This window comes from Haloarcula sp. CBA1129 (assembly GCF_008729015.1).
In the GTDB taxonomy this organism is placed as follows: domain Archaea; phylum Halobacteriota; class Halobacteria; order Halobacteriales; family Haloarculaceae; genus Haloarcula.
In genome coordinates this window covers 726,682-840,688 of sequence record NZ_RKSM01000001.1, presented here as the reverse complement: position 1 = coordinate 840,688, position 114,007 = coordinate 726,682, and the positions used below count along the sequence as shown (strand labels likewise).

Here is a 114,007-nt window from a genome sequence, read left to right as displayed (position 1 = left end):
ATCTCCATCGGTATCGTGTTCTCCGGGGAACTGCTCCGCCGGACCTCGCCCGAAATGCTCGCGATGAACCAGTGGGACCACGACGACGGCGAGTCCGTCGTTCCGCTAGAAGAGGTCGGCCACGAACACGACGACGCAGAGCTCCCGTTCACGCTCGATCAAGATGTCTCCACCGCCGTCGTGGGCGAGACTGGAAGCGGGAAGACGTCGATGATGAAACTACTGGCCTACCAATTCCCCTATTACAGCGATACCGCGGTCATCGCTCACGACACTGGCGAAGACTTCCAAGCGTTCTACGAGGAACTGGGCTTTGAGGTTCAGCGTATCCGCCACGAAGATAGCGACGTAGTCTGGAACCTCTTCAAAGACGCTGACTCAGAGTCGGACTTCCGCGAGGTCGCCGGCGCGATCTTCGGCGAAGCCGACGGTCATGACCCATTCCATCGGCCCGCCAAACAGACCTTCGCGGAGATGCTGATGTACCTCCACCTGAGCGCACAAAAGAACAATCGCCGTCATGCGCTCTGTCACGCCGATATCGTCTCGCTGCTCAACGAGGGCCATATCGCGCTCAAGAAGGCACTGGACGAGTTCGACCGACTGGACTCGGGCCACATTGACCCTGACAAGGGGAAAGGCGCACAGAACGTCTACCAGACGATCAAGGAGAACGTCGATCCCGTCTTCACCGGCGACTTCGGGAACTACGGGGAGTTCTCCCTGCAAGAGTACATCGAGAGCCCGGAAGGCCGGGTCCTCATCATCGACTCGAACCCAACGGAGCTGGAAACGCTCGGGCCGATGTACCAGTTGCTCGTAGACTGGTCGATCCGGTATGCGATGAACGCCGAGAACCCAACGGTCCACATCCTCGACGAGATCGACGCGCTGCCGGCACTGACCCAAGTTACGAACCTCACGGCACGAGGCCGGAAACACAAAGCACGGGCACTGGTCGGCGTCCAGACAATAGGCCAACTCAAAGACACGTACAGTACGATCTCTGGGATTGTCGGCAACTGCCCGCAAGGCGTGTACTTCGGGCCGGGTGACACTGAGTCGACGGACTTCATCCTCGACGAACTCGGCGAGAGTCGGCAGTACGACCGCTCTGAGATGGTGTCGATGAGCCACCAGGGACGCGGCGAGAACCCACGAACACAGGCTCGGGACACGTACAAGGAAAAGGACAAAACACCGGTCACGTCTGGGCTGCTTCGAGACTTCCAGCCCGGTGAGTGCGTTGCAGTCTCGCGAACGACGTGGGTTCACGGGCAGTCATACGAACTGGCCGACGTCCGCGACAGCCTTCCGGCACAGGGTGCGGAGTCGCCGGGCAGTTCGGAGCCAGAGCCCACAGAAGATGACACCGACATCGAGAGTGACAGTTGGTTCTCGTTCACTCGTGCTCGACTCCATGAAGTGCTTTATGAGTCGGCTGGTGAGACCGACGACGAGTCCAGAGATAGTGGCCCGGATCGTGGCCCCGAAGTTGAGCCAACCGTCGACGCGACGGATGGGTTGGACGACGACGATTCCAGTGATCTACTCGACCAGACAACAGCAAACACTGCCGTTACGTCACCGGACACGGACCACCCGGACCTATCAGATAGTGAAGATGAGTTCGACGGTGGCAGTCACGATCAGCAGTCCGACGACAACACTGGGGGACTCTTCTCTGAGCCGGACCCAGATCCCAGCTTAGGTGGGACGGAGTCTGCCGAGCAGGAAGGCGGAGAATCACTCACTGAATCAGATGCAGAGGGAGACTCAACCGAGACTGAAGAGCGGGACGAAACTGAGTCAAGAGAAGAGGGACGCGACGTATCTGAGTTTATGTAATCCCTCGTTGTGAACCTGTTTCTGTATATAGCGTATCTAATACTTTTGTATCGTTCCGCGACCGTGATCCTCTCTACCCCGCCGGTAAGAGTGGACAGCAAGAATTTCTACCTCCTCTTCTATCAAATTCCAATACTTATCTTTATTCCTATCTTTATATCACTGAAATCGCAAGACGGCAGCGGTTTTCGCCCTGTTTGAATCACTACTGGTGAATTACCACTGTTGACTGAATAAAGTCCAAATCGCAAGACGGCAATCGAATTATTCATCGAAAACCGCCGATGTAAGACACTCTTTATCTTGTCCTTTGGTGATTCAGTCGCGAGGCGGGCGCTGGAAACAGCGATACATAGAGAATAGAACATAAGGACCAGTGACGAACGACGGACTTCGGATCGCGAGAAGCCCGCCCACTCAGTCCCAGCAGGATGTATTGGAATATAAATAGGTCCCAGCTTGTTCCCCGAAGTCCAATCGTGACCTGCACACGGTCGGGCAGCCCCACCGAGTATCATGCGAGTCCACTATGCCACGCACGTCGCCGGCCCGTCGACGTCGAGGCCACACCGATCATGACCGCACCCGAACTGAGCCAGCGCTGGCAGACCCACGCTCGGGGCAGACCCATGCCGACGCCGCACCGAACTCAACTCGTCGATCAACAACTGGCGGACACACCACTGTATCCGGAGCTTTATATTCGAATCGCAACACTTCTGATAGACGTTCCTTTCGTACAGTAATATACTCGCAATTTAGTGAGCCATTCAGCCGGGGAACTGTCCGATCTCCGGCGGGGATCGCGCCCGCCACTGCAGGCACGATTGGACCGGCGTGAGGCGCGCGATAGCGCCGAGCGCAGCGCCCCGTCGTCCGAGTGAGCGGAAGCGAACGAGGACAGGACAGACGAGCATCGCGAGTCTGTCAGTGGCGTCGCGCGCTGTCACGACACACCGCGCTTCCATTTGTTTCAGCCCGGCCGGCAGACCCACGCTTGCGATCCACCCGGTCCCCCTGTCGGGACTGTTCCTCGCTGGCTGCCAGTCGGCTCCCACCCTAACCCGGAGCTTTTTGAGCGATGCCGGCCAAGTGTGCATCGCACCGTTCTCATGTCACAGCAACACCTATCCCCAGAGCAACAGCCATCCAGCCAGCGCCAGATCCCGAGCATTGAAGCGATTGGGCCGGTCGTCGACGAAGTGATCGATATCGCCCGCCGAGAACTCAAGCACCCGATCAAAGTCCGCCTGTGGACGTGGGAAGATCAGGAGTTCAAAGTCCGCGTCAAGCACTGGTATCCTGCCGGAGCAAACAACCGATACGGATACGAGGCGATCATCCAGTACCACAGTGACCGTGAAGTGGTTGAAGGCTTTTTCGCTGAGAGAGACACAGAAACTGATGAGTTGGAAGTCTTGCTAGAAACTGAGTTTGGCCGTATCCCAGATCCAGTCGAAAAAAAGAGAGAGGGCCGTGGTGAATCGCCAGACATAGCTTGATTTCACTGTTTCATTGCCTGCTTGATGTTATGAACTGCACACATCAGGACGAGTTCACGAAATTCACCGTACCAAGTTCGCGCACGCACGGCGTCGCCGAGCGTGCGCTTGATCGTCGAGAAGACGGTTTCACACATCGCTCGTTGGCGGTATCGAGGCCCATCGATCCGCGCGTTATGCGCGTGATCGATGGGCCGGAACTCACGATGTTTGATCAGCGGTCTCACGTCCTTTTCGCGGAGTTTCTCGCGTAAATACATCCAATCGTAGCCTTTGTCCGCAGCGAGGCTGGCGAGGTCGCCCGCGTTGCGACGGGCGACCTGCCAGCCGAGCTGTGTATCGTGGCGTTTCTTGGTCGTACAGTGAACGTCCAGAATGGCTTGGCTTTCTGTGTCGATGAGAGCTGTCGCTTTGAGCGTCTGAACCCGGTAATTCGTCCGACGGCAGTAGTGCTTGCTAGCGTTTTCGCGGTCAAAGAACGTTGCGTCAATGGCAGCGTGACCGGATGGCTTGTGCTCCTGCGCCGACAGGCGCAGCAGCACTCGCCAAAGCGCTGTCTTAATTCTGTCAAACCACTTGACTAACGTGGAGTGATCGGGGAGATCGGCCGCGTTGAGGCCGATCTCCCCGAGTATTTGTGGCATCTCACTCAGCAAATCAAGTGCTTCTCGGTAGGATTTTTCCAGGTAAACCCGCAGACAGTGCAGCGACACCACCGCATACTCGGCGAAGCCGCCACCCCCTTCGGGGGCGGCGACTTCGCCTCGCTCACCAACAGCATTTTTAGCTAACTGAACCACTCTGCTCGTGAAGCGGGAGATCTTCGACATGAACCATCGGCGGTTTCCCGCTTCAGTCCACTAGTTCTAACGGTCGAAGCCGACGCTGTCCAGCGATTCACCAGAGCCAGAGAGAGTAGTTTGACCGACGTCACTTCACGACCTCGCGATAGCAGTCCTCGCAAAGCTGGTCAAACGACTCGTTGCGGTCAGAGTCGTGGAACGATCCCGACCGAATCCGGACCTCATCGAACTCGGCAATAAATACGTCCTCACAGCGTGGACATCGAATTTCTCCCATCTGATATCTCACCTCCCGGCGGCCCTGTCTGGCCGCCACCTGCCTGCGGCCACACAAAATCGTGGTGTGTCCATCCGGGATTCCGGGCCCAGAAAACAGCTAACCAACAGCTCCCTCAAAACCCTGTATTGTTGGTTAGGACGAAGATGCTCTTATTCACCGACGAGCGGGTCCGTCCACCTCCCGGCGGCAGGCCGGGATCGCGCCCGCCACTGCAGGCACGATTGGACCGGCGTGAGGCGCGCGATAGCGCCGAGCGCAGCGCCCCGTCGTCCGAGTGAGCGGAAGCGAACGAGGACAGGACAGACGAGCATCGCGAGTCTGTCGGTGGCGTCGCGCGCTGTCGCGACCCACCAGCCACCCAGCCTCAGTTTCTCCCCGGCCGGCTGGCCCACGTCCACGCACACACCAGGACTCCAGCCCTCTCACAGCCGCCACCAGACTGACCCACCCTGACGCGCTGATGCGGTGGCGCTCCAGTCCGTGCGCGCGGTTGCTCGGCGGCGGCCCGGCTTGCCGGTGGCCGCCGGCGAGCCGCGTGCGCGAGCACCGTCGCACCGACCGACAGGCCCCCGCCCGGTGGGGGACGCCCTAGCCGTCGGGCGTCAGTCGTCGCCGTGGACTATCCCGCGATGGGTGGCGGCTCCATGCTCGGTATCGAACAGGTCCGAACACCCGGACTCAGGACAGCGGGCCTTGCCCAGCGTCACGGCGACCGCGTGGTCACCGTCCCGCTCGTTGGCCCATGCATGGGTGTCAGATTCAGCCTCCCACGAGGCCACCGTCTGACTCTCACCGGACGAACCGAACATACTGCTTCCGTGTCCGGTCGGCGCGGGACCGTCGCCACGCTCGATGATGCACATCAGCGTGTCGCTCGTGACCGCCACGGTCTTGATGCCGTCGTACTCGTCTGGCTTGCCCCCGGAGATTCGCACCCGGTCGCCTTCGTGGAGCGTGCGGACCATCTCGCCGCCGTGCATCGACTTGCCCCAGACCGTGACCTTCGCGCTCGTGCCCTCGTCGTCTTCGATGTAGAGGACTTGGTACTGATTGCGGGCGTCTGGCTCGTCGATGATGTGCGTAACTTCGCCTTCGACGGTACACTCGTAGCCGTAGGGCGACAGATCCGCGAGAGGCGTCGGTTCCTGTAGTTCGTCGCGGGCGTCCCTGAACACGGTAAAGGAAGCGTCATACAGGGTATCACAGTCGCCCATCTGCCCGGAGACAAGGGCGGCGAGTCGCCGGCTTGCGGCCGCTCGGGACAGACTGGTCTTGTCTGCAAGCGTCGCGGCTTGCTGGTTGATGCGCGCCAGCGTGTCGCGGTCCATCCACTGCCGGGGGTCAGCCGGGGACCGGAACCCGTCGGCGCGTTCGGTTTCGGCGTCGGTGAGCTGGCGAGCCGAGGCTTCACGGTCGGCACCGTCGACGTGGGCGCGTGCGACCTCGGAGTGTCGGGCTTGCTCGGCTTCGCGCCCGTGGCGTTCCTCCTGCTGTTCCAACGTTTCACCAAACCGCCGGTTCGGGCCGACCTCGGTCGAACGGGTCCAGTCGTAGCTGTGATAGTCGTCTTGGCGGGCGTAGTAGTTGCCACGGCTATCGCTCCCCTTGTTCATCCTGAAGTCGAGTTCGTCGCCGTTCTCGGTCTCTGCGACGGCTTCTAGAAGTTGCTCGGGACCGCCCTCGACGTGGGTCGAGAGGGGAACCTGCTGGTTGCTGGCCGATGCATTCTTACTGCTGGAATTGCTAGCGTACATTGTCTTTCTGGTGCCTACGGAAAGACACTTGTCGGGTGCTCTAACACCCGATTTCTGCGGCGTGAAACTGCTCTGCCAGCGCCGCGTTCGTCGTGTCTTTCCGTACTTGGTTGCATGGGTGGATAATACTTAAAAGCACCGGACAATTCTGATTGTTTCAAGTGCAGTATTCGGATGTCTTGGCAGTGTCTGAGCGGCGTTTTGTGTTTCGAGTTTCGAGGGAAATCAGTATATAAATGGACGGTGGCTTGTGGACATCCCGGCAGGCGGTCAAATCTTGTGCGGTTGCGGTGAGCCAGCATCCCGCGCGGCCAAGCGAGTGCCGGATGGGTGAAAGCCCGGCAGCGCAACGGAGTGAGCAGCCCGGAACACAGGGAGCGCAGCGACCGTCCTCGTTCCGGCGAGGGAGCGCCGGCCGCACGGGTTCCCCAGACAAACCGTGCGCGAGCAAGGTGCACGTCGACTGTGCTGTACTGTGTTGTAGCAGTCGGGTGGGACTGAAAGGGGCACGCCGCTGGCGCTTGCTGTAGTCGGGTCAGCGGCCCCTATCCGAACGTAGTGAGGATATGTCGCTGAGCGACCGCCAGCGGCGTGGGGCTTTCAAGGTGTGCTGGGCCGATACCGTTACCGTTCTCGTGATTCCGGTCGCCATAGCAGTTCCACAATCTTCTGTACACCTACGGTAGCCAGTACTGGTTCGAACAGTAGTACCACGAATCTCTCAACTAGTGGTAATGCAAGCTCCGGTCTTTGTAGTACAGTGTCCCCCAACTCTATCAGTTGTACTTCTGTTTCCGCCCTCAGTTTGAGTGATACCGCAATCCCGATGTCACAAGTAATGAGGCATTTGACATCCATTCTTGTCCGTCCTTTCACCACTTTACGGACCGGCTCGACCAGCAACGAGAGTGCCGCCCAGCGGCGGCTGCACGGCGGCCAGAGACACACCAGCCAGTCACTTGTTCCTGCCCGGCTGTCAGTCCCCCGTCCGGCTCACACTTGCCTCTCGCCCTCTTAGTTAGCCTGCCAGCCCCACGTCGAATACCATCAGTCAGCCGTGCTATGTCACCCGACCGTCTGCCCCACGTTGAGAAGGCCCGACTACCAGCGCTAGTGTAGTCGTGTCGCTCTCGTCTTCAACCGCACGAGACGTCGACGTGCACGAGGACTCCCCTCTAAAATGGTTGTCAAAATATGGGTCTTGGATGTATTAGACACGCCGAGCCTGTATCGTCTGCCATTCCACGAACGGTCAAATAGACATGATCCTGGTGGAGAACAGGGGAACGGGAAGTCATTGAATAACCACCCAGTCATCCATTAACTGAGGCTTTTTATTCGGCGGGTGAATACGATTGAATAGTATAGATGTCGTCGGGATTGCGGCAGATTGAGTTGCTTGAACACGGGGTTGTTGAGACACAACCACCAGTCCAACACGCCAGTCATGTCGTTGGTGTTGATGAATCTGGGAATCAACACGATGGGCCATTCGTCATGACTGCGGTGCAGTGTCCACGATCATATGGTGAATCCCTGGCTGAGTTACTTATTGAACTCGGCCTCGAGCCGTGGAAGAGTAAATCAAGTTCGACGCCGGAAGGGTTGTCAAATACGGAGTTGTCCGGAAGAGTTGAAGAATTACTTACGTCTCTTGATTCCGGCCCTATTACTTGGTACGCCGTTGCGGGATGGGGGATGTATACTGCCGATCAACGAGCGGCTACAGCGTGCATCGTCGCCAGTAAAGCTCTAACTGGTGGCTCAGGGACTATGCCTGACTACCAGGGGCCTGCAGCACTGGTCCATGATGGTGGTGACCGGATGTACGGTTCTCGCCAAGAACGCTTTAGAAGAGCAGCAACGCGGCAATTCAACGGGTTTGGTGACCGGGTCACTCCAGTTTACCTCACACAACTCCAAGACGGCGATCGGGTTTATCCAGAACTGACGGCAGCTGACTACATTGCTGGATACCTCAGAAGCCAACTTCCCGAAGCTGGTATTGAGGGAATCGGTTATAATATCCAGAGAATTGATGATTCTTGGAATGTCTCAGACGACCCTCCCTGTACGCTATACAGCCTTCGCTCCCGTGACCGTCGCCAGTCACAACAAAGGTACGACCGTGCAGCTGCATGGATTGAAGGACGCCGACCCTCCACAGATGATGTATGGGGCAATCAGCCACTCCAGTCACTCGCTAATCGGTTACAATCTGAGGTTGTACGGGAGTACCTGCTGAATGAGTTGTAACGGAAAGGAACCGCCGGACGTCAGCACACGTGCGCTGTGACCGCACATGCTTACCAGGTCAGTCCCCGCCACAAAGGCAAGGGAGTGACCTGCGTCCTCATCCATAATTAGCGCAGGTGAATATAAAAAAGTTCGCTTGGTATCGATGATAACTGGTAAATCTCCTATATGAGCGAGGAGTCGGCCCAGATTTACAATCGGCGCTCATGTGTAGTACATTGTTGATGGAGAGCCGTCTTGCGATTCTGCAGTGAGTTGAGCAGATCGAGAACGTACGACTCAGCAGCTCTGACGGCAACCTACTGACTGGGATCCAAACCCGGAGACCATATCAACAATCTCCTACCGAAAAACGATTTGCCTACACCGATTGAGCAATTCAGTTAATCCTGAAGACTGGAATTAATACACCTCCTCTCGTGGGTGTTAATCAAGATGAATAGAATAATTATGGATACCAACTACTGGATTGCTCTGAAAAAGAATCCAGACCTTTTCAAGGAATTCTATGAGGTGTGTTCCTATGAGAGTGTAAAAGTCTACTTCAGTTACGGGAATTTCATTGATTTAGCTAAAGCCAAGGAACAAGACATCATGTCCAAAATCATCGTCGGAATTGCGGACTACTGTCTTCCGCCAACACCGACCCACGGAAAGAAATATCGCATTTCAGGGAACCCACTTTCTCTTATTCCAGACGATGATTTCCGAAGTTTTGCGAGGGAACAAACACAAGATCTCGGGATGGTTGAGACGCTACAGTACCTCTTTCGTTCTTCGGATTGGGAGCCCGTTGACGAATTTTATAACGGTATTGAGGAATATCGAGACTTAACCCAAGAATACGGATATGAGACTCTCAAAGGATTAGCTTTCAATGACCACTTAGAGGAAAAAGAAGATGGAGAGAAATTAGTCCTTCATCAGCACGAATTGGATATAGTGGAGTATGTGAAAGGGGAAGTCTACCTTCAGCGATTTCAGGAAATGGATCCTAATGAGAACCCCGACGCGAATGATATGGCGGATTTAGAGATATGTACTCAAGCTATACTCTCAGATTGTAGTATGCTACTCTTGGAATCCAAATGGGTAAACATCGAATTGATTGATAGAGTAGTTGAGAACCTTGAAGATGGAATAAAACCTAAAGTCTATGATGACTTTAACACCATGATCTCTAAACTGAAAGTCGAAAGTGAGTGAGACAAGAATAACTCTCCAATCAATCCTCAAAATAGCCTCATAGCTGATGCATCGGTTACCGCGTGAATGAACAAATGCAGCCACCTCATCTCATCAAAGCCTTGTACGCTGTTTTTGACAGAAATTGAAGAGAACGATTATCAGTGCGATACATCGTTTCTCTGTACTGATCGTTTCCGGATGGGCGTGACAACCGTTCTATGGCATCCTGATTCACATGAATAACAAGACCGTATTCACTCCAACTGCTATAGGTGAACGTCAGCGGGGACAATCCAGAGGCTATCACTCTCGCCGAGAATCCGATCGAGTTGTGTCCGATCGCAAATCCCGTCCCCGTGTTCCGTATATAGAGCAATTGCTGAACCTCTGGAGGCCCCGACTTGGCGGAAGGCATGCCGAGCAAGGTCTTTGTCGCGCATGATTTCCTCGTCTGAGTGCTCATTGAGAGCGTCTTTCACCCGCTTGAGATTGCGCTCGAATTCTGCCTTCGTTGCCTCCCAGCCCCGATCAAGTAGTTCTTGGCCGTCTGCCGAGTCGATGGGAGCTGCGGTCGGACGGTCTCCCCACCGAGCTTTGCCAGCAACAGATGTGGTCTCGTCATCAAATGTGACGTAGTAGTCGAAGACAGCACTAGAGTGTGGTCGGACGCCGACCAGGTGATCGAACGCCTGTTTCCCGGCCGTCACTGCCTCATCTTCTGTCGATGCCTCGACTATCGCGTAGATGATCTTGTGCATTGGACTCACTGTGTCCTGCCGACGCTCCACCGATTACTGCGTGCGTATCAGTCCAACGCCGGCACCCTCGCCGGCACACACAAAACGGACTGCAGGGTTCATTTTCCACACTCTCAGCTGTGGCTTTGGATTACTGTCAAAGGGAATCTATCTGTTACCATGGGGTCGGCCTTCGAAGACCTCGCCACTGGCCTGTGCCTGTCGATGCTGGGCACGAATGTCTGGTTGCTCGTCAGCTTCGCTGTCTGCAGACTGTTCGTCGCCGGACTGCTGTTCGGTGCTCATGTTCAGGAACGCCTCTCACCCGCTAGAGGTGCACAAAATTGCCGTGCAAGCAAACGGCTATCTTCAGTTCGACCCAGCGCTGACGGTGCGAGAATAGAGAAGAGGAGGTCACCGATGACACGTTCGCGGATCTCTGGCTGTAGACACAGCAATTAGATTCAGACCAGCGCGAATACTCATTTTCGGAACTGGAAAAGATGGCCCTGCTGACCCAGGCGAGCGTTAAGTAATTAGCCAGAACGCTCAATCAGATGGACCGAGTATCCTAGAAATGGATACCGGTCTATGTCTACTTTCGGTGTCCATCCACCCCCACCCCACCCCCATTCCCGAACGGTGTCGGGTCTACCGGCACTGTTCCTACACTTAGAAAGAAGCATCCGCCAGTCCGTTATCCGCATACATTCTTGTTGACGATTCGCTCGGCAGCGAACCGCTGGATCACTTCACACCGGATACCTACAGTCCCAAAGAACAGCGCACAGACCCGAGTACCGTCCATCGTGACGGGACTGTTGCTTCCGGGGAATCGGCATAGCCGAGACTCCCACGGAGGAAACCGCGCCGTGAACGGCCCGGAGGATGTCATCCGCCGGCCGAAGATTCGTGGAATGACCGACCGGACCGAAATTCAGTCAGTTCAGTGATCCGATCTTCGAGTTCGTCGATTTCCTCCCGAAGTTCGTCAGCTTCCTCGCCTTCGGTCGCCTCAAGTTGGTCTTTCAGCCCCTGTAGACGTGTTTCTTTCTCCTGTTCGTCCACGTCGGCCTTACGAACGTACTCGCTCGGTTCGATGTCGTAGACGTCGGACTCGGACAATTCGGTCACGTCGAGCGCTTCGTCGACCTTGCTGGAATCGACTGTCGTCAACCGTTCGCGCTCAATGCCGGCGGATTCAAACGCGTTCAAGACTAGTTCGTCGTCCTTGAGCGCCCGGTTCCGTCGCGTGGTCCGCTGGACGGAGCCAAACTGCCCAGAAACCGGCTGGTCGTGATGGAGTCGATCAAGCAAGACGCTCCGAACATCCTTCCGGAGGTCGTTGGCGTTGCGCTGGACGTCCGACAGCAGGGTGTAGATATTCACGAGCGCGGGCGTGTCGACAGCGTCGAGCGCCGTCAGGTCGTGGCGCTCGAGTGCGTCAATCAGCAAGAGCGCATCTGCATACACGTCCATATCCGGCTCTTCGCGCTCGGTCTCGTCGAGTTCCTCACTACCGCTTTGTGCTTCCACCAGTGGCGATCCCGTCGACTGGTCGCTTTCGGTCAGTGTTCCCGTCCGGTCGTCTATCTCAAACCGTGGATGGAGAGACAGAACAGTTGCGTACGGTTCGGCGTCGGGCGGCAAGCGGTCGACGTCGAATTCACCACGGGCCTCGCTTACGCGCTCGTACAGCGTCTCAAATTGGGCTTGCTGGAGTGGGATCGTCTCGTCGTCGTCTCGGTACTGGATCAGCACGCGGTGTTCCTGCACATCCTCGATGCCGAAGGCTTTGCGTGACAGCGGGGTAACGAGGGTTGCATCCGATGGGAGTGCGTCAATGTTATCGAGTAGGTTGTTCCAGGTCGGACCGAAGGTCATGGGGAGCGGTATGTGGCGACCGATGAAAACGATGGTTGCAATCACGGCGGAGCGTGGGTTCTGCGAGCTGGTTCAGAGCCGTCCTTTCAGCGACGCGTAGCGGTCGGATAACATCTCTGTGTCTCACGCTGACAAACAGCATCACTCGTCTTGAACCTCGTCCATTCCTGCCTGCACTCATCGCAAAGATAGCCAGTGAATTCATCTACATCATGACGGTGAACCTCCGCATCACTCCCACAGCATTCACACTTCATACCTCTCCGTTCAACTGTGGGGGACACAATATTGGTGAGTGGCTGGGTCACCGCTATCTGAACAGCCAGATAGCCGAGCCGCGGAATTCAGTTACTTACGTTATCTCTGTATGGCACTGCGGATCTGTTCGGCTAGAAGTTCGTACTGTTCAGCGGTCGCCTCCTTTTCGACGTAGTCCGTAGGGCCGACAGCGATAGCACTACCAATGATCGTCTCACGGTCCTGCGAAGTGAAGAAAATAACCGGAAGTTTCGGGTACTGTGCCCGAATCATCCGTAGAAATTCAAGTCCATCTACTCTGGGCATATCGAAGTCTGAAATAACACAGTCCGGCTTGTCGGCATCTATTATTTCTAGACCTTCGGTTGCATCAGTAGCTACAACGACGCTGAATTGTTCGTCTTCGCGTTCAAGAAACCTCTCAGTGAGGTCCTGAAAGTCCGGTTCGTCATCGACATGGAGGACTTGGATTGCCTCTTGAACACTACTCGACATATTTAGCTATTTTATGATATTTGCGAAAACAATATGGTCGCAGTTATTATATTTGATAACTGGATGGTTTTGCGCCCAAATCCGCGTCCCACAAATATCACAGCCAGCAGGTATCAGAGAAAGTTGGTAAGGTAGTCCGTTTCAGAGCTACTGATGACGAATCGGCTCCTTAGTGTGCAGCCCAACCGACCCGCTGTTTCAACCACTCGGCGAATAAAGAATCCGTACTCACAACAACCGATATCGCGTGGGACGGCTGGTCAATCTAAGTGCGTACTGACTAATTGGATCTGACCGGACAGCGGGCCTCATACCGGGGATTTCTTTTGCAAGGCTCCCCGAGATCACACATGATTGGAATAGGGACACTCATTGTTGCGGTTACAGTCCTCGTGACGATGACACTGACTCTCGCTCTGTTATTTCGCTTGTTGAGAGATGCTGATGGTCTCTGAGTAGTTGGTCGGCTCTCTGTGCTGACCGTATGCATAGAATTACCGTATTCATCACGGCTGCCATCGAGAGGAGGTGGTCTGCCCCAGACACTGTAGTCGTTAGATGAGATGCTCGACGGACTCGCCGTCGCGAGCTAATTCGGATTGCTCCGGCGACGAGTCTGGCGTACGGCCGGAGAACGACTCCGGTGAGACGGCCTGCTGCATCGCGTTGAGTTTCGACCGGAGTTGGCCGCTGGTTGAGCGCACGAGCTCGTCGTCAGGCCAGGAATGGACCTGCAGGCCGTCGAAACGCGTCGCCACCTGCTGGACCGTGTTCAGCTGGTCGAGGGCATACTCGACCCAGTACTGGTGACTGTCCTGCATCCGCTGGAGTTCTTCGACAACGTCGTCGTAGCCGGCTTGCTGGGCGGCGTCGAGACACTGCTGGAAGTTCGCGCCCCGTGGGTTGATTGGCTCGTGGAAGACGACGACCTCACCGAGCGCTCTGAAGTAGCTCAGTAGCTCGTGGAAGTCGTCCTCGTCCATGGTCGGATATGTGGGTGACATCGAAACGAACACGGACACACCGGCCTGTTGGAGCGTATCCAGCGCCTGCCAGCGAGTCATCGGTGGCGGCGCGTTCGGTTCCATCGCTCTGACGAGTGTCGCATCGAAGGACGGAATCGAGGAGCCGACCGTGATACGGTCACCGGCGGCCTGGAAGAGATCGATATCCCGAGTCACAGCGGGGCTTCGGGTGAGGATGCGAACGGGAATGTCGTGTGTGATGAGCTCGGCGACAGCGCCGCGAGTAATCTGGGCCGTCCGGCGGTCCTGATAGCAGTCAGTGCCACTGGACAACATCACGACGCCGCGACCGCGGTCGGTCTGCTTGCGCTCGCTGGGGTCACGCTCCTCAAGGATGTTGCCCAGCCGCTCCGGGAGGTCGTCCCGGTACAGCAGATAGCTTCCCCAGTCGGATTGTGGGTCGTCGACGCCGGCCTGTTCGGCGAGCATCTCATCACGGCTGTCGATAGCCGGTGTGGTTGGCACGTAGCAGAATTCACACCCGTGTCGGCAGCCGGTGGCGACGTTGATGACGTGATCACAGAGGCTCTTGGTGTGGAGATGGGACTCGCTCATGACCGACTTCGTCGGGTCAGTGTTGACCGTAATGCCCCGGTCGTCGTGGCTCTCGGTGTCGGTTGCACAGTCCCAGCACAGCAGGTCCCCCTGCGGGTTGGCGGCAAAGCGGTCGTTGAGTTCACTGTCACACTGGGTACAGAGGAGGCCAGCCTGCCAGAGGTCAAGTCGCTCGGTGGGAGCGCCATGCTGGCGTGAGAGCTCGCGCAGTTCGTCGAGCGTGGGCTGGTCCTCGAACGTGGCGACGGTCGACCCAGCGTGTTCGACGGCGTACGTCCGCTCGAACCAGCTATCGCCGGTGCCCCAGGTGAGTTCCATCCGTCTTGCTCCTACCTGTCTTTTTATACTGGACCCCATTAGAAGTCAGCCACGCGGAGTGAAAGTGAAACTGGATGCTGGGTTGGTTGCACACACTTATATCTAGTAGTAGACGAGAAAGACAAGATAACATATGACAGACGGCCACGAAGACGTACGAACGGGAGAGGACCCGACAAAGGCAATTCTTAGCGAATCGGGGCTCAACAGCAAGCACCTCTGTGACTACGTTGTCAATGTGGCGACAGGCTGTCGCCACGGCTGCAAGTTCTGCTATGTCCCGTCAACGCCAAACATTCGAACGCGGCCGGATATGCTCAAAGAGGAAGCCGACGTTGACAACGGCCAGAAAGAGTGGGGGAACTACGTCCTCTATCGGGACGATCTCGGCGAGCGGCTGGACGGGCATTTGGATCGGAAGCGAACGTGGCGGGAAACCGAGCGTGGGCAGGGCGTCGTTGGGGTATCCTTTTCGACGGATTGCTACATGGACGGTCGCGCTGGGAAGATTACCCGCGACGTCGTTGACGCTATCGCAAGCCACGAAGAGTACGTCCGGGTGTTGACACGGAACCCGATTCTGGCGCTACAGGATCTAGATGTCTTTCAGGATGCCGGCAAGTACGTGACCACTGGCTCATCGATTCCGTGTATGGACCCTGAGCAAGTTGGAGCGATTGAACCGAGTGCCCCAGCGCCTGAATTGCGGCTGAAGGGGTTGAAAGAATTCAACGACCACGGCGTGCAGACGTTCGTCAGTATGAGTCCGACCTATCCCACGCAGGACAAGGCCGACCTTCGTGAGCAACTCGAACGGGTCGCCGAGTGTGACCCGGCGGTTGTGTTCCACGAGCCGATCAACCCGCGTGGCGGGAACTTCGAGATGACCGTCGAGGCTGCTCGGGAGGCTGGTGAAATAGAGTTAGCCGAGGAGTTGGATGCGCTACGGAGTCGGGATCGGTGGGTGGAGTACGCGACGAATCATCTCCGGTGGGTGCAGGAGATCGGGCGCGAGTTGGATCTGCCGGTGCATCTGTGGCCCGATAAGCAGTTGATCAAGCACGTCGACGAAGAGACGGCGGTCTGGATGCAGTCCTGGCGAGATCGACAGTCGCCGGAAGAGTTTGCAGGGCGTGAGGTGCCGGCGGAGTCGCCCCCAAGTTATCCTGCATCACAGACAATTGTCGACTCATAATCTATACAACCAGTAATAAAAAATCCATTTTCCCTAGAGTTTATATTATTAGAGGTGTATCTCGAAGTGACTAAGCAGTTCTCTGATTTCTATACTTTGTCACTACCGAACTAATTATGTACGAAGACAGCGACGAACGGAAGCTGAGAAAAAAAGGGCAGACAGAAATGAAGCATAGTATTCTCAGTCTCTATCTTAACCCATGGATTAAGAAAATCAGCATGGTTGACTCTAATTTGCTTTTTGTCGATGGGTTTGCTGGTCCTGGACGATATCCTGACGGGTCGCAAGGGTCACCGCTTATTGCGATGGATATGGCTGATAAAATGCTCTCTACCGCTAACGGAATTGATGAACGGCTTGATTCATTTAAGTGTATTTTTATTGAGAAAGACCCTGAGAACTTTGAGAAGTTGAAACAGTCTGTCCAAGAGAAAGAACAAGTTGTAGATGACCGTATTGATCCCATCTGTCGACCCGGAAAGTTCGAAGACTGGGCGGTAGATTTCACTGAGCAGTATGAGTATGGAGTACCACCACCATCCTTAGTGTTCATAGACCCTTTCGGATATGGCAATATCCCATTTAGTTTAATTACTGAACTCTTCCAGCTTCGAGATCAGAGTTTAGAGCTGTTGATCACATTTATGGCTGGAAAGATGGCACAGTGGATGGAAGATTCAGGCCACCAGAAAGCGATCTCTGAGGCACTGGGCTCTACGGAATGGCAACAGCGCGTTCCACCCGATCTCGGCAAAGACGAACGGGCCGAGCGATTTTCATCCATCTATCAAGAACAACTCAAAGACAAAGCTGATGCAAAGTTCACGATGCCGTTTGAAATGGTGGAGGAGTCAAAACGACAGACCTGCTACTATCTTATTCATGTGACGAACCACTGGCAGGGGCTGAAAGTGATGAAGGAAACAATGTTCAATGCTGGAGCAGACGATGAGTTCGCGTATTTAGGACCGGACCATACCGGTTACGAGGACGATCAGCTGTCATTCGCGGAATTCGGCGAAACCAACGATTTTGAGGAGCGCGTCGAGGCCTTCGCTCGAAGCCTCTATTCAACATACAAAGGAGATGAGATTGTGTTTCAGGATCTTCTGGAGGAGACGCTGGATCAAAACGTATTCAAATTAATGCACTACCGGTCCGCATTCCAAATCTTAGAAGCAGAAGGTAAGTTAGAGGTTGAACATAGACCCCACAAACCAAACGGTAACAAATCACGTGGATATGGGCGTGACGACATTCTCAAGTTTGTCAATATGTCGCTGTCGAATTTCACATAGTCGGCTGGTAAACGATTTCGTTTGATTACCCGGTAGCTGAGACCGCTATCAAATCGAAGATAGCCTTACATTCAAATAAGTTTTCACTGGTCTACCCGGATTTTTCTGCAAATGACCTCTCTTATTTGATTTATAAGATCATTCCCTTATTTTCACTCAGAATATAGGAAAAACACCTCATATTACCTGTAGTCGAATTTCTCTAATTCGGCCGAAGTTCGTATTTCTCTTCTCGGCGACGGAACGCTTCGTCTCCTCCTTCAAGAATGTCCTTAGCTTCAGACCGGATATCGGGATCTTCGAGAGATCCAGCTTCATACTCTATTGTTCCCTCATCGAACGATGAAATAATAACCTGCTCAGAGTCCGTGTTGACGACCAAATTTGCGTCGTGAGTGGCAATGAATATCTGCCGATTCAACTTCGCTTTCCGAATAGCATCAATGAGTTCTTCGTAGACGAAACGATTGTCAAGATTGTCTTCAGGTGTATCGATAATGAGCGGATTATCACCCTCAGCCAAATATATTTTAAGCAATACTGTTCCTTTCTGCCCTCTGGACAGTTGGCCCATGGGCGTACCTTGGTAGAAAACCTCTTCCGATAGAGACAAATAAGTGTCATATAGTGTCCCATCGAATTTGATAGGTTCGATGTCAGAAAGGGTGTGTTGACGGAATGCCTCCATTGCTTCGAGATATTCGCTAACTGCAGATTGGAGGTTGTCTGGTTGGTTACCCTGAATAATAGCACGTAATTTCCGGACCTCAGATTTTATATCCTCACTATTATTTGAGCGCATATCTATAAGATCAGAGAAATCATCAACCAGATCATCGGCGATTTCAATTTTCGGCTCAAACTCCACATCCCCAAGGATGCCGCCGTCGTCACCCGTAAACTGGGCTATGATATCCCTGTACAACGTGCGCCGACGGAGGTATGCAGAAACATATTCTGCGAACACCTCTGTACGTTCATTACGTAATTCTGTGACCCGCTCTAGCTCCTTCTCTGAATCTTTGACAGCACCCTCAAGATTATCAATCACATCTTGAATTTGCCGCTGTTCTTCTCGAAGATCTGCAAGTTGTTCTTCAGCATCTGTTGAGTCATCCAACTTGTCTTCAATTTTATTCCGAGAGTTTGATATCTCATCACGAAGTCCGGAGATGTCGTCCGCCAAGGAGTCAATGGCATTACGGTGCCCATTGAATTCAATCTCCGGAATATCTGAGTCAATATCTAGGTCACCGAATTGGTTGTCTATTCTTCTGACTTTATTATTGAACGAGTTAACAGAAGAAAGGTCCTCTCTCGCAGAGTCTACTAATGCCTCTAATTCATCTACCCTCTCGTTCTTTTCACGAAGGGAGTCCAACTCGTCTTGGAGACTTTCAGTTTCTGTTTCCTCCAACTCAGCCTCGTGATTTTGCTTGAAATCCTCGATTTCTGACTTTTTGTTATCGAGACTTGTCTGGGCTTCTTTTAGCTGCTTCAGTTCTTTTTGCAGTTCCTCACGTACGCTTGCAGGATTGATGTCGTGAAGTTCGGCATTCAACCGACGGAGTTTGTCGCCAAGTTCGCTGATTCGGTTCCCTTCTGATTTGAACTCATCTACCGTGTCAGAAGACTCCTTGGTGGCAGATCCCGTCACTAAATCATTTATTTGGTTGTGAAGTCGGTTCCCCTGCTCACAGTATTCAACTATCTTTCCCTGTGGGATATACGATATATCGGCCCCATCTACGAACTCAGCCGGTTCACCCAACGCAGTCTTCGTGAATGGGTCCAAGTCTTCAAAATCAATCCCAGTCTGAAGTCGAGTATTCGAATCTTCAATTCTCGCAATAAATGAGTTTCCACCACTGACAGCGGTATTGCGTCGGTCTTGGAAACAGTTCGCGATTAGATCTAAGAGCGCAGTCTTGCCCGTCCCCTGGCTCCCGATAAGCGTGATTAGATTCGAGTTGAACGGGATTTCTGTATCGCCGATAGTAAGATTTTGGTTGACATATCCATCGTCTATTGAAAATGAGCGGATGGTTTGGATTTGTGTGAACGATTTTGGTGATGAGTCAGAGATGTCGAGCCGGTCTTGGGGCTCGTAGACAACCTGCTTCAGACCGTCAAAGGTATGATTGGCTTTTATCCAACAATAGCGGTCCTTATTAGGCACACAGAGCGATTCGAAATCATGACTGTCTGATGATGAAAAGACTGGCTTCAGCGATTCGAATTCGTCTCTAAACTCTTCAGGCGATAGATCCCCTTTACCAGTTGCCCACCGAAGGTCAGACGGGCTGTTAGAGAACAGGGCATGGCTTTTAGCGAGCAGATGGCGTCTCTTCTCTGCGTCTTGACCTTTCCAATTAATGTCGCTCCACTCTGCGCCAGACATTACGATAAGATATTTTCCTGAAAAAAGGTTCGTTGACTCCAATTCATCGATTATATCATCGAATTTGACACGTGCGTATTTACACCCTGCAACATAGTCAGAACAGGTGTCATTATGATATTCTTTGGCTTGAGCCCCGAGTTCTCGCAACGACTCGGGGCGAAGGGTGCGTTCATCACCGTGATTTATAGTTACCTTGAGGTTGCGCAAGAACTCTTTCCGGATGTCGCTCACCGAAAGTTCATCTGAAAAAATAACATGAAGATTGATTCGCTCTCCATCGGCAGTGATAGTATCGAGTCGAAATTCGATATTGGGAAGGACTACATCAAAGTTGTCGAGTCGACCAGCAGACCGGAGTTTCTTAATGAGCTCATAGCCCTCAAGCGAAAAGTAGTCGGTGATACCTAGGCAATCAATGTGACTGATGGACTCCAGCTCATCAACGTACTTTGCCCATATCTTTTCGTTATGACGCTGCGGCTTGCTGACTCCATTCAACGTATCTAGTGCAGCATACTGCTCACGTTCTTCAGCGCCCATTCTGAAGTCGGATTCAAAAGAAAGCGGCGTATGGACGTGTAAATCCCATTGGCTCCACTCAGACCCTCGATTGAGACTCATGAGAATCCTGTACAGCCATGGATAAATAGTATTTTTCAATAAATATAATCGACCAAGCCAAGGAACAACCGTTCTGGGCGAAAGTGCTATTGAACTATTCGAAGGACAATTAGCCGTTTCCCCGCCGTTCAAGTCCGCCGCATCGTCGTCACGACCTCCCGACCGGTCACCCGCCACTGACAGCCGTTCCAGACAGCTTCCACACGCTCAAACCCACCATCACTCCGTGGTTCAAACTCGATCTTTCGCTTGGGGCCACGGACGGGCTCGTAGACGAGGCCCCTTCGCGTCGGCAACCGACACCTTCCTCATGCTTCCACTGCCCAGACCAGATCGTCGATAAGCTGTATGGGTTGACCGACGAGGGGATCGAGATCGTGGAAGGGGCTGTTGGGGAGTGAGTGGTTCGGTGGGTCGTGGCTAACCAACACAGAGTGTAATTCAGCGTAACTTGTTGGTTAGCGACGGCTGGGGGACGGATTTTTGTTGCATAGTGGTTGGTAAGTATCAACTATTCGTGAACAAATTTATTGTCAACTTAGCTTCCATGTTTGAGGTAGAATCGCAGGATAGAATCCGCCCGAATAAAAATCGGTGACCACAGAGTACTTTCGAACATGGATATCTCCCCATCCGATGTCGAGGACAAAACCACGCGAGAAGTCCTTCATGAACTCATTCAGTACGTCATCACGACGGATGAGGAGATGCAGGAGAAGACAACCCGGAGCGGGGGCCAAACCGACCTGAATATCTATCTGTGTGATAATCAGGGGTACGAAATTGGTGACCTGGATACGTGGATTACTGGGCTCGCCGAGAGCGATAGTGTCACCAGCCATGCTGAGAACTACGTCGCGGAGCACACCTTCTCTGAAGAAGTTGCTGACGACGACGTATCGCTGGTTACCATCAAAACACCAGCCAAGAATCGTACCGATGAGTTCGTTTTCGTCACGAACGATAGATACCTGTGGGTTCTAACCACGGTACATAGCGATTGGCGGACAAAGACGATTGAAAACCTACTGAGGTATCTGCCATGCGTCGAACGGCTCTACCTCTCGGCCGAGAATTTAGAGGCACTAACCGAGCGTATCCAAGATTCACGTGTCTCTGGGTTCACCGCCAAGTATCACGCCCCAAATCGGGAGCGAGATGCGACACTCATGTTCTCCGGGGCAGAGGAAGATGACCTCCAGAAAGCCGAAGATGCCTTCGACGCGAAACCAACGCGCATCGAGTTCGATCAGACAAACTCGCCAACGACAGCTATCCAAGGCTCGAACACGAACGAAGGCCGGTTGACGATGCGGTCTGTCCGGCGGGGCTCCGAGGGGAAGGCTGTCGAGACACTTCTCGGGCTCACCAAGGGATATCAGGAGCTTGACCGTCAGAGCTTCGAGGTCGAGCACTCGCCACAGCGCCGTGATCTTGAGAGTGGATTCACCGTTGAGGGGTTCACTGCGGTGGAGTTGACTGATCCAGACCGGTCGTCGGCGACCAATAAAGAGCTCATCGCTGATCTTGAAGAGAACGTGCTCAACGGCAACCAGTATCGGTATGGAATTCGCGACAGTGGCCGCAAGATCCGGGTCTACGACACTGAACATCAGGAGACGTTTGATGTGGCGCTGGAGCCGCCAAACCTGATTCTCTACGCGCGTGAAACGACGACAGCGCTTTCGCTACGGAGCTTCGTTCGCGATGTCTACGACGATTTGGACTCGACTTATTCACTGAGCAAGTCGGACAACCCGGTGGCAGTACAATAGACATGGACGAGGTGACGGAAGGTATTCGGCAACGGCGGGAAGTGAACGCATACAACCTGTTTTACTCCGCTGTCACTGCCCGATCCACACCGTCGCTCGCCAATCATGGGGTCCGGATTCCGATGCTGTTCCCGAAAATCGAAGACCGGACTGCGGATGTAACAGCTGAACCAGACTTCGTACTCTACGATGGTGAGACGTGTGTACTCGCAGAAATCAAGAGCGGACACAACATCGAAGGGCGAGATATCAAGCAGATGCGAGAGTGTGCTGATGTCGATATCGAGACTGCCGAGTCAGCACTGAAAGACGCACAAGTACAGGATCGCATGGGCTACACTGGGACGGTCACAGCCGTTGAGCCGGTCATCGTCTATCAGGATCTGGACGCCGCGTATATCGAAGAAGCCGCCGAGGAATCGACACAGTTCCAAGACAGGCTTGAAGAGCTGACGAACTATGCCGTGTTGATGACACAGGACTACGGTGACCAGCTCCGGCCGCTGAGGGGAGAGTTCAACGAGTCAGGGAATCTGCAGTCATTACTTCGGCGAGGGATTCAACTGCCACAGAACCCGCCAGATCAGATTATGCTCACTGAGGGTATGGAACACGAAATCCTCGCGATTGCCATTGCCGACGTGTGGGGTGAGAAAGCACTAGATTATGCTGACGGACTTGAAGTGAGTCGGACTGAGGTGCGGGATTACTTTTCCCCACAGCATAATGTGAGGCTCACAGATCTCGATTTGGTGTTTGATTTTCTCGTCGAAATCGGTGCCTGCGAGCAAGTTGAGAATCACACCTACCGATTCACTCGGGATCGGTTTGATGCAGTGCTTGACGTGGAGCCACAGGTACTCTCAGAGCCAGTAGAAGACTATCTGCATGGGACCGAGCAGATGTCGTTGACGGATAACTTCGAGAACAAGTAGGGATTTATAAAAGACTTCCAATATGTCATGATCTTGTACCTCCGTTCTTTATCAACTCTCACATACTGTTCCGATAGCCAATACAACGAAGGTAATAAATCAGATTGACGTGTTAATATAGACAATTGGGCCTGGAGAAGTCATTTACATGGTACAAATCAGCAAGGTTAATCTTCAAAATTTCAAAACCCACGAGAACCTAATCTTTGAGCCAAATAATATAACAATCGTCACGGGTAAAAATAATTCAGGAAAAACTTCGCTTCTTGAAGCCATCGAATTGTGCTTTTCTCCAGACAATGTCCGGCGTTATGAGGGACTAGTTGAAAATCTAATACGGTCTGGAAGCAACGAATCAACTGTCCGCTGCGAATATTCCGGCGCAACTGGACAGGCTAAACTGACCGAATTTATCGACGAAGGAGCAACGCAGGAACTAATCCTGAAAAGACTGAGCAACAATCAAAAGCACTCAGTTGCTCGCCAACTCTTCCTCAGACAGATTAATTCGAATAGGGGAGTTGTGCGTAGATTAGTTGATGAAGAGGGGGACCAAAATATACGTTCTGAGCTAAAATCGCTGCTACGTAGGGCAGTAGAGATTGTGTTTGACGAGATGCGCTCTGATGAGGAGGTTGATGAATATGTGAGTGGCGGGATATTGGTTGAACAGTCAGGAAATCAAGTTCCATTTTTGTACTTTTCTGATACCTTCTCAGATCTTATCGGTGATATTGCAGACACGTTTTCTAGTTCAATTTCTGAATCGAGCGCTTCTATTACCGTGGATGAACACGAAGTTCAATGGGCTGTGGAAAGCCTGTTCAGAGGACTGGTCGTAGGTCGATACGGATCAGGAAACTTTGTAGGCACTTTAGAAAGCAATGCTGCCGTTAAAATGGTAAGTGAGCTCGATATTGCTGAGAAAGATATAGAGGGCCATGAGGAGAGTTCCATAGTCCTCTCAAGAGTCGAAGACTCTATTCGGAAATATAACCTTCTACCGGAAATAAAGTCGTTCAATAGCGAAGATGTAGTATTTAATCAGGACAACCAACGTCATCAGATTCCGCACAAATTTATGGGAGATGGGTTCCGTGCGATTACTGGGCTTCTGTGGGAACTTCACGTATCAGAAATGGAAGAGTATGTTTTGCTTCTTGAAGAACCGGAAAACAGTATGCATCCTGGGTATATAAAGAAACTAGTCCATTTCTTTGTATCTGTAAGTCGAGACGAAGGTGTCCAAATGATAATAACTACACATGATGTAGATTTGATTAACGCATTTTTGAATCCAACCTTAGATGAAACCGAATCATATCTAGAAGAGAATCTCGGCATATTGAAAATTCAAAAGTATGCTGCGCAGCATCTAGATTTTGCAGAGGCGAGGAAACATCTTAATGAACTGCATCTTGACTTAAGAGGAGAATGAGCAAGAAGTTAATCCTCTGCGAAGGAAAGTGGGATTTGCGACTTCTGAATGAGTATATAAAACACAGAAACTTAGATTTTGAATTGGAGACATTTTCGGTTGAAGATATTGAAGGTCAGGACAAGAGGGGAAAAGAATCAGATATGATTCAATCGTTTGGGAATTCATACTATCCCTGTGAGATACTCATTAAGTCTGAAAACGGAAGAGAAATACTCAAAGATGTATACAGCAACGAGATACATGGGTTTCTTGAGAAAAGTTTTAGTATAAATTTACTTATTGATTTGGATCACTGCACTATTGATGAGTGGCTTGATGAAGTAAATAAAAAGACCAATTTCACTAATGAAACTAACACTCTAACCGAATGTGAACTGGTGGCGACTACAGAAATGGTGGGATATCGCTGCCGTATAGAAGTGGGCGGGAGAAAACGGGGTGAAGTTATAATATCAGCATTCAGAGACAAGATGGAAGAGGCCGCGGGAATAGATAAGGGAATTCATGATACCAAGGAACAAAAATTTAGCATAATTAGAGAGTATGCACAGTGCGGGGAGCTGGATTCTGTTCTCAGCAACACCATATTTTGATATGTCGGATAATAAATTGTCTGTGGTAGTTCTGTCTCCATCGTAATGCAGCCTATACTGTCGCCGCGACGTGCTGATACTCAGCCTGCGACGGCGTCGGCTGCAACGTCAATCCAGCGAGCGCCAGCTCCCGAAGAACCTCCGGCGGAACCCCATCAGCATCCCGAAGCACCGCGTCGAGCGTCCATTCACCGTACTGACTAGCACTCGGCGCAAGCACGTCCACCGACTCAGTAGCCACTTCCTCACGAATGGCCCGCGCTGCCCGCCACACTCGCTTGCGTTCTTCCACAGTACAGCTCATGCTTCCACCGCCCGAACAAGATCACCGACCAGCGAGCCACCGACGTGCGGGCCGATGTCCCAGCCGCGCTCGGAACGCGTATACTCGCACCACTGTCCGAGCGTCTCGAACGGCGTCGCCGCCAGCTCGACTGTCTCGGCGTCGCCATCAGCCGTGACAACAGCCACGGCGAACTCGTAGCTGTCCCAGTAGTGGGCTGCGCCGTCGCCGTCGACGCCGAGAAACAGCGGTCGACCCTGGGTGAGTAGTTCGCGGGCGGTACGTTCTTGTGGATTGGATTGCGTAGTTGCCATTGGTTCTTTCCTGGAACCACGCGCCTCGGTGTCCTACCACCGGGGCGATTTCGTAAGAAATCGACCAGCGGCGCGTGTGTTCCTGTACTTAGCTTATGTTACGCCACCACCATAAATCCTTTCCATGCGGAAACTAACTTAGATATGTAGTATGAGCACGGCACACGGGAACCAGAGAGTGACCGATCGAGAGCTGCTGGAAACGTTTGAAAAAATAGAGGGGCCATTCGTGACTGCTGGTGAACTCTCGGAACACCTACCAATCAGTCGAACGGCTATAAACAAGCGCCTTAACCAGTTATGGAATGAAAATAGAATCAACCGAAAGAAGCCGACTTCAACGATGGTTGGTTGGTGGCTGCCCGAGGATCAGGATTGCTCTGAAAGGTAGTTACGGCCCTCATCAGTGAGCCACCAATTACGAGTTCCACCCGTCATTTTGCTATCCAAATAGCCCTTCTCTTGTAGCTTCTCAAGCCGGTTGTGAACGCCTTGTCTGGATAAATCAAGGGTTTCAGTCAATTCTGTCGCATGCATGAACGGGTCCGGGCAGAGGGCAAATTCTCTGAGTATTTCGACATCGGAAACTGTCGGTTTACGGCCCGGATCTGGCATTGTATGTGGTATAGATACCTACTTAGAAAATATCAGCGGTCTGCCTTTAATAGACGCTTGGTAATTGGTTGTCGTGCGGAAAAGATTAAGTGCAGTCAGTGTAACAGTCTGGGATAGGCGACGCCTACTCGCACACAGCGGCGTCGCATCGACCATGACAACCCGCAAGCCCACCTACGAAGAGTCGCATCGCTCGCCAGCCTCGATTTCCGTTCAGTCGGAAACCGCCAGAGGGCGGTCCTTCCGTTCACTTTCCGTTCATCGCCTGAGCGGCCCATGAACACGCCACAGCGGGCCACAGACGAGAACCGACCGCGAAAAATCGACTTCCGTTCACGCGCGCCCCAGACGCTTCCCATGTCCTGTCCCAGTCCCAGCCAGATGCATACCACCGGAGGCCACCAATGACGACCCACTACGCACTGACGGGTTTCCAGCGCGACCTGCTCGAAGCCATCGCCGTCGTCGACGACGAACCCTACGGCCTCGCGCTGAAAGACTACCTCGACGAGCGCTACGCCGACCCGATCAACCACAGCCGCCTCTACCAGAATCTCACACAACTCGCCGACCAGAACCTCGTCAACCGAAAAGAACTCGACGGCCGCACCAACGAGTATACGCTGACTGATGCTGGCACACAACTCCTCCAGCATCATGCCGACACGCTCGCCGGCCTGTGTGACCAGCCCCGACCCATCGTTGGAGGTGGCCGACAGTGATTCTTCATTATCGTCACAACAACACCATATCTATTTTATATTCTTACCAGAAAGCATATTCCGGGCGACGATGGGCACAGAACGAGTCGCCCGGTTGTTGTCAGAGGCACGCGCGGGTTCTGGGTCCAATCCAGTCGGTGGCTCAGATGGGCTGTCTGAGCGAGTTGGGCAGTGACCCGAACCCATTTACACGTACTGCACGTTCAACAATTAGGTCTTATGTCACCAGAATAGATAGCTTGAGCCGTCTAACCTCCCGGTTTGCTGGCTTTCCCACGACAGAATATAACGGCAACAGAGTCTCGGCTTCGCCCAGTTGCCGTCAGAACGTACTGTTCAGCTATCCGAAGCAGCGGACGGATGGTGGACAGCCATGGAATGGGGCGTGGCGTGTCCACCGTTGGGGGTCGTCACCAGCGACGACAGGTTCTGGACCCAAACCAATCGATGAATTTGGGGGGAGTCAGCAGGAAGTGGGGCGGGGACCAGAACCTAACCAAACGATATGTGGTTAGTAAACAAAAAATCTGTGATACCGTCCCGCTGTTTATTGATTCGCTGCCGAGTGGCCACCCGCTGACAAGCCGTTTATCCCACCGGGAGGTGGCGCTATGACGCCCCAGCCCACCGTCGGCGAAATCGTCGCCATCACGACCACCGACAGCGACCCCCGCTTGCTCGTCTGTACTGCCGACGCCAAGCAGGCCACAGGCGTCTTGCTTGCCGACCTGTCGACCGAGACAATCCACCGACTGCGAGCGTCTGAGCCAGACACAGCCACGCGCCGGCAGGTGGCCACCGCCGTCGAGCGCGCTGACGAGTGCCTGTCGTTCACCGTCCCACTGACAGACTATGCGCGAGTCGAACGCAACAGCAGCCCTCCTAGGCCGTTCGCGGGAGAGAAGCAGTAGATGGCCCCGAAAACTACGGTCACGACTGAACGCGACACAGCGCCCACACAGCCTGACGAGCGGTGGCTCCGCGACGTGACCGGGGCCCTCGTCCACGACATCGGTAGCAAGCGTCCAGCGGTGATCGAGATGTGACCCGCTACGGGATGCCCACCAGCGTCGCTCCTAGCCGGCGTTGAGGCTGGCAGGTGCTCAAGCGTCACTCCAGCTGCTACCAGATACCGGTCCCAGTCAGCGGTGCAGCGCCAGTCGACACCTCGATAGCCCGTGCTGTGGTCAGCACTGCTCGGTTCGATTCCGAGCACGGGTCCTGTGGTCACAATGCCACGACAAACAAACCCCAACAACGACGGCACCGACGACACAGCCACCGACAAAGCCCTCGCCGACCACCTTGACATGGACATCGAACAGGATGGCACTGATACCGACGACCTCCAGTCACTTGTCAGCGAGCTCGACGACGAGGTCTCACCCCCCGTTTCGAGTGTTCTTGAGACGCTGGTCACGACCATCGACGACCTCCAAGCCCGCGTCGACGACCTCGAGGCCGACCTCGAACAGACCCACGAGGTTGCGACGACAGCCGTCGGTGACGCCGCCGAAAACGAGAGCCGCCTCAACGACGTCGAAACCCAGCAGGAGACCACCCACGATATCGCCAAGAGTGCCATCGCCAAGGCCCAGCAACTCGAAGCCGACACCGACCAGCAAGAGGACGCCGAGCAGCTGCCCGAGGGCATCGAACCCAGCAGTTCGCCACTGGATTTCTTCGCGAACTGCCGCCAGTCAAAAGTCAAGACGATGTTCGTCGAGCGTTCGAACCGACAGAACACCTATCGGGCGATTGCCGTCGCCAAACGCTGGCCGGAGTTTGCCACTAAGCGTACCGACGGCAGCGGCGTCTTCATGACGAAAGCCGATCTGCAAACGGCTTTGACTGCCGAACTCGGGAAAGAGCCCCATCGCCAGACGATCAAGCGGGTCTGGGAGACACTCGTCGAATTGGGCGGCGATGATATCGTCGAGAAAACCCGGCAGGTCGGACGAGACCAGACGAAAACGGAAATCCTCGCGATGGATATGAAGGTCGCTGAAGGACTGCTCGAAAAACGCTACATCGGCCTCGATCTGTTAGAGAACAGCGACCACAAAGCCGCGACGGGTGGCGTCACACCCGTTGTGGTGGAGTCCTCGGCCTGACCCTGTGACGGACACCGACGAAGACGGGAATCGGCACTAAATCGACGCTGTCGGACGCGGTGGCACGTGCCCTGCCGCTGCCGACGCCACTGTTTGGTAGCTACAGGAACCGGGAGCGATCCCTTGGTTTCAGGAGTGTAGTGAGTGGTCGTAACACGAACGGAGCGACCAGAGCAGTTCGCTGGTTCACAACGGGTGTGACGGACGCTCCTCAGAGACGGTTACCAGCATTGGACGAGAACAGTCCAGCGGGAGATTTGGAGCCTATCGATATCTTCTATGTATTGAATCAACCGCTGGAGTAAACTTCCTACTGCTAACCAACACAGAGAGGTATTCATTCAGCTTGTTGGTTAGCGCGAAATACTGGAAACGGAGGATCCTCAGCCGTTCTGTTGGAATGCTATTCCTCAGATGTATTCTCATACGAAACAGTCTGTCGCCGAAGCCTGCAACCTGATCGCTGAAAGTGCTGACAACGTTCATATGTTTTCAGAGAACCGTGCAAGATGGAACGCGCATATTCAGCACTTTATCTAATGACGGACCTTGGGAGTGTCGAGGCTACCCCTTTGTGCCAAGTATAGGCGGAATATAACACGCACATCCGCTTGCTAAGATTTACGGCACCAAATCTTAAACTATTCACACAGGCGCACCCGCAAGGTAGATAATACCTCGCACCCAAGGCACTCTACCAGATCCTCAGTATCACCGCCGGCAAATCCCTGAGGTCTTCGAAGCCGGTCACGGTTCTCCTCAATCGCATCATCCAGATCCTCCAAGATCTCATCCCCCTCTCCTTCACATCTTCAAGCCGCGACTTTTTCCGACTCAGCTTCCGCCTCTTCCTCTCCAAGAAATTGGCCCTCAGACAACAAGGAAATCAGATGACAGCGGTCAAAATCAACGCAGCAAACGCTAGGACACAGACTATAGCAGCGTAAGCCGATATCGTTCCCAACGCCTCCGAGATACGGGAGTCGAACAATTCGAGGACATCCTCTCTCGATGTCTTCCTCCTTGTCTGAGTCCGCCTATCCGCGTACTCGAGCTTGAAAGAGTTATGCATAAAACGGAGTTTCGTCGGCTGATACTGCTCGTAGAAATCATACTCGTCGATGAAAACCCTGTGCGCAGTCTCCAACTCATCCTGGTAACCATTCCGGATCCGGATTCTATCCTGCTCCGAGATCACTTCCCGTGCGGCGTACAAACTACGGGTAGACGGAAAGATCCGGGCGAGATATGAGTAGAACGGCTCAACTCGTTGACCGGCGACCACCGCCAGCAAACCAGAGATAGAGCCCAGAAGACCCAGTCCCATCCGTAACAGTACCATCTACTCTGACAGTATAACAGACACCTGGCTTATAACTGAGCAATTCGCCTGACACCCTGGCTCCTGTATGCACCAGCCCGCAGCTGAGGTCAACCTACAGATTATATCTCGCAACAGTCACCCACTCAGAGACAGGCCCTGTCGTCTTGACGAGTACAAGCTCGCCGACTTGAACGGTACTCGGAAAGGCCGACATATCGATTGACTCGGCCAAATCTAACCGCTCCTCTACATCCATATCGCTGTAGATGAGACTGAGATGCGGGACATACATCCCACCATCCACATCAAACACCTCTACCGCCTCCTGGTGCAAAGAGAGAACCTCCGCTGTAGGCTCAACCAGCAAAAACACGCACTGGTGCTTCGTCGTCGAACACTGAACCCGCGTAAACTCGACATCGAAGACGCCCTGTCCCTCAGCAAGACTCTGGACACCCTCCTCTAGCACTGATTCACTGGCTTGAATCCCGCCTACTACGGTGATATGCGGTTCAAACTCAGGTGCATCCTCGTCCAGCTGAGCGTACTCCTCGACAGTCTCTTCTAACTGCTGATACGCCTCCGAGCCGCGGTCAGGAACAAGCCATACCGAATACATATCTAAATCCTCTATCTCCCCAATCCTCGACTCCAAGTCATCCTCCAGTACTGATTCCAGAACCCCTGACTTAAGTAGGTCCTTGTGATTTCTATACTGCAACCAGGCTGCCCCAATTACAACGAGCAGAACGATCTGTGTTCCAAGTATCAAAGCTGGACCTACCAAATCTGGACCTATCCAAGAGGGACCCGGGAACATCGACAAGAGACCAGTCCAATCGTCTGGTGCCCCCTCACGATAGACAGCCCACGTACCAGCCGCCATCGGGACAATATATGCTGTAAGAGCAATACCCCTCATCGAATAACGAACACAAAGCTGTATAACTCGATGCAGACCTTGCAGATCCGAATCTTTCTTAGCGTGCTTGAACTCCTTGAGATACTTAGCTTCAACATTCTGGAACCGTGGATTCTGACGGATACTGAACCCGCCGTGGAATAGCTCATACTCTGCACCAAGATGATCCAGCTTCGCCTCGATCAAGGCCAGAAGCGCAGCCAACTGAGTCACGTAATGCATCGACGAAATGTGAGACAAGTAGAGAAACCCGAGCACATACGGCACTAAAACTAAGACCCGTGCATCACCGTTGGTCGTGAAGACATATCCGACGATGACACCAAGCGCCGTAAGCGAACCCAGATATCGACGGCTCTTCCGCTTCCCGTGAGCCCGGATCTCCTGCCGGTGCTGATCATACATCGACAAGAGAACCTCCCGATCATCACCTCCCTTGGACGGATCCCCGCCGTCAGACCGAGAACTATTGGACATACCCTGCCTGAGACAGCAACCGGACAAAGTAGTTGTCCACAGAATATTTCACCGACTATCCAGGGTGAAAATGAATCCGAGTAGGACACCGGCAGCAACAGCTACGAGCAACGCCACGGCGGTAGAAACCTCATTCGCCCAGATACCTGACGAAAGCGCCTTCTCAAACAAGTTCCCCGACCCATGAATCATATACGCCGAGATAATCGAATGGTTCACCGCCGTCAACGTATTCGTGATGAATCCCAGCAACAAGATTCCGACCTGACTCGTCTCCGAACCACCGTACCGGAAATTATGGCAAAAACAGGAACCCAAAGTCGTCGTCGCGATAGAGACCATCTTTGACACAGCAACAGCAGCATCCAGATCCATCCCGCTCCTAACCAGGAATTGTTCACCATCTCGTGCTGAACTCATGCTCTTCATCTTGTACGGTAAATCTGGTCCTGATAGCCGGTACATTTTGCTGATCACCGCATCTCTTATACTGAGCGATTGAGGCTAAGAAAACTCACACTTCTGACTGTCTCAACAGAGCCGTAGCTGATTCGACACTCACAACGGAGATAGCAAACCAACCATCATCGCTAACCAACACAACCGATAACTTCCGCAAGAGTGTTGGTTAGTACATGAGCGACCGAGCCCACGCCGAGGCGGCACTGGAGGAACTGGAAGCCATCGACTCCAACGAGATTCCAGCGGACCTAATCGACACACACGAGCAGGCAATCACCGCCCTCGAGACACTCTCTGATCGTTTCAAGAAGCCAACCGAGACCGACACCCAACCCATAGCAGAACACGACACACCGGACGAGTGGGCTGAGAATGAGTGGGATGACCAGCTTGCGGAGGCTCACGAAAAGGCAGACATCCCAGCCTCGAAGGGAACGCTCACAACCAAAACCATCGACGGACGTGACTACTATTACCTGCAGTGGCGAGAGGGCGACACTGTCACGAGCCAATATGTGGGGCCAGTTGATCCAGCCTGATTCGGACGGGGGACCACACACACACCCCCCGTTTCGAGTGTTTTGCTCCGAGCGACAGTCTCTCCGACGGAAGAGCGGTTCCGCCCGATTCGTATATAAAGACAGTTCCGATCACCCCCCGTTTCGAGTGTTTATCATAGGAGTGAGCCGTCTACTACTACTACTAACGTTACCTAGTAGAAAAGAATATATATAACATTCAGGACAGCGACACCACTCGATCACTGGACCCCCGAAACTCACTCTCTGATCTTCGCCGTAGCAGCCATCTCTCGGTGGAATCGAAGCCGTTCGAGATGTGATTCCTGGGGAAACAGATGATTCCCGCAGAACACTCGAAACGGGGGGTGTGTGTGAATCGGAGGATCTCACCACCAGAATCTCTCTCACGAAAACTGCTTCATGAAAAAATGATTGGATCACTCGGTCAGTAAGTGTGCAAATCTACCGTCTCAGTTAGTGCTGCAGGGTGCAGTAAAGCAGGAGATGACATCACAGGACAACAGGCTACTCTGTATCTGCAAAAATCGGCATACTATTTCGGGCGGCTGCAGAGCTTTGGTACAGTTCGTCCGGGGTAGTATCCTGAGGGATATCATCTCGGTCGCTGACACCTGCGTAATTGTCAGATATTGCGGCCATACCGGACGCAACTCCTATTAGTACACTACTTCCGCCCTTCTTGGGATCGAACCCTTTCATTTCGGAGATGACCTCCAGCTCTGTAGCCTCCTTCGCCGCACTATCTAAATCCTGCAAAAAAGTCTCTACATCAGGATCATCTCTATTTTCAATATTATATTTATATGTGAGTTCGATGTCTATGATAACTTGGACTGCCCGATCAATATATTGAATTTCATCTTCAGATAGATCCTTTTCTTCTTGAAGTCGTTCTATCGCTTCAGAAAATAATAGAGAGGTTCCCTTGCTTGATACACTGCTTAAAATCGCCTTGATTAGCACCGATTCGACACCAGACATGTCTGTCACCTCGTTACCGTTCTTTCATATTATTTGTGTGTCCTGAACAGCATTAGTAGATTACCTCTCTGTCTGGTTCCTCGATACAGAACACTCACAGATGACCGGTAGGAGGCTGAGGGAAGCCTGTCGGTCAGTCATGTCCCACTCATCTGCTTGGAGACAATCCGAAGTCCCACTGTCAACTCTCCAGCACAGCCCGCTGTCCAAAACTAAAAGAACACTCGAAATGGGGGGTGACGAACATTCACTGCTTCACCACGAACAGGTGAACGCCCATAATCATCGATACAGCCTCTCTATATGATGGTTACACTCGAAACAGGGGGAGTCAATAGGCAACCATGCATTGGAACAGGAGAAACACTCGAAACACTCGAACTGGGGATTTATTATCGATTGGTCTGAGAATACATCTAACATGGATTCCCCGTTTGACGAGCCTGGGAAAATCTTCGCCGATAAGCGGCCTCTCGATGAGGATTATACCCCCGAGACGATTCTCTGTCGCGAAGACGAAGTCAGCCGCTATTCTGAAGCCCTGCAGGATGTCATCGAAGGGTTCGGCCCGAACAACGTCTTCATCTACGGGCAAACGGGCAACGGCAAGACCGTCGTCACGAAGAAAATGATGCAGTTCCTCCGCGCCGAAGCCGCCCAGCACGATGTCCCGGTGACGATACTCGAAATCAACTGCAACAAGGACGACAGTATCTTCAGTGTCCTCATCTCGCTCGTTAACCAGCTCCGGCCCCCAGACGATCAGGTCCCCGAACAGGGACCGACAAAGGGCTTCCTCTGGTCGACACTGTACGACGAACTCGACGACCTCGAGGGCGATGTCGTCGTTGTTTTAGACGAAATCGATATGCTCGGTGCGGACAACGACAAACTCCTGTATGAGTTCCCTAGAGCTCGCAAGATGGGGTCACTGGAGGACACCCGCGTCGGTGTCATCGGCATCTCGAACAACCATATGTTCAAAGACTCGCTGGACCCGCGGGTCAAGAGCACGCTCTGTGAGTACGAAATTTTCTTTTCGCCCTACGATGCCACCGAACTCACTGATATCCTCCAGCACTACGGCGATCTCGTGTTCCGGGACGGGATTATCGACGAGGGTGTGATCCAACTGTGTGCCGCCCGGGCCGCCCAAGAACAGGGCGACGCTCGCGAGGCCCTCGATCTGCTTGAGACGGCTGGGAATATCGCACGCAAACACGATGCCGGGCAGGTCACTAAAGCCCACGTCGAAGAGGCTGGCAGCCGCGTTGAGGAACAGCGCGTCCTCACAATCGTTCGCGAACAGCTCACCTCACAGATGAAACTCGCGTTGCTCGCGACGGCCTTCCTCAATATCGACGACGAGGCCTCTCCCCGTGCGAAGAACATCTACCAGGTCTATGAGAATATTTGTGAGGTGTGTGGCTACGAACCCCGCTCGAAGCGTCGAGTCAACGACTTCCTGGACTCGATCCGCCTTTATGGCTTGCTTGAGCGTGACGAGCGCAACCTCGGCCGGGCGGGTGGCCGTTCGTACATCCACACGCTGGAAGTCTCCCCCGAACTCGTTTTCGAAGGGCTCAAACAGGATCAGGATGGCTCTGAATCGACACTGGAGCGCTACGACCTCGTCCCTGATCCCGACGAGGCCCAGCAGGCTCGGTTGATGTCCTACGTCTGACCGACACTGGACTAACCAACAACTACACAATCGCTCTTGATCGTTGGTTAGCTCACTCTGACCCCGTGGCGAGGAAGCAATTTTCAAAAGCAGCGCTGTTCTGTCCGACCTGCGAGCACGCCAGCCCAATCGGCAGTGACTGGATCATGGACGATTCTGTTCAGCGCGACCGCCTGCTTTGTCCCCGCTGTGGCACCGTCGTCGTTGACCAGCCGCAGCTGTAGTACTGGTGGCGTCACTTGTAGACGAACCAAATGTGGACTTTATCGCTCGCATCGAACCGTAATGGACGTCGACGACGGACGAGCGAGCGCCTTACCACGACCTGCATCTGAAACCACAGCCCCAGCTATCGCTCGGCCATATCAAACAGTCAGCACCGCCGACAAATACCAGTACTGTTGCGCCATAACTCTCTGCTGACGGCTCTCTTTGGAGGGGGCCGCCGTCAGACTAGGATTGCTCTAGCAATTCGACCCACTCGGGAGCGGCGTCGTGAGTACCGTAGTAGAGCGAGTTGTCCGGATACTGATCGTCGTCGGCCTCGACAGCGACGATCACGTCGCCGGCGCTGCGCGAGATTCCTGAGACAGTGCCCACGACCTCGTCGAGTGGTCCCTGTCCGTCCGTCCAGTCGACGCGAACGCGGTCACCGTGGTTGAAGTCATACTCCTCAAACGAAGGCGATTCTGTGTCACTCAAGATGATGTCCTCCAGCCACGAGGGAGTCAGAAAATACGTCTTGACCCAGACGGAGCGTTGATGCTGTTTGCCGAGAGAAAAAGAACTAATGACCGAGTTGCGGGTTCGGAAACCCGATGGTTGGACAACCGTCTCGTTTCCCGATGACGTTGCGGCGATCTCGGTCGTCGGCGGGAAGGTCGACGGTCAGCTGTGCCTGACCCTCACCGGTGAGAGAGAAGACGGCCCCCGGATCGTCGAAACTGGTATTCTCGACGTCGACGAAACTGATGAGCACTTGCTGGAGAATACAGTGCCCCGGACCGAGGACGGGACAAGTGTCGTTTTGGATCGGCTACTGCCAGAGTGACGAACGTGTCATAGATGGCTTCGCACAGTCTGTTTGGCTGGGTCTTGCCAAGAGTCGCGTGCAAGATATAGGGCACAAGTCTTGCACGACTTTCTGGTCAAATAGCGTGCGAAGAGAGCGTTCGATACATAGAAAGGACTACTGCGAAGGGATATCACGTAATCTATACCGGCTCATCCTCGAAGATCGATTCGGGGTCGGTCTCTATGGTCGCGTCACAGACACGAATGCGGCCGTTGGCACTCACGAATACGTTCCACTTGCCGATCCGCAATGCCATGATCACATTCCCATCAATAGCTTCATCGGGTGGTTCCATCAACTGAGTAAGTGCGTCAAAATCTACCGACTCGTACAATGGCGGCAGTTCAGTTGGGGCAACGCCTTCAGCCTCAGCAATTGCATTGACAAACGCCTCCGTGAGCGTCTGGTCCCCGTCTTTCTCGAACTCTCTATCACTAATTACCGTACAGCTCCGAGTCAGCGCTAATTTAGAATCCCTCATCAAAAATAATGTACAATCCCCACACATAAGACACTATTGTGAGGATCTGAGTTACATAGGCAGAAGTCATTCCGAGTTAATCACCGACGTAATCGATCAGTGCTGCATACACTCTCTGTGTCTTGCACTGCCTTCCGTAACCATATCTATTTCAATATTTCAAGTTGACCGGAGTAAATCGGCTGTGACTGTTTCTATGACACGCTGGCCAGACTGACTGCTATCTCGACACGGCAGTTACCGCTCCCACGGGAGGAATCCGTTCCGCTCGCGATAGGCACTGATCTGGTCTTGGAACTCTTGCTCCTGGAAGTCTGGCTCGTCGCCGTGGATGTCCTCGGGTGAGACGCCGTCGGGAAGGTGCTCATAGCCCGTAACCTCCTCCGTGTCACCCTCCTGCTCGGGCTCGTGTCGGTGCTGTCCACACTCTCTACAGGTCCAGATCATACGGTCGAGATGGGGATGGCACTCGAAGCCATCGAACCCGTGGGATTCGTGTCCCGTCACGGCGCCACACTGCCGACAGTAAAACCCGATACCAACTATCTCCGGTTCGGCTCTCGCCTGGTGGCGCTGTACGACGCCGGGCACAAGCCAGTACGTCCCATCGTCCTGTCGGAACTCCTCTGTGAGGCGCTGGAACTCCGAGCGGTCGGTGATTGGTGTCCCGTCCTCGAGATAGATCCGTGGCTGGACGTCGCCGTCCCAATCGGTCTGCTCGTCGGCTGTCTCCAAGAGCGCCTGTCCAGTTTCCTCGTCGATCGTGGTTTCAGTCGGCAGGTCGGGCCAGCCCTGAGTGAGATTGGAGGCTGGCTCGGTGCCAAAGGCCGCTCGACACTTCACCGTGCCGTGAGAGGTATCCTCGCCACTCGCGATGCTACTGGACACGGAGAAGGCCGCAGCGCCCAGTGCTCGTGCGTGGAAGGTAGTGTTCGCTTCGACGAGTGCGAGTACGACCCGGCCGAACGTCCACTCCCCAAGTGGGCTGCTATCCTGATCGCCGGAAGGAATCTCTGAGACACCGGTTTGAGCGCAGAACGGACACTGGCGGTTATCTTGTGGAATCTCCTGTCCGCAGGTCGAACAGGTGCGAGTCTCATCCTCTGTCTGACTGGGATAGCCGGTGGATTTGAGGACCCGTTCCCGCCCGTTTTCCCGTGTTTCAGGGTCAGAACTCGCTGCACCTCGAATGTCTGCGGGGTCGTATTCAGGATTCCGATCAGTCACACGCTTGGTTGCGTTCGTCATCGTATTTAAACTCCAGCCATGAGGGTCACAGAAAACGAATGCAGCCGAGACTGGGCGTGAGCTGGCTACTCGCAGCCTGTGCCGTCTGCGACTTCTTCGATGAAGCTGTCCGGTGACGCGTCGAGGCCGTGCTGGTTGATGAGTTCGAGGGCAGCCAGCGCTGCGCCTGTGTCTGCAAGGTCTGCGGCGAGCAACTGCTTGAGACGAAGAGTGCCTTTGTCGGCACGGTCGAGATCTGAGCCACGCAGTTGCATACACTCCATGAAGAGGCGTCTCCAAGCGGTTGCTGAGCCAGTTACTGTCAGCTTCCAGTCTGAGGCCTCATATCTTGAGGACGATTGCCGACGGTAGTGTTCTTCGAGTCTGTCGAGCAAGTCGTCAATGACCGTGCCCTTCTCAACGGTCCGTCCGTGTTTGACGTAGTCCGGGTCGATGAGACTGCACCACTCATCGTATGAGTCGATCACGTACTCAACAGCAAGCTCAACTTCGACCGTTTCGAGACAATCGGCCTTCCCAGTTTCATTCACGCGCCGAAGTCGGTCTGCGGTCCCTTCGGCTTGGACTGTCAACTCTGGGAACGACTGCGATTCACTTTGTTTTGCCTGTTTTCCGGTCTGACTGCTGTTGGTGGTTTTCGATGCCATGGGTACTGTCAGGACGCTCCCGCTGGAGCACCCCTCACCCGGCTGTGGGTGCAAAAATAGAATATTGGTGAGAACAGTTGGGTACGTAGCGAGTTCTGGTTATGTCTCAGAAATGAGCGCAAACCCAGAGAATCCGCCATGCCGGGACAAAAAAGACTGCAACCATTCGTCTTTAGTTAATACTCTCAGTAATACACCCCAACCGCGTTTTTCGGCAATATACGGCCTGCTCAGACCAGCTATGGCGAAGAACGCTCAGTTGAAGAGGAACTGTATCGCTTGATCTTGAGAGAGTGAGGACGTCAGCCATTGATTTTCTCGCCCAAGTACTGGTGTGCATAATTTGGTATATGTATATTACTATTGGGCTTAGATAAAGACGCATGAGACTGCAACTCAGGTTTCAAGTGTGAGGACGATATCTGCGTCCCACAGGAGCGTGTACTGGCTATAGTGCCCTTTCCCTTCTCCAGTCCCTCGTCGACTCCCTGCAATCTCTAAAAAGCAGAGTTCGTTGAGTAGCTGTCGGGTCCGTTCTGTTGAAAGCGGGTCTGCCCCACTCTGATCACAAACATTGAGATACATCTCGCGTATTCGCATCGTCCGGAACCATTCTCGGTCTGGGTGGTTCTGACTGAGGTTCGCTAGCGCGACTAGAATATGCTTGCTATGGGGCGGAAGCCCAGAAATCAATTCAAGCAACCGATCAGACTCTGCTGTGGCGCGTGCATCTGAGAGGTGTGATTCTTTTACTCGCTCAGCGTTCTCCTTGTTCGCTTGGTCACCAGCATATCGGAGGAGGCGCATGGCCTTTCGTGCGTCTCCATGTTCCTTGGCGCTCAGTGCCGCAGCACGGGGAATGACTCCCTCATCAAGGACGCCGTCAACGAAGGCATCGGTCCGATTTTGAAGGATCTCTCGGATTTGCTCCGCGTCGTAGGGTTCAAAAATAAATTCGTTATGGCCGAATGAGCTCTTTGTCCGTTCGCTCATTTTGTCCCGATAGTTGATTTTGTTTGATACCGCTATCACTCCAATTGGAACGTCAACACTTCCGTCTTCCCCGGCTCTTGACAAGGCCATCAAAAGATCGTCGTTGTTGAGTTTGTCAACTTCGTCCAAGACAATGATTGCAGCGTCATAAAATTCGTTCAGGACCGACCACACCCGTTCAAAGTACTCGTTCTCTGAAATCCCGCGTGCCGGAAACTTTACACCGCTTTCTGGTGGGTTGATTGCACGACCGTATTTGCTCAGAGCGTCAGAGTTACCCTTTGCCTGCTGACAGTTAATATATCCTGTAGCAAGCTTCACATCCCGGTTTTCAGCTTCTTCCTGGGCAATCTTGGAGACGTGCTTTGCAACGAGTGACTTCCCACATCCGGTTTTCCCGTAGATGATGATCGAATTCGGTGGCTTCCCGACGACAATTGGCCCGATCTCTTCAGCAACTTTCTCTATCTGTTCATCCCTCCCGACGATGCGTTTTTCACTGGGTACGTAATCAATCTGAAGGATCTCACGCTGCTCAAAGATTCTTCCTCCGCTCTTATCGATACTATCAAATACGCTGTGGAGTGTCTCTGATCCGTCCTCGCTATCCATTATTAGAGTTAGACAGCAGTCAGCGAAATAAAACTTAGGTACCTAGTTATGAGTAAGATGCCCGCGAAAACAAGTGAAAAGATAGATATCAGGGTTTCCTTCTTACACAAAACTTAGCTGACCCACACCAGATTTTGAGTAAGATGGAGGGAGACACACACCTAGTTTGGAGTAAGAAGGACAGGTAGGCCAGTGCGGAGAGAAGCAACATAGAGGGTTGTGGCGACACGTTCGTTGTCTCTCCACGGACTACACTACTACTTACTAGAACAGCTAGACTAGAGGAACACACCTAGTTTGGAGTAAGGAACTCGTTCCAGAGCAAGTCATCTCGTCTCCTACGACACTGATCGTATAATCCTTACTCAAAATCTGGTGTGTGTGTCTGAACCTGAGTTTTTGTTGCTGACAGTTCAGACTGATAGAACAGCTACACATAGTATCTCCCTCCGCGAACTCACGAAGTGCTGTTTGCTCACTTGAGGCAAGAACAGACTACTACAAGCAGACCGCTGATGAGCGCTTATTCGGTCGCTGAAGAGGTGTGATAGGACGCCCCAGAATCAAACGAGATCAGTTCCTCAATGCGGTCTTCGAGCTCCGCAATCTCGTCTTGGAGCTGCTGAGCTTCATCATCGTCAGCATCGCTGGCGACAAGCCGATCTTTCAGTCCCTGAAGCCGGGTCTCTTTGGTCTCCTCGTCAACATCGGCTTTGCGGACGCATCGGTACTCTCAATGTCGTACAGATCCGTCTCTGACAGCTCGGTCACATTGAGTGTGTCGCTGTACACTTGCAGATCCGACTCAGTGCGCTCGGTTTCTTCATCCTCATCGCCGGTCGTAGCGATCTGTGTCGTGGTTTCGAGGTCGCTCTGTCGGATGATGCCGGCGTCTTCATCAACTTCCATGCGCATTCGTCTTTAGATAAGTGTGTTGGTAATCTTTGAGCATATGGCGATAACTAACAGTATTAAAGAGTGCGATTCTCCCGACTGAGTTGCTGTTGTTGTGAAATCAGGAAATAAGATGTCAAAATGGGTGATTTGGGCTTGTTAGAGCAGTGAACGACGAATTTTGGATGGAAAGTCACGGGCAAATCGTATTGTATAAGTATAGCTATACACAAATGGTGGCTAATCTTGCTAATCCTGTTACAAATATACCAGTATATCTGTCGCATGGGGACTTCGTTTCGGTCTCCGGCTTTCCGTACAACGTCGGTTACCATCCGTCTTTAGTTAGGAGACGAACCGCGTGACAGCAGCGGCTTATCGAGGCATCTTTTCGAGAGGAATGAGGAGGCGTCAAGTGTGCAGCAAGAAGCCTCCTCATCGAGAATCATGCGTCGGCTCACTACACTGTTTCCCCCGAGTTCCTCGAAGAGCACGCCGAGGAACTCGGCGTGGTCGAACGCAGCAGGAAAACGCAGATGCCCGCTCTCGTGTGGTCATTCGTGTTCGGCTTCACCGCAGGCGAGAGTCGAACACTCGCTGGTTTCCGGCGCAGCTACAACGCCACTGCTGATGAACGCTCTCTCCTGGCGGATTCCATCAGCGGCTGACGCCGACTTTTGCGGAGTATCTCTGCGAGCTCGTTGAGCACGGCATCGACGAGGTCGCTGTTCCTGATGCTGTTGACGCTGACATCGACCGATTCAGGGACGTGATGATCGCCGACGGAACGGTGCTGCGGTTGCACCGGCTTCTCTCAGAGGAGTTCGAACCACGGCGAGGGGAGCAGGGTGGAGCGAGGGTCCACCTGCTCCACAACGTCACCGACCAGACGATTAATCGGTTCAACATCACTGACGAGAAAGCGCACGACAGCACCGAGTTTTCCACGGGGTCGTGGCTAGAAGACCGGTTGGTGCTGTTCGATCAAGTGTACTTCAAGTACCGCCGCTTTGCGCTGATTGACGAGAATGACAGCTACTTCGTGAGCCGGCTGAAACCGAACGCAAACCCGGAAATAACGGCGGAATTACGGGAATGGCGTGGCGACGCCATTCCCTTGGAAGGTGAACAGATCCAAGATGTCGTGGACGCTCTCCACCGAGAGTGCATTGATGTTAAGATAGAAGCGACGTTTCAGCGACGAGAGTACGCGGGCACGCAATCGTACGATAGCAAGACGTTCCGTGTCGTCGGCGTCCGCGACGAGGACGGCGACGACTACCATCTCTACATCACGAATCTGCCGAGAGAGGAGTTTCTGCCGGCAGATCTAGCGACGATTTATCGATGTCGGTGGGAAATAGAACTGCTGTTTCGTGAGCTGAAGACGCAGTACAATCTGGATGAGTTCGATACGAGCAAGACGTACATCGTGGAGATTCTGGTGTACGCAGCGTTGCTGTCGCTGCTGGTGAGCCGTGATCTGTTGGATCTGGTCACCGAGCAAGCCGACGACGAGATCGTGTTTCCGCCGGAACGCTGAGCTGCGACCTTCCGGTCGCACGCCCAGCTCATCCTCCACGAACTTGGCGAGCACCTCGGCTACTCGCCACCACCGTTGTTAGAACGGCTAATCGAGGACGCACAGAAAATCCATCAGCAACGACCGATCTTATAAGAGACGTTCGCTACTGCTACGCAACCGAGGAGTGAGGCCTAACTAAAGACGAATGCGTCGGTTACGAATCCAGTGATATCATGCCCTTGACGACAGTCGGCTCCATCACTCGGCGGAAGGCGTCGTCGATGTCTTCGAGTCCGGATTGGAAGTCGATTATCCCCTCGACGTCGACTTCGCCGTTGGCCAGCAGGTCGATAGCCGCGTCGTATGTGTTCTTGTACCGGAACGAGCCATGAACATCGACTTCGTTGTCGATGAGTTCCAACACGTCGATCGGGACTTCCGCTTCGCTGGCGAGCCCGACCAACACGACCGTGCCGCCGCGACGGACCACATCAATAGTCGATTTGATCGACGGCTCCGCACCGGAGGCTTCGGCAACGACATCGGCACCAATTCCGTCCGTGTACTCGGCGACCGCCCCGTGGAGATCCGTTTCGGTAACGTTGACAGTCAGGTCCGCTCCCCGCTCTTCAGCGAATGCCAGCTTTTCGTCGACCACGTCAGTCATGATTACGTCCGTCGCGCCCGTTGCGCGCGCGGCCTCCAGTATCATCAGCCCGATGGGGCCGGCTCCGGTTATCAGCACCGTGTCACCGGTTCCGACGCTACCGCGGCGACAGGCGTGAATCCCGACCGAAAGCGGTTCGCACAGCGCACCCTCGGCGGTGGAGACGGATTCCGGTAGCTCGTAGGCGAAGTCGGCCGGCCACGAGACGTACTCCGTGAACGCGCCGTCGTGTGGCGGCGTCGCCATGAACCGAACCGATTCACAGAGATGGTAGTCGCCGCGCTTGCAGTGAGCACAACGCCGGCAGGGAACACCGGGTTCGAGTGCGACGCGATCGCCCGGTTCGTGGTCCATTACGTTCTCGCCAACCTCGACAACTTCGCCGGCGCTCTCGTGTCCGAGAACGAGCGGGTTTTCGACGACGTAGTCGCCGATCCGACCGTGTTCGTAGTAGTGGACGTCGGATCCGCATATACCCACGTCGCGCACGGCAACGAGTACGTCGTCCGGTCCGGGCGACGGTCTGGGACGATCTTCCAGTTCGAACTCAGTCAACTCTGTCAAGACAGCGGTTCGCATACCTGTTGGCACGGAACAGAGCCATAAAAATACACAGGGTGACCCGCCCTCTTCGGTCGCCGTGTCAAGTTACCATTCCGCGACGCTGCCGTCCTCGTGATGCCAGACCGGATTGTACCAGTTGACCTGTGTCTGTGCCAATTCCCGGATGAGGCCCTCGTCGATATCGATACCGAGTCCGGGGCCGGTCGGTCGCTTGACGTAGCCGTCCTCGAACTGGAACGTCTTCGGGTCCTCAAGAACCTTGAGCCGCTGGCTTGTCGTCGAATCGTGCAGGTCGAGGTCCTGTTCGTGCATCACGACGTTCTGTGCGCAGAACCCGACCTGGAGGCTCGCCGCGAACGCGATGGGGCCGAGCGGGCAGTGTGGAACGACAGCTACGTCGAACGCTTCCGCCATCGAGGCGACCTTGCGCATCTCGCTGATGCCACCAACGTGGGTCACGTCGGGCTGGAGAATCGACACCGCGTCATCAATGAGGAGTCGCTTGAAATCATAGCGCGAGTAGAACCGTTCGCCAGTCGCTATCGGGACAGTCGTCCGCTCGGCGATACTGGCAAACGAGTCGTCGTGTTCGGGGAGCAACGGCTGGTCGATGAACATCAGATCGAACTGTTCGAGGCGCTCGACGAGATCGGCAGCCATCGGTTTCGAAACGCGGCCGTGGAAGTCGACGCCGACGAGGGCGTCGTCACCGACGGCGTCACGGATTGCGGCTACACGCTCAACTGCATGATCGACAGCATTCGGCGTCTCAATCGGCCGAAACTCCCGGGCGAAGTTAAACTTGAACGCCTTATACCCGCGTTCCCTGTCCTCCTTTGCCGCTGCGGCCACGTCTTCGGGATCGTCGCCACCGAGCCACTGGTACACGAGTAGTTTATCGCGGACGTGACCGCCGAGCAGTTGATGCACCGGCGCGTCGTAGTGTTTCCCTTTGATATCCCAGAGTGCATGGTCGATGCCCGCGAGCGCGCTCATGAGTATCGGCCCGCCGCGGAAGTACCCGCTCTGGTAGAGCTTCCGCCAGTGGTACTCCGTTCGGAGCGGGTCGGCCCCAAGCAGATATGCCTCGATGAGTTCGGTGACGGCGGCTCGAACTGTCTCCAATCGGCCCTGAACGATCGGCTCGCCCCAGCCGACGATCCCCTCGTCAGTTTCCAGCTTCAGGAGCAACCACCGCGGCGGCACGGCGAACAGTTCGAAGTCGGTGATTTGCATGGCTATGTAATTTTCGAGAGAGTACTTGTAATGACTGGCTCCCGACATCGGTACACCAGTGAATGTGACAGTGAATGGCGTACATTTATGCTGGAGGCTACCGGAGCACCAAGCGTACGTATGAGTGTACTTGACAGTTTCTCCCTTGACGGAGAGACAGCTATCGTCACCGGTGCGGCGCAGGGTCTGGGCAAACAGATGGCGACCGGTCTCACTGAGATTGGGGCCGACGTTGCAATTGCGGACGTGAATATCGACAAGGCATCCCAAACAGCGGAGGAACTCGACGGCGAAACGGACGTGATCGCGACGGAGGTCGACGTGACGGACGAAGCCTCGGTCAAGGCGATGGTTGAGGACGTGACTGACCGCCTCGGACCGATTGACGTACTGGTCAACAACGCCGGCATCGTCGAGAACTCGCCCGCGGAGGAAACGAGCATCGAGTCCTGGCGGCGTGTGGTATCGGTTAACCTTGACGGCGTATTCCTCTGTGCCAAGCACGTCGCTCAACAGATGCTCGAACGTGGCGAGGGCCGAATCGTCAACATCTCCTCAATGTCGGGCTTCGACGTGAACGTCCCGCAGAAACAGGCCAGCTACAACACGACGAAAGCCGGCGTCAGGATGCTGACCCAGTCTCTGGCCGTCGAGTGGGGCGACCAAGGCGTCCGCGTCAACGCCATCGCACCCGGCTACATGCGGACCGAACTCGTCGACGAAGTGCTCGAAGAGAACCCGAAGATGGAGGAGACGTGGCTGGAGAACACGCCGATTGGCAGGCTTGGCCGACCAGAAGAGCTGAAAGAACTCGTCGCCTACCTTGCGTCGGATGCCTCGTCGTACATGACGGGGTCGACCGTCGTGATGGACGGCGGCTACACTTCGCGGTGAACCGTCAGGCCTCGGGAGACTCGGCGTCAGTCAACGTGGCCAGCCGTTCTTTTGCGCGGGACCATTCGTCGCCAGCCCCCGGTTCGTAGGTCGTCGTCTCGAAGGCCGACTCGACCAACTGCCGACCGGTCTCGATGTCCGGCACGGTTCCGGCAGCGACGGCCTGTGTGAGGACGTTGCCGACAGCCGTCGCCTCGACTGGGCCAGTCGACACCGGGCGGTCGGTGGCGTCGGCCAGTAGCTGACAGAACAGTTCGTTTCGAACACCGCCACCCCCGAGCACGATCCGCGACGGTGTGTTGTCGACGACTGCTGCGAGCGCGTCGATTTCTAGCGCCGTCTTCGTCGCGAGGCTATCGAGTAGACAGCGGACGATGCCGCCCTGCCCCGTTGGAACGGGCTGATCCGTTTGGCGACAGTAGGCCCGGATCTGGTCGGGCATCGGCTCATCGATACCAAACGTGTTGGCGTCCGTATCGACGAGTGCGGCCCGCGGCAGAGCCCCCTCAGCGGCCGACAACAGCGTATCGTACTCGATCGGTTCGCCTCTCTCACGCCACGCTTCGCGGCATTCTTCGAGCATAAAGAAGCCGTTGATATTTTTCAGGAGTCGGACGGTTCCGTCGACGCCGAGCTCGTTCGAGACGGCCTGCTCGAAGGCAGCGTCCGTCCGCACAGGGTCGTCGCGTTCCATGCCGAGGACGAACCACGACCCGGTGTTGAGGAACGCAGCATCCTCACCTAGCGGGAGGCCAGCAACGGCCGCCGCCGTGTCGTGGCTCGCTGGCGTCACTATTTTTGGCGTCGAAGACAGCCCCGAGACGATATCGTCGTCGACAGCGCCGAGAGACCGACCGGGTTCGGACAGGTCCGGGAGCAGGTCCGTGGGAACCGACAGGTCATCGAGCAGGTCAGTGGCCCACGCTCGCCGCTCCGGGTCCACCATCTGCGTTGTCGATGCAATCGTCACCTCGCCCGCCGGTTTGCCGCCCAACTGCGCGGAAAGGAGCTGTGGCATCATGAGCAAGCCGTCACTTGCTTCGAGGAGTTCGGGCTCGCGCTTGGCGATGGTGTGGAGCTGCCACAGCGTGTTCGGCGTGTTCCAGTTCGTGATGCCGGTCGCGTCGAACAGCCGCCGCTTTCCGACGGCCTCAAACACATCGTCGCGCGTGGCCGTCGACTCGGGGTCACGGTAGGAGACCGGGTCACGGAGCAGTTCGCCGTCCGCCATGAGCCCGAAATCGAGGCCCCACGTGTCAATACCGACTGTATCGAGGCTGTCGGCGTGGTCCTCGGCGGCCCGGATACCGTCCCCGATGTGGTCGACTAGCGCGTCGACGTCCCAGACGTAGCGACTGTCCCGTTCGACGGGTCGGTTGTCGAACCGGTGGACTTCCCGCACGGCGAACGACGACTCGGTCACCTCGCCGAGGAACACCGTCCCGCCGCTCGCGCCGATGTCGATTGCGACGTGATTCATTGGTCAGTTGGGACAGGCATGCGTGGTTACTGCCCGTAGCTGTCGAGCTTATCGGCGAGCCGGTCGATTTCCTCATCCGGGAGGATTTCCGGTTCGCCGATGGCTCGGGCCTGGTGGTGGATACGGGCACAGTACTCGACCATCAGCGCGACCGTGTAGGCGTCATCCAGCGACTCGTCGGCTGTCAACACGCCGTGGTTGCGCAACAGCGTGGCGTTGAACGACTCACCCAGCGCATCGACGGCGGCTTCGCCGAGTTCCTCCGTTGCGTGCGTTCTGTATTCGGCGACAGGTACCTCTGTTCCGGTGAACGAGAGGAGGTAGTGCGACGCCGGAATCGCCTCTCCGAGCGAAGCAAACGTCGTCGCGTACGGGGAGTGCGTGTGGACGACGCCGCCGACCGCGGGTCGCTCACGATAGACAGCCAGATGCATCGGGAGCTCCGTCGACGGTTCAACGTCGCCCTCGACAACAGTGTCGTCCATTTGTACGACCGGCACGTCCGTGGGTTCAATCTCCTCGTATGGCACCCCCGACGGACTGATAGCGATATGCTCATCGTCGAGTCGGGCACTGAGATTCCCGCCGGTACCGGTCGTCAAGTCGTCTTTGAGCAGGCTCCGTCCGTACTCGCAAATAGCGTTCCGTGTCTCGTAGTGTGAAATATCTTCGTCTGTCATGTGTTGTGTGGAATGTATTGTCAGCTGACTGTAGTGAGTGAGTCGACGACAGCTGTCGTCGTCACTCGGCGGGCTGCATCTGCTCTTCGAGTGCCAGCTCGGCGTCGTCGCCAAGCTGACGCTGGTGGATTGTCTCGCCGCTGGCGGCATCGAACAAATGGACGTCCCGTTCCGGAATCTCGACATAAACCTGTTGCCCCTCACTGATCGGGCGCTGTCCGTCCGTCTCAACGATGAACGTCTGCTCGTGGCTCTGTGACTGGGCCCGGAGATAGACGTATGAGATACTTCCCATCGGTTCGACAACGTCGACAACGGCCTCGAACTCGTGGCCCGAGTTCGGTCCGTCGTGGAGTGTCATGTCCTCCGGCCGGATACCGAGGGCGAGTTCGTTACGGCCCCCGACCGAGGACTGCATCCGTTCGGTCAGGTCGAAATCAAAGCCGTCCGCTCGGAGTGTGCCGCCATCGACCGTGCCCTCGAAGAAGTTCATCGACGGTGATCCGAGGAACCCAGCGACGAACTGATTGGCCGGCCGGTAGAAACACTCCAGCGGCGTCCCGACCTGCTGCAGCTCGCCGTAGTTGAGGACAACGAGCCGGTCGCCCATCGTCATCGCCTCCGTCTGGTCGTGGGTGACATACAGCGTCGTCACGTCGAGGTCGTTCTGGAGCCGGTTGATTTCGGTCCGCATCTCTGCTCGGAGCTTCGCGTCCAAGTTCGATAGTGGCTCGTCCATCAGGAAGACGTTAGGGTCTCGGACGATAGCGCGACCCAGCGCAACGCGCTGCTGTTGCCCGCCGGAGAGTTCGCCGGGCTTGTTGTCCAGCAACTCCCCGATGTCCATCATCTCGGCGGCCGAGGTGACGGCCTCCTCAATCTCGTTGGAGGACATATCCGTCGACATCTTCAGCCCGAAGGACATGTTCTCCTCGACGGTCATGTTCGGGTACAGCGCGTAGTTCTGGAACACCATCGCGATGTCCCGGGCGCGCGGACCGAGTTGGTTGACGACGTCCTCGCCGATGCGGATGTCGCCTTCCGATTGCGTTTCCAGCCCAGCGACGATGCGCATGAGCGTCGACTTCCCGCTCCCGGACGGCCCGACGAAGACGATGAACTCGCCATCGCGGATGTCCAAGGAGACGTCGTCGACCGCAACGATCGATTCATCTCCGTCTCCAAACCGTTTCGTGACGTCGTCGATTGTGATACGAGCCATTAGTGAGCCTCCGTGTCGCGACTGCCTATCCCCGCCGCAGGGGTGTGATTTGCTATCGATACCTGTCGTGGCGTGGGCGTGGTGCTCATTCTTTGATCACCACACCGAAGCTCAGTCCGGCAGCGAGATACTTGTTGACCGCTATCAGGAAGATGACAACCGGAACGATCATCGCTGTCGAGGCGGCCGCGAGCATTCCCCACTCAATGGAACGGGAGCCGATGAACGAGTAGACGAACAGCGTTACCGGCACGGCCTCGAAGCTCGTCAGCACGAGCCCGAACAGTAGTTCGATCCACGCGAAGATGAAGCTGATAATCGCGACAGAGAAGATTCCGGGCTTTGCCGCCGGCAGGACCACTTTCCTGAACCCTTGGAACTGGGTCGCACCGTCGACCCGGGCCGCTTCCTCTAAGGTCTCGGGGATACCATCGAAGAATGCTTTCATCACCCAGACAACCAGCGAGAGATTGATGCTGACGTACATCAGCACCATCCCGATGCGCGTGTCGAACAGGTTGAACTCCTGAAAGATGATGAAGAATGGGAGTACTACAGCGATGGGCGGCAGCATCCGTGAGGAGAGTATCCACACGAGTACGTCCCGCTCCATTGGGATGTCGTACCGCGAAAGGACGTACGCCGCTGGCACGCCGATCAACAGCACCAGCACGACCGACGCGGACACCATGATGAGGCTGTTCGCAAAGGCCCCGACGAAGCCCGAATCCTGAAACAGTTGGATGTAGTTGTACACGGTCGGCAGGAAGATCCAGTCCGGCGGCAGCGAATTCGCTGTTCCAGGCGGCTTCAGCGACATCGACGCGAGCCAGTACAGTGGGAACAGCACAATGAACGACCACATCAGCAGGATGGTGTGTCGGACCGCCGTGACGAGCCTCTCCCGCGTGTCCTTGTCGAGTCGTTGTGACGCGGTTGCGGAGTCACCGTCTGTCGTCGCCATTAGTCCCACACCCCCTCGAAGCCGACCTTCGCAATGACGATGTTCGCAATCGCGATGACAAAGACTAGGTAGACGACAGCTATCGCAGCCGCCACACCGATCTGGTTGTTGATGAACATCTGTTCGTAGATGTTGATACTCACTAACTGGGTGGCCGTTCCGGGGCCGCCACCCGTGAGGCCGTACACCACGCCGAAGGTGCGGAACAGGTCAATCATCCGGATGAGCGTGGCGACGAACACGACCGGTTTCATGTAGGGAATGATGACGTGGACGTAGCGTCGCCACATCGGCGCACCGTCGACACGTGACGCTTCAATAAGCGTCTTCGGTACTGACGAGAGGCCGGCGTAGAAGATAATGAACATGAACGGCGTCCAGTTCCACGCGTCCAGTAGAATCACTGTCAGCAGCGGAACATCCGAAAGGAAGTTTGGCGCTGCGAACGGCGTTCCGGTACTTATGACGTAGGGAATGATGCCGATCTCGGTGTTCAACATAATCCGGCCGATGGTCGCCAAGGAAACGGGTGCGACGGCCATCGGAATGATGAACAGCACCCTGTAGAACGACTTCGTTCGACTGGAGCCGACGCCGGCGACGAGCGCAGCCAGGATGAATCCGAGTGCGGTTTCGAGCAACAGCGCACTGGCGACGACGGTGATCGTGATGACGAACGAGTGGACGGCGCCGCCGCGAGTAAACGCCGTCTCGAAGTTGGACAGCCCGACGAAATCAGCCGCAAATACGTCAAGCGTCGGCTCTGCGATCAGGCTGAGATACAGGTCATACGCACCGGGGAAGAAGGTGATGCTGACCATCACCAGCACCATCGGTGCGATGAACCAGTACGGGAGGTACTCGTTCCAGAGGGCGCTCAGTCTGGCGAAGGTCGATTTTGAAGCCGTTTCGGTTTGCGTTGGTGTACTCATTGGTGGGGATGTATCGTGACTCTGGTATGGCTGGGGTTCAGTTGTCGTAGATATCCTCGGCAACCGATGCGGCCTTGGTCATCGCCACCTCAGCAGACTTCTGGCCGGCGATGGCGCGCTGGAGTTCCTCGGAATAGCGCTGGCCCCACTGCGGGTACTTCCGGTCAAATGGGTCCGGTGCCGCTTCCTGCAGTGATTCGAGTGTGACCTGCGCGAAGTTCTCGCCCACCTGCGAGCGGAAGTCGTCGTTCTCCCAGACGGACTGCCGGACGGAGAACGCGGCGTCGCCTTCGACGTGCATCCAGGTGTTGGTCGGCTGTGAGGACGCCCACACCATAAACAGGAACGCCTGCTCGGAGTTCTGCGCGTTCTTCGACGTGGATATCTGCCAGTTGAACGCGTTCGGCGAGAACTGGCCGTCTTCCGGACTCGGAACCTTCGCGATACCGACGTTATCTGCAACTGAGGAGTCAGAGCCGGTGAGTCCGGGCCAGAACAGGTTTGCGTCGGAGACGATGTGGCCGGCGCGCCCTTCCTGCATCGTCGAGAGGACATCCGACCAGGTCTGGGTCGAAGCCCCTTCGGGACCGTAGTCCTGCAGCAGGCTGACGTACCACTCGGCCGCGTTGATGACGCCGTCGGAATCGAGGCCGGAATCGTCCGGGAAACTGTCCCAGAGTTCTGCGCCGTTCTGGCGGAGGAACGTGTTCAGGACGTAGATATTCATCCCGTAGCCCTTGTCGCCACGGCCGACGGTGCCGACGACGTCCGACTCGTTCTCGTGGATGGTCTGGGCGTTCTGCCGGAACTGTTCGAGCGTCTCCGCGACCTCCAGATCGTGTTTCTCGTAGAGGTCCTTTCGGTAGAACTGCGTCTGGACTTCGACAGTGATTGGCATCCCGGTCCACGTGTCGCTGTAGCCGCCACCGTGGGCCTGCCACCGCGACGCCTCGAAGAGGTCGTCGGTGTTGTACCAGTCCTCGTCGAAGAGGCTGTCGTCCTCGAAGTACGGGTCGAGGGGCTGTATCCAGCCTTCCTCCCGGAACTGATTGACGACCTGATCCATGTAGAAGACGTCGAACTGCCCGGCCCCGGTACTGACGTCAGTCTGGCGCTTGGTCCGGAACTGCTGTTCGGGGAGCACGTTCCAGACGACATCGATTCCAGTCAGTTCCTCGAAGACCGGGATCGCGGGCTTGATGGCTGAAACCCAGGGGTGCTGGACAGCCCCGATGTTTATTGAGGAGCCCTCGAACTGTTGCCAGTCGATATCGGCGTCCTCGTACTCGCTGAGCGGAATCGCGAGGTCGCCGTCGTTTCCGTCAGTGCTGGTTCCGCCATCGCTACCATCGCTTGAGCCGTCACTCGCGCCGCCGTTTGAGCCATCGCCGCCTCGTGTACAGCCAGCGAGACCGCCGAGTAGTCCGACACCTGTCGCTTTCAGAAACTTCCGCCTGTTGGAGTTCGTCATGCCAGTTTGCCTCGTCACTATCGAATTACCGATGCATAATAAAGGTAATCATCTGTAAGGTAGAATACTCACCTCGCGGACGGACCGACGGCCGAATGCGATGTGCTGGCGCGCGGTTTCCGATTGGTCCCCGATTGCGGGGATCCGTGGCAAGATTTTAATACGCGGTCCGAAAACAACTGTGGTACGGATTGACGCCGAGTCCGCTGTCCGTCCAGCCAGCCTGGACCAGTGGCGGCGGACTCCGGCCCAACCAATTCATGACCCAACCAACACCAACGCACGACCGGAGTACTGTTGCAGTGACGACCGCGACCCGACCAGCGGAGGGCGGCTGATGCGCGCAAGCACGCTAACAGACGTCGGCGAAATCACCGTCGAAGAGCGCGACCGACCGGAGCCAGCCGACGACGAGGTCCTCGTCCAGGTTGGTGCCTGTAGCGTCTGTATGACCGACTACCACATGTACCACGGCACCTTCGCCGCTGAAACGCCGCTGGTTCTGGGCCACGAAGGCGCCGGAACCGTCGCAGAGGTTGGTGCTGATGTCGACCGGTTTGTGGTCGGTGACCGCGTCGCAATCAACCCTACAGTGCCATGTAACGCGTGTTCGTACTGCAAGAAGGGGGCGACGCACCTCTGTGAGAACAACACGAGCATCGGCGGCGCCGGTGACACCATCCTCGACGGTGCCTTCGCCGAGTACGTCCGCGTGCCGGCCATCAATGTCGAAGACATCGGCGAAATGTCGTTCGAGCGGGCCGCCCTCGCCGAACCACTCGCCTGCTGTGTCCACGGCGTCGAGCAGGCGAACATCAAACCCGGCGATAGCGTCGGAATTATCGGAGCTGGTCCCATCGGCCTGTTGCTCCTGCAGGCGTTCCGCAACGCTGGCGCTGCCCCCATCGTTGTCTCCGAACTCGATGACGAGCGGCGCGAACTAGCGGCCGACCTCGGCGCGGATGCCGTCATCGACCCCAACAAGGAAGACCCAGAGAAAGCGATTCCCGAAGCGGCCGGCGGACCGGTCGACGTCGGTGCGGAGGCCATCGGGCTCGTCCCGACAATCGAACAGGCCAACGCAGTGACCGCCCCCGGCGGGTCGACACTCATTTTCGGCGTTCCCGACCAAGAAGCGACGATGGAAATCAGTCCGTTCGACATCTTTTTCGACGAAGTGGGCTACCACGGATCGTTCTCGTTGACGACCGAGGACTTCGAGCGGGCGATAACACTCCTCCAGTACGGACGTATCGACGCCGAGACGCTCATCACCGAGCGCATCAGGCTTGATGACCTCCCGACTGCGTTCGACCGGATGGGTAACGCTGAGGGGCTGAAGAAAGTAGTCATTCCAGGGGACTCTGAGTGAGCGAGTACGACCTCCTCGATACCAACTCCGGTAACGCGGTCGTCGTGGCGCTTGACCACGGCATCGGAATGGGTGCAATAGACGGTTTCGAGGACCCCAAGGCCACGCTTGATTCGGTACTTGCAGGCGAACCCGACGGTGTGCTCGTCGGACCGTACTTCGCCGAGCGATTCGCTGATACGTTCGCCGCGTCGTCGACAGACGTTCTCGTGACTGCGGACTTCGTGTCACCGTCGAGTCGGCCCGGCGAGGATATCGGTCCGTGGGTGCAACAGCAGGCGTGTGACACCGACCGCTTGCTGGCGTGTGACCCCGTAGGCGTCAAGTCGGTACTCGCCTTCGGCCGGCAGGATAGCCAGCCATTCGAGCGAAACGTCGACTACATAACCGAGATAACCAAATCCCTGCGGGGTTCTGGTGTCCCCCACATCGTCGAGACTGTCATATGGGGCAACGAGGTTCCTGACCGCTTCGAGACTGATACGAAGTACGTCGCAAACGCCTGCCGGATCGGTTGGGAGCTCGGGGCCGATATTCTCAAAGCGCCGTACACCGGTGACCGCGATTCATTCGAACCCATTGTCCGGAACGCCCCGGTTCCGGTGATGATTCTCGGTGGTCCGTCGTCAGGGTCTGTTCAGGCGATGCTTGACGATGTTGCTGGTGCGATGGCGGCCGGGGCCCGGGGTATCGTGACGGGGCGGAGCGTCTGGCAGACCGACAATCCAGCCGCTGTCGTGTCTGCACTCCGTCGGGTCATCCACGATTCCGACGCGCCTGAAGCGGTCTGGTCAGCCTGAAACGGTGGTTTTCTACGTGCTGGCGAAATAGCTTCGAGCGTATTAGACTCGTTCTGGAGAGAAGAACGCATAAATTTCGGCGATCAGGCACCGGAGCAATCCAGTTCAATCTAATAAATAATGTAGGAGCGGAATGTTACTAATTCACATGACACTGTTTGTTCTGCTCTAGTGAACAGACTTTTGATGTGCTGGGTCAAAACGGAGTACAATGACTGACGAACCACAGTATGCGGTTGAATCGACCCAGACCTCGGTGGCGATTCTAGAAGCGCTTGTCGACGCTACCGAGCCTGTCGGCGTCACAGACCTTGCAGATATCGTCGGGGTTTCCAAGAGCGTCGCACACAACCATCTCGCGACGCTGCGTGCGGCAGGATACGTGGTCAAGCGCGCAGAGAAATACGAGGCGTCGCTCCGTCCACTGGCTCTCGGTGAGCGAACGCGCGAAAGTCTCAGTTTCCATCAAGCGGCGAAACAGCAACTGGAGAATCTCGCGGCGGCAACGGGGGAAACAGCGACGCTGTTCGTTCTCGAAGAGGCGGCCGGAGTTCCGGTGTCGATCTCCGAGCCCGATGACGGCTGGTCAGTCCCGTTCCACGCAGGCGAACGGTTGCCACTTCACGTCAACGCTACGGGAAAGGCACTGCTGTCGTCGCTCCCAAGTGATCGTGTCGAATCGATTCTCAACGAAACGGAGCTCGTTGCACCGACCGACGCCACCATCGTCAATCCGGACGAGCTCACTGAGGAACTGCGCCGAATCCGTGACGACGGTATCGCGTTCTGCAGAGGAGAACACTACAAGGGGATAATCGGCGTTGCCGCCCCGCTCCCCGATGTCAATGGCAATCGGGTCGCTGCGCTTGGGGTTTGTGGCCCTGTTGACCGATTGAACGGCCGGTATCTCAGGGAAGACATCACCGGGCAAGTCCTTAGCACGACGAAATCCATTCAGGTAAATCTCACAGCGAATTGATGGGAATAGGAGTCAGGGCGAATTAGATAACAGGTGTACTAATGTTACCCAAAGCACTACCCGTAGGATCTCGGCCGGTGGAGGAACTGGCGGTTGTCAACTACTGCTGAACCGAAGGTTCCAACGTGAAGAACGGTAGTCGGCAGTGGTGTCTGGCCCGCTCGTGTTTCAGCCGGATTAGCAGAACTGGGCGTGTGAGAGAAGCACCGGCGGCTTACTGTGAATCAGCGATAGCAGACACGAGAGCGTGTCATGTGTGCGTTGCGCTCTGCCTTCGACTCGTCGTTGCCATCACCAACTACAAGCAAGGAAACGATCCGGGCTGTGAGAAGCTATGAGGTTGACCTATGAAAATCCTGCACTGACAAATTCCATTTCTCAGATCATAATTGCTCGGGTGAGTCTTTAATTATTAAGATAACTTTTGAAAGTCAAGGAATTGTTCGCACCAGTTCTTTGCAAAGCTGATGCGTTTCGTTATTTTTTCGAAAGTTTCCTGAACGAGGTTTTTGAATTCCGCTTCGTTCTCAACGACAATCGGTGCCATCGTCCATTTGAGATACTTCCAGACTTGCTCGATCGGATTCAGGTGCGGTGAGCCTGAGGGAATGAAAATCAGGTCGATCCCGAGTTGATGCGCGCGTTTGCGCGTGTATTCACATCTATGTGAACCGTGCTTGTCCAAGACGAGCAGAATCCGCTTGTCGGGATTCTGCTCGCGGATCTTCTCTAATACCCCGCAAATCTGCTCTTTCTCTTCGTTTTCAGTGAACGTTACCAGACTCTCACCGTTGAGGGCGTAGAATCCGACCGCAGAATCGTGTGTCTTGACTAACTCTCGTTCAATGTGGGGATCGTCAACGTACCAAACACGCCGCGAATTATCGTACGGCTGTGGCTTCGATGCATCAAAAAACCCGAGGACAGTACCGCCGTCAGTACAAATATCCTCCTCAACAATCCACCCTTCTTCGTCTTCTCCCTCACGTTTGTTGTGTGGCTGGTCGTCCTCGTCGAGCGCGTCGTCGACGCGCTCTTCGAGGATTTCATCAGGGTTCTCTGGCCGGTGTGGACGCTTTGGTCGTGGTTTCGCGTATGAGAGACCGAGTTCCCGAAGGAAGGTGCCGAGATAATTTGGGCTGTAGGAAACGCCAAATTCCTCCTGGAGAAGATGTTGAATCTCCTGTGATTTCCACGGCTGGCCGTCACGAAGCATCTCCACCAGCTCGTCTTGCTCATCCCCGTCGAGTTTCGGGGGCCGGCCGCCCCCGAAACTCGGCATGAGTTCTTCAAAGCCCCCCTCGTTCCAGTCCTCTGCCCAGCGTGTCCCTGTTGCTGCTGATCGACCTTCCCGATCAGCAGCTTCAGGAATCGTATCGCCCTGATAGAGGTTCTTGACGAAGCCAATCCGGCGAAGATGATGATCGTCTTCAGCTTCTCTCAGCATCTTGTCGATCTCTTCTTCCGGTAGGTGACGCTTGATGTCCGTTCGACGTGATCCCATTACCTCAACAGTGGTCTCTACTTGCAAAAGTATTCATACTCATTATATCGCCGCCGACAGCGACAGTTCCGGCCTCATTCAACAGATATCAACCGTGTCTGATGACTCCTCAGGCCAGAAGGGCAACTCAGGTTGGATCAACTGGGGTCGCTTTGTGAGGTACTGATACTTCGTCGATTTCGATCGACCCGGATAGAGATATGAATCGGCGAAGAGGTACTACTTACGCATCATGAATACCCTTCAGGGTGATGTCGCGTGCTTCAAAGTCTTCTAAAAATGCCTTGGACCCGCCGACAGTAAACGTTTCATCGGCTGTTTCAACAACGAATGACTCCTGAGTTGGGAACTCGTTCGAGAAGGGGCGTACAAGACTTTGCTTTACGTCAATAATAGTTCCAGTTGTCGTCTTGAACGCATCCTCGCTTTGGGTCGGCCGGATCTCTATCTCAGCAGTAACCGGCTTCCCCTCCATCAAATACAGCGTTGCTTCGAACACTGCGTGACGGAAACTAGTGAACGTTCTCGGCAACGACCCTTTCTCTGCAACGCAGGCTTGCTCACCCATGGGCCAATAATTTGCGATAAACGAGTCGAACAGCGAGGAGACTATGTGCTCCTCTGCGTGGTATATCGCGTAGTCGTCTGAATTTGAGTTTAACACGGCGTCAGCTGAGGAGACGATTCCGTCTGAACGATCGGTGGTAAGAGTGACTGGCGCGGGTGCATTCCACGTCTGTACAACGTTCGCTATCGACTCGCTTATCGGTATCTCGCCGTCGTATTCTGTTACCAATAACATACAGAACACACTACGGTCCTGTGCTGCTTGGAGTGAGTCCTCAACTCTATGGAGTACTGAGGCTGGAAGAGCGAGAATAATCTCTTCGGTTGCGGAGTCGATCAAATCAACGAGTTGGGCGAGTATCGTGCGCCGCGATTTGATGATACTGAACCTCTGTTGTTCGTAGCTCTCCGAATCGAACAGGTCGTCCAGTTGTGTCTCGATAGTATGTAACTGAGAGACGAGATTTTCGATTCCCTCCGAGGGCGGAATCGCCCGGAGCTGTGTCGGTTGGACGTGATCGTCGATCTGGATAAGATTACGTTCCTCTAGATTTCCAACGATATCGTATGCATAGCTTTTCGATATATCTGTTTCATCGGAAATCACGCGAATCGTCGTGGATCCGTTCTGGAGAATCGTCACGTAGGCGAGCGCCTCTTTCTCCGAGAGACCAAAACGAGTGAGATTATCGACGATGTCGTCCTCGTTCATGGTCAATTGTTGGGCAGATACCGAAAATAAAGCTTAGTATCAACATGGATCTCCGTCACGACAATCGTCAGCGTTTGCCCGACTGACGCTCCACTGCAGGTTCCACGTTTCGCGTACTCCGAGCCGCATACGTTGCGAGTCGAATCGCGTGGGACCAACCGAGTGGTGTTGCACTATCTGGCGTACCGGAGTCAAAGAACTGTTCTGGCAAGTACCCCGAAGAGAGGCAAAGCGACCCTGTAAGATCAATTTCAGTAAACAGACGGTCAGACCACGCCGTCGGGTCGAACTGCTGAGACGTCGTCGAGAACAGTCGAATTGCTTTTTCGGCCGCGTATGCGCCCCAGCCAGTCGAGACGGTCCAAATCTTTTCATTTCCTTGGTTTCGTCGACGCCACGTATCCTCTTCGAACCGCGTCAGTCCGCGAATGGCGTCCGTTTCCGTCCAGAGACGCTCGAACGCAGTCTCGAGGTGAGTCGCCAGTCTAGAGTATCGCTCATCGCTGATATCGCCTACATCTCTGTAAGCCAAGTGTGCGTCTATCAGTGAGAACGTGGTACTGTCGATCCGCACGTCTAGGTTCCCATCAACCAAACGAAGCCCGTAAATTTTCTCGTCGGGACACCACATTGTCTCAAGTGCATCGTAGATTCTCCTCGCTTGCGTTGCTGCATGGTTCTGTAGGGTGTCAGCCAGCGGTGCAGTCGCAATAGTACTGTATGCCTGCATGAACTTCGCAGCAGTATGCGTGAACCGACCGTTCATATTCTCCCATGCGTTCTCGCATTCGGTCGGTAATCCGTCCGTTTCCAGCGAGATGTCCATCCCTCCTACTCCTAGCTCCAGTGCAGTCTCGATATCTGTGGCCGTGTCTTTCGGGAGCGACTCGTGGTGCGTAGCGAGGTATTCCGCGAGGAAGACGAGGACGCTTGCAGTCTGGTCGGCTTGATACTGTGTTTCGGACCCCTCCACGTGCCCGTTTGCCCAGCCAGGTGCCAGCCGACCGTTCATCGGCCACACTCGGTGGGGCCAACGACCGTCATCCAGTTGCGTCTGGAGATAAAATTCGGCGCTCTTACGGTGTCGGTTCTCTATGTCGAGACCGAGCCTCTCGTCGGCCTCCAAGAGAAATGTCGAAATCTCCCCATCGTCCCGGAACCAAGTGTACCCGTAGCCGCCGGAGTACTGATAATGCGGATCGAAATCAGGACCTGCTATTCGGGCACCCGTCGGCGCAGACAACAGGTCAAGGACATGGAGGTCCATTTGGACGAGTTGGTCCGTGATGTCCGGAGTCAGTCCTGACTGTTGGGCGTCGGTGAGTAACTTCGATGGGTCGCTGTAGCGCTGTGTCTGGTCAGCGACGTGCTTAAGACTGGCAGACCGTGGTTGCTCCTCGATGTCCGACAGTGTAGTGATGACAGTTGTCCGCCCATCTTCGAATTCGGTACGGAATCTCACACCACCAGTGAGACGACTCCCCTCATAGCTTTCGGATTCACCCTTTCGCGGGAATGACTTGGGCTCGTCAGCAAGAACTTCGTCGAATTTCTCCATCACTTCCGGCGTAATTTCCAGTTCTGTCGATGCCCCCAAATAGGTGTGCTCCCGGTTGTGATATACTTCGACGAGTTCGTCGTCATGAACCAACTGTCCGATTCGTCCTTCCTGTCCCTCCGGAGTGAGCTCCACGAATCCGACGAGTTCGATAGAATCCGGTGTCTCACCTCGGAGTTTGAACGCAGTCGCATGCGTGAGAGCGTTGGTGAAATCGCGCTGCACAACATCGAATTTCTCGAAGTTGTGGATGGTCTCAACGGTCCCTTCATGCAACGTCTGTGACGCCCCCTCGAGCGTATCGAACCATTCGATTGTCTGGTCAAATCGAACGCCAAACCGGGACGAGGAGAGCCCGTGGAGTCCAGATAGGGGATACGAATAATCTCGAATCGAACCGGATGGATCAACGTGTATCAATCGTTGCGTCGAACCAGTGAACTGCCCCATCTGTGTGCGCTGTTCGCCCGGAAATACCTCTGCCGTCTCTTTGTTTCGCTTGTAATCATCGAGTGACCGTCGGAGTCCCATGTCAGAATAGCAGCGAACTGCAGATAAAGTTCTTGTGATATCTCAATTAAAATCCCTAATCTATAAGTGGGCATATTTTCATTGACAAAGTGAGAGATGTCAGAGAACTCAGAGACAGGCGGAAAACGGAGTAGCATTTCGCGGCGGCGGTTCGTCGCGGGAGCGGGTGCATCGGGGATAGCAGCTGGCCTCGCTGGCTGTGCAGGCATGTTCAACGGCGGCGAGAGCGATGGGGACGCCACAGGTACACAGACTGGTGCCGCTGGAAACGAAGAGACGACGACTGTGACGTGGGGGTTCGACGCGACGGTGGTACAGGATCACGCTGACGAAGTTCGCGACGCACTGCATGACAAGGGCGGCCTTTCAGATAATATCCAAATCGAGTTCGCCCAAGGACAACCCGACAGCGGGAAGCGACAGGCCAACTACAACCGGCTCCTGAGTTCACAGGAGACTGAACCGGACATGTTCATGATGGACAACGGATGGGTGAACATCTTCATTCAACGGGGGCAACTCGCCAACCTCTCAGAGGTTCTCGCAGACGACATGCTCTCAACCATCGAAGCAGAGTACTTTAGCGGCTTCACCGAGACAGCTATCGACCCGTCGAGTGGCGACCTTTTCGGTGTCCCACTCTATCCTGATTATCCGACGATGCTGTACCGGAAGGACCTCGTCGAGCAAGCTGGATACAGCCCTGAGTCCGAGAGCTGGGCCACCGAACCGATGACTTGGAAAAAATGGTCGAATATTGCGGCTGATACCGTTGATGCGACAGACATCAAATACGGATTTACTACCCAATGGGACATCTATGAGGGGACCGCCTGCTGTACGTTCAACGAGATCATGTCTTCGTGGGGCGGCGCGTACTTCGGCGGCCGCGAGAACCTCTTTGGCCCGGTCGGCGACCGACCCGTCACCGTCGATTCCGAACCGGTTATCAACTCACTGAATATGATGCGGAAGTTCGTTCACGACGAGGACTTCGACAATCTCCAAGGCTACGGCGGCGGCTTCACGCCCACGAATATCCTCGGCTGGATAGAAGATGGGTCGCTCGCACCGTTCCTCGATGGGAACGCCCTCTTCCATCGCAACTGGCCCTACGCCATCAATCAGGCTGCCTCGGAGTTTGGCGACGACCTCGGAACAATGCCTATCCCCTATGCCGTTTCGGAGAGCAACGCCGAGTTCCAAGGGACTGGTGGAACGACATCGGCACTGGGTGGCTGGCATATTACCGTCAACCCCTACAGCGAGCGACTTGACGCGGTCAGCGAAGTCATCCGAGCCACAATGAAGCCCGAGATCCAACTGTTCCTACTAGAGATGGAGGGGTGGCTCCCACCACGGGGCAACCTGTTTAACTCCGACAAAGCGTCGAATATCGACCCGATAGGCGACCACATGGACACGCTGCGTTTAGCTGGCGAGAATACGATGGCACGTCCAGTCACCGCAGTCTGGAGCAATCAGTCCAGCAAGATTGCCGAGCAAGCTAACCGCGCGGTCAATCAAGATGTCCCATCCACAGAAGCGATGGCTACTCTACAGTCTGGATTGGAGCAAACCGAGAGCAGCAACTGACGCTGCGGACCGATTTTCCAACTACCGAGACACAATCCATGCAAACTACAGTATCAGGAGGTCACTCGTGAGTCCAGAGTCAGCGACCCACCAGTCGCGGGAATCTCATCGTTCGGGTCTCCTCGTCGGTCTGATGCGGTGGATGGAGAACTTGAGCGACACGCAGTACGCGTATCTGCTGTTGCTGCCGGTATTTCTCCTGCTGGGCGTCATAGCCCTCTATCCGCTGTTGCGCACGTTCGAACTGTCGCTGTACGCCCTCTCAATTGACCTCTCGAGCAGAAGCTTCGTCGGACTGGAAAACTATATCCAACTGTTCACTGGGGAGAGAAATCAGTTTCTCCCGGGCGGGACTACGTTCCTCCCGTCAAACCTCGAGTTCACCAGTCTGTTAAATAGTGCGCTGGTCGTCACAATAATCTTCGCTGTTGTGAGCGTGCTGTTCGAGACGCTCATCGGCCTCGGACAGGCGCTCATCCTCGACCAAGATTTCTATGGCCGCCGGTGGATTCGTGCGGCTATCATCATCCCGTGGGCTGTGCCCATTGTCATCCAAGGGATGATCTTCTTCCTGATGTTCAACTCCAACGTCGGCTTCGCCACCCCGCCGCTTGCTGACCTCGGCCTCTTAGCGCCGACGAACACGCTGAACGACACGGCAAGTGCGACATTTATTATCATCGTTGCCGACATCTGGAAGACATCGGCGTTCATGGCCCTGCTCATCCTTGCCGGCCTCCAGAGCATCGACCGCGGTCTCTACGACGTCGCGAAGGTCGCCGGTGCGACCAAGTGGCAACAGTTCAAGCTCATCACGTTCCCGCTCATCCTGCCGACAATCGGGGTCGCGATCCTGTTCCGCTCGGTGCAGGCGATGCGTGTGTACGGTATTATCGATACGGTGTCGAGCTGTACCGTCGTGCCGTCGCTGTCGTGCATGGTCGTCGCAACGTTCAACACCCGTGAAGGGACCTCGGCCGCCATCGCGTTCGTGACGGCAGCAATCATCGGTATCGTCGTCATGGGAATCATCGCATGGCAGGGGGAGGACGCGATCTAACATGGCTACGACAACAGACCAGAACGACAACAACGACGGAGGACCACTCGAACGCTGGGTCCAAGGCGCAATCAAGAACCCGGACAAGGTGTACCGGGCGCTGTTCTACGCGGCGATGGTGTTTTTCTTGGTGACGACACTGTTCCCCTTCTACTGGCTCATCGTGCTGGCGGTGACCCCCGAAGGGAACCTGCTTTCGGGTAGTTTCCTCCCGACTGTGAATCTCTTCGGTGTTAGTGGAACGTTCCCGCTGCCGGTTCCGAAGGGCTTCAATCCGGGCGCGTTCGTCACGGTCTTCGAACAGGTACCGTTCCACCTGTACATGCTGAACAGCTTCGCGCTGGCGGTCACGACGACGGTCATCGTCCTGTTCGTCGCCAGCCTCGCCGGCTACGTGTTCGGGCGGCTCCGCTTCCCCGGCCGTGCACTGCTGATGCTCGGGATTCTGGCAATCAGCTACTTCCCGCCGGCCGCGTTCGTCATCCCGCTGTTTCAGGCCTTTGCCGGCAACGCCCCGATCACGATACCGTTTACGTCCATTCCGCTGTTTACCCCACCGCGGATGCTGAACACGCCCGGCTCGATGGTGCTGCCGTTCAGTGCGCTGTTCATGCCGCTGTCGATCTTCATCCTGACGACGTTCTACGGCCAGATTCCGGACGGACTGGAGGACGCCGCACGGGTCGAGGGAACGACGCGGCTGGGCGCGCTGTTCCGGGTCATTATGCCGCTGTCTGCGCCGGGCGTGGCGACCGCGGCCGTGCTGACGTTCATCGCCGTCTACAACGAGTACTTCTTCAGTTCGATCATGGCGACCTCGCCGGAGGCGGCCAAATGGTCACCCATCGTCGGCGGCATTCTCAGCTACCAGACCCAGTACACGACGCAGTTCAACCTCATGGCGGCCGCGAGCATCGTCGGGGTCCTCCCCGTCGTCATCCTCGTGATCGTCGCACAGGAACGCATCGTCAGCGGACTGACCTCAGGCGCACTCAAGGAGTAACACAATGGCAAGAGTACGACTCGAACACGTGACGAAACGCTACGACGACCAAGGTGATGTGGTCACCGCGGTCGACGACATGAACCTTGATATCGATCACGGCGAGTTCATCTGCTTCGTCGGCCCCTCGGGCTGTGGCAAGTCGACGACGATGGAGACCATCGCCGGCCTCACCATTCCGACGGAGGGCGAGATCTACATCGGCGACCGCGAGGTGACGAACCTCCCGCCGAAAGACCGCGGCATTGCGATGGTGTTCCAGAACATCGCGCTGTTCCCGCACATGGACGTGTACGACAACATCTCCTTTGGCCTCCGACTGCGGGACTACCCACAGGACGAGATCGACCGTCGGGTCGAGCGGGCCGCGGATATCGTCCAGCTAGAGGGGATGCTCAACCGGATGCCTGAAGAGATGTCCGGTGGACAGCGCCAGCGTGTCGCCATCGCTCGCGCCATCGTGCGCGAGCCCGATGTGTTCCTGATGGACGAGCCGCTGGCGAACCTTGACGCGAAGCTCAAGGTCCACATGCGGACGGAGCTTCAGCGACTCCACAAGGAACTGGACACGACTATCATCTACGTGACCCACGATCAGGAGGAGGCGATGACGCTGTCGGATCGCATCGCCGTCCTCGACTCGGGCCAGCTCCAGCAGATCGACCCACCACTGACCTGCTACAACGAGCCGGACAACCTCTTTGTCGCCGGGTTCATCGGCTCGCCGTCGATGAACTTCGTCGAAGGCACCGTCACCGAGAACGCGCTGGAAACCCCGAACTTCGATCTTGAGTTCAATCCGTCGTCAATCGAGGGCGTGAGCGTCGGCGACTCGGTCACGCTCGGGATCCGCCCGGAAGACATCTATCCGGGAGAGCTCAAGTCGGAGGTGCCCGACCCCTCGGGAATGATTACGGCGACGACCGATATTCTCGAACCGATGGGCGACGAGATATTCGCCTACCTACTGCTCGGCGAGGGCGAAACATCGATGTCGCAGGAACTGGCGACGAACGACCAGTTACTGATGAGCATCGATCCCGACTCGGACCTCGAAGAAGACGACGAGATCGGGGTCGTCATCGACCGGCGGAACGTCCACCTGTTCGACTCGGCGACTGGTGAGGCCATCGTCCACGACCTCCTCCCGTACGAGGCAGAGGAGACTGCCTCCGGAAGCAGCGGCGAAGTGGAATCCGACGACTGACATGAGCAGCCACGTCGCCACGCTGTACTGGACCGGGATGCTCGTGCTGTTTTTCTTCTGGTCGTACGGCATCGTGTCGTTCATCCTCGACCTGAAAAACAAGATACTCCCGGGCCTCATCCAGTACCGGCGCGGCCGACGCCGCGAGAAGGCAAAACAGGAACAGGAAGAGGAACGTGAAGAGCGTGAAAAGCAGTTGTATTAACCCGACACCGGGTGTAGAATTCGTGACACATGACTGAGACCGTTCGGATCGGCGTCATCGGATTGGGAAACATCGCGGACATTCACTGTACCAATCTCCGGCAGCTCGACCAGCCGGTCTCGATAGCAGCAGGCGTCGACGTCGATGCCGACGCGCGCCGTCGGTTCGCCGAGACGTACGACGCGACAGTGTACGAGGAAGCCGCGGCGATGTTCGAGACGGTCGATGCCGTGCTGGTGACGACGCCGAACAGATACCACGAGCAGTACGTCGTGGCGGCGCTTGAGGCGGGGCTGGACGTGCTCGTCGAAAAGCCGCTAGCGCACACGCTCGAAAGCGCAGAGCGGATCGCCGCGGCCGCTGACGCGGCTGACGGGTTCTGTATGGTCGGCTTCCACAACCGGTTCGCCGACCCGGTTCAGACACTGGTGGGCTACCGCGAGAAGGGCGATCTGGGCGAGGTGTCACACATCGAAGCGAACTACGTCAGGCGTCGCGGCGTCCCCGGCCGGGGGTCGTGGTTCACGCGTAGCGACGTGGCTGGTGGCGGGTCGCTCATCGACATCGGCGCGCACGCTATCGACCTAGCGTTGCACGTCGCCGACCACCCGGAAGTCGTCGAGGTGTCGGGTGACACTCGCGCTCAGTTCGGCGTCGACGAGGAGTACGCGTACGTCGAGATGTGGGGCGAGGACCACGGTGCAGCCGAGTTCAGCGTCGACGATTCGGCGAGTGCCTTCATCCGTTGCGATGACGGCACGACGATCTCTCTGGAAGTCGCGTGGGCGACGAACCGACCGGACAGCCAAGAGTACTACGTCCGTGGGACAGAGGCGGGCGCGAAACTCGACCTCGCAGACCAGTCCCTGACGTTGTTCGAAACGGCCGACATCGGTCGGATGCACCACCGCACGACCGACATCGAGACGCAACGATCGGATCCACAGCGAACGGAGCAGGAACGGTTCATCTCGGCGGTCCGTAACGGGGCACCCCCGTCAGTAAACACCGTCGAACAGGCACTTCGGGTCCAGCGCGTGATGGACGGAATCTACCGCTCCAGCGAAACTGGCGCGGCGGTCACCGTCAGCGAGACAGAGACCTGAAGAAAGACTTAATCCCCAGTGTTCTCACTCTCTGCCTGGCATGAAAGTGATTGGTGTTACGCGGGACGACGACGGCCCCCAGCTCTTAGAGCGGGAGCGACCGTCGCCTGACCCGGGCGAGGCACTCGTCCGGACGCTTCGCGTTGGTGTTGACGGCACAGACCACGAAGTCCTGAACGGGTCCCACGGGGGGTTCCCCGACGGGGCAGACCACATGGTTCTCGGACACGAGGCGGTCGGCGTCGTCGAAGAGCCCAATGGCACGGGGCTCGAGGCGGGGCAGGTCGTCGCGCCGACCGTCCGACGGAAACCAGACGGTGAAACGAACGAGTACTTCCGTCGGGGCGAGCCCGACATGGCACCGGACGGCGAGTACACGGAACGGGGTATTGTCGGTGACCACGGCTTCATGGCCGAGTATTTCACCTCACCGGCGGACTTCCTCGTTCCCGTCCCCGAAGCGGTCGCGGAGTACGGCTTCCTCGTCGAACCGCTCTCGATCACCGAGAAGGCAAATGAGCACGCGTATGCGACTCGTGAGCCGTTCGACTGGCGACCGGAATCCGCCTGCGTGCTGGGCAACGGTTCGCTCGGACTGCTGACGCTGTGGATGCTCGAACAGGAGTACGACCGGACATACTGCGTCGGTCGACGGGACCGGCCTGACCCGACGGTCGACATCATCGACGAGATCGGCAGTACGTACGTCGATTCCCGCGAAACGCCAGTGGACGAACTCCCAGAGGCCTACGAGGCGATGGACTACATCTACGAGGCGACCGGGTTCGCCCCACACGCGTTCCAGACGGTCACGGCGCTTGACCAGAACGGGGTCGGTGTGTTGCTCGGCATTCCGGAGCCGTGGGAGTTTGAAGTCGATGGTGGCTCGCTACACAACGAGATCGTCCTGCACAACAAGTGTCTCATCGGCACGGTCAACTCACACGTCTCCCACTTCGAGGACGCCGTCGAGACCTTACAGGAGCTTCCGGAATGGCTGCTCGATGACCTCGTGACAACGGTCACCGACCCGGAACACGTCGAGGCCGCCTTCGAGGATGGAGATGCGCAGATAAAAGCAGTCGTCGAGTTCGATTCCCTGTAGCCCTTCGGGCCGGACCGCGCCCGAGCTTTTTTGTCGCAATATGGGCTCGATATACCCCGTCTGGCAGGGGTAATCTCGGGAAAATATAAGATAGTAGATGTAATTCAGTGGGGTATTTACTCACATATGATTAATTTGTTTCACCACTCAAACCCGAAAAATCGGGAGATATAGATGATTTACCGGGATCGATCCGAATGTCAAATGCTGACTTTCCCTATACAGAAGTATTAAGTGCGAATCTTCAATAAGGAATTATGAGGTATTGGTGCAACCATGACTGACGACAATTCAAATAAACGGTTGACGCGGCGTAACGCTCTTCGGATTGCTGGCGCAGCAGGTGCGGCCTCGCTGGCTGGCTGCGGTGGGAGTGATGGCGGTGACGGCAGCAGCGGCGACGGAAGCAGCGGTGACGGCAGTGACGGCAGTAGCGGCGATGGCAGCAGTGGTGACGGCAGCACTGACAGCGGCTCACAGTACAGCACACTTGAGGTCGCCCACTGGTGGGGTGAGGGCGACGGACTGGAAGCAATTCAGTCCGTCATGGATGCGTTCAAGGAGCAACACCCGGACGTCCCCTTCGACGAGAACCTCATCGCTGGCGGTGCGGGTGAGAACCTGCAGGCGAACATCCGGACACGGGTACAGAACGGCAACCACCCGAGTACGTGGCAAGCTTGGCCCGGAAACAATCTGCTTCCTTTCACCGATGCGAACCTGCTGAAGGACATCGGCGACTCCGTGTGGTCCGAAAACAGCATGGAGGACGCGTACCTCCAAGGTGTCAAAGACGCGGCCCAGCCCGCCGGAAGCTACGTGACAGTTCCGCTCAACATCCACCGGATCAACAACCTCTTCTACAACGTCGAGGTCGTCGAGGACGCGGGAGTCGACCCGGCATCCCTCGAAACGCCGTCTGACCTCGTCGACGCAATGGCGACGGTCAACGATGCTGGCTACACCGGAATGGCACACCAGACCGGCTCGCCGTGGTCCAGCTTCCAGATGTTCGCGACCGTCCTCCTCGGCGAAACGGACGCCGAGACCTACAGCGCCATCTTCGTCGACGGAGAGGTCGACGCTAACAGCGACGCGCTGGAGTCGGCAGTCGAGACCACGCAGTCCTATCTCGACTACATCCCGAGCGACGCCGGTTCGATTTCTTGGACCGAGGCCAACAATCAGGTCATCAACGGCGAAGCGGCGTTCCTCCACCAAGGCGACTGGGCGGCCGGAACGTACATCACGAACGACCTCACGTACGGAGAGGAGTGGGACCATGTGACATTCCCGGGAACCGACGGCTACTACGCCCTCAACATGGACTCGTTCCCGTATCCGGTCAACAACCCGTCGCCGGAAGCGACCACGCTGTGGTGCCAGTTCGTCGGTACGACAGAGGCACAGGAGATCTTCAACCCGAAGAAGGGGTCGATTCCACCGCGGACTGACGTGAACACCGATCCGTTCAACGACTTCTCCAAGGACCAGATAGAGGACTTCCAGAACAGCGAGGCTCAGCCGCCGTCCGTCGCACACGGTCTGGCCGCCCCGCCGGCAGTCAAGTCCTCGCTCGAATCCGCTATCTCGTCGCTGAACTCCGGCGCTTCGCCCTCGGATGTCGTCTCCCAGATCTCCAGCGCCTACTAGTAACGCAGCGACAGCGCGCAGTTTTCGCCGTGACGACTCGAACAGCACGGGACTTCACATGACAGGTCCTGCAACTGTCTGCTGGATAGAGTGCCGAAGTTCTTAGTACTCGACTCGCAAACGCCCCACTATGTCTAGTGACGACTTGGAGGCATCGCTCGAACAGGTGATTGCGCGGTTCAATCTCGGCGAATACGAGATTTCAGCCTATCTGGCCGTGCTCCAACACGGCGAGCTGACAGCGTCGGAGATATCGGAGAACACGGACATTCCACAGCCACGAGTGTACGATACAGTCCGGAGCCTCAGCGATGTCGGGCTCGTCGAGCTCAAGGAGTCCCGACCGATGAAGGTTCTGGCTATCGACCCTCGGGAAGCCTTCGAGGGGATTCAGGACTCGCTTGATGACCTCGTTGACGACCTGTCTTCGCGCTACACAGCACCCGCACGAGAGCCTGAAGCCGTCTCGCTCGTCAAATCCCGGCCCACGATACTTCGGTATCTCGAAGACATCATCGAGACGGCCGAGTACGAACTGACGCTGTCGTTGACTCCGGCCCTGTTAGAGCGGTTCGAAGACAGACTCGCAAGCCGCAAGCAGTCCGGCATCGCTATCGAGATTCTCATTTCGCCGAGCGTGGACGCCCCCGACCCGGCGCGGTTCGATTACGAATCTATCGCGACCACGGTGAAGGCCCGCCGCGGTATCACGACACCGGTCGTCGCCGTCGCCGACGGGAACTACTCGATGTACGCCACTCGGGAGAGCGTCCGCGGAGACACGGACCGGTACGGCGTCATCTTCAATCGCTCGGAGCTCGGGTTTCTGGTGTCCGGGTTCCTCAACACGGTGCTGTGGACAACGGCCGAAACGATTGCCAGCGACGGAGATGGACTGCCGTTTCCGCGCCGCTACGGGACAATCAGACGCTGTATCTCTGACCTGATGACGCTGGACGGGGAGTTCTACGCGACGATTGAAGGCCGGGACGTGGAGACGGGCGATCACCGGGTCGTCGAAGGCAAAGTGGATCAGGCGTCGTTCAGTTCGAACCGCGAAGTTGCGACGCTGGTCGTCGAAACAGCCGAGGGGCCGGTCGAGGTCGGTGGACAGGTCGCTGCGTTCGAGGACATCGAGGCGTACGAAATACGGATCGGGACGGACGAGCCGCCCGAGAACTGATACTGCGGCTGTCGCTGTTTTTCACGATGACTGCCCGACCACAGACGGGCGATACCGAAACGACGGACGGCAGTATACAGTACGGATGTGTGTGGACGAGACGACAGCGGAGACAATGAGCACCGTGGGCGGGCAACCCACGGTGATTGCATGACCCTTCGGGCTGGCGACGTATGTCAGAGGCACGATATCGCCGGGCCCGAACGTGGCAATTCCACAAGACCAACGTGCTCCATTGCGTTCAGCGGGGACGTGGTCTTACGTGGACAGCAACTGTGTCTGCGTCATGAGCCATAAAAAAGATGGACACATTGGATGCAATAATATCCAATGCCTGTGAGAATAGTGTAGCTCCTGAGGAAAATTCCATTACAAATGGAAACTGATATGTGGGAAAAATATGAGCTACAGTGTATGGGGACAGCATGGGCGTAGAATCAATTATTCAGTACGTCCGAACGTCATCTGTCCGGACGGATATCATCGGCTCGCTGTGTCCCGGAGCCAAGTCCACCAACGAACTGCTGTCAGCAGTGACTGCGAGTGAGTCCGCGATCTACGATGCGCTCTCGAACCTCGAAGGTCGCGGCTTAGTCACCTCGATGGATGACGGGTGGCAACTGACTGGCACCGGCCGGCTCGTTGCGGATACGATTCACCGCCAGCAACGCCTTGAAGAACTCTTCGCTGTCGACCCCCAGTACTGGGAATCCCACGATACGTCAGTGCTACCACAGCCGTTCCGGTGTCGCCTGCCCGAACTCGACGAATTCACGGTCATCCGTGGCACACAGACCGACATCAACCGTCCTGTCCGGGAAGTCGTCACCCGCGTCGAGAGCGTCCAGAACTGCGATGTTGTCTCGCCTGTCTACCACCCGGAGTATGAGGAGGCTATGCCAGACAGCCCCGATTCGAGGCTGGTAGTGAGCTGTGCTGTAATCGATGAGATGCTCGGCAAGGAGTCTGTGTCGCTCGATATGAATCGATACGAAGCGACAACGGTTCGTGTCACACCGGTCCCGTACGCACTCGCCGTTGCCGACGACTGGATGATCCTGACGCTCCCAGAGCTCGATGGAACTTGGCCGTCGGCGAAGATAATCTCTGAAACGGACAGCGCTATTTCGTGGGCAACGGACTTGTTTACGCATCTCTGGGAGGATGCAACCCCAATAGAAACGTATCTCGCCGACCGCTGATTTTGGCAAACCTAAACATTCAAGAACCGTGGGTACTGACGGATGAGCAATGGCTATTCAGGGTTCGCGGGCCGAAGAACCGGCCGGCTACACGTTCGACGATCTCGCGGTCGTTATGGGCACGTACAACGAGGCAGAAGCAATCGGAACCGTACTCGATGATATCGCGGCGGTGACTGACGGACGCGCCGAAGTCGTCTGTGTCGACGGCTCCAGCGACCGAACACCGGATATCGCCCGCGACCACGGTGCCACGGTCATCGAGCAGGAACCGCAGGGGTACGGCGTGGCGGTCCGCGAAGCCGTGCTGACGCCGGACCGACCGGTCGTCGTCACGACCGACTGTGACGACACCTATCCGATGGAGCGGCTCCCCGATTTCCTCGCGGAGATCAACGACGGGGCCGACGTCGTCAGCGGCGACCGGCTGTACTACGGGGCCGACCAGATGCCCGAGATGAACAAACTGGGCAACGAACTGTTCGCGCTGCTTGCGAGCACACTCATGGGCAAGCGCGTCCACGACACGACCACAGGAATGCGTGCCTACCGCCGCGAACTCCTCCACAAAATCGTCTGGACGGAGAACACCGGTCTCTCGGCCGAACTGCTCATGCGGCCGCTGATGCGTGGCTACGACGTCCGCGAACGGCCCATCGAGTACGACGAGCGGAAAGGCGAGACGAAGCTCGACCCGTTCTCGGGCGGGGCGGCCATCGCCAAATCCATCGTCCGGGTCGCGCTCGAAGAGCGGTTCCGGTAGTGCCGCCGAAGACGTCGGCGACGAGACCCGGATTACCGCTCGTTCGGCGGCTGCTGATAGCTACCCGTTCCGCCGGGGTAGCCCTGCGGGTTCTCGATGCCGACGAGTTCGCCGCCGGTGGGTGAACTGTACAGCGCGAACAGAAGGTCGTTCACGAGGTAGTAGCGCACGCGATGTCTGGGGTCGCCATGCGGGTCCGGATCGGCGACCTGAACGCCCATTCCCCGGAGCGTTTCTTCCTGTGTTGCAGCATCCACCGCCACGAAGTCGGTTCCTTCCCACTCTCGGGTGTATGCGTCCAGAGCCGCGACTGCTTCTGCCATGTCCGCTGCCCGCTCCGGGTCTGCCTCGATGCGTCCGGCAACGTAGCCGTCGACGAACTCCTGTACGCCCGCTACCTCACTCGGATACACAATCGCGGCGACGGCTCGATACGTCTCGCGCTCGTGGTCGCCGAAGTCCGACTCGGAACTAGCAGCGTCATCCTCAGGCGCCTCGGCAGTCTCGTCGTCCCCCGACCTGTCCCAAGTGAGCGCCGCCGCGCCGCCTGCGACGGTGATACCCGCCGCGCCGAGTGCTTTCAGTGCGTCTCGTCTGGTGAGTTCGTGGTCAGTCATCGATGTGTCTCACGTATTTTCGACTGTGGTGGTCGCGTTCATGCTGATGCTATCGCGATGCGTGCCCGGGACGTACGCCGCTTCGCCGCCACAGCGGCGCTGGTCCTTACAGACTTCGAGCCGCGGCGTCAGCGCTCGAACGCCGTCGTCTGTCCGGTCGACTGGGAGCTCCGCCCGGTATTCGAACCCCGCGCCGGTCCCGTAGTCGACGAACATGATGAGCGTCACCGTCCCGTCTTCCGGCGTCGGCACGCTGACCTGATCGTCAACACCGTCGCCGGTGAGCCGTGTTCGGTTTCTGTCAGACGACAGCTGTACGTCCAGCCGGTCAGTTCCGGTGACAGTCGCGTAGTCGTTTGCGCCCTCGCTTGTCAGCCGGATCGAGACCAGCGCGGCCTGCTCCGGGACCGACGCTGACACGTCAGTTCGGACCGTTTCACCCTCCGCGACCGACACCGGTTGGAGCCGTGGTTCGACGGGCAATCCCAGATACGGGACCCACTCGCCGCGGAACACGTACCGGTAGTACGTCCGGTCGGGGTAGGCGCCGATGACCTCGAACTGGCGGTGTTGCATCGCGTAGACGGTGTCGCCGTCGAAGCCGGGGTCGTTGCGCAGCGACTGGAACGGGTGATTGAGCCAATCGCCGTAGGGCGTCGGGAGCAAGACGAGGCTGTTGTCGAGGTTCCGCTCCTCGAACGGCTCGTAGGCGTGTTCGAGTTGCTGGGTCGTCTCGTAGTTGTCCGAGACCGGTTCGGACGCCGTCGCCACGGCCGCGCCGCCGCCCAGCGCCGCGCCACAGAGCGCTATCGCAAGTAGGACTGGTCTGACTCGGTCGGCGCTGACCTGTTCGGTGGCCCGTCGGCGCGCCCATCGGGCGACGGCGACGACGCCGACGGCACCGAAGGCAGTCAGTGGGACGAGCATATCGACGTGGTAGAACGGCCCTAGGAAGGCGACCAGCCCGTCGGTCGGGTCCGAGAGGTCCCCGAGCATATTCACAGTGCCCCAGAAGTAGCCGTTGCCGAGCGGGACCGTCAGCAGCACGCCGGCCAGCGCCGCTTGGCGGCCGTCTATGTCGCAGCGGGCCGTAGCCCCGAGACCCACAGCCGCAGCGACCGTTCCCAGCGGGCCGGCGACGACCCACTGGGTGAGAAGCTTCCAGAGGAGTTCGGCGTTGGCGTCCAGCGACATCGCTGGCGTGAACTCGCGGGAATAGCCCAGAATCTCCCGATGCCCGAAGCCCGGCCCGTCCTGCGGGGCGAACACTTCGTACGGAAACAGCAGTGCAGAGCCGGTGACCACGCGGTTGTACGCGAGCGTCGCGGCGACACCGGTAAGCCCCCCGACAGCGGTCAGTGACACGCGCTTGAACCGCGCCGGGTCGCGCGTCCGGAGCGACCACAGCGCGTGGAGAATAAACGGTGCCGCAAACAGCACCGCCGTGTATGGCCGCGCGAAGAAGGCAATGCCAATCGAGAGCCCTGCACAGGCCGCCGTCGTTCGGCTTCCAGTCCGGTCGGCGTGGAGATACGCCGCGGCGAACCCGAGGTTCCACAGCGTCGTCGGCACGTACGAGAGGAACACCGAAGCCTCGACGAGGAACAGCGGCGACCCGAGCATGAGGACGGTCGCCACCACGCCCGTCCGAGCGTCGAAGGCCTCGCGGACGGTGTGATAGGTCAGTGCCAGCACGCCGGTCGAAATCAGGCCGAGTGCGACGCGGTAGCCGCCCAGCAGTTTCCCGACGGCGAACATCGCCGCCGGAACGGGTGCGTACTTCGGATACAGCCGCCCGCCGTCGGCGACGAAGAACCACGGCCGAAACGACTCCTCGACCGGCGGGTACATGAACAGTTGTCCCTCCAGCAACAGTGCGGCCTGCTGGAGGTAGACGCCCTCGTCGTGGTTGGTGGTGTGGTGTGGAAAGACGATATGAGCCAGCGCAAAGACGACGAGCCCGCCGAGCAGTGCCACCAGCCCGGCTTGTACCCCCGGCTGGCGCAGTCGCTTCATTCCGTCGGATACCAGGCCAAGTCGTGGTCGGCGACTAGATCGACCTCGACGGGCTGGCCCGGTTCGAACGTCTCGACGTGGTTGTGCATACAGTGGACGACGTCGCCGCTGTGGAGTTCGACCCGGTAGACGAACGAGGGGCCGTTGTACTGGCGGTGGACGACGTAGCCGTCGGCCTTGGACTCGTTTGTCGGCATCGCCTGCAGGTCGTCAGGCCGGACGAGCACGTCCACCATCGCTCCGTTGTACGCCTCGACCGGCCCGTTCAGCAGTTCCACATCGAACGATCCCAGTCCTGTCTCGATGCGGTCGTTGGTCACCCGAGCCGAGAGGAAACTCGCCTGACCGAGGAAGCTCGCGACGAAGCGGCTCTCGGGGTTTTCGAACACCTCGGCAGGGTCGCCGATCTGGGCGATGGTCCCGTCGTTCATGATGGCGACACGGTCGCTTATCGACAGCGCTTCCTCTTGGTCGTGGGTCACCGAGATGGCGGTGACGCCGGCCCGCTTGAGGATTTTGCGGACCTCTTCGCGCATCTCGACGCGCAGGCGCACGTCCAGATTCGAGAACGGCTCGTCGAGCAGGAGGACATCCGGTTCCGGGGCCAGTGAGCGTGCGAGTGCGACGCGTTGCTGCTGGCCGCCCGAAAGTTGGCTCGGCATCTTGTCGTGATGGGACTCTAGGTCGACCAGTTCGAGCAGTTCGTCGACCCGCTCGGCGACGGTGTCTTCCTCCATCTCAGTCAGGCCGAACGCGATGTTTTCGGCGACGGTGAGATGCGGGAACAGGGCGTAGTCCTGAAAGACGATGCCGACGTTGCGCTCCTCGGGCTTCCGGAACGAGGACCCGTCGGCGATGATGTCGTCGGCGATGGAAATCTGCCCGTCGGAGGGGCGCTCTAGTCCGGCAATCATCCGGAGCGTTGTCGTCTTCCCACAGCCCGAGGGACCGAGCAGCGTCAGCAGTTCCCCGTCTTTCACGTCGAGTGAGAGGTTCTCGACGGCGAGTTCCTGCCCGTAGTCCTTGGAGACGTCGTCCAGTTCCAGAACCGTTCGGTCAGGGTTCGCTACCGCTGCGTCAACGTCGTCGAAGTCCGATGTTTGCTGTGTGCGCGTTTGTCGAGACATTAGCTTGTGTCCTCCCGTCGAAGAATGACCAGCATGGAGAGCCCGGAAAGGCCGACGAGCACGAGGGCCGGGACCGCCGCCTGTCCGTAGTAGCCGGCACCTTGGACGAGCCAGATGTACGTGACGAACGTTTCGAAGCCCGTCGGTCGTAACATCAGCGTTGCCGGCAATTCCTTCATGGTCGTCAGGAACACCAGCGCGGCCCCAGCGGCGATGCCCGGCGCGACCAGCGGTAGGACGACCTTCCGGAACGCCGAGAGCGGGTGATAGCCCAGCGACCGCGCCGCTTCGATGTACTGCGGGTCGACCTGAAGAATCGAGGACTCGGTCGTCCCGACGGCCTGCGGGAGGAACCGAATCACGTAGGCGAACACTAGCAGAATGACGCTCTGATACAGGAAGGGGACGTACCGGAGGCCGAGGTACACCAGTGCCAGCCCGAGGACGACACCGGGGACGGCGTAGCCGACGTACGTGGCTCGCTCGGGGAGCGACGAAACAGCCGACGTGCCGCGCGCGGAGAGATACGCAATCGGGAGTGCCGCCACGACACAGATAGCGGCCGCGGCGGCCGCAAGCCCAACTGAGTTCCAAGCGTAGGCCGCCTCGAACGCGAAGCCGCCACCGCTGTAGCCCGTGCCGGAGCGGAGGAGCCACTGGAGCAGGATACCGACCGGAAGCACCAGACACAGCGACGCGATAGCGGCGCAAAACAGCACCGCCGGAACCTTCCAGTACCCGAGCCTGATGAGGCCGGGTCGTCGCGAGCCGCTGCTGACGTAGGCACCGTCTCTACCGGCGTTGAGACGGGACTCAACGGCGAGGATGCCAAGCGCCATCACGAGCAACAGCATCGAGAGCACGGAGGCGTAGTCCAGTCGGCGGGCACCGAACTCGTTGTAGATCATCCGCGTGAACACGTCGTACTGCATAATCGCTGGTGTCCCGAAATCAGAAAGCGCGTACAGCGCCACCAGCAGTGCGCCGGCAGCGATGCCCGGTGCAATCTGTGGCAGCGTGACGCGGCGAAACGCCTCTAAGCGAGTGTGGTTCAGCGTCCGAGCGGCCTCAACGACGGTCCCGTCGAACGATAGCAGGGACGCGCGCGTCGTCAAAAACACGTATGGGTATGTAAACAGCGTCAGTACCAGTATCGCGCCGTGGAGGCCGTATATCGTCGGAATCTGTTCGACGCCGAGCGGCGAGAGCAGGTCCGCGAGGACGCCACGGGGGCCAAATGCCGAGACAAACGCGAAGGCCCCGATGTAGCTCGGGACGACCAGCGGTAGTGCAGACGTAATCGTCCAGAACCGTTTGAACGGCAGATCCGTCTGGGCGGTGAGAATCGCCAGCGGGACACCGATGAGGATCGAGGCGGTGGTAACGCCAGTCACCAGCGCCAGCGTGTTCAGCGTCACTGAAACGGTCGTGTCGCTTGTCAGTAGTGCAAGCGCACGCGTAAACTCAATCTCGCCCGCTCGGAGAAATACCCACACCAGCGGTGCCAGTAACAGCAGCGAGATCGCCAGCGAGACCACTGCGAGCAGCGTATGCGGCGACGAGTCTCGTTCAGACATCGTCGCTTGCTCCCGAAGCCGCTCGTACCGGTCTTTTGTGCCCATGTTAGAGGACGCCAGCGTCCCGAAGTAAATCAACGGTTCCAGCCACGTCAGCCAGTTCAGTCAGGTTGATGTCCGGTGGGTTCAGATCGTCGATGCGTGGTAGGTCGCCAACCGGTGCGACACCCGGAATCATCGGATACGCGAACGTCCGAGTGGCGAAGAACTCCTGTGCCTCCGCTGAGAGGACGTGCCGGACGAAGTTCGACGCTAGGTCCGCGTTGTCGGTTCCGTTGATGATTTCGAGGCCAGAGACGTTGACGAGCGCACCAGCGTCGCCTTCGGTGAATGCAAGGCCGATTGGCGAACTTTCGCGGGCTGACTGGACCCGAAGCGTGTAGTAGTGGTTGGCGAAGCCAGCGGTCAGTTCTCCGTCGGCGCAGGCGTTGGACACGCGGAACTCGTCGTCGTAGGTGGTGATACCGTGGTCCTGCATCGCCTGCAGCCATGCCATCGTCTCGTCGTCGTCGCGGATGAGCCGCATCGCCGTAATGAACGACTGGAACGCGCCATAGCTCGGCGCCCAGCCCATGCTGTTTTCCAGCGCAGTCGCCTCGGGGAACTCCTGAACGGTCGACGGGATATCGGACTCGGAAATCTGGTTCGTGTTGTACGGAATCGCCCGGGCACGACCGGCGATTCCCACCCAGCGGCCCTCACTGTCCTGATAGGCTTCGGGGACCGTCGAAAGAGCCTCCTCGGGGAGACTCGCAGTCGCGCCGGCGTTGGCCACGGCACCGAGCGAGCCGGCGTCGATGGACATGAACACGTCGGCGGGACTTGCGCCCGCCTCGTTTTCCTCGATAATCGTGTTCGCGAGGTCGCTGGAAGCTTCGAGGCGCTGCTCAGCCTCGAAGTCAGGGTAGCGCTGTTCGAGCAGTTCGATGAGGTCGAGATACAGTCCACCTTCACCACCACCGAGATACAGTGTTAGCTCGCCGCTGAGGTCGGGTAGGTCCTCGATAGAGGTGCCGCCGGGGGCCTCCCGCTGTGCCACAAGTGGGCCGGAGCCACGGAAGTCCGAAAGAGAGACCTGTCCGGCTCCGGTGTCAGTCCCACCACTTCCACCGTCACCGCCGTCGCCACTACCGAGGATACCGGAACAACCGGCAAGCGCTGTTGCGGCAGTCGCGCCGCCGAGAGCAAGGAAGCGCCGTCGAGACTGCGTCACGTTACGTCCAGTCATATCGTTAGAATCACTCATTGTTTGATTTAGGGTTGCCTAAACAACTTAGGCCTTTCTAGTCGTCGGCGGTTGCGGGGACCTGTTCCGTCGCAGCGGCGTCCAGTTCGTCGAGACATTCCAGCCAGTCAAGCATGAATTCGCCGCAGTAGTTAAGGAAGGCCCCGTTTTCCCAGTCGCTGAAATCGCCGTCGGCCATGGCTGTCGCGATCGCGTCGAACACTTCGGCGTAGGAATCGGCGTCCGCACCGGCCTCATCGACGATTTCCCAGACGTGCTCGTTGAGTTCGAGCCCGTGGACCTCGTTTGTGAGGTCCGAGAACGTCGAGCGGGGCGCTTTGTTGTGCTCACACAGCGGGTCACCGTTGTATATCTGCTTGTCCAGCACGTCACAGGCCCGTTTGAGGAACACGCCCGACCAGATGTCGTCGAAGCGGCCCACGTCCCACTCGTTGTCGTCCATCGGGAGCTGATAGAACGCCGGGATGACTTCACGGCGGAAGGCGAGGTTCATCGAACAGACGGTGAGGTACTGACCATCGGCGGCCACGAAGTCCTCACCGAAGTCCCCCCCGTCAGTACGGGTCTGGGCCTGTCCCTGCAGGTCGCCGTCCATCAGGATACGAACGGCGTCGAGGTCGGGGACGTTCGTCCAGAGGCCCTGCGAGGCGACCACGTCGTCGACGTGGGTTTGCTCGGTCTCGACCGTCTCGTCCATCGCAGCGTAGGGGTAGCCACGTGGGTAGAGGCCATGTTCGTCCTCGTTCTGGTAGAGCACGTTGACCCACTGCTTGTCGGAGCTGACCGTCTCCATCTCGCCCTCGAAGGCCAAGTTCTCCATGTGTGTCCCGAAGAAGTCGGTGTCCTCGTGTGGCAGCGTGTCGTCGTCGATGAACACACCGTACTCGTAGTCGCTGGCCCACATGTAGAGGAGGCCAAACGACGTTTGAGCGTGGCTGGCCTCGGGGATAAGATGTGAATACTCGCTCGCGCCGTGGTTCTCGAACCACGCCTCGCGGGCGGCCCCGTCGTAGACGGCCCCGTCGACGCCTTCCTCGTCGAGCATCTGTTCCATCGCATCGGTGTCACAGAAATCCTCGGTGATGAGCACGACGAACAGTCGGTCCAGATCGAACCCGTGGTCTCGGGCGTTCTGGAAGTACGAACGCATACACTCGTGGTTTCGAATCGTCGGCACCATCACGCAGATGTCGGCTGTCATGTACTGACTCCACCTCTTTAGGCCATCCTAAAAGATTTGGCGTTCTCGAATTGCTTCCCTCGTGAGTTTGTTTTCTACTCGTCACGTTCCCACTCCCCGCGCATCATTATATTCTAACGTCGGCGTTTAATGTTGTATAGGGGGAACTATTATTTGGCTGTGCTTTGCCAGATTAGGTGATGAGCGTACGAAGCAACAGGGCTCTCACCCACCACCAATGAACCTGGACAATCAAACCTGTGTCGTCACTGGGTCCTCGCGCGGTATCGGCCGCGGAATCGCCAAAGACCTCGGTGCTCACGGGGCCAACGTCGTCGTTAATTACCGATCCTCGGAGGCGGAAGCCCGTGCCGTTGTCGAGGATATCCGCGAAAGCGGTGGCTCCGCTATCGCGGCGCAGGCCGACGTGGCGAAACTCGATGATGTCCGGGCAATGCGTGAAAAGGTGGCCGACGAGTTCGGTCCCGCAGACGTGCTCGTCAACAACGCCGGCATCACCATCGACAAGAAATTCGAGAACATGACTCGCGAAGACTGGGAGACGGTTATCGATGTCAACCTCGGCGGCGTGTTCAACGGGACGAAGGCGTTCTACGACGACATTCGCGACGCCGAGCACGGCCGACTGATAAACATCTCTAGCGTCGTCGGCCAACAGGGCAACATCGGACAGGCCAACTATGCGACGACGAAATCCGGATTGTTCGGCTTTACACGGACGCTTGCGCTCGAACTAGCACACACGGGTTCGACCGCGAACTGCGTCGCGCCGGGCTTCGTCAAGACAGACATGCTAGAGGAAGTGCCCGAGCGCGTTCAGGAGAAGATTCTACGAGAGATCCCGCTCGACCGATTCGCTCGCGTGGAAGACATCGCCGGTATCGTGCGGTTCGTTGCCAGCGAGGAATCGAGCTACATGACAGGACAGGTACTTGGTGTCAACGGCGGAATGGAGTGGTAGCATGAGTCAGCAGGAAGAACCAGCAGACGAGACCGCGCCCGACGACGCGGTCGAGGCGTTGCGAGAGAAACGAGCCGAAGCCGAGCTCGGTGGCGGCGAGGCCCGTATCGAATCCCAGCACGAGAAGGGAAAAATGACCGCCCGCGAGCGCATCGACTTTCTGGTCGACGACGGTACGTTCAACGAAGTCGACCCGTTCGTCGAGCACCGGTCGACGAGCTTCGGCATGGACGAGAAACGGTTCGCTGGCGATGCAGTTGTTACCGGCTACGGTGAAGTTGACGGCCGGAAGGTGTTCCTGTTCGCCCACGATTTCACCGTGCTGGGCGGGTCTGTCGGCGAGGTCGTCGCCGACAAGATCTGCAAGGTGATGGACAGAGCCATCGAGAACGGCGTCCCGGTCATCGGACTCAACGACTCCGGTGGCGCACGCATTCAGGAGGGTGTCGATTCGCTGGTCGGCTTCGCCAAGATATTCGAGCGCAACACAAAGGCCAGTGGACTCATCCCCCAGATTTCGGCCATCATGGGGCCGTGTGCCGGTGGGGCCACCTACAGCCCGGCGCTGACTGACTTCACCTTCATGGTGCAGGACACCAGCCACATGTTCATCACCGGACCGGACGTCATCGAGACGGTGACCGGTGAACAGGTGTCGAAGGAGGAACTCGGCGGCGCGGGCTCACACTCCACGAAGTCCGGCGTGGCCCACTTCTCGTACCCCTCCGAGGAGGAGGCCCTGGAGAACATCCGCCGCCTCCTGTCGTATCTCCCGGCGAACAACATGGAGGACCCACCGCGGGTCAAGCCGTGGGACGACCCCGACCGAGAAATCCCCGGCGTGACTGACATCGTCCCGTCAGCGCCGCGCAAGCCCTACGACATGACGCAGGTCATCGACTCGATTGTCGACGAAGACTCCTTCTTCGAGGTCCACGGCAACTGGGCGCGCAACGTCGTCGTGGGCTTCTCGCGGATGGATGGTCAGTCGGTCGGCGTCGTCGCCAATCAGCCACGCGTGAGCGCGGGGACGCTCGACATCGACGCGGCGGAGAAAGCGGCCCGGTTCGTTCGTTTCTGTGATTCGTTCAATATCCCCATCCTCACGCTCGTCGACGTGCCCGGGTTCATGCCCGGCACGGATCAGGAGCACAACGGGATCATCCGGCGAGGGGCGAAGCTGATCTACGCCTACGCCGAGGCGACGGTGCCGCTGCTGTCGGTCGTCGTGCGGAAAGCCTACGGCGGCGCGTACATCGTCATGTCCTCGAAGTTCCTTGGTAGCGACGTGAACTACGCTTGGCCCGGTTCGGAGATGGCGGTGCTCGGTCCACGGGGGGCAGTCAACATCCTCTACCGGAACGAGATCGCGGACGCCGACGACCCGGACGCCAAACGGCAGGAACTGATGGACGAGTTCCGCGACGAGTTCGCGAATCCGTACGGGCCGGCGAAACGGGGCTATCTCGACGACGTCATCGAGCCGAAGGACACGCGAAAGCGTCTCATTCAGGACCTCGACCTCCTGCAGCGCAAGCGTGAGGACACGCCGCCGAAAGACCACGGCAACATCCCACTGTAACATGGCGACACGCGACACACCACGGTCGGAGACGGCGCTGACCACTGACAGCGCGGAACCGGACGACCTGTCGCTGTCGATACCGGCGGACGCATCACAGGCAGAAGCAGCGGCTATTACCGCTGCGATCAGTGCTCATCTGACCGACCGCCAGCGGGCCGCTGTGGCGACAGCACAGCGTCCGCAAGTCGAATACGTCGACGACTGGACGCTGGCCGGCCGGCTGGCGAGCGTGGGCAAACGCCGCCCCCCGAACAACGTCAAACGAGGCGACGAGTGGAAGGCGGCGGCGCGAGCGCGGTACTAAGATTCGGTAAACTCCTGCAGCACTTCGAGGTCGCGGGTGGTCCGCATAAACTCCGACAGCGACCGTTCGGTCCCGCAGTCGTCACAGACGAACTGCGTCTCCGGGGCTGGAAGGTCAGACACTTGCGCTTCCCAAGCAACTGAACACGCCGGACACTGTAGTTGGAGCCAAGCCTCCTGCATATTTCGTGTGTGGTTAGCACACACGGATATACTTTGTGTGGATTCTCACGGTCGGAGGCTGTGGTGCTGTTTGGCGATTCAGGGTCCTTTTGGCGCACCTAAATATGGGAAGATTTAAATGAATTAGGCAAGCCTAAAAAGATATGAACCGACGAGAGTACATCGTTGCGACCGGTATCGGGCTGGCAGGTGCCGTCGCCGGCTGTTCAGGTCAGTCCGAGGCCGGGAGCGGTGGTGACGGTGCGACTGCTGACGCGACAGATTCCAGTCAGACGGCCGCGGAGTCGACTGCGACACCGGCCACGGAACAGTCGGATTCGGGCTACGCCGTCTCGATGGAGCCAGTCGGCGAGGTCAGCTTCGAGTCGGTGCCTGAGGTTTGGGTCGCGAACAACGGAAGCTGGGCCGACATGGGAATCGCGCTCGGTCTCGACGCACCGGAGGGAGTCTGGCTACCCTCCCGGTACCACACCCAGTACTACGACGATATTCCGGGCGTTAGCGTTGACAACTCGCTCCAGAAGCTGTGGGGTGACAGCGGCGTCGGCAAGGAGCAGTTCTACGAAATAGACGCCGACATCCACGTCATGGACCCGAATTTCCTGCAGAGCCGCGGGTCTTGGGAGCAGTCGGACATCGACGAAATCGAGACCCAGATCGCACCGTTCTTCGGGAACAGCATCTTCTCGACCGGCTACGAGTGGCACGATTACACCTACTACACGCTGTACGAAGCCTTCGAGAAACTGTCTCAGGCGTTCCAGCGGACCAACCGCTTCGACGCGTTTCAGACCCTCCACGAGGAGTTCCAGACGAGTCTATCTGACATCGTGCCGGACTCGGAGTCCGACCGGCCGGAAGTGGCTATCATGTGGGCCGGGAGCGACGAGCCGACGACCTTCTCGCCGTACCTCATCGAGGACGGGACCAGTTTCAAACAGTGGCGGGACTTGCGCGTGCGCGATGCCTTCGCGGAGACTGACGTCAGAGACTTCCACTCCGACCGAGGAAAAGTCGATTTCGAGACCCTGCTTGACATCGACCCGGAGTATCTGCTCTTGCGTGGACAGGAGACCAAGACACGAGCGGAGTTCGAAGACACAGTTGTTCGCTCCCTCGAAGCGGATCAGACCGGAAGCGAACTGACAGCGGTACAGAACGGGAACGTGTACCGCGGTGGTCCGCTGTATCAGGGGCCGATAACGAATCTGGTCCTCACAGAACGAGCCGCGTCGCAGGTGTACGACGTGGACCGGGAGCTATTCGACCGCCAGCGCGTCGCCGACATCGTCGCGGGAGACCTGTAAGGACCAATGGCCGGAGCAACCCGACTCACTCACGAGACTGCAAGCGGACCGGGAGGGCGGAGAGACACAGCTCCGGTCGGGCAGCTCTGTGGCTGTATCGCCACGACTGGAATCGAGCACGCGGGACGCGGCGCCGTCGTCGCGTATCGGTGCTCGACTGAACACGCCGTCACCGATGCATCGGGTTTCGAACCGACGCCGACACAGACACCGTAACCATGGTTGGACGCACACTCGCAGACATCCGTGACAGGCTCTCGGAACTCAGCGTGGCTGTCGGGCCGTATCGTATCGTCAGTGCTCGAACGGGGACGCCGCCGTTCCCGGTGTCGGGAATGCAGTTCCCGGACCGAGAGACGGCCGCCGAAGCGGCCAGCGTCGCGACCGCCTACCGAAGTGCCCTCCGGCGCTACGACCCCCGTGTCACCGTTCATGGCCTCATCGTCTGTGAAGCACCGTGGGGGACCGACGCTGTCAGAACTGGGCCGTCATCGCTCCCGGAGTACTGTCACACGGTCGCCGGGTCGCTGTTCGAGGTGTTGTCGGGCCGGCATCGCTCCGTCGAGCAGGCAGTCATCGACAGCTATCTCGAAGCGGCGGAGGAGACCGAGAACCGCGAGCGCCTCTGTCTGGCGATGCTCGAAAGCATGGCCACGGCGCTCGCGGATCACCTCGACCCGGAACTGCAGGCGGACACGCTCCGTGAAGCCGCCGGACAGCTACCGAGAAAGCCAAGCGGACCCGAGCCGGTTCGGGACGCCGTTGCCGACCTCGAAGCCGCAGGATTAGTCGACGAGGCCACAATCGAACCCGCAGCCGATGGTCCCGGCCGTTGTGCCAGATATATCACATTACAGAACTATCGCCCGACGCTGTCGGACCTTCGCTGCCCGGTGTTGCCGATTGCCGTCGAACTACTGCGCCGGACGAGCATCACGCCACAGATGGCACAAGCGGAGCGAACTGCGAACGGCTGGCGACTGCTTGTCTCACTGGCGGGTGATCAGCCCTCCGAGGGGCTATCGGTCATTACGACGACTGTCTGAACATTCCACTCGTTCTACAGGTAGACCGTAATACATACACGAGACCCCTGTGACGGCACAGGTATGGGAGTCGCAGTAATCGGCGCGTCAATGACGAAATTCGGGCAACGCGACGTCTGGATCCGTGAGTTGCTCTCGCAGGCCGGCGAGGAGTGTCTCACGGACGCCGGCGTTGCACCTGATGACGTAGAGCACCTGTACGTCTCGAACATGGCCAGCGGCGAGTTCGAAGGCCAGACGGGAATCATGAATCTGCTGGCCCACGACCTCGGGGTGCTTCCGGCCTACAGCGAACGGGTCGACCAGACCTCTTCCTCGGGCGGGGCGGGCATCTACGAGGCTTGGCAGTCCGTCGCCAGCGGGGCCAGCGAGATGACGCTGTTAGTCGGTGGGGAGAAGATGACCCACAAGACGACGGGTCAGGCGACGGACATCATCGCCTCGATCACCCACCCCGACGAGTACAAACACGGCGTGACGCTCCCGTCCTTTGCCGGGATGACCGCCCGGCACTATCTGGAGCGGTTCGACGCCCCACGGGAGTCGCTCGCCCGGGTCGCGGTCAAGAACCATCGGAACGGTGTGGACAACCCCAAGGCACAGTTCCAGACAGAGATCACGATGGAGAAGGCCTTAGAGTCGCCCATCATCGCGGACCCGTTGCGGCTGTATGACTTCTGTCCGATCACGGACGGCAGTGCCGCGCTCATGTTCACCACAGAGGAGCGGGCCAAAGAGATTACCGACGAGTACGCCCTCGTCTCCGGCATCGGCGGGGCGACCGACACCCACGTCGTCCACGAACGCGACGACCCGACGGTCATGGGCGGAGTCGTCGAATCGAGCAAGCAGGCCTACGAGATGGCCGGCCTCGGCCCAGACGACCTCGATACGGCCGAACTCCACGACATGTTCACCATTCTGGAGTTCCTCCAGTTGGAGGGCATCGGCGTCGCAGAGCAGGGAACGGCTTGGGAGCTGGCGATGGACGGAGCCACTGCTAAGGACGGCGAATTACCCATCAACACCTCCGGCGGGCTCAAATCGAAGGGCCATCCGCTGGGGGCAAGCGGTGTCGCGCAGGGCGTCGAAATCTACGAACAGCTCGTCGGCGAAGCCGGACCCCGACAGGTCGAGGCCGACACCGCGCTGGCGTGTAACGTCGGCGGGTTCGGGAACTGTGTCATCACCACAATCATGGAGGCCGCAGAATGACGCTTGACGCAGGCATGTGCGCGAACGGTCACGTCTCGTACCCCACCCATCCGCTGTGCCCGGAGTGTGGCGAACCACAGGAAGAGACCCTCGACCTCGCGGACCGGACCGGCGAGGTTGTCACTTGGACCCACTCGACAGCAACGCCGCCGGGTGTTCGCGAGCCCAACACGCTGGCTATCGTCGAGTTCGACATAACCGACGTCTCCGGCGCAAGCGACGAGTTCGTCCGCGCGCTCGGGCAGGTGACCACGGACGAGGTCGAAACAGGCGACACGGTCGAACCCGTCTACGTTGCGGAACTCCGCGATCCCGACGCGGGTATCAAAGTCCCCGAGAGCCAAGACTGGGACGGCTACCGCTGGGACCCGGTCTGATTAGCTGTCTTCTCCCCTGTCGGATAATACGACTCTGTCATCGGCGAAATCGTCTCCTGTTTTTCGATGCTGTTGCTGCCGAGGTCGGAGCGGCGTCCCCCTTCCGTCCGAGGAGACGGTAACATAGAAGCAAACAGGTCAGAGAGCGTTATACGGTCGAGACCGTTGCCGAGTATGTGTCCGGGAGGGTCCCTGTCTCGGCCAGTTCTGCAATACATTCTTCGACGGACTCCGCTCGACCCGCGTCGGCGAAGGGGGCAACCTGCACCAGCTCGTCGTCCTCGTAAACTGCGAGACAGACGGCCGGCATGACGAGTTCCCGGCGTTTCTCACCCGTCGTCGAACTGTAACAGAGCCGGGTGTCGAAAAACGGGGCGAGACAGACACCAGCCTCGCGGGCCCAGTCCGCGAACTCGTTGTACAGCTTCCGTTCGGTTCCGTTCCCGGGACCCTGTAGCGGGACGCGTTTCTCCCATTCGACCGTTTCGGTGTCGTCGAGTACGCCACGGCACACCAGCTCCTGTAGCTCACGTTCGATAGCGGTGCAGCGTTTCTGTGATGGCGCTGGGAGGTCAGACCGGACGAACAGAGTCGTCCGGCGTCCACCCGGAGCGGTAGAGCTGGACATCAGTGTTCATACCTAGACGTGCTACATAATAAATCGTTATGTTTTTTGAAACATAAATTTCATACCGAACTGTAGTCCGTTACTCTTCGTCGCTTCCATCGCCGTTCTCGGTCCCGGTGTCGTCCCTGTCCGGACCGTCGATATCGTCCTTTATCGACCGTAGCTCAGCGTCTACATCTACAGGAACGTCAGTTCCCCGGTCGGAGCTGACACCGTCACTCACCTCTGATTCGTCGGCCAACCTGTCCCGTATCTGGCCGCGTAATTGTTGGGCTTCCCGAATGAGTTCGCGGGCCTCCTCATCTTCCGGCGTCCCCTCGACAGCGTTCTGGAGGTCCGTCAACGCACCGTCGAGGCGGGAGAGCGTGGCTCGGCTCAGATCACTCGCACGCTGTCGTACTTCATCCGAGGCAGAGCCCGTCGACGTCGGCCGCCCCTCAGCCATCCGAAGGGCTCGCCGGAGAAGCTTCAGCGCCTCGATATTGCTTTTCAACACGAGAATGACCGCGGGGATGGTCACGTCGCTGGTAAACCGAAGGAGTTCACCCGGTGTCGGCGGCCGCGGCAAGCCGCTGTCGGTCGTGGGCTCGACCTCCGTCTCTAGCTCCTGTAGCGTCGTCACGAGGTCCGTAATCAGGGCGGTAAGGTCGTCGTCCGAGCTCATACCTCTCTCTTGTTGCCTCGGGTACTAAAGACCGCGCCGTGCCGGTGCCCGTTCCGCGTCGTCGCTGCTGTCGAGGCGGGGCAACCCTGCCGACGATTAGGTCAACCAAAATCCTTTTAGCTTTAGGGGTGCCTAACTCAGGTAATGCCATCACAGACGGACGATGTCGAGGCCTCCGAGGACCGGCCGGAGGTGTCGGCGCTGGACAGCGGTGCTGACAGAACCGTGTTTACCGAAGACGGAAACCGAGACGGCTGGATTTCGACTGACGTCACCGTCGACCTCCGACGGTAGTCCGTTCGTCCGCTATCCGCGTTACATTTCCCTGTCCTGCTGTTCTCGAAGCCAAGCGTTCGCAGTTCAAACTGAAGCAGTAGCGGTCGCTACCTAGCAGAAGAAATCGAGAGAGAAACCTGTCGTTCGAGGTTAGTCCAGCACGAGCGTGTCGTCTTCGAGGTAGTGCTCGATGTGGTGGGCGTCTTCCTCGGTCTGCACGATGATTTCCCGGAGAATCTGCGCTGTGGCGTGGTCACCGAGGTTCTCCGCGAGGTCGATGTGGTCCCGGAGCGACTCAATGATGTCACCGTACATCTCGAGGTCGTTTTCGAGCGACGTCCGGATGTCGTACACGTCCTGCCCTTCCGGCTCGACTGACGCGTGCTCTTCCTGTGCCTTGCCGCCGGCGATGGGCGTGCCACCGAGGGCCTGTGCCCGCTCCGCGAGTTCGTCGGCCGCCTCCTCGGCGTTGCCAGCGGCGTCGCCGAGGAACAGGTGCAGGTCGCGGAACTCCGCGCCCTCGACGTTCCAGTGGTGCTTCCTGACCTGATGGTACAGCGTGTACGTGTCTGCCAGATCTTGGTTCAGCGCGTTGATTACCTGCTCGGACTTTTCTTTGTCGAGGCGGAGTTCGTTCTCTTCGACCTCGCCGAATTCACGTCGGACGTGCTCTTGTGTTGCCATAGTCATCTTATCGTACAAGTGGAAGCCACTTAAAGATTGTTTTGTGAAAATATGTTTTCGGGAACCCAAAAAATATATTCTAAGATGTAATGGCTAGTTACCTGAACTGAAATATTATGCGATGATACCAACTATTCTTCAGGTCATCGCCCGTTGCTTGATTTAGAAGGGAACCGAGCTATTGCGACGACGGCCGGGAAACAACAAGTGCGACGGCATCCTCGTCGATAGCGCTGCTGTCGACGGATGGTTCGCGAAGGACTTGCTCCTGATGGACCGCCACGACTGCGGCGAGCAGGTAGTCGTCGAAACCGAGATACGCTCCGTACTCTTCCCAGACAGTTTCTCTGACGGCCATCACGAACGTCTCGGACGTGCGGTGCAGCACCGCGTCATCGAATCGCTTTCGCCACTCGTAGACGAGATTCTCGACGCCCGGGTTCTCCCGCATCGTTCGCTGGTGGTCGGCGAGCGCGGATCGCAACTGTTCCTCGTCAACGCCGTTTGTCCCCGCGACTCCATGGAGTACTTCGTCGTCGAACGGCGACAGGAGTGCTGTTTCAGCCATTGGCGGACCCTACGACTGTGACAAACAAAAGCACCGCCACACTGAAATCGCGGTAATGAATCGTCTAGATTCCCGCTCGCTGGGAGTTCCCCACAGCTATATTCGGGCCCCCCTGTAACCACCGAGTAGAGGCATGGGACGATTATCGACGTTATTTGCGCCGGAACGTGTCGCAGTGGTCGGGGCGACCGATTCGGAGGGGTCCGTCGGTCATGCGGTCACCACGAACCTGCTCGATTCGTTTGCAGGGGAGGTCGTGGCCGTAAACCCGAACAAAGAGACAGTGCTTGGATTGCCGTGTTACGACAACCTCGCCGGCCTAGAAGACCCCGGGTCGGTCGACGTGGCCGTCGTCGTCGTGCCGCCGACGGTGGCGGTCGAGGTCATCGAGAACGCCGGGAAAGCGGGTATCGAGAACGTCGTCGTCATCACCGCCGGCTTCGGTGAGACCGGCAGTGATGGGGCCGAACGCGAACGGCGACTGCGTGAGGTGGCCAGCGAATACGACCTGAATCTGGTTGGCCCGAACAGCCTCGGCGTAATGTCGACCCCCGTCGGGCTCAACGCCACCTTCGGCAACGAGATGGCCAGCGACGGCGACATCTCATTTATGAGCCAGTCGGGCGCGTTCATCACCGCCGTGCTGGACTGGGCCGCCGAGCGCGATGTCGGCTTCAAGGACATCGTCTCGCTCGGGAACAAGGCCGTACTGGACGAGAGCGATTTCGTCGCCGAGTGGGGCGACGACCCCGATACCGACGTGATTCTGGGCTACTTGGAGGACATCGGCGACGGGTCGTCGTTCGTCCAGACCGCCCGGGAGGTCACACAGGACACACCTATCGTGCTCGTCAAGTCCGGCCGCACGGACGCGGGTGCGAGTGCGGCGGCCTCCCACACCGGTGCGATGGCCGGCTCCGAGCGGGCCTACGAAGCGGGGCTTGACAAGGCCGGGACGCTCCGAGTCGAATCCGTTCAGGAACTGTTCGACTACGCCCAGATTCTTGCCGGCCAACCGCTCCCGGACGGCGACGAAATCGCGATCGTCACGAACGCCGGCGGCCCCGGTGTGATGACGACCGATGCCGTCGGCGACTCGGACCTGCAACTCGCGCAGTTTGGCGACGAAACCTTCTCTCGACTCCGCGAGGAGATGCCTGAGGAAGCCAACATCTACAACCCGGTCGACATCATCGGCGACGCCCCGGCGGAACGCTTCGAGACCGCGCTCGAAACGGTACTTGCGGATGACAGCGTCTCAATGGCCGTCGTCGTCGCCTGCCCGACGGCAGTGCTTTCCTTCGAGGAACTCGCAGAGAGCGTCGTCGAACAGCAAGAGCGGTTCGAGAAGCCTGTTGCGGCGACGCTGATGGGCGGGAAGTCCGTCGACGCTGGGGCGAACGTCCTGAGCGAAGCGGGCGTGCCGAACTACTTCGACCCGGCCCGCGCCGTTGGGAGTCTGGACGCTCTCAGACGCTATCGGGAGATCAGGGCAACCGAGTACGAGGAGCCGACGACCTTCGACGTGGACCGCGAGCGGGCCCGTGAGATACTTGAATCCGGTGCCCGACGCGGGTCGAACCGACTCGGCGTGGAAGCGATGGAACTGCTTGACGCGTACGGGATTCCGACACCACAAGGCGATGTCGTCTCCTCTCCCGTCGAAGCGGAGGCTATCGCCGAGGAAATCGGCGACGACGTGGTGATGAAAATCGTCAGCCCGGACATCCTGCACAAATCAGATATCGGCGGCGTTGAGGTCGGTGTCCCCGTCGAAGATGTCCGCGACACCTACGAAGACCTCGTCGTCAGGGCACGTAACTATCAGGCGGACGCGACGATCCTCGGCGTGCAGGTACAGGAAATGGTCGATCTCGACAACGGCGTCGAGACGATTCTCGGGATGAACCGCGACCCGCAGTTCGGGCCGCTGCTGTTGTTTGGCCTCGGCGGTATTTTTGTCGAGGTGCTCGAAGACAACACCGTCAGTGTCGCCCCCGTCAGCGAGACCGAGGCGAAAGGGATGCTCGACGACATCGACTCCGCGCCGCTGTTGCGCGGTGCCCGGGGCCGAGACCCCGTCGACGAAGCCACGCTCGTCGAAACTATTCAGCGGCTCTCGCAACTCGTCACTGATTTCCCCGCTATCGTGGAACTGGACATCAACCCCCTCGTCGCGACGCCCGACGGGGTGCAGGCGGTCGACCTGCGGCTGACCCTCGATCAGGAGAAACTATGACCGACACGAACACGCTACTCGTCACGTCACTGGAGGAAGGTATCGGCAAGACGGCTATCACGCTCGCGCTCGCGACGCGTGCCCACGACGCGGGCTACGACGTCGGCTACATGAAGCCCAAGGGGACGCGACTCCGGAGCGCGGTCGGCAAAACGCGGGACGAGGACCCGATGCTCGCCCGCGAACTGCTCGATCTGGAGACCGACCTCCACGAGATGGAGCCCATCGTCTACTCACCGACGTTCATCCAAGAAGCCATCCGCGGGCGTGAGGACCCCGACGACCTCCGCGAGCGATTGCAGGAAAGCATCGAGACGTGTTCGGACGGGACCGACCTGCTCCTCGTCGAGGGGAGCAGCGACCCGACGACCGGGAGTATCGTCGACCTCACAGACATCGACATCGCCGAACTGCTCGACGCCCGCGTGCTGTTAGTCACTGGCTACGAGACGCCCAGTGATACGGACGAAATTCTGTCAGCGGCCCGTGCAATCGGCGACCGACTGGACGGCGTCCTGTTCAACGGCGTCACGGATGCGACGGTCGACGAACTCGCCGACGACGTGGTTCCGTTCCTCGAAGGCGAGGGAATCCCGGTCCACGGAATCCTGCCGCGTGACCGCTCACTCGCCGGTGTCACCGTTGCCGACCTCGCCCGGAATCTCGGCGCAGACATCCTCACCGGTGATGCCAACACTGACGTCCACGTCGAGCGGTTCAGCGTCGGCGCGATGAGCGGGAGCAGCGCACTCGAACGCTTCCGGCGGACGCGCGATGCTGTCGTCGTCACCGGTGGCGACCGCTCGGAGGTCCAGACCGCGGCCCTCGAAGCGTCCGGCATCAAGGCGTTACTTCTCACAGGCGGGTTCCAGCCCCCCAGCGCGGTCATCGGACAGGCGGCTGAGAAAAACGTCCCAGTGTTGTCCGTCCAGTCGGACACGCGGACGACGATAGACAGGGTCGAGGAGGTCCTCCGAACGGGTCAGACGCGCAATGAGGCAACTGTCGACCGTATGCAGACGCTACTGGACGACGGTGTCGATATCGAGGCGCTCCTGTCAATCGATCTGTAGTACCATCGTTTCGGCTGGGTGGTAGTCCGTTCCTAACGGAACACGGCCCCGCGCTATGGCGAAATCTCCACATGAAACGTGCCTTACTATTTTAGTGATTGGTAGTGAAACGTCAGATGGAGCCTGACCGGCTCCGTAGTGTCACACGACGGGGGTTTGCCCCCGTTCTATCCCCTTCGCTCGGCCACGTATCGACAGTTACCGCTCGATAGCCGGCCGTAACACCGACTGCGGAAGATGCGCTCTGAGTCCGTCAATCACGCTGTCTGACGACTCGATGTCAAGCGGTGGAACAGGCCAGACGGAACAGCCAGTCATCCGTTCGATAACGTTCGGATTCGTCCGCTCAGCGGTCGTCGCACCCTCGTACTCGTTGAGAACGATACTGACGACGGGGACGCCGTTCTGCCGGAGCGCCTGCACCGTCAGCGCCGTGTGATTGAGCGTGCCCAGACCCGAGCGGGCGACAACCATGGCCGGAAGCCCGATATCTGCAACGAGGTCGATGACTTCTCGACCGTCTGCCAGCGGGACACGCAGGCCGCCGATACCCTCGACGACAGCCGTCTCGCTTTCTGCCACGACATCGGTAACGCCGTCGCGGATCGACTCGTAGGACAGCGTGATATCGTCGTCTGCCTCTCTCGCGGCCACTTCCGGTGCCAGCGGTGGCGACAGCCGCTCCAGACAGACCGCGGCGTCCGGTGTGTCACAGATCGACTCGACGAACGCCGCGTCGTCGTCCGGCGGATACCCGGTCTGGCAGGGCTTGACGGCGACCGCGTCCGTCCCCATATCCCGTAGCCAGCCCGTCAACCCGGCTGTCACAACCGTCTTACCCACGCCGGTGTCGGTCCCGACGACGAAGACACCGTCCTCCGCGATGTGACCGGTCCCGCTTTCCCGTTTCGACTCCGCCGTCGTATTGCTCACAGGACATCCACCTCCCTGCCGGCTGTCCGGAAGGCGTCGAGACACTGCGCGATGTCGTCGGCGGTGTGTGTTGCCATGGGTGCGACCCGGATGCGAGACGTTCCCTCCGGAACGGTCGGTGGCCGAATCGCGGGCGCGACAATGCCGTGGTCGCGCAGGCGGTCGGCCAGTTCTAGCGCGTCGCCGCGGTCGCCGACGACGACAGGGAGTATCTGCGTCTCACCGAGCACCTCGTAGCCCATCGTCTCCAGACCGTCCCGGAGGGTGGCGACAGTGTCCCAGAGCTCCGCCGAGCGGTCGGTCTCGCGGGCGATTCGTAGCGCTTCGCGGGCCGCCGCGGCGTTCGGTGGCGACAGCCCAGTCGAGAAGACGAACGACCGCGCGGCGTTCAGTAGATACTCGATAAGCACTTCGTCGCCGGCGATGTAGCCGCCCTGACTCGCCAGCGCCTTCGAGAGGGTGCCCAGCTGCACGTCGACGCGGTCACTCAGACCCTCGCGCTGGACGACGCCCCCGCCGCTGTCGCCGAACAGTCCTGTTGCGTGTGCTTCGTCGACCATCAGCCACGCGCCGTACTGCTCGACTACGTCACAGATGGCCCCCAACGGTGCGATGTCCCCGTCCATCGAAAACACGGAGTCGGTGACCACGAGCCACTGTTCGTCCTCGTCAACATCGACCGCTCGCGACTCCATTTTCGTTCGAAGGTCGTCGGGGTCGCAGTGATCGTACACCACTGTCTCGCTCGCCCCGACCCGACAGCCGTCGATAATCGAGGCGTGGTTCAGTTCGTCCGAGAAGACGACGTCCGGAGCCAGCGCGTCGATGGTTCCGATGTTGGCCGCATAGCCCGACGAGAACACCAGCGCTCGCTCTGTCCCTTTCGAGGCCGCGAGGTCGCGCTCCAGCGCTCGGTGTATTCGCGTGTCGCCGGTGACCAGCCGCGAGGCTCCTGCACCGGTCCCGACGGTCCGTGCGCCCAGTTCGGCCGCTCGTTGGACCCGGCCGTCGTCAGCCAGCCCGAGATAGTTGTTCGAGGCGAAGACGACCGCCTCATCGCCGAACTCCGGTGGTTCGCCGTTCGGGTCGTCGGCGAAGCGAGTCCGCGCCGAGACGGACTCGGCGACTTCCAGCTGTCGGCGGAGGTTCTGTGCGTCGCGCTGTTCGAGTCGGTCGTCGAGAGCAAAGCCGTGAGTCATGAAATGCAGAACCAGATCGTCTCAGAAGCCGGGCATGAGGTCGGCGGGACCGAACACGCCGTAGTGGCCGGCGCGGTTGTTCCGGACGCCGGCTTTCAGGTAGCCCAGCGCAGGCCCGTTGACGTTGGCCTCCATGCTCGTCACGTCGTCCAGTTCGAAGGTGTTCGTTCCCGTCTCCCCGTCGAAGGTCGTGCCAGTCACGCTGACTGTCGTGGTGGTCGGTTTCTCGTCCGAGCGCACGTCAAGGACGCCGCCGACGTGGACGTCCTCGGCGTCGCAGATGCCCGCGCGCTCCAGTAGCACGTCGTCGGCGTGCTCCATATCGTGGAACTCCAGTACGCCGTCGTGCTCGTCGATGAGTGCCTCGATTTCGTCCTCGCTCATCTCGCGGGCCTGTTCGATGTCGTACCCGTCGAGATGGGCGATGTCCTCCCGGACGGTGCCGCGGTTGTCCTCGTAGCCGGACTTGAGGCCGACACCCCACCAGATCTCGACCTCCTCGACCTCGACGAAGGACTGTGCGGCCAGCGCGGCCGCGCCGGTCAGGAAGCCCGGTGTCGCGCCGGCTCCGCAGACGAATGTGATGCCGGACTCTTTCAGTTTGTCCTCGCGGTCGTCGAGCATGCCGATGACGCGTGAGCGCTTGAGCACGTCGATCATGACGCCCTCGTAGTCAGCTTCCGCGAAGCGCTCGGCCACGCGTGGGATGAAGTCGTGTTCGAGGTTCGGCAGCGCCAGCAGGACGGCGTCGATGGCGTCGCTCTCGGCGATGATGTCGTCGATGGGTGTCTCCGTGGGTTCGCCCTGCTCGCTTGCGACGATGCCAGCCTGCTCGCCGTGCTGTTTGACGCCCGCCGTTTTGGCTGCGGCCGCACCGCCGTCTGTCGCAACGTCTTCAGCCGGCCCGCTTGCGATGTTGCCTTCCGTCGCCTCCAGCAGTTCCGCCACGTCGAGGCCGTCGTGGTCGATAGCCACGCCGTTGCGGTCACAGGCTGCAACGGCAGTAAGACCGTCCTTGTGCTGTGAGACTTCGAGCGTCCGCCGTCCGATACCACCGGTTCCAAGCACTGCAAAGCGTATGTCGTCCATTGTCAGTCGTCGGATTTGAGTTCTGATTTGGTCTGTGCTGTCCCTGCCGCCGTCTCGGTCTCTGTCTCCTCGACTGCGCGTTCTTTGACCGCCTCGGGGTCGAACTCGTTAGCCTCGGTGTTCGGTTCGAGCCCGGCCTCCTCCATGATTTCGAGGTCGTCGGCCGCCGTCTGTCCCTCGGTGGTGAGATAATCACCGGTGAGGATGCCGTCTGCGCCGGCCTCCAGCGCGGCCACCTGTCCATCCGTGTCGAGGTTGACCTCGCGCCCGCCGGTCAGGCGCACGCGGGACTCGGGATGTAGCAGGCGGTACACCGCGATGGTCTTGATGACTTCCTCGGTCGTGATGTCGGGCAGCCCCTGTTCGGCCATGGGGGTGCCAGCGACCGGGTTCAGGATGTTGACCGGGAGCGAGGAGATGCCGATATCCTGTAGGGCCATCGCCGCATCGACCCTGTCGGTCGGCGACTCGCCCATCCCCAGTATGACGCCGGCACAGAGGTCCATGCCGGCCTCTTTGGCAACCCGGAGCGTCTCGACCCGCTTGTCGAACGTGTGGGTTTGCACGACTTCCGGGAAGTATTGAGGGGAGGTCTCGATGTTGTGATTGTAGTGATTGAGTCCCTCGTCGGCCAGAATTGCAGCCTCCTCCTCTGTCAGAATACCGAGGCTGGCGTCGACCTCCACGTCCGTCTCGTCGCGGACAAGGCGGATCGATTCGAGGACCTCTTGCCACTCCTCGGGGCGATTCTCCTTCGAGACGCCCTTCTCGGCGACGACGATACCGAACCGCTGTGCGCCGTCCCGCTCGGCACGCTTTGCGGCCTCCAGTATCTTCTCCGGACCGAGGAAGCCGTAGTTGTCGATGCCGGTGTCGAAGTGGACCGACTGGGCACAGAAGCCACAGTCCTCCGCGCAGCTCCCGGCTTTGGCGTTTACGATCGAACACGCGTCGACGGTGTCGTCACCCAGTTGCGTGCGCACGTAGTCGGCCCCGGCCGCCAAGTCGTCGACCGGCTGTGCGATGAGAGCCAATCCGTCTCGTCGGTCGAGGCGCTCGCCGTCCAGCACGCGCGTGACGGCGTCGTCTACCGTTTGGTTGCCCGTCTCGTAAACCACATTCTCGCTGTCGGTTGACGGTCTGATAAAGATTCGGGTGAGTCCCACAACCGATCCGTAGAGCGCGGGGGTACCGTTTTACCGGACCCACTGCTACGCGTTCACATGGCTGGTTCGACGGAGACGGCAACCGAACACGCCGCCGAAGACGGTCACGAACACCGGAGTCAGTGGCCCCTGATAGCTGCAATCGGCGCTGCGTCGCTGTATCTGGGTGTCGGACTGGTGTTTGTCGGACTCGATCTGGTCCCGTCTGTGGTCCCGATTGTCCTCGGCGGCGCTGGTGCAATTGGCCTGTTGACCGGACTTGCCGGGTGGGCCAACGAGGCGTTCGTCGCTGATTACGTCCGAGGCCGCGGGGACAGCGATTCAGAGTTGTACGCCACGACCATGGTCCTGTTTCTCGTCTCCGACGTGGCAACGTTCTCCGCGGGGTTCGTCTACTACGCCTTCATCCGGGCTGGCGCGTGGCCGCCGGCCCACCGCCCGCCGTTGCTCGGCTCGCTCGTAGCCATCAACACAGCGTTGCTGCTTGCCAGCAGCGTCACGCTCCACTACGGCCACGAGGCGCTGGAAGGCGGAAACCGGCGGCGGTTCCTTGGCCTGCTCGGGACGACGCTCGCGCTCGGCGTCGTCTTCCTCGCCGGACAGGTGTACGAGTACTACGAGTTCGTCGCCGTGGAAGGATTCGGCATCGGCTCCGGTGCGTTCGGGAGTGCGTTTTACGGCCTGACCGGGCTCCACGGCCTCCACGTCGCGCTCGGCGTGGTGCTGCTCGCTATCGCGTTCGGCCGCGCTCTCAGGGGCCATTACACGTCCGAACGCGACACGGCTATCCGGACCACGTCGCTGTACTGGCACTTCGTCGATCTGGTGTGGGTGTTCCTCGTCATCGTGCTGTACGTTGGCACTGCGCTCTGACACCACGCTGAGCACACGAAACTGTCACTCCGACCGCCCGGCCCGCTGCTCCAGCCGCACCAGCCGCCGGTACAGCGGCGGGGCCAGAACGCCGAGGAACCCGAGCGCGATGGCGAACACCCCGAGCGGGAACTGTAGCGGCGCGGCCGCAAAGCAGGTGTTTTCGGCGACGATGGTCACGTAGTACCGGTCGCCCTCGTAGGCGACGAGCGCCCCGCGACGGAAGCTATCGGCGTTGGGCACGTCACCAACGACCTGCTCCTCGCCGACCGGGTCGTCGACGGCCGTCAGGAACGCCGTCTGTTCGGCCGAAGAGAGTTCCTCGAAGGCGAGCTGTGGAAGCTGCGGTCCCGGTTCGTCCCCGCCGAACCGCTCGGCCGTTTCCGCAGGCGATTCGACGCCGATGGTCGGGTTTCCGCAGTTCTCCAACTCTGGCTCGACGAGCGCGTACCCGCCGGGCACGGCTCCGGCGATGCCGACCGCGATGAGGAGGACGCCGACGAAGGGAGCGAGGTACTGGAAAACGAACGAATCAGCGCCGTTGCTCATCTGTTAGCCGCCTCCCCGACTTCGGAGCGCCTCGTCTGATTTGAGGTACTGGAAGGTCACGGTCAGCCCGATGCCGTACGCCCAGTGAGAGACGAGTACGAATGTGAGGTATCCGACGAACGCGAGCCCGCTCTGCCCGGTGTAGAACGCGATGGCGAAGCCACTGGATATCAGCGTCGCGAACACCAGCCCGGTCTCGAACAGCAGGCGACCGGGGAGGTAGTCAGAGAAGGCAAGGAACAGGAGCGGCCATGTGACGGTTCCGCCGACGAGAAACAGGCCAGCCCCGATGGCCGGACTCGCGGGCAGGCCGACCAGTTCGGCGATTTCACCGAAGGAAACCGGGTCGAGGACGCCGATGAGTATCGCCGTGATGAGCCCGCCGCTCATCAGGACGGTTCCGACAAACCCGCCCACAGCAGCCATCCAAGCGTTCCGGGAGACTGTCTGTGCGACGGTACCGACGCCGCCGGCCAGCCCAGTCGGCTCGGCTTCAGGGGCATAGGACCGCCGGGTGGTCTCGGGTTCGGTCGGTTCGATGTCGTATTTGTCTACCATGCGCTGTTCAAACCACTGCCACTCGCGGGTGAACTGGCTCGTCGCTTTCAGCCCCCACGGGTCCGTTGTTGTGACGGGGGTGCCGCGCCAGTAGGAGACGAGCATGTTGTACAGCCACAGCAGGGCACTCAGGCCGATGATGTAGCCGCCCACGGTCGCGATCTGCTGGGCGAGCTGGTACTCCGGCGGGTAGATCGCCTGTCGTCGCGGGAGCCCCAGCCCGCCGATGATCAGCAACGTCATGAACGTCACGAACGACCCAAAGACGATCAGCAGCGCCTGAAACCTCGCCATCCGCGTGTCGTACCACCGGCCGGTGATGAGCGGATACCAGTAGTAGCTCGCGGCGATCATCAGGAACGGGATGATGCCGACGACGATGAGGTGGAAGTGGCCCACGACGTAGTAGGTCCCGTGATAGAGGATGTCGACGGGGATGACGGCGAGGAACACGCCGGTGACACCGCCGATGATGAACGTCCCGATGCCGCCGGCACAGAGGATAAACGGCGCAGTTAGGCGGATGTCCCCTTCCCACATCGTCGTGATCCAGTTGAACACCTTGATGGCGCTCGGGACGGCGATGGCGATGGAAACGGCCATGAAAGAGAGTTTGACCCGCGGGTCCGCACTCGTCGTGAACATGTGATGCGCCCAGACGCCAAAGGAGAGGACGCCAAGGCCCAGCGTCGAGTAGACGATGAACTGATAGCCAAAGAGCTTGCGGCCGACGAATTTCGGTAAAATAAGACTCATCAGCCCTGTCGCTGGGAGGAAGAGGATGTAGACTTCGGGGTGGCCCCAGAACCAGAACAGGTGCTGCCAGAGGATAGCCCCACCGCCCTCCGTCGCAAAGAACGCCGTCCCGAGGTTCCGGTCTAGCAGGAGCATTACGAGTGCGCTCCCTAACAGCGGGAACGCGAACAGCGCAATCCCGCTCGTGACGAGCATGTTCCACGAGAAGATATCCAGATTCGCCCAAGAGACGCCCTTGCCGCGCTCGTAGACAATCGTGGTGATGAAGTTGATAGCACCGACCGTCGTGGCGATGCCGGAGAGGTGCAGGCCGAGCAACAGCAGGTCTATCTGCGGGTTCGGTTGCTGGACGGACAGCGGGGCGTACAGCGTCCAGCCGACACTCACCTCGCGCATCGTGAGGAAAAACCGGATGGCCTCCGCCGGGAGCACCAGATTCAGAAGCTGGCCGAGCACCTGAATCATGAGTCCCATCCGGACCAGAATCAGCGCCGGCGGCAGGAGCCAGAAGCCGATGGCGTTGACCCGCGGGAACGCCATGTCGTCGGCTCCGATGAGCAGCGGCAGGACGTAGTTCCCGATGCCGAAGAACACGGGCAGGACAAAGAATATCAGCATCGTCAGGCCGTGAGTGGTAAACAGCGCGTTGTACGTCTCCGGCGTCCAGATATCGGCCGGCGGCGTCAGCAACTCCGTCCGTAGCATCATCGCGTCGACACCGCCCCACAGGCCGGCGGCGGTACCGAATGCGATGTAGAGCAGACCGATATCCCGGTGGTCCGTCGTCGTCAGCCAACGGTACACTTCGGACTGAATGCGGCCGATTTCGAATTCGATCTCCTCCCGCGTCGTGTACCCGCCGTCGCTCTCGGGTCGCGCCTTCCGCCGCTCCCGGACCCACAGGAAAAGCACTGAGACCGCCAGCGCGGCCAGAGCAGTGCCCTCGACGATAGCCCTGTTTAGCATCTGTGCGCTGTCGGTCGTCCCGGAACAGTTGCTCGTGTCGACATGCTACACGTTACCATTCCCTGACACGCCCACCGTGATAAAACTACGCTGGGAACCCGGGTCCGGTGGCGGTCACCTCTCGGGTAACGCAATTTTGGGCAAGTTATTTGACATGGCGGTTGGTACAGTGTGACAATGCGTCTCCGACGACGCGTGATTCGGGCGGGCCTCGTCGTGGTCGGGCTCTCACTACTTGCTGCCCCGGCCGCAGCGCAGTCTGTCAACAGGGCGGCTATCGACGACCTCAACGAACAACTCCTGTACGTCGCCCTGCCACTGACGTTATTCGTGGAACTGACGCTCGTGTACGTAATCTACCGGTTCCGGAACAACGACGACCCGCAGCCGACGGTCGACGACCCGGCGCTAGAGGTGACGTGGACGGCCGCGACAGGTGCGATACTCGTCTTCGTCGGCGTGTCGGCGTTCGTGGTGATGGCCAACCCCTACATCACCCCTGCAGCGGCCGAGGCGACCGCCAACGGGGGCGACGCCTTCGCGGAGGATACGGAGATCGACGTGCTCGCCTACCAGTGGGGGTGGGAATTCTCCTACAGCGAGGCCAACGTCACGACGGCAGAACGGCTCGTCCTTCCGGCGGACAAGAACGTCACGTTCAGGCTGCAGACGACGGACGTGATTCACGCCATTTACATCCCACAACTGGGCGTCAAACAGGACATCTTCCCCGGCCGAACGATGACGGCCCGAACGCGTGCGACCGAACCCGGCGAGTACCGGCTGTACTGCGCCGAGATGTGCGGGGCCGGCCACAGCAAGATGGACGCCACCGTCGTCGTCAAGAACCGGTCAGCGTACGACGACTGGATGGAGAATCAGACGGCTGCAGCCGAATAGCGGACGGCTGAGTTGGTGTGAGATGCGTCAGTACAGCTCGTCAAGCTCGTCCTCGGTATGGCTGTGGGGCTCGCCCGGAAAATCCCCGGATTCGACGGCGTCGATGTACTCGTCGACAGCGTCTGCGACCTCGCCACGAACGTCGCCGAACTGCTCGGCGAACGGCGGGCTGGATTCGGAGAGGCCGACTACGTCGGTGAACACAAGTACTTGCCCGTCGCAATCGCCGCCGGCACCGATACCGATTGTCGGGATATCGACGGTTTCAGTTACCTGAGCGGCGAGATTGGCCGGAATGTGTTCGAGCACTAGCGCGAACGCGCCGGCCGCCTCGTGTTCGCGTGCGAGGTCGAGGATTTCCTCTGCCTCCTCGCGGCCGGTTGCCTGTCTCGTGTAGCCGGTCTGGTTCACGCTCTGTGGTGTAAGTCCGAGGTGGGCCATTGTCGGGATTCCCAGATCAGTCAGCCGCTCGGTCAGTTCGACCGTGTGTGGCCCGGATTCGAGTTTGACCGCGTTTGCGCCCTCCTCTTTCAGCATTCGTCCACAGTTCTGAATGCTCTCGCCCTCGTCCGCGCCGAAGGAGAGAAACGGCATATCGGCCACGACCAGCGCGTCGTCTGCGCCGCGTGCGACCGCCCCGACCCGAGACGCCATCTCGTCGAGCGTCACCGGGAGCGTGTCGTCGTGGCCGAGGACGGCGTTCCCCATGCTGTCGCCGACGAGAATGACATCGACACCCGTGTCGTCGACGATGCTCGCGGTAACAGCGTCGTACGCTGTCAGCATCGTGATCGGCTCCTCACCAGCCATCGCCTGCAGATCCCGGACAGTTGGCATATCCGAGCGGGGGCGCGCCTGCGCCTTACCTGTTCGGGTTGCGCAGTTCGCTCGGGAAACCGCAAGGTGCTTGCCGCACCTAGCTGTACTATCGGACGTGCCAACAGTCGAGAAGACGGACCCGGACGGCGTGGACTTCGGGTGGGTGATGCAGGTCACGTTCGTGACGACGATCCTGATCGGCTCGCCGCTCGTCGTGCTCGCATCGACCGTGGTCACGCTCCAGACCTGGACCGCGCGGGCGATGTTCGCGGTCCGCGTCGGGGCGCTCATCTGGTTCCTGACGGCCGTCTGTGTCTACCTCTACGCGCGATACCGGGCCTGATCGAACTCACTCGCCCACTCGAACGTCATCCCGGCCCGCTGGGCGGCCGTCGCGTCGCTCTCTGAATCGCCGACGAACACGGTCGCTTCGGGGTCGACGCCGATCTCTTCGGTAATCGTCAACAAGCCCTCTGGGTCCGGTTTCGGTGACTCGACGGTGTCACGACCGACGACCGGTCCAACGTGACTGTCGAGGTCATGCACATCCAGCGCGGCCCGACACGCCGCCTCGGCGTTGAGCGAGCAAACGCCGACGGGGACGCTGTGTGGGAGGCCGTCGGCGAGCGCCAGTCGCTCCGAATCGTGCGCCCCGGTCCGCTCGTGGTCGGTGATCGCCGTTTCGACGGCGTCACGGTGGCCAGTCTCCGAAGACAGCGTCAGCATCTCCCAGAGGTCGCGGTTCTCAGGGTCGACGTTGCGTTCGCGCAGCACTGTCGCAACGTCGCTAGTCACTATGTCCCAGTCGACAGCCAGCCTGACGAGCGTCCCGTCGAGGTCGTAAATGACGGCGTCGTGTGTCACACCCACTGCTAGGGCCGACGCCTGCAAAACCGCTTCCCCTCCGACCTACTCCAGCAAGTCCTGTGCGATGATGTTCTGCTGGATTTCGCTGGTCCCCTCGTAGATGGTCGTCACCTTCGCATCGCGGTAGAACCGCTCGACAGGGTAGTCAGTCGTGTAGCCGTAGCCGCCGTGAATCTGGACGGCCTCGTTGGTCACGTCGACCGCCGTCTCGCTCGCGAAGTACTTCGCCATGCTCGCCGTGGCTCTCGCCCGCTCGCCGCGTTCCAGTTGCTGTGCGGCGTTCCACGTCAACAGCCGCGCCGCCTGCACGTTCGTCGCCATATCCGCGAGTTTGTGCTGAATCGACTGGAACTCGCTGATCGGCTGGTCGAACTGCTCGCGCTCCTGAGCGTAATCGAGGGCTTCGTCGAGAGCGGACTGGGCGAGCCCCACCGCTTGAGCGGCGATAGCGACCCGGCCGGTCGTCAGAATCGACAGGGCTGCGGCCAGTCCCTTCCCTTCCTCGGTCAGTTGGTAGCGCTCGGGCACACGGACGCCGTCGAACTGCAACGGAGTCGTGTCACTCGCACGGAGCCCGAGTTTGTCTTCTTTCTCGCCGACGGTGAGCCCGTCGGTGTCTTTCGGAACGAGGAACTGTGTTATCGAATCCGGGTCGTCGGGGTCGGTCTTTGCGAAGACGATGACGACGCCCGACCGTTTACCGTTGGTAATCCACTGCTTCTCGCCGTCGATGACGTACTCGTCGCCGTCGCGCCGAGCAGTAGTCGACATCTCACGCGGGTTCGACCCGGCCTGTGGCTCCGACAGCGCGAACGCGCCGACAGGCCGGCCGTCGGCCATCCTCGGGAGCCACTCGTCCCGCACTTCCTCGGAGCCGAACTGTGCGATACACGAGGTCGCGAGGCAGTGGACTGACAGCGCCGTCGCGACTGCGAGCGAGCCGTACGCGAGCTCCTCGTTGACCAGCGCGTAGGTCGGTTTATCCGCGCCGAAGCCGCCGTATTCGACCGGCGTCGTCAGCCCAGTGATATCGATATCCGCGAGCCCGTCCCAGCACTCCTCGGGAAAGGACTGCTCGCGGTCGGCATCGGCGGCTTTCGGACGGATGTCTTCGACGGCGAACTCTCGAACGGTGTCGCGGATGGCTCGCTGTTCAGCGGAGAGATCCATACCGACCGTTACACCGGAGTCAGGAAAATATTCGGGGGTCAGTTGGACTCGACGAGGTCGATGTCGAGATACTGTTCGAGCGCCCTGATCGTCGACCCGCCGACGTTCGCCTGCGTCGCGCGCCCCTGCTCGACAGCGAGGATGTCCGCTTCGTCAAGCCCGAGTTCCTCGGCCAGTTCGCCCGTCTGGAGTCCCTCGTCCTGACGCGTCTCCGTCACCCGCTCGCCGTACTTGCTGACCAGATACGGGAGCTGGTCATCGTCGTAATCAGCGCCGTCCTCCCAGTGGGACGTGTCAGCTTTCTGTGCGTCCTGCATCTTCGCCGCGTTCTGTGCGGCTTTGCGCTTCCGGTTCTGCTCATCGCGCGAGCTGTCACTGCCCGTCGTTCGCTCGTTTTCCCCGTGGTCACGCGCACAGCTGTCACACACTTGGAGGGTCGCACCAGCGACGTTCGCGGTCTGAAGGTCGCCGTCGCTACCGCAGAGCTCACAGCTCCCGCCGGCGCTGTCGCCACCACTGCCGGTCGAGTATTTGGCCATGCCCCCCGTAGCGGTTTCGTGCTATTTCAAACGTCCGGTTCGAGAGAGTGACACACCCTCTCGGGGCGGGTCTAAACGAAAGCGCTTTTATTGACCCACCGGGTACGATTGAATGCACTCAGCAAGAGCGCGCGTGGGTAGCCAAGCCAGGCCAACGGCGCAGCGTTGAGGGCGCTGTCCCGTAGGGGTCCGCCGGTTCGAATCCGGTCCCACGCACTCTCAGAGTGCAGGTGCATTCCCTTGGGACTGCACCCACGCAAACTTACTTCGGACACAACGCTTCCAGAGCGTTCTCTGTCCGTTCTCTCGTCACAAATAGATAAGAGCCTGAGCGAGCCCACTCCTCGCTCACCGCATCTCATCGAGGGCGACGGCGTGCTCGACGTCGACCGAAATCCAGTGGGTCGGGAGCTCATCGTCCTGATCGCTGAAGACGGTGAGCTCTGTCGGATCGTCCGCATCGTCAACCGCATAGTCGAAGCGAGCCGATCCTGCGGGGCGAGCAGACGAATCACGGAGTGGGTCATACACCGACATCGTCAGTCCCTCATCTCATACGTCGGGGCTCCTCATCATAAGCGGCAGTTGTGATTCTTGCCCTGTGGGAATCAATCGGTAGAGGCAATGCTGCTATCGCTTGCGTTTGCAGTACGACTGCGCGGGACCGGATTCGAACCGGATGTCGCTACGGTGCCGGCAGAGTAGGGCCTCTTTCACCAGTCGCCTAAGAATTCAACTGAGAGTCCGACTTGCTCCGCGAGGTCACGAATTCGACCTTGCTTCCCTCGGACATTGAGTGATGTGTGGAGGTAGTAACCGTTTGTCAATTCATATGGTAGCCGCATATCCTCTCCGTTTGGATGAACCGGCTCGGTGTTAATCGAACAGTTCTTTCGGGCCTGTGGAGGAAAGTGAGGTACGTCTACCTTCTCAGTCAGATTGTATTCTTCTATCAAATAGTCGATTGCTGCCCCCATAGTCAGTTTCTGTCGCGGTTGTGGCCTATCTTCGGCCTCTGGAATCTCTTTGCCGTCTGAAAAGCATACTACGTACCCTTCCTCCGTTCCATCGCTGTCTGTTGATTCACTATCCGTATTCCCTGACGCTTGCCCACACTTATCACTATCTGACGCTGGCTCTTCATTGACGAACTGTCGCTGTTCTTGGAGAACGGAGACGAGATTCTGCGTAAACTCCCGCGACTGCTCTTCAAGATCAAGCGTAAGTTCACCGACCTCGTCTTCGACCGCCCCGCTCACGGCCTCAGTGACGCTGTCTTCGTTGTCCTGTAGATACCGGATTGCGCGGTTCGTTTCTGCGACTTGCTCGGCGACCTCGTCAGACTTGCCCGAGCGTATCGACTCTTTTGTAAGTAGTTCCAGTACACTCGGGTTATCGGCGAGGTCGTCCAGATTGAACTGAACAACAGATACCTCTTCGCCACCGTTACCGCGGTGATTCTTCGTCAGTACCTCGAAGGACTTCCCGTTGGTCAGAATTCCCCAGTCCACGTCGAGTTCCTGTCTCATGTAGCTTCGTAGCTGCTGAACTTCGCTGTCGGTGAGGATAGACCGTACGGGCTTGGCTTCAACGAACACGACAGGCGAATCTCCCACGAGGAGGGCATAATCAACGTGCGTGCTTCCCGACGCCATCGGGATCGTGTATTCAAGCGCCACTTCGGTAGAGTAGAGGTCCCAGCCGAGCAGTTCAAGAAACGGCTGGACGAGTTTGACCTTCGTGTTCTCCTCGTCCATCTGCGGTGAGGCTTCAATAAGTTGCTGACACCGCTGAACGTACTCATCAATCCCGTCCCTGTCCATTGTCATACCGTCAGTGACGAACCATCTTTAAAATGGGACAAATCGAGCGAACTTCATTGGTATTGAGTCGGCCAATATACCAATAAGGCCATCTGTTCCGCCTGTGGACCTGCTATTTATTCCACTGTCTCATTGCACATTACGAGAGACTCTTCTGTATCTCGGTGACTACTGAATCAGAGAGACGATATCCATCGGTCAAGTCGCTCTGGGCAAGCATCTCGACAAGGTCCATACCAGAAAATAACCGAACGGGATACGTCGAAAGATTCTCTTCTTGCGCTTGTCTGGTATAGTGCGAGGTCGTAAAGAATAGTCCGATTTCACCATCGTCCACACGAGATGCTAAACGGCTTAATTCGACACCAGAGATGGAGTCTCCGCGGTTCTTGACCTGTGCTTTGAAATCTATTCGAGTATCTACCTCTCCGAGCATTGGGTCGGTGAATAGTTCGATTCTGCCCGTTAGGTCTACTCCCCGGTCACCTGTGGATGGGGTGAGTTCTACTTCAGAGAAGTTCTCCATACCTTCCATTAGGAATTTGACTAAAATCTCTAACTTCTTCCCCTTGCTTGGATTATCGAGTTTCCTCCTGACATCTTCCAACAACTCCTGATACCGCCCAGTTGGCTGTTGTGAGGATATAGTCCTAATATTATCCTTCCAGATGGAATAACGCCGAACTCGGCCATCTTCTACCCACTTGTCCCATACTTCTGGACCTCCGGCGTCTATTCCGGTTCTTGCCTTTCGATGTATCCACTCAAGTGATACAGAATCAGTGTCAAGAACTGCGAGGTCAAATAGATAATTAACTACTGTTTTACCCTCATCCTTATGACGCTCTACTCGAAGGTCGTTCAAGATACATAGCCCTTTGAAGGTGACTTTGCCCGATTCAGGCATCTCAAAAAGTAATACTGGAGGGGCATCGGACCGATTGTCTTGGGCATATGTATGGCAGTAATCAGTCTTCACCCACAGATTTCCCATAGCGGCGTCTGGGTTCGGACTATGTTTGGCCTTCGAATCTCCCCAATATCGCGCAATCCCCTCCTCCAAATTGATAATGTCTTCCCACGGATTCTGGTTCTGGCTCGCACTGCTGTCAGAGACAAAGACAAAAAATTCCCTTTCACCGTTTGTCTGATTTTTAATCGCACGGATACCTCCGCTGTTGCGGATACCTCCATCAACTGGTCCGTTTAGCCATTTTTGAAACTCATGGCCGTGGTGAATCAGCAGACGTAGCTTGATTTCACGGTTTCAGAGACTGCTTGATGTTGTGAACGACACACATCAAGACGAGTTCACGAAATTCGCCGTACCAAGTTCGCGCACGCACGGTGTCGCCGAGCGTGCGCTTAATCGTGGAGAAAACGGTCTCACACATCGCTCGTTGGCGGTATTGAGGTCCATCGATCCGCGCGTTATGCGCGTGATCGATGGGCTGGAACTCACGATGTTTGATCAACGGTCTTACGCCCTCTTCGCGGAGTTTTTCGCGTAAATCCATCCAGTCATAGCCTTTGTCCGCAGCGAGGCTGGCGAGGTCGCCCGCGTTGCGTCGGGCGACCTGCCAGCCGAGCTGTGTGTCGTGGCGTTTCTCAGTCGTACAGTGAACGTCTAGAATCGCTTGGCTTTCTGTGTCGACGAGAGCTGTCGCTTTGAGCGTCTGAACCCGGTAATTCGTCCGCCGACAGTAGTGTTTGCTAGCGTTTTCGCGGTCGAAAAACGTCGCATCGATAGCGGCGTGATCGCTTGGCTCGTGCAGCTGCGCCGACAGGCGCAGCAGCACTCGCCAGAGTTCGGTTTTGATTCTGTCAAACCACTTGACTAGCGTGGAGTGATCGGGGAGATCGGCCGCGTCAAGGCCGATCTTCCCAAGTATTTGTGGCATCTCGCTCAGCAAATCAAGTGCTTCTCGGTAGGACTTTCCTAGGTAAACCCGCAGACAGTGCAGCGACACCACCGCATACTCGGCGAAGCCGCCACCCCCTTCGGGGGCGGCGACTTCGCCTCGCTCACCAACAGCATTTTTAGCTAACTGAACGACATTGCTCGTGAAGCGGGAAATTTTCGACATGAACCATCGGCGGTTTCCCGCTTCATTCCACTAGTTCTAACGGTCGAAGTCGACGCTTTCCAGCGATTCACCAGAGCCAAACTCATCAATATCTGAATCACTGGAACTACGATATGTGTGATTGACTATGTATTCTTCCCCAAACTGGGCCATACTCTACTTTCTCCACCGCCGTAAGCGTAATATTTGGGCCTATTGGCCACTGCGGAGTTCAATTTAATAGAGTGAGGTTGTTGGAGATTGCTCACTCTAACTTTACACCTGAGGGCGGTGCGAACTTCCAACGAATTGAGGCCGTTAGCCTTGATGATTCATCTCTGGGCCTCTTTCTCGGCCAACCCTACTAAAATAGTAACCCCAAGAGAAAATACGCTACCTACAGCCGGTGCGAGACAATCGTTTACCATCTCTGCTGTATTTGCATCTGGTGAGTAATGGCTTAGTATGCACAAGACGGTAAAGGAGGAAAATAATAGAAAGACACCTGTCGCAATTGACGATACTGAATTGTTCAAGTTGACACTAACAATTGCCACTTCACTCAAATACTTATTGTATTTTCAATGAACTGTGGCAGTCTCCTGTATATTCCATAACCGGTTCGAACGTCCGAAATCGGCTATCTGTACCGCTTACGGATTCGCTTTGAGACGTCCCGCGTAACTTCCATACCACTCCACTTCTTTTCAGTTTCTTCAGAGAGTGGGTCATCTAATGTTCCATCTTCCTTTTTAGTCTCATGCAGCAATTTGAGATACTTCCCCCAGACAATACGTGGCATCGGTTTGTCCCGCTCTCCAAACCACTCAATCACATCACGACTTCCTTTAGAGGAATTACAGGACTTACAGGCTGGAACCTGATTGCTAATCGTATCGGACCCTCCTTCGCTAAGGGGGACTAAATGGTCAAATGTCGTTTCACCTTCCTCACCACAATAAATGCACTCGCCAAAGCCTTCCTGTAACTGGTATTTGTCTTCCTTGGTGATTGAACTCATCTCAATTTCACCTTTCTTGAGACTCCAGAATTTCTTCCAGATGAACCCCTCTTGTTCTACCCCTGCCGCTTCTGCAATGAGTCGCGCATATTGATAGTACACCAAGTCGCGGTATGTCTCCACAGAATCGTCGGGCAATCCCATACAACTGGTACACATGAAAGTGAAATTAATATGCGTACCGCAAAAGTGCGAATCGCTCCTGTGATTGTCGAAAGTTCAGATGTCCTTAAGATACTCCTCCCGCCGCTCCATCTGCTCGTTCTTGGTGGCCTTGTCGTAGTGTTTCTCCATTATGTCGTGAGTCATATCGACTCTATCCGCAGTCACCTCCTTCGGCTGGCCGGCGTTCAACGCCTCGGTGACACAGCCTTAGTTGAATACTGTCAGCCCATGTTATCAAGCGCATCACGACGGTCTTCAACGGGAACATTGTCGTACTTGAGTGTAGTCTTCACCGACTCGTGACGCAACTGTGCCTGCGTGGCGGCAAGGTCACGCTCTTTAGTCATGTGCGTCCCAACGGAGTGACGGATTGCATACCACGACATCTGACGATTCTTGTGGCTAATGTCTACCCGGTCGCACAGGTCTTTCAAAATCCGACTCAATTCATTGGAACCGTATCGATTCCCGTGACGAGTGAGCCACAGTTTGTCGGTATCGTCATATCTCGGGTGGTCTGCACGTTCGTCTATCCACCGCTCTAATGCGGTCGCTGTGCGGTCGGTGATGCCCACGGTCCAGTTCCCCTCGTTCTTGGCTGAATCCTCTCTCGGGATACGTAACAGTCCGTTCTCGGGTTCACACCAGCCCACCCGAGCGTTCCCGACTTCCACCGGACGAAGCCCAGCGTCGAGACTCGTCCAGACAAGAGAGGTAAATTTCCAACTGTCGGGGTCGGCTTCGAGAAGGTCGCTGTTGGTTCCGTAGTTGGGAGTACCGTCTTTCCCAAGCGCGGCCTGTCGTATCTTGCGACGTTCCGGCTTCGTCAGGAAATCACGCGGGCCGTTGTTACCCCCACCCGACTGGAAGTTCCAACTGAACTCCCACTCATCACGATTGTACTTGTGCTGAAGCCACTTCGAGTAGCGTCCGAGCGAACCGAGGGTCTTCCCTTTCGTAGATTCGGTCACATCACGGAACGCGACTTCTTCCATGTAGGCGCGGGCGTCGTCTTGGTCGGGCGGGGCTTTGTACCCACCACGGTTCTCCCACACCCAAAGGTCGAATCGTGCAGTTCGATGTCCCGTCTGACAGACGGTGTACGGAGAGTATCCTTTCGCTTTCTGCGGGTCTTTCCCCATCCGAAGCAGGTACGTGAGGTAGGGTTTGCGGTACTCGTAGTAGTCCACAACGGCCTTATCGGATAAGAAGTCGCGCTGGTTCTTGCGGACAATTGTAATCGTTCTATTCGGTTCCATCATATCCGAATCAAAACCGGGACAGCGTTCCAGCGTATTCGGCTTTTCGAGGTTCATTTGGGGTCTTGTCGTTGTTGGACAAGCCGAAAACGAGCGGTAGCGAGTGCGCGGGACCGGATTCGAACCGGCGGACCCCTACGGGATAGCGTCCTAAGCGCTACGCCTTTGGCCTGGCTCGGCAACCCGCGCGCACCAGTCGATATCCGCGTTGGCATCAAGAACCCTTCGCTTGCGGGCGACGAAGGTTTAGGTGGGATGGGGCCCAACAGCGCTGTATGTACCGCGCCAGTGACCGAATCGAGCACGACGAGTGGCTGTCCGATATCGAGGCGGCGGCGGACAGGCTCAACCTCGGGACGGCGGCGCGGTCCCACGCGGTCGACCTGTTCCTTTCGACAGTTCCGGAGGAAGATCGGTCGAAACAGGCAACGATGGCAGCCAGTGTGTACGTCGCTGCGCTGGTCGCTGGTGAGGAGCGATCCCAGTCAGCAGTCGCAGAGGCGACGGACGTCTCCCGGTTGACGATTCAACAGCGCTGGAAGGATCTGCTGGAGACGGCTGGACTGGAAGCACCGGGCTGGTAGCTACGAGGGGTTTTCGCGGCCGGTGCGGTTCGGCGTGCGATTCCCGTGTTCGTCGATTTCGCCCTCGACGATTCGGGTCGAAGAAATGATATCGCCGTCTTCAGCGCGGACGTGCGGGACGACTTCGATTTCGAGCGGGTCGTGGCCCCGCTCCTCGCGGATTTCGTTGATGCGGCGGCCGCCGGTCTCGGTCTCGGGTGAGACCACGAGCGTGTCGAACTGCTGTTCTGTGGCGATACCGGTCGGCTCGGTGAGCTTCCTGACCTCCCACTCGCGGTCTTGGTCGGCGGCGAGCGTCGCGAGTTCGTCGGCGAGTGCGGCTTTCCGCTCGCTGAACGGCCGAACGTGGCGCTGGTCGTGGCGTGTCTTCGGCGCGAGGTCGTCGCTGGTGAGGCCAACTGTCACGTCCCCGAGTTGGAATGCGCGTTCGAACAGCGCGCGGTGTCCGTCGTGAATCGGGTCGAACGTTCCCCCCAGCGCGACATTCATATCCCGGGCAACGGCACGGGTAGG

At 57.8% G+C, this 114,007-nt stretch carries 109 protein-coding genes, 2 tRNA genes and 2 pseudogenes (1 of these 113 cut by a window edge); 49 read left to right on the top strand and 64 right to left on the bottom strand.

Annotation, left to right across the window (positions count from 1 at the left end; all coding sequences use genetic code 11):
- A protein-coding gene (locus tag Har1129_RS04155) for a type IV secretory system conjugative DNA transfer family protein (RefSeq protein WP_151099545.1) crosses the window boundary here: on the top strand, positions 1 to 1,848 show its 3' portion. Its footprint begins 366 nt before the window's first position; the window shows 1,848 of its 2,214 coding nt (coding positions 367-2,214); the start codon falls outside the window, past its left edge; its stop codon occupies positions 1,846 to 1,848.
- 770 nt (positions 1,849 to 2,618) lie between these two features.
- Here the strand turns inward: Har1129_RS04155 and Har1129_RS04150 are convergent.
- Positions 2,619 to 2,843: a hypothetical protein gene (locus Har1129_RS04150; protein ID WP_151121201.1), complete on the bottom strand. Its 225-nt coding sequence runs from the start codon at positions 2,841 to 2,843 to the stop codon at positions 2,619 to 2,621.
- A gap of 117 nt (positions 2,844 to 2,960) precedes the next feature.
- Between Har1129_RS04150 and Har1129_RS04145 the strand changes: the two genes are divergently transcribed.
- Positions 2,961 to 3,350 (top strand): hypothetical protein, encoded by a 390-nt coding sequence (locus Har1129_RS04145; protein WP_151102079.1) that lies wholly within the window; start codon positions 2,961 to 2,963, stop codon positions 3,348 to 3,350.
- 2 nt (positions 3,351 to 3,352) lie between these two features.
- Here the strand turns inward: Har1129_RS04145 and Har1129_RS04140 are convergent, their stop codons facing one another.
- The 4 genes from Har1129_RS04140 to Har1129_RS04130 form a co-directional block, all read right to left on the bottom strand.
- Entirely contained in the window at positions 3,353 to 4,180 is an 828-nt protein-coding gene (locus tag Har1129_RS04140) for an IS5 family transposase (RefSeq protein ID WP_151099542.1), read from the bottom strand.
- Between the two features lie 100 nt (positions 4,181 to 4,280).
- Positions 4,281 to 4,430, bottom strand: coding sequence for a hypothetical protein (locus Har1129_RS20405; protein ID WP_191906251.1), 150 nt, complete (start codon positions 4,428 to 4,430; stop codon positions 4,281 to 4,283).
- 152 nt (positions 4,431 to 4,582) lie between these two features.
- Entirely contained in the window at positions 4,583 to 4,837 is a 255-nt protein-coding gene (locus Har1129_RS04135; RefSeq protein ID WP_151099540.1) for a hypothetical protein, read from the bottom strand.
- 198 nt (positions 4,838 to 5,035) lie between these two features.
- Positions 5,036 to 6,187, bottom strand: coding sequence for an SOSS complex subunit B family protein (locus tag Har1129_RS04130; RefSeq protein WP_151099539.1), 1,152 nt, complete (start codon positions 6,185 to 6,187; stop codon positions 5,036 to 5,038).
- Positions 6,188 to 8,893: 2,706 nt separating this feature from the next.
- On the opposite strand from Har1129_RS04130, the gene Har1129_RS04125 reads away from it, so the two are divergent.
- On the top strand, positions 8,894 to 9,649 hold the full coding sequence (locus tag Har1129_RS04125) for a hypothetical protein (RefSeq protein WP_225307733.1): 756 nt from the start codon (positions 8,894 to 8,896) through the stop codon (positions 9,647 to 9,649).
- Between the two features lie 248 nt (positions 9,650 to 9,897).
- On the opposite strand, the gene Har1129_RS04120 is transcribed toward Har1129_RS04125, so the two are convergent.
- The 5 genes from Har1129_RS04120 to Har1129_RS04105 form a co-directional block, all read right to left on the bottom strand.
- The gene (locus Har1129_RS04120; protein ID WP_151099537.1) at positions 9,898 to 10,389 is read right to left on the bottom strand and encodes a hypothetical protein; all 492 of its coding nucleotides are present in this window, start codon (positions 10,387 to 10,389) and stop codon (positions 9,898 to 9,900) included.
- Between the two features lie 147 nt (positions 10,390 to 10,536).
- Positions 10,537 to 10,674 carry a hypothetical protein gene (locus Har1129_RS20400; RefSeq protein ID WP_191906252.1) on the bottom strand — a complete coding sequence of 46 codons (138 nt, stop codon included), beginning with the start codon at positions 10,672 to 10,674 and terminating at the stop codon, positions 10,537 to 10,539.
- A gap of 585 nt (positions 10,675 to 11,259) precedes the next feature.
- A complete protein-coding gene (locus Har1129_RS04115; protein WP_151099535.1) occupies positions 11,260 to 12,252 on the bottom strand; it encodes a hypothetical protein in 993 nt (330 codons plus the stop codon).
- Between the two features lie 357 nt (positions 12,253 to 12,609).
- Positions 12,610 to 13,005: a response regulator gene (locus Har1129_RS04110; protein WP_151099534.1), complete on the bottom strand. Its 396-nt coding sequence runs from the start codon at positions 13,003 to 13,005 to the stop codon at positions 12,610 to 12,612.
- A gap of 554 nt (positions 13,006 to 13,559) precedes the next feature.
- Entirely contained in the window at positions 13,560 to 14,903 is a 1,344-nt protein-coding gene (locus Har1129_RS04105; RefSeq protein WP_151099532.1) for a radical SAM protein, read from the bottom strand.
- A gap of 133 nt (positions 14,904 to 15,036) precedes the next feature.
- Between Har1129_RS04105 and Har1129_RS04100 the strand changes: the two genes are divergently transcribed.
- Together Har1129_RS04100 and tcmP are read left to right on the top strand one after the other, a co-directional pair.
- The gene (locus Har1129_RS04100; protein WP_151099530.1) at positions 15,037 to 16,098 is read left to right on the top strand and encodes a radical SAM protein; all 1,062 of its coding nucleotides are present in this window, start codon (positions 15,037 to 15,039) and stop codon (positions 16,096 to 16,098) included.
- A 116-nt stretch (positions 16,099 to 16,214) separates the two neighbouring features.
- A complete protein-coding gene (gene tcmP / locus Har1129_RS04095) occupies positions 16,215 to 17,399 on the top strand; it encodes a three-Cys-motif partner protein TcmP (RefSeq protein WP_151099528.1) in 1,185 nt (394 codons plus the stop codon).
- Positions 17,400 to 17,601: 202 nt separating this feature from the next.
- Here tcmP and Har1129_RS04090 read toward each other — a convergent pair whose 3' ends face one another.
- Together Har1129_RS04090 and Har1129_RS21300 are read right to left on the bottom strand one after the other, a co-directional pair.
- On the bottom strand, positions 17,602 to 20,424 hold the full coding sequence (locus tag Har1129_RS04090) for a TrlF family AAA-like ATPase (RefSeq protein ID WP_151099527.1): 2,823 nt from the start codon (positions 20,422 to 20,424) through the stop codon (positions 17,602 to 17,604).
- 128 nt (positions 20,425 to 20,552) lie between these two features.
- A pseudogene (locus Har1129_RS21300) lies at positions 20,553 to 20,736 on the bottom strand (hypothetical protein).
- 305 nt (positions 20,737 to 21,041) lie between these two features.
- On the opposite strand from Har1129_RS21300, the gene Har1129_RS04080 reads away from it, so the two are divergent.
- From Har1129_RS04080 to Har1129_RS04065, 4 genes are all read left to right on the top strand, one after another.
- Positions 21,042 to 22,199, top strand: coding sequence for a hypothetical protein (locus Har1129_RS04080; protein WP_151099525.1), 1,158 nt, complete (start codon positions 21,042 to 21,044; stop codon positions 22,197 to 22,199).
- A 2-nt stretch (positions 22,200 to 22,201) separates the two neighbouring features.
- Positions 22,202 to 23,134, top strand: coding sequence for a hypothetical protein (locus Har1129_RS04075; protein ID WP_151099524.1), 933 nt, complete (start codon positions 22,202 to 22,204; stop codon positions 23,132 to 23,134).
- A gap of 148 nt (positions 23,135 to 23,282) precedes the next feature.
- A complete protein-coding gene (locus Har1129_RS04070; protein WP_151099522.1) occupies positions 23,283 to 24,572 on the top strand; it encodes an AAA family ATPase in 1,290 nt (429 codons plus the stop codon).
- Positions 24,569 to 25,168 carry a hypothetical protein gene (locus Har1129_RS04065; RefSeq protein ID WP_151099520.1) on the top strand — a complete coding sequence of 200 codons (600 nt, stop codon included), beginning with the start codon at positions 24,569 to 24,571 and terminating at the stop codon, positions 25,166 to 25,168. Before Har1129_RS04070 ends, Har1129_RS04065 begins: the two co-directional genes overlap by 4 nt.
- Positions 25,169 to 25,220: 52 nt before the next feature.
- Here Har1129_RS04065 and Har1129_RS04060 read toward each other — a convergent pair whose 3' ends face one another.
- Both Har1129_RS04060 and Har1129_RS04055 read right to left on the bottom strand, forming a co-directional pair.
- A complete protein-coding gene (locus Har1129_RS04060) occupies positions 25,221 to 25,472 on the bottom strand; it encodes a hypothetical protein (protein WP_151099518.1) in 252 nt (83 codons plus the stop codon).
- Entirely contained in the window at positions 25,469 to 25,765 is a 297-nt protein-coding gene (locus Har1129_RS04055; RefSeq protein WP_151099517.1) for a hypothetical protein, read from the bottom strand. Before Har1129_RS04055 ends, Har1129_RS04060 begins: the two co-directional genes overlap by 4 nt.
- Positions 25,766 to 25,916: 151 nt before the next feature.
- Here Har1129_RS04055 and Har1129_RS21295 point away from each other — a divergent pair, with 151 nt between their 5' ends.
- Complete coding sequence (locus Har1129_RS21295; protein WP_151099515.1) at positions 25,917 to 26,156, top strand: winged helix-turn-helix transcriptional regulator; 240 nt, start codon at positions 25,917 to 25,919, stop codon at positions 26,154 to 26,156.
- Here Har1129_RS21295 and Har1129_RS04045 read toward each other — a convergent pair.
- Positions 26,135 to 26,380, bottom strand: coding sequence for a MarR family transcriptional regulator (locus Har1129_RS04045; RefSeq protein ID WP_151099514.1), 246 nt, complete (start codon positions 26,378 to 26,380; stop codon positions 26,135 to 26,137). The genes Har1129_RS21295 and Har1129_RS04045 overlap by 22 nt on opposite strands.
- Positions 26,381 to 26,784: 404 nt before the next feature.
- Here Har1129_RS04045 and Har1129_RS04040 point away from each other — a divergent pair, with 404 nt between their 5' ends.
- The 4 genes from Har1129_RS04040 (at position 26,785) to Har1129_RS04030 (ending at position 29,216) form a co-directional block, all read left to right on the top strand.
- Entirely contained in the window at positions 26,785 to 27,102 is a 318-nt protein-coding gene (locus tag Har1129_RS04040) for a PadR family transcriptional regulator (protein WP_151099512.1), read from the top strand.
- Between the two features lie 611 nt (positions 27,103 to 27,713).
- Positions 27,714 to 28,013: a hypothetical protein gene (locus Har1129_RS04035; RefSeq protein ID WP_151099510.1), complete on the top strand. Its 300-nt coding sequence runs from the start codon at positions 27,714 to 27,716 to the stop codon at positions 28,011 to 28,013.
- A complete protein-coding gene (locus tag Har1129_RS21145; RefSeq protein WP_255518328.1) occupies positions 28,014 to 28,148 on the top strand; it encodes a hypothetical protein in 135 nt (44 codons plus the stop codon). It abuts the gene before it with no gap.
- A gap of 186 nt (positions 28,149 to 28,334) precedes the next feature.
- The gene (locus tag Har1129_RS04030) at positions 28,335 to 29,216 is read left to right on the top strand and encodes a hypothetical protein (protein WP_151099509.1); all 882 of its coding nucleotides are present in this window, start codon (positions 28,335 to 28,337) and stop codon (positions 29,214 to 29,216) included.
- Between the two features lie 886 nt (positions 29,217 to 30,102).
- On the opposite strand, the gene Har1129_RS04025 is transcribed toward Har1129_RS04030, so the two are convergent.
- Both Har1129_RS04025 and Har1129_RS04020 read right to left on the bottom strand, forming a co-directional pair.
- Complete coding sequence (locus Har1129_RS04025; RefSeq protein WP_151121202.1) at positions 30,103 to 30,543, bottom strand: hypothetical protein; 441 nt, start codon at positions 30,541 to 30,543, stop codon at positions 30,103 to 30,105.
- 109 nt (positions 30,544 to 30,652) lie between these two features.
- Positions 30,653 to 31,939, bottom strand: a complete 1,287-nt coding sequence (locus Har1129_RS04020) for a 2'-5' RNA ligase family protein (RefSeq protein ID WP_151099507.1) — start codon at positions 31,937 to 31,939, stop codon at positions 30,653 to 30,655.
- Between the two features lie 635 nt (positions 31,940 to 32,574).
- On the opposite strand from Har1129_RS04020, the gene Har1129_RS04015 reads away from it, so the two are divergent.
- Positions 32,575 to 32,940 carry a hypothetical protein gene (locus Har1129_RS04015; RefSeq protein WP_151099505.1) on the top strand — a complete coding sequence of 122 codons (366 nt, stop codon included), beginning with the start codon at positions 32,575 to 32,577 and terminating at the stop codon, positions 32,938 to 32,940.
- A gap of 507 nt (positions 32,941 to 33,447) precedes the next feature.
- On the opposite strand, the gene Har1129_RS04010 is transcribed toward Har1129_RS04015, so the two are convergent.
- Positions 33,448 to 33,924 carry a hypothetical protein gene (locus Har1129_RS04010; protein ID WP_151099504.1) on the bottom strand — a complete coding sequence of 159 codons (477 nt, stop codon included), beginning with the start codon at positions 33,922 to 33,924 and terminating at the stop codon, positions 33,448 to 33,450.
- Positions 33,925 to 34,345: 421 nt separating this feature from the next.
- Here Har1129_RS04010 and Har1129_RS04005 point away from each other — a divergent pair, with 421 nt between their 5' ends.
- Positions 34,346 to 35,608, top strand: coding sequence for a Cdc6/Cdc18 family protein (locus Har1129_RS04005; RefSeq protein ID WP_151099503.1), 1,263 nt, complete (start codon positions 34,346 to 34,348; stop codon positions 35,606 to 35,608).
- A gap of 453 nt (positions 35,609 to 36,061) precedes the next feature.
- On the opposite strand, the gene Har1129_RS04000 is transcribed toward Har1129_RS04005, so the two are convergent.
- A complete protein-coding gene (locus tag Har1129_RS04000; protein WP_005533486.1) occupies positions 36,062 to 36,310 on the bottom strand; it encodes a hypothetical protein in 249 nt (82 codons plus the stop codon).
- An 88-nt stretch (positions 36,311 to 36,398) separates the two neighbouring features.
- On the opposite strand from Har1129_RS04000, the gene Har1129_RS03995 reads away from it, so the two are divergent.
- Positions 36,399 to 36,659, top strand: coding sequence for a hypothetical protein (locus Har1129_RS03995; RefSeq protein WP_151099501.1), 261 nt, complete (start codon positions 36,399 to 36,401; stop codon positions 36,657 to 36,659).
- Between the two features lie 163 nt (positions 36,660 to 36,822).
- Here Har1129_RS03995 and Har1129_RS03990 read toward each other — a convergent pair whose 3' ends face one another.
- The 5 genes from Har1129_RS03990 to Har1129_RS21285 all read right to left on the bottom strand — a co-directional run bounded on the left by Har1129_RS03990 (position 36,823) and on the right by Har1129_RS21285 (position 41,573).
- Positions 36,823 to 37,164 (bottom strand): HalOD1 output domain-containing protein, encoded by a 342-nt coding sequence (locus tag Har1129_RS03990; protein WP_151099499.1) that lies wholly within the window; start codon positions 37,162 to 37,164, stop codon positions 36,823 to 36,825.
- Positions 37,165 to 37,401: 237 nt separating this feature from the next.
- Positions 37,402 to 38,412 (bottom strand): hypothetical protein, encoded by a 1,011-nt coding sequence (locus tag Har1129_RS03985; RefSeq protein ID WP_151099497.1) that lies wholly within the window; start codon positions 38,410 to 38,412, stop codon positions 37,402 to 37,404.
- 65 nt (positions 38,413 to 38,477) lie between these two features.
- A complete protein-coding gene (locus Har1129_RS03980) occupies positions 38,478 to 39,059 on the bottom strand; it encodes a hypothetical protein (protein WP_151099496.1) in 582 nt (193 codons plus the stop codon).
- A 396-nt stretch (positions 39,060 to 39,455) separates the two neighbouring features.
- Positions 39,456 to 40,664 carry an orc1/cdc6 family replication initiation protein gene (locus Har1129_RS03975; protein ID WP_151099494.1) on the bottom strand — a complete coding sequence of 403 codons (1,209 nt, stop codon included), beginning with the start codon at positions 40,662 to 40,664 and terminating at the stop codon, positions 39,456 to 39,458.
- Between the two features lie 666 nt (positions 40,665 to 41,330).
- Positions 41,331 to 41,573: a hypothetical protein gene (locus tag Har1129_RS21285; RefSeq protein ID WP_305037537.1), complete on the bottom strand. Its 243-nt coding sequence runs from the start codon at positions 41,571 to 41,573 to the stop codon at positions 41,331 to 41,333.
- A 432-nt stretch (positions 41,574 to 42,005) separates the two neighbouring features.
- Between Har1129_RS21285 and Har1129_RS03965 the strand changes: the two are divergent.
- Positions 42,006 to 43,236: pseudogene (locus tag Har1129_RS03965) on the top strand (IS4 family transposase).
- Between the two features lie 61 nt (positions 43,237 to 43,297).
- Here the strand turns inward: Har1129_RS03965 and Har1129_RS03960 are convergent.
- Together Har1129_RS03960 and dgoD are read right to left on the bottom strand one after the other, a co-directional pair.
- Positions 43,298 to 44,329, bottom strand: coding sequence for an NAD(P)-dependent alcohol dehydrogenase (locus Har1129_RS03960; protein ID WP_151099492.1), 1,032 nt, complete (start codon positions 44,327 to 44,329; stop codon positions 43,298 to 43,300).
- A gap of 69 nt (positions 44,330 to 44,398) precedes the next feature.
- Complete coding sequence (gene dgoD, locus Har1129_RS03955) at positions 44,399 to 45,550, bottom strand: galactonate dehydratase (RefSeq protein WP_151099491.1); 1,152 nt, start codon at positions 45,548 to 45,550, stop codon at positions 44,399 to 44,401.
- 120 nt (positions 45,551 to 45,670) lie between these two features.
- Between dgoD and Har1129_RS03950 the strand changes: the two genes are divergently transcribed.
- A complete protein-coding gene (locus Har1129_RS03950; protein ID WP_151099489.1) occupies positions 45,671 to 46,444 on the top strand; it encodes an SDR family NAD(P)-dependent oxidoreductase in 774 nt (257 codons plus the stop codon).
- A 4-nt stretch (positions 46,445 to 46,448) separates the two neighbouring features.
- Here the strand turns inward: Har1129_RS03950 and Har1129_RS03945 are convergent, their stop codons facing one another.
- From Har1129_RS03945 to Har1129_RS03920, 6 genes are all read right to left on the bottom strand, one after another.
- Positions 46,449 to 47,924: a rhamnulokinase family protein gene (locus tag Har1129_RS03945; protein ID WP_151099487.1), complete on the bottom strand. Its 1,476-nt coding sequence runs from the start codon at positions 47,922 to 47,924 to the stop codon at positions 46,449 to 46,451.
- A 26-nt stretch (positions 47,925 to 47,950) separates the two neighbouring features.
- On the bottom strand, positions 47,951 to 48,604 hold the full coding sequence (locus tag Har1129_RS03940; protein ID WP_151099486.1) for a class II aldolase/adducin family protein: 654 nt from the start codon (positions 48,602 to 48,604) through the stop codon (positions 47,951 to 47,953).
- A gap of 61 nt (positions 48,605 to 48,665) precedes the next feature.
- Complete coding sequence (locus Har1129_RS03935) at positions 48,666 to 49,826, bottom strand: ABC transporter ATP-binding protein (RefSeq protein ID WP_151099485.1); 1,161 nt, start codon at positions 49,824 to 49,826, stop codon at positions 48,666 to 48,668.
- An 85-nt stretch (positions 49,827 to 49,911) separates the two neighbouring features.
- Positions 49,912 to 50,790, bottom strand: a complete 879-nt coding sequence (locus Har1129_RS03930; protein WP_151099484.1) for a carbohydrate ABC transporter permease — start codon at positions 50,788 to 50,790, stop codon at positions 49,912 to 49,914.
- Positions 50,790 to 51,722, bottom strand: coding sequence for a carbohydrate ABC transporter permease (locus tag Har1129_RS03925; RefSeq protein WP_151099483.1), 933 nt, complete (start codon positions 51,720 to 51,722; stop codon positions 50,790 to 50,792). The genes Har1129_RS03930 and Har1129_RS03925 overlap by 1 nt, the downstream gene beginning before the upstream one ends.
- A gap of 37 nt (positions 51,723 to 51,759) precedes the next feature.
- On the bottom strand, positions 51,760 to 53,193 hold the full coding sequence (locus Har1129_RS03920) for a sugar ABC transporter substrate-binding protein (RefSeq protein ID WP_151099481.1): 1,434 nt from the start codon (positions 53,191 to 53,193) through the stop codon (positions 51,760 to 51,762).
- Between the two features lie 337 nt (positions 53,194 to 53,530).
- On the opposite strand from Har1129_RS03920, the gene Har1129_RS03915 reads away from it, so the two are divergent.
- From Har1129_RS03915 to Har1129_RS03905, 3 genes are all read left to right on the top strand, one after another.
- Positions 53,531 to 54,565: a galactitol-1-phosphate 5-dehydrogenase gene (locus Har1129_RS03915; RefSeq protein ID WP_151099480.1), complete on the top strand. Its 1,035-nt coding sequence runs from the start codon at positions 53,531 to 53,533 to the stop codon at positions 54,563 to 54,565.
- Positions 54,562 to 55,365: a class I fructose-bisphosphate aldolase gene (locus tag Har1129_RS03910; RefSeq protein ID WP_151099478.1), complete on the top strand. Its 804-nt coding sequence runs from the start codon at positions 54,562 to 54,564 to the stop codon at positions 55,363 to 55,365. Before Har1129_RS03915 ends, Har1129_RS03910 begins: the two co-directional genes overlap by 4 nt.
- Before the next feature lie 211 nt (positions 55,366 to 55,576).
- Entirely contained in the window at positions 55,577 to 56,344 is a 768-nt protein-coding gene (locus Har1129_RS03905; protein WP_151099476.1) for an IclR family transcriptional regulator, read from the top strand.
- A 412-nt stretch (positions 56,345 to 56,756) separates the two neighbouring features.
- Here the strand turns inward: Har1129_RS03905 and Har1129_RS03900 are convergent, their stop codons facing one another.
- The 3 genes from Har1129_RS03900 to Har1129_RS03890 form a co-directional block, all read right to left on the bottom strand.
- The gene (locus Har1129_RS03900; protein WP_151099475.1) at positions 56,757 to 57,848 is read right to left on the bottom strand and encodes an IS630 family transposase; all 1,092 of its coding nucleotides are present in this window, start codon (positions 57,846 to 57,848) and stop codon (positions 56,757 to 56,759) included.
- A 223-nt stretch (positions 57,849 to 58,071) separates the two neighbouring features.
- Complete coding sequence (locus Har1129_RS03895) at positions 58,072 to 59,127, bottom strand: TrmB family transcriptional regulator sugar-binding domain-containing protein (RefSeq protein WP_151099474.1); 1,056 nt, start codon at positions 59,125 to 59,127, stop codon at positions 58,072 to 58,074.
- Positions 59,128 to 59,194: 67 nt separating this feature from the next.
- Positions 59,195 to 61,216 carry a glycoside hydrolase family 15 protein gene (locus Har1129_RS03890; RefSeq protein WP_151099472.1) on the bottom strand — a complete coding sequence of 674 codons (2,022 nt, stop codon included), beginning with the start codon at positions 61,214 to 61,216 and terminating at the stop codon, positions 59,195 to 59,197.
- 96 nt (positions 61,217 to 61,312) lie between these two features.
- Between Har1129_RS03890 and Har1129_RS03885 the strand changes: the two genes are divergently transcribed.
- The 11 genes from Har1129_RS03885 to Har1129_RS03835 all read left to right on the top strand — a co-directional run bounded on the left by Har1129_RS03885 (position 61,313) and on the right by Har1129_RS03835 (position 73,299).
- Positions 61,313 to 62,812, top strand: coding sequence for an extracellular solute-binding protein (locus Har1129_RS03885; protein ID WP_151099471.1), 1,500 nt, complete (start codon positions 61,313 to 61,315; stop codon positions 62,810 to 62,812).
- Between the two features lie 133 nt (positions 62,813 to 62,945).
- The gene (locus tag Har1129_RS03880; RefSeq protein ID WP_151102078.1) at positions 62,946 to 63,872 is read left to right on the top strand and encodes a carbohydrate ABC transporter permease; all 927 of its coding nucleotides are present in this window, start codon (positions 62,946 to 62,948) and stop codon (positions 63,870 to 63,872) included.
- 1 nt (position 63,873) lies between these two features.
- Positions 63,874 to 64,875: a carbohydrate ABC transporter permease gene (locus Har1129_RS03875; RefSeq protein ID WP_151099470.1), complete on the top strand. Its 1,002-nt coding sequence runs from the start codon at positions 63,874 to 63,876 to the stop codon at positions 64,873 to 64,875.
- A 4-nt stretch (positions 64,876 to 64,879) separates the two neighbouring features.
- Complete coding sequence (locus tag Har1129_RS03870) at positions 64,880 to 66,082, top strand: ABC transporter ATP-binding protein (RefSeq protein ID WP_151099469.1); 1,203 nt, start codon at positions 64,880 to 64,882, stop codon at positions 66,080 to 66,082.
- Between the two features lies 1 nt (position 66,083).
- On the top strand, positions 66,084 to 66,287 hold the full coding sequence (locus Har1129_RS03865) for a hypothetical protein (RefSeq protein ID WP_151099468.1): 204 nt from the start codon (positions 66,084 to 66,086) through the stop codon (positions 66,285 to 66,287).
- A gap of 29 nt (positions 66,288 to 66,316) precedes the next feature.
- Entirely contained in the window at positions 66,317 to 67,393 is a 1,077-nt protein-coding gene (locus Har1129_RS03860; protein WP_151099467.1) for a Gfo/Idh/MocA family protein, read from the top strand.
- 40 nt (positions 67,394 to 67,433) lie between these two features.
- The gene (locus Har1129_RS03855) at positions 67,434 to 68,498 is read left to right on the top strand and encodes a glucose 1-dehydrogenase (RefSeq protein ID WP_151099466.1); all 1,065 of its coding nucleotides are present in this window, start codon (positions 67,434 to 67,436) and stop codon (positions 68,496 to 68,498) included.
- Between the two features lie 276 nt (positions 68,499 to 68,774).
- A complete protein-coding gene (locus tag Har1129_RS03850) occupies positions 68,775 to 70,151 on the top strand; it encodes an ABC transporter substrate-binding protein (protein ID WP_151099465.1) in 1,377 nt (458 codons plus the stop codon).
- Between the two features lie 130 nt (positions 70,152 to 70,281).
- Positions 70,282 to 71,334 carry an HTH-type sugar sensing transcriptional regulator TrmB gene (gene trmB, locus Har1129_RS03845; protein WP_151099464.1) on the top strand — a complete coding sequence of 351 codons (1,053 nt, stop codon included), beginning with the start codon at positions 70,282 to 70,284 and terminating at the stop codon, positions 71,332 to 71,334.
- Between the two features lie 425 nt (positions 71,335 to 71,759).
- A complete protein-coding gene (locus tag Har1129_RS03840; RefSeq protein WP_151099463.1) occupies positions 71,760 to 72,536 on the top strand; it encodes a winged helix-turn-helix domain-containing protein in 777 nt (258 codons plus the stop codon).
- Positions 72,537 to 72,585: 49 nt separating this feature from the next.
- The gene (locus Har1129_RS03835; protein ID WP_151099462.1) at positions 72,586 to 73,299 is read left to right on the top strand and encodes a dolichyl-phosphate hexose transferase; all 714 of its coding nucleotides are present in this window, start codon (positions 72,586 to 72,588) and stop codon (positions 73,297 to 73,299) included.
- A gap of 32 nt (positions 73,300 to 73,331) precedes the next feature.
- Here the strand turns inward: Har1129_RS03835 and Har1129_RS03830 are convergent, their stop codons facing one another.
- From Har1129_RS03830 to Har1129_RS03805, 6 genes are read right to left on the bottom strand one after another with little or no spacing between them, the layout of a single operon-like run.
- The gene (locus Har1129_RS03830; RefSeq protein ID WP_151099461.1) at positions 73,332 to 73,916 is read right to left on the bottom strand and encodes a gluconate 2-dehydrogenase subunit 3 family protein; all 585 of its coding nucleotides are present in this window, start codon (positions 73,914 to 73,916) and stop codon (positions 73,332 to 73,334) included.
- 9 nt (positions 73,917 to 73,925) lie between these two features.
- On the bottom strand, positions 73,926 to 75,932 hold the full coding sequence (locus Har1129_RS03825) for a glycosyltransferase family 39 protein (protein WP_151099460.1): 2,007 nt from the start codon (positions 75,930 to 75,932) through the stop codon (positions 73,926 to 73,928).
- Positions 75,929 to 77,059, bottom strand: a complete 1,131-nt coding sequence (locus Har1129_RS03820) for an ABC transporter ATP-binding protein (protein WP_151099459.1) — start codon at positions 77,057 to 77,059, stop codon at positions 75,929 to 75,931. Before Har1129_RS03820 ends, Har1129_RS03825 begins: the two co-directional genes overlap by 4 nt.
- Complete coding sequence (locus tag Har1129_RS03815) at positions 77,059 to 78,681, bottom strand: iron ABC transporter permease (protein WP_151099458.1); 1,623 nt, start codon at positions 78,679 to 78,681, stop codon at positions 77,059 to 77,061. Before Har1129_RS03815 ends, Har1129_RS03820 begins: the two co-directional genes overlap by 1 nt.
- A 1-nt stretch (position 78,682) precedes the next feature.
- The gene (locus Har1129_RS03810) at positions 78,683 to 79,864 is read right to left on the bottom strand and encodes an extracellular solute-binding protein (protein ID WP_151099457.1); all 1,182 of its coding nucleotides are present in this window, start codon (positions 79,862 to 79,864) and stop codon (positions 78,683 to 78,685) included.
- A 55-nt stretch (positions 79,865 to 79,919) separates the two neighbouring features.
- Positions 79,920 to 81,083 carry an alpha-1 4-glucan-protein synthase gene (locus Har1129_RS03805; protein WP_151099456.1) on the bottom strand — a complete coding sequence of 388 codons (1,164 nt, stop codon included), beginning with the start codon at positions 81,081 to 81,083 and terminating at the stop codon, positions 79,920 to 79,922.
- Positions 81,084 to 81,300: 217 nt separating this feature from the next.
- On the opposite strand from Har1129_RS03805, the gene Har1129_RS03800 reads away from it, so the two are divergent.
- The 3 genes from Har1129_RS03800 to Har1129_RS03790 are packed head-to-tail and all read left to right on the top strand — an operon-like array spanning position 81,301 to position 83,933.
- Positions 81,301 to 82,044 (top strand): beta-ketoacyl-ACP reductase, encoded by a 744-nt coding sequence (locus Har1129_RS03800; RefSeq protein WP_151099455.1) that lies wholly within the window; start codon positions 81,301 to 81,303, stop codon positions 82,042 to 82,044.
- A 1-nt stretch (position 82,045) separates the two neighbouring features.
- A complete protein-coding gene (locus Har1129_RS03795) occupies positions 82,046 to 83,626 on the top strand; it encodes an acyl-CoA carboxylase subunit beta (RefSeq protein ID WP_151099454.1) in 1,581 nt (526 codons plus the stop codon).
- A 1-nt stretch (position 83,627) separates the two neighbouring features.
- Entirely contained in the window at positions 83,628 to 83,933 is a 306-nt protein-coding gene (locus Har1129_RS03790) for a hypothetical protein (RefSeq protein ID WP_151099453.1), read from the top strand.
- Here Har1129_RS03790 and Har1129_RS03785 read toward each other — a convergent pair.
- On the bottom strand, positions 83,930 to 84,115 hold the full coding sequence (locus Har1129_RS03785) for a hypothetical protein (RefSeq protein ID WP_151099452.1): 186 nt from the start codon (positions 84,113 to 84,115) through the stop codon (positions 83,930 to 83,932). The genes Har1129_RS03790 and Har1129_RS03785 overlap by 4 nt on opposite strands.
- Before the next feature lie 143 nt (positions 84,116 to 84,258).
- Here Har1129_RS03785 and Har1129_RS03780 point away from each other — a divergent pair, with 143 nt between their 5' ends.
- From Har1129_RS03780 to Har1129_RS03760, 5 genes are all read left to right on the top strand, one after another.
- Positions 84,259 to 85,422, top strand: a complete 1,164-nt coding sequence (locus tag Har1129_RS03780) for an ABC transporter substrate-binding protein (protein ID WP_151099451.1) — start codon at positions 84,259 to 84,261, stop codon at positions 85,420 to 85,422.
- A 6-nt stretch (positions 85,423 to 85,428) separates the two neighbouring features.
- On the top strand, positions 85,429 to 85,638 hold the full coding sequence (locus tag Har1129_RS03775) for a hypothetical protein (protein WP_151099450.1): 210 nt from the start codon (positions 85,429 to 85,431) through the stop codon (positions 85,636 to 85,638).
- A 2-nt stretch (positions 85,639 to 85,640) separates the two neighbouring features.
- Entirely contained in the window at positions 85,641 to 86,468 is an 828-nt protein-coding gene (locus Har1129_RS03770) for a hypothetical protein (RefSeq protein ID WP_151099449.1), read from the top strand.
- Between the two features lie 63 nt (positions 86,469 to 86,531).
- On the top strand, positions 86,532 to 87,683 hold the full coding sequence (locus Har1129_RS03765) for a thiolase family protein (RefSeq protein ID WP_151099448.1): 1,152 nt from the start codon (positions 86,532 to 86,534) through the stop codon (positions 87,681 to 87,683).
- Positions 87,680 to 88,060: a Zn-ribbon domain-containing OB-fold protein gene (locus Har1129_RS03760; RefSeq protein WP_151099447.1), complete on the top strand. Its 381-nt coding sequence runs from the start codon at positions 87,680 to 87,682 to the stop codon at positions 88,058 to 88,060. The genes Har1129_RS03765 and Har1129_RS03760 overlap by 4 nt, the downstream gene beginning before the upstream one ends.
- A gap of 148 nt (positions 88,061 to 88,208) precedes the next feature.
- Here the strand turns inward: Har1129_RS03760 and Har1129_RS03755 are convergent, their stop codons facing one another.
- Both Har1129_RS03755 and Har1129_RS03750 read right to left on the bottom strand, forming a co-directional pair.
- The gene (locus Har1129_RS03755) at positions 88,209 to 88,688 is read right to left on the bottom strand and encodes an HTH domain-containing protein (RefSeq protein ID WP_151099446.1); all 480 of its coding nucleotides are present in this window, start codon (positions 88,686 to 88,688) and stop codon (positions 88,209 to 88,211) included.
- Between the two features lie 79 nt (positions 88,689 to 88,767).
- Entirely contained in the window at positions 88,768 to 89,352 is a 585-nt protein-coding gene (locus tag Har1129_RS03750; RefSeq protein WP_151099445.1) for a hypothetical protein, read from the bottom strand.
- 144 nt (positions 89,353 to 89,496) lie between these two features.
- On the opposite strand from Har1129_RS03750, the gene Har1129_RS20395 reads away from it, so the two are divergent.
- A complete protein-coding gene (locus Har1129_RS20395) occupies positions 89,497 to 89,646 on the top strand; it encodes a hypothetical protein (protein WP_191906139.1) in 150 nt (49 codons plus the stop codon).
- A 132-nt stretch (positions 89,647 to 89,778) separates the two neighbouring features.
- On the opposite strand, the gene dpsA is transcribed toward Har1129_RS20395, so the two are convergent.
- Both dpsA and Har1129_RS03740 read right to left on the bottom strand, forming a co-directional pair.
- Entirely contained in the window at positions 89,779 to 90,312 is a 534-nt protein-coding gene (gene dpsA, locus Har1129_RS03745) for a DNA starvation/stationary phase protection protein DpsA (protein ID WP_151099444.1), read from the bottom strand.
- Positions 90,313 to 90,490: 178 nt separating this feature from the next.
- Entirely contained in the window at positions 90,491 to 90,880 is a 390-nt protein-coding gene (locus Har1129_RS03740; protein ID WP_151099443.1) for a hypothetical protein, read from the bottom strand.
- Positions 90,881 to 91,013: 133 nt separating this feature from the next.
- On the opposite strand from Har1129_RS03740, the gene acs reads away from it, so the two are divergent.
- Together acs and Har1129_RS03730 are read left to right on the top strand one after the other, a co-directional pair.
- Entirely contained in the window at positions 91,014 to 93,119 is a 2,106-nt protein-coding gene (gene acs, locus Har1129_RS03735) for an acetate--CoA ligase alpha subunit (protein ID WP_151099442.1), read from the top strand.
- Positions 93,116 to 94,192 carry a phosphotransacetylase family protein gene (locus Har1129_RS03730; RefSeq protein WP_151099441.1) on the top strand — a complete coding sequence of 359 codons (1,077 nt, stop codon included), beginning with the start codon at positions 93,116 to 93,118 and terminating at the stop codon, positions 94,190 to 94,192. The genes acs and Har1129_RS03730 overlap by 4 nt, the downstream gene beginning before the upstream one ends.
- 198 nt (positions 94,193 to 94,390) lie before the next feature.
- Here Har1129_RS03730 and bioD read toward each other — a convergent pair whose 3' ends face one another.
- The 4 genes from bioD to bioB are packed head-to-tail and all read right to left on the bottom strand — an operon-like array spanning position 94,391 to position 98,531.
- A complete protein-coding gene (gene bioD / locus Har1129_RS03725) occupies positions 94,391 to 95,125 on the bottom strand; it encodes a dethiobiotin synthase (RefSeq protein ID WP_151099440.1) in 735 nt (244 codons plus the stop codon).
- The gene (locus tag Har1129_RS03720; protein WP_151099439.1) at positions 95,122 to 96,324 is read right to left on the bottom strand and encodes an 8-amino-7-oxononanoate synthase; all 1,203 of its coding nucleotides are present in this window, start codon (positions 96,322 to 96,324) and stop codon (positions 95,122 to 95,124) included. Before Har1129_RS03720 ends, bioD begins: the two co-directional genes overlap by 4 nt.
- A gap of 21 nt (positions 96,325 to 96,345) precedes the next feature.
- Positions 96,346 to 97,413, bottom strand: coding sequence for a transcriptional regulator (locus Har1129_RS03715; protein WP_151099438.1), 1,068 nt, complete (start codon positions 97,411 to 97,413; stop codon positions 96,346 to 96,348).
- A gap of 2 nt (positions 97,414 to 97,415) precedes the next feature.
- Entirely contained in the window at positions 97,416 to 98,531 is a 1,116-nt protein-coding gene (gene bioB, locus Har1129_RS03710) for a biotin synthase BioB (RefSeq protein ID WP_151099437.1), read from the bottom strand.
- Between the two features lie 105 nt (positions 98,532 to 98,636).
- On the opposite strand from bioB, the gene Har1129_RS03705 reads away from it, so the two are divergent.
- Positions 98,637 to 99,452, top strand: coding sequence for a heme-copper oxidase subunit III (locus tag Har1129_RS03705; RefSeq protein ID WP_151099436.1), 816 nt, complete (start codon positions 98,637 to 98,639; stop codon positions 99,450 to 99,452).
- Between the two features lie 24 nt (positions 99,453 to 99,476).
- Here the strand turns inward: Har1129_RS03705 and Har1129_RS03700 are convergent, their stop codons facing one another.
- On the bottom strand, positions 99,477 to 100,001 hold the full coding sequence (locus tag Har1129_RS03700; RefSeq protein WP_151099435.1) for a hypothetical protein: 525 nt from the start codon (positions 99,999 to 100,001) through the stop codon (positions 99,477 to 99,479).
- 3 nt (positions 100,002 to 100,004) lie between these two features.
- A complete protein-coding gene (locus Har1129_RS03695) occupies positions 100,005 to 102,281 on the bottom strand; it encodes a DUF6789 family protein (protein WP_151099434.1) in 2,277 nt (758 codons plus the stop codon).
- A 177-nt stretch (positions 102,282 to 102,458) separates the two neighbouring features.
- Here Har1129_RS03695 and coxB point away from each other — a divergent pair, with 177 nt between their 5' ends.
- Positions 102,459 to 103,181: a cytochrome c oxidase subunit II gene (gene coxB, locus Har1129_RS03690; RefSeq protein ID WP_151099433.1), complete on the top strand. Its 723-nt coding sequence runs from the start codon at positions 102,459 to 102,461 to the stop codon at positions 103,179 to 103,181.
- Positions 103,182 to 103,208: 27 nt separating this feature from the next.
- Here the strand turns inward: coxB and panB are convergent, their stop codons facing one another.
- Positions 103,209 to 104,018 (bottom strand): 3-methyl-2-oxobutanoate hydroxymethyltransferase, encoded by an 810-nt coding sequence (panB, locus tag Har1129_RS03685; protein WP_151099432.1) that lies wholly within the window; start codon positions 104,016 to 104,018, stop codon positions 103,209 to 103,211.
- Between the two features lie 97 nt (positions 104,019 to 104,115).
- Between panB and Har1129_RS03680 the strand changes: the two genes are divergently transcribed.
- Positions 104,116 to 104,343, top strand: coding sequence for a DUF5822 domain-containing protein (locus tag Har1129_RS03680; protein WP_151099431.1), 228 nt, complete (start codon positions 104,116 to 104,118; stop codon positions 104,341 to 104,343).
- Here Har1129_RS03680 and Har1129_RS03675 read toward each other — a convergent pair.
- Genes Har1129_RS03675 through Har1129_RS03665 form a run of 3 tightly spaced genes read right to left on the bottom strand, consistent with a single transcriptional unit; the run spans position 104,322 to position 106,576 of the window.
- Complete coding sequence (locus tag Har1129_RS03675; protein WP_151099430.1) at positions 104,322 to 104,864, bottom strand: HAD family hydrolase; 543 nt, start codon at positions 104,862 to 104,864, stop codon at positions 104,322 to 104,324. The genes Har1129_RS03680 and Har1129_RS03675 overlap by 22 nt on opposite strands.
- Positions 104,865 to 104,909: 45 nt before the next feature.
- On the bottom strand, positions 104,910 to 106,037 hold the full coding sequence (locus Har1129_RS03670; protein WP_151099429.1) for an acyl-CoA dehydrogenase family protein: 1,128 nt from the start codon (positions 106,035 to 106,037) through the stop codon (positions 104,910 to 104,912).
- Positions 106,038 to 106,075: 38 nt separating this feature from the next.
- Positions 106,076 to 106,576 carry a multiprotein-bridging factor 1 family protein gene (locus Har1129_RS03665; protein ID WP_151099428.1) on the bottom strand — a complete coding sequence of 167 codons (501 nt, stop codon included), beginning with the start codon at positions 106,574 to 106,576 and terminating at the stop codon, positions 106,076 to 106,078.
- Positions 106,577 to 106,707: 131 nt separating this feature from the next.
- Between Har1129_RS03665 and Har1129_RS03660 the strand changes: the two genes are divergently transcribed.
- Positions 106,708 to 106,792, top strand: a tRNA-Leu gene (locus tag Har1129_RS03660).
- A 132-nt stretch (positions 106,793 to 106,924) separates the two neighbouring features.
- Here the strand turns inward: Har1129_RS03660 and Har1129_RS03655 are convergent.
- The 7 genes from Har1129_RS03655 to Har1129_RS03625 all read right to left on the bottom strand — a co-directional run bounded on the left by Har1129_RS03655 (position 106,925) and on the right by Har1129_RS03625 (position 113,099).
- The gene (locus Har1129_RS03655) at positions 106,925 to 107,113 is read right to left on the bottom strand and encodes a hypothetical protein (protein ID WP_151099427.1); all 189 of its coding nucleotides are present in this window, start codon (positions 107,111 to 107,113) and stop codon (positions 106,925 to 106,927) included.
- 176 nt (positions 107,114 to 107,289) lie between these two features.
- Positions 107,290 to 108,399, bottom strand: coding sequence for a type I restriction enzyme HsdR N-terminal domain-containing protein (locus Har1129_RS20840; protein ID WP_225307732.1), 1,110 nt, complete (start codon positions 108,397 to 108,399; stop codon positions 107,290 to 107,292).
- 139 nt (positions 108,400 to 108,538) lie between these two features.
- Positions 108,539 to 109,639: a restriction endonuclease gene (locus Har1129_RS03645; protein WP_225307840.1), complete on the bottom strand. Its 1,101-nt coding sequence runs from the start codon at positions 109,637 to 109,639 to the stop codon at positions 108,539 to 108,541.
- A 19-nt stretch (positions 109,640 to 109,658) separates the two neighbouring features.
- The gene (locus tag Har1129_RS03640) at positions 109,659 to 110,486 is read right to left on the bottom strand and encodes an IS5 family transposase (protein WP_151098983.1); all 828 of its coding nucleotides are present in this window, start codon (positions 110,484 to 110,486) and stop codon (positions 109,659 to 109,661) included.
- A gap of 619 nt (positions 110,487 to 111,105) precedes the next feature.
- The gene (locus Har1129_RS03635; protein WP_225307731.1) at positions 111,106 to 111,630 is read right to left on the bottom strand and encodes an HNH endonuclease; all 525 of its coding nucleotides are present in this window, start codon (positions 111,628 to 111,630) and stop codon (positions 111,106 to 111,108) included.
- 242 nt (positions 111,631 to 111,872) lie between these two features.
- The gene (locus Har1129_RS03630) at positions 111,873 to 112,967 is read right to left on the bottom strand and encodes a site-specific integrase (RefSeq protein ID WP_151099424.1); all 1,095 of its coding nucleotides are present in this window, start codon (positions 112,965 to 112,967) and stop codon (positions 111,873 to 111,875) included.
- Between the two features lie 47 nt (positions 112,968 to 113,014).
- A tRNA-Leu gene (locus Har1129_RS03625) sits at positions 113,015 to 113,099 on the bottom strand.
- 86 nt (positions 113,100 to 113,185) lie between these two features.
- Here Har1129_RS03625 and Har1129_RS03620 point away from each other — a divergent pair.
- A complete protein-coding gene (locus tag Har1129_RS03620) occupies positions 113,186 to 113,494 on the top strand; it encodes a transcription initiation factor IIB family protein (RefSeq protein WP_151099423.1) in 309 nt (102 codons plus the stop codon).
- On the opposite strand, the gene Har1129_RS03615 is transcribed toward Har1129_RS03620, so the two are convergent.
- Positions 113,495 to 113,983: a phosphopantetheine adenylyltransferase gene (locus tag Har1129_RS03615; protein WP_151099422.1), complete on the bottom strand. Its 489-nt coding sequence runs from the start codon at positions 113,981 to 113,983 to the stop codon at positions 113,495 to 113,497.
- Between the last annotated feature and the right edge of the window lie 24 nt (positions 113,984 to 114,007).

Coding starts and splice junctions, on each gene's coding strand:
- Har1129_RS04145 (WP_151102079.1), top strand. CDS start 2,961: ATGTCACAGCAACACCTATCCCCAGAGCAACAGCCATCCAGCCAGCGC.
- Har1129_RS04140 (WP_151099542.1), bottom strand. CDS start 4,180: ATGTCGAAGATCTCCCGCTTCACGAGCAGAGTGGTTCAGTTAGCTAAA.
- Har1129_RS20405 (WP_191906251.1), bottom strand. CDS start 4,430: ATGGGAGAAATTCGATGTCCACGCTGTGAGGACGTATTTATTGCCGAG.
- Har1129_RS04130 (WP_151099539.1), bottom strand. CDS start 6,187: ATGTACGCTAGCAATTCCAGCAGTAAGAATGCATCGGCCAGCAACCAG.
- Har1129_RS04125 (WP_225307733.1), top strand. CDS start 8,894: ATGGATACCAACTACTGGATTGCTCTGAAAAAGAATCCAGACCTTTTC.
- Har1129_RS04120 (WP_151099537.1), bottom strand. CDS start 10,389: ATGCACAAGATCATCTACGCGATAGTCGAGGCATCGACAGAAGATGAG.
- Har1129_RS20400 (WP_191906252.1), bottom strand. CDS start 10,674: ATGAGCACCGAACAGCAGTCCGGCGACGAACAGTCTGCAGACAGCGAA.
- Har1129_RS04115 (WP_151099535.1), bottom strand. CDS start 12,252: ATGACCTTCGGTCCGACCTGGAACAACCTACTCGATAACATTGACGCA.
- Har1129_RS04110 (WP_151099534.1), bottom strand. CDS start 13,005: ATGTCGAGTAGTGTTCAAGAGGCAATCCAAGTCCTCCATGTCGATGAC.
- Har1129_RS04105 (WP_151099532.1), bottom strand. CDS start 14,903: ATGGAACTCACCTGGGGCACCGGCGATAGCTGGTTCGAGCGGACGTAC.
- Har1129_RS04100 (WP_151099530.1), top strand. CDS start 15,037: ATGACAGACGGCCACGAAGACGTACGAACGGGAGAGGACCCGACAAAG.
- tcmP (WP_151099528.1), top strand. CDS start 16,215: ATGTACGAAGACAGCGACGAACGGAAGCTGAGAAAAAAAGGGCAGACA.
- Har1129_RS04090 (WP_151099527.1), bottom strand. CDS start 20,424: ATGAGTCTCAATCGAGGGTCTGAGTGGAGCCAATGGGATTTACACGTC.
- Har1129_RS04080 (WP_151099525.1), top strand. CDS start 21,042: ATGGATATCTCCCCATCCGATGTCGAGGACAAAACCACGCGAGAAGTC.
- Har1129_RS04075 (WP_151099524.1), top strand. CDS start 22,202: ATGGACGAGGTGACGGAAGGTATTCGGCAACGGCGGGAAGTGAACGCA.
- Har1129_RS04070 (WP_151099522.1), top strand. CDS start 23,283: ATGGTACAAATCAGCAAGGTTAATCTTCAAAATTTCAAAACCCACGAG.
- Har1129_RS04065 (WP_151099520.1), top strand. CDS start 24,569: ATGAGCAAGAAGTTAATCCTCTGCGAAGGAAAGTGGGATTTGCGACTT.
- Har1129_RS04060 (WP_151099518.1), bottom strand. CDS start 25,472: ATGAGCTGTACTGTGGAAGAACGCAAGCGAGTGTGGCGGGCAGCGCGG.
- Har1129_RS04055 (WP_151099517.1), bottom strand. CDS start 25,765: ATGGCAACTACGCAATCCAATCCACAAGAACGTACCGCCCGCGAACTA.
- Har1129_RS21295 (WP_151099515.1), top strand. CDS start 25,917: ATGAGCACGGCACACGGGAACCAGAGAGTGACCGATCGAGAGCTGCTG.
- Har1129_RS04045 (WP_151099514.1), bottom strand. CDS start 26,380: ATGCCAGATCCGGGCCGTAAACCGACAGTTTCCGATGTCGAAATACTC.
- Har1129_RS04040 (WP_151099512.1), top strand. CDS start 26,785: ATGACGACCCACTACGCACTGACGGGTTTCCAGCGCGACCTGCTCGAA.
- Har1129_RS04035 (WP_151099510.1), top strand. CDS start 27,714: ATGACGCCCCAGCCCACCGTCGGCGAAATCGTCGCCATCACGACCACC.
- Har1129_RS21145 (WP_255518328.1), top strand. CDS start 28,014: ATGGCCCCGAAAACTACGGTCACGACTGAACGCGACACAGCGCCCACA.
- Har1129_RS04030 (WP_151099509.1), top strand. CDS start 28,335: ATGCCACGACAAACAAACCCCAACAACGACGGCACCGACGACACAGCC.
- Har1129_RS04025 (WP_151121202.1), bottom strand. CDS start 30,543: ATGGGACTGGGTCTTCTGGGCTCTATCTCTGGTTTGCTGGCGGTGGTC.
- Har1129_RS04020 (WP_151099507.1), bottom strand. CDS start 31,939: ATGTCCAATAGTTCTCGGTCTGACGGCGGGGATCCGTCCAAGGGAGGT.
- Har1129_RS04015 (WP_151099505.1), top strand. CDS start 32,575: ATGAGCGACCGAGCCCACGCCGAGGCGGCACTGGAGGAACTGGAAGCC.
- Har1129_RS04010 (WP_151099504.1), bottom strand. CDS start 33,924: ATGTCTGGTGTCGAATCGGTGCTAATCAAGGCGATTTTAAGCAGTGTA.
- Har1129_RS04005 (WP_151099503.1), top strand. CDS start 34,346: ATGGATTCCCCGTTTGACGAGCCTGGGAAAATCTTCGCCGATAAGCGG.
- Har1129_RS03995 (WP_151099501.1), top strand. CDS start 36,399: ATGACCGAGTTGCGGGTTCGGAAACCCGATGGTTGGACAACCGTCTCG.
- Har1129_RS03990 (WP_151099499.1), bottom strand. CDS start 37,164: ATGAGGGATTCTAAATTAGCGCTGACTCGGAGCTGTACGGTAATTAGT.
- Har1129_RS03985 (WP_151099497.1), bottom strand. CDS start 38,412: ATGACGAACGCAACCAAGCGTGTGACTGATCGGAATCCTGAATACGAC.
- Har1129_RS03980 (WP_151099496.1), bottom strand. CDS start 39,059: ATGGCATCGAAAACCACCAACAGCAGTCAGACCGGAAAACAGGCAAAA.
- Har1129_RS03975 (WP_151099494.1), bottom strand. CDS start 40,664: ATGGATAGCGAGGACGGATCAGAGACACTCCACAGCGTATTTGATAGT.
- Har1129_RS21285 (WP_305037537.1), bottom strand. CDS start 41,573: ATGGAAGTTGATGAAGACGCCGGCATCATCCGACAGAGCGACCTCGAA.
- Har1129_RS03960 (WP_151099492.1), bottom strand. CDS start 44,329: ATGCGAACCGCTGTCTTGACAGAGTTGACTGAGTTCGAACTGGAAGAT.
- dgoD (WP_151099491.1), bottom strand. CDS start 45,550: ATGCAAATCACCGACTTCGAACTGTTCGCCGTGCCGCCGCGGTGGTTG.
- Har1129_RS03950 (WP_151099489.1), top strand. CDS start 45,671: ATGAGTGTACTTGACAGTTTCTCCCTTGACGGAGAGACAGCTATCGTC.
- Har1129_RS03945 (WP_151099487.1), bottom strand. CDS start 47,924: ATGAATCACGTCGCAATCGACATCGGCGCGAGCGGCGGGACGGTGTTC.
- Har1129_RS03940 (WP_151099486.1), bottom strand. CDS start 48,604: ATGACAGACGAAGATATTTCACACTACGAGACACGGAACGCTATTTGC.
- Har1129_RS03935 (WP_151099485.1), bottom strand. CDS start 49,826: ATGGCTCGTATCACAATCGACGACGTCACGAAACGGTTTGGAGACGGA.
- Har1129_RS03930 (WP_151099484.1), bottom strand. CDS start 50,790: ATGGCGACGACAGACGGTGACTCCGCAACCGCGTCACAACGACTCGAC.
- Har1129_RS03925 (WP_151099483.1), bottom strand. CDS start 51,722: ATGAGTACACCAACGCAAACCGAAACGGCTTCAAAATCGACCTTCGCC.
- Har1129_RS03920 (WP_151099481.1), bottom strand. CDS start 53,193: ATGACGAACTCCAACAGGCGGAAGTTTCTGAAAGCGACAGGTGTCGGA.
- Har1129_RS03915 (WP_151099480.1), top strand. CDS start 53,531: ATGCGCGCAAGCACGCTAACAGACGTCGGCGAAATCACCGTCGAAGAG.
- Har1129_RS03905 (WP_151099476.1), top strand. CDS start 55,577: ATGACTGACGAACCACAGTATGCGGTTGAATCGACCCAGACCTCGGTG.
- Har1129_RS03900 (WP_151099475.1), bottom strand. CDS start 57,848: ATGGGATCACGTCGAACGGACATCAAGCGTCACCTACCGGAAGAAGAG.
- Har1129_RS03895 (WP_151099474.1), bottom strand. CDS start 59,127: ATGAACGAGGACGACATCGTCGATAATCTCACTCGTTTTGGTCTCTCG.
- Har1129_RS03890 (WP_151099472.1), bottom strand. CDS start 61,216: ATGGGACTCCGACGGTCACTCGATGATTACAAGCGAAACAAAGAGACG.
- Har1129_RS03885 (WP_151099471.1), top strand. CDS start 61,313: ATGTCAGAGAACTCAGAGACAGGCGGAAAACGGAGTAGCATTTCGCGG.
- Har1129_RS03880 (WP_151102078.1), top strand. CDS start 62,946: ATGCGGTGGATGGAGAACTTGAGCGACACGCAGTACGCGTATCTGCTG.
- Har1129_RS03875 (WP_151099470.1), top strand. CDS start 63,874: ATGGCTACGACAACAGACCAGAACGACAACAACGACGGAGGACCACTC.
- Har1129_RS03870 (WP_151099469.1), top strand. CDS start 64,880: ATGGCAAGAGTACGACTCGAACACGTGACGAAACGCTACGACGACCAA.
- Har1129_RS03865 (WP_151099468.1), top strand. CDS start 66,084: ATGAGCAGCCACGTCGCCACGCTGTACTGGACCGGGATGCTCGTGCTG.
- Har1129_RS03860 (WP_151099467.1), top strand. CDS start 66,317: ATGACTGAGACCGTTCGGATCGGCGTCATCGGATTGGGAAACATCGCG.
- Har1129_RS03855 (WP_151099466.1), top strand. CDS start 67,434: ATGAAAGTGATTGGTGTTACGCGGGACGACGACGGCCCCCAGCTCTTA.
- Har1129_RS03850 (WP_151099465.1), top strand. CDS start 68,775: ATGACTGACGACAATTCAAATAAACGGTTGACGCGGCGTAACGCTCTT.
- trmB (WP_151099464.1), top strand. CDS start 70,282: ATGTCTAGTGACGACTTGGAGGCATCGCTCGAACAGGTGATTGCGCGG.
- Har1129_RS03840 (WP_151099463.1), top strand. CDS start 71,760: ATGGGCGTAGAATCAATTATTCAGTACGTCCGAACGTCATCTGTCCGG.
- Har1129_RS03835 (WP_151099462.1), top strand. CDS start 72,586: ATGGCTATTCAGGGTTCGCGGGCCGAAGAACCGGCCGGCTACACGTTC.
- Har1129_RS03830 (WP_151099461.1), bottom strand. CDS start 73,916: ATGACTGACCACGAACTCACCAGACGAGACGCACTGAAAGCACTCGGC.
- Har1129_RS03825 (WP_151099460.1), bottom strand. CDS start 75,932: ATGAAGCGACTGCGCCAGCCGGGGGTACAAGCCGGGCTGGTGGCACTG.
- Har1129_RS03820 (WP_151099459.1), bottom strand. CDS start 77,059: ATGTCTCGACAAACGCGCACACAGCAAACATCGGACTTCGACGACGTT.
- Har1129_RS03815 (WP_151099458.1), bottom strand. CDS start 78,681: ATGGGCACAAAAGACCGGTACGAGCGGCTTCGGGAGCAAGCGACGATG.
- Har1129_RS03810 (WP_151099457.1), bottom strand. CDS start 79,864: ATGACTGGACGTAACGTGACGCAGTCTCGACGGCGCTTCCTTGCTCTC.
- Har1129_RS03805 (WP_151099456.1), bottom strand. CDS start 81,083: ATGACAGCCGACATCTGCGTGATGGTGCCGACGATTCGAAACCACGAG.
- Har1129_RS03800 (WP_151099455.1), top strand. CDS start 81,301: ATGAACCTGGACAATCAAACCTGTGTCGTCACTGGGTCCTCGCGCGGT.
- Har1129_RS03795 (WP_151099454.1), top strand. CDS start 82,046: ATGAGTCAGCAGGAAGAACCAGCAGACGAGACCGCGCCCGACGACGCG.
- Har1129_RS03790 (WP_151099453.1), top strand. CDS start 83,628: ATGGCGACACGCGACACACCACGGTCGGAGACGGCGCTGACCACTGAC.
- Har1129_RS03785 (WP_151099452.1), bottom strand. CDS start 84,115: ATGCAGGAGGCTTGGCTCCAACTACAGTGTCCGGCGTGTTCAGTTGCT.
- Har1129_RS03780 (WP_151099451.1), top strand. CDS start 84,259: ATGAACCGACGAGAGTACATCGTTGCGACCGGTATCGGGCTGGCAGGT.
- Har1129_RS03775 (WP_151099450.1), top strand. CDS start 85,429: ATGGCCGGAGCAACCCGACTCACTCACGAGACTGCAAGCGGACCGGGA.
- Har1129_RS03770 (WP_151099449.1), top strand. CDS start 85,641: ATGGTTGGACGCACACTCGCAGACATCCGTGACAGGCTCTCGGAACTC.
- Har1129_RS03765 (WP_151099448.1), top strand. CDS start 86,532: ATGGGAGTCGCAGTAATCGGCGCGTCAATGACGAAATTCGGGCAACGC.
- Har1129_RS03760 (WP_151099447.1), top strand. CDS start 87,680: ATGACGCTTGACGCAGGCATGTGCGCGAACGGTCACGTCTCGTACCCC.
- Har1129_RS03755 (WP_151099446.1), bottom strand. CDS start 88,688: ATGTCCAGCTCTACCGCTCCGGGTGGACGCCGGACGACTCTGTTCGTC.
- Har1129_RS03750 (WP_151099445.1), bottom strand. CDS start 89,352: ATGAGCTCGGACGACGACCTTACCGCCCTGATTACGGACCTCGTGACG.
- Har1129_RS20395 (WP_191906139.1), top strand. CDS start 89,497: ATGCCATCACAGACGGACGATGTCGAGGCCTCCGAGGACCGGCCGGAG.
- dpsA (WP_151099444.1), bottom strand. CDS start 90,312: ATGGCAACACAAGAGCACGTCCGACGTGAATTCGGCGAGGTCGAAGAG.
- Har1129_RS03740 (WP_151099443.1), bottom strand. CDS start 90,880: ATGGCTGAAACAGCACTCCTGTCGCCGTTCGACGACGAAGTACTCCAT.
- acs (WP_151099442.1), top strand. CDS start 91,014: ATGGGACGATTATCGACGTTATTTGCGCCGGAACGTGTCGCAGTGGTC.
- Har1129_RS03730 (WP_151099441.1), top strand. CDS start 93,116: ATGACCGACACGAACACGCTACTCGTCACGTCACTGGAGGAAGGTATC.
- Har1129_RS03720 (WP_151099439.1), bottom strand. CDS start 96,324: ATGACTCACGGCTTTGCTCTCGACGACCGACTCGAACAGCGCGACGCA.
- Har1129_RS03715 (WP_151099438.1), bottom strand. CDS start 97,413: ATGGACGACATACGCTTTGCAGTGCTTGGAACCGGTGGTATCGGACGG.
- Har1129_RS03705 (WP_151099436.1), top strand. CDS start 98,637: ATGGCTGGTTCGACGGAGACGGCAACCGAACACGCCGCCGAAGACGGT.
- Har1129_RS03700 (WP_151099435.1), bottom strand. CDS start 100,001: ATGAGCAACGGCGCTGATTCGTTCGTTTTCCAGTACCTCGCTCCCTTC.
- Har1129_RS03695 (WP_151099434.1), bottom strand. CDS start 102,281: ATGCTAAACAGGGCTATCGTCGAGGGCACTGCTCTGGCCGCGCTGGCG.
- coxB (WP_151099433.1), top strand. CDS start 102,459: ATGCGTCTCCGACGACGCGTGATTCGGGCGGGCCTCGTCGTGGTCGGG.
- panB (WP_151099432.1), bottom strand. CDS start 104,018: ATGCCAACTGTCCGGGATCTGCAGGCGATGGCTGGTGAGGAGCCGATC.
- Har1129_RS03670 (WP_151099429.1), bottom strand. CDS start 106,037: ATGGATCTCTCCGCTGAACAGCGAGCCATCCGCGACACCGTTCGAGAG.
- Har1129_RS03665 (WP_151099428.1), bottom strand. CDS start 106,576: ATGGCCAAATACTCGACCGGCAGTGGTGGCGACAGCGCCGGCGGGAGC.
- Har1129_RS03655 (WP_151099427.1), bottom strand. CDS start 107,113: ATGTCGGTGTATGACCCACTCCGTGATTCGTCTGCTCGCCCCGCAGGA.
- Har1129_RS20840 (WP_225307732.1), bottom strand. CDS start 108,399: ATGGACAGGGACGGGATTGATGAGTACGTTCAGCGGTGTCAGCAACTT.
- Har1129_RS03640 (WP_151098983.1), bottom strand. CDS start 110,486: ATGTCGAAAATTTCCCGCTTCACGAGCAATGTCGTTCAGTTAGCTAAA.
- Har1129_RS03635 (WP_225307731.1), bottom strand. CDS start 111,630: ATGGGATTGCCCGACGATTCTGTGGAGACATACCGCGACTTGGTGTAC.
- Har1129_RS03630 (WP_151099424.1), bottom strand. CDS start 112,967: ATGAACCTCGAAAAGCCGAATACGCTGGAACGCTGTCCCGGTTTTGAT.
- Har1129_RS03620 (WP_151099423.1), top strand. CDS start 113,186: ATGTACCGCGCCAGTGACCGAATCGAGCACGACGAGTGGCTGTCCGAT.
- Har1129_RS03615 (WP_151099422.1), bottom strand. CDS start 113,983: ATGAATGTCGCGCTGGGGGGAACGTTCGACCCGATTCACGACGGACAC.